This window comes from Pseudarthrobacter sp. CCNWLW217 (genome assembly GCF_037203985.1).
In the GTDB taxonomy this organism is placed as follows: domain Bacteria; phylum Actinomycetota; class Actinomycetes; order Actinomycetales; family Micrococcaceae; genus Arthrobacter.
In genome coordinates this window covers 1-115343 of the sequence record NZ_JBBCBT010000003.1, presented here as the reverse complement: position 1 = coordinate 115343, position 115343 = coordinate 1, and the positions used below count along the sequence as shown (strand labels likewise).

Annotated in this window: 103 protein-coding genes and 1 tRNA gene (1 of these 104 running past the window's edge); 47 read left to right on the top strand and 57 right to left on the bottom strand. The window is 65.4% G+C overall.

Features of this window, described 5'->3' with window-relative positions; genetic code table 11:
* The 3 genes from trxB to V9L18_RS04850 form a co-directional block, all read right to left on the bottom strand.
* On the bottom strand, positions 1-855 hold the 5' portion of the coding sequence (gene trxB, locus V9L18_RS04860) for a thioredoxin-disulfide reductase (RefSeq protein WP_337346043.1). The gene continues 135 nt to the left of window position 1, outside the view; the window shows 855 of its 990 coding nt (coding positions 1-855); it begins with the start codon at positions 853-855; its stop codon lies off the left edge, out of view.
* 28 nt (positions 856-883) lie between these two features.
* Entirely contained in the window at positions 884-1306 is a 423-nt protein-coding gene (locus V9L18_RS04855; RefSeq protein ID WP_337346042.1) for an arsenate reductase ArsC, read from the bottom strand.
* Positions 1307-1406: 100 nt separating this feature from the next.
* Complete coding sequence (locus V9L18_RS04850) at positions 1407-2078, bottom strand: arsenate reductase/protein-tyrosine-phosphatase family protein (RefSeq protein ID WP_337346041.1); 672 nt, start codon at positions 2076-2078, stop codon at positions 1407-1409.
* Between the two features lie 45 nt (positions 2079-2123).
* Between V9L18_RS04850 and V9L18_RS04845 the strand changes: the two genes are divergently transcribed.
* From V9L18_RS04845 to V9L18_RS04830, 4 genes are all read left to right on the top strand, one after another.
* Positions 2124-2864 (top strand): MIP/aquaporin family protein, encoded by a 741-nt coding sequence (locus V9L18_RS04845; protein WP_337346040.1) that lies wholly within the window; start codon positions 2124-2126, stop codon positions 2862-2864.
* Positions 2865-2936: 72 nt separating this feature from the next.
* Positions 2937-3287 carry an ArsR/SmtB family transcription factor gene (locus tag V9L18_RS04840; protein ID WP_337346039.1) on the top strand — a complete coding sequence of 117 codons (351 nt, stop codon included), beginning with the start codon at positions 2937-2939 and terminating at the stop codon, positions 3285-3287.
* A 35-nt stretch (positions 3288-3322) separates the two neighbouring features.
* Positions 3323-3808, top strand: a complete 486-nt coding sequence (locus tag V9L18_RS04835; protein WP_337346279.1) for a GNAT family N-acetyltransferase — start codon at positions 3323-3325, stop codon at positions 3806-3808.
* A gap of 59 nt (positions 3809-3867) precedes the next feature.
* Positions 3868-4311 carry a GNAT family N-acetyltransferase gene (locus tag V9L18_RS04830; protein ID WP_337346278.1) on the top strand — a complete coding sequence of 148 codons (444 nt, stop codon included), beginning with the start codon at positions 3868-3870 and terminating at the stop codon, positions 4309-4311.
* A 6-nt stretch (positions 4312-4317) separates the two neighbouring features.
* On the opposite strand, the gene V9L18_RS04825 is transcribed toward V9L18_RS04830, so the two are convergent.
* From V9L18_RS04825 to V9L18_RS04800, 6 genes are all read right to left on the bottom strand, one after another.
* Positions 4318-4989 carry a DUF1961 family protein gene (locus V9L18_RS04825; protein ID WP_337346038.1) on the bottom strand — a complete coding sequence of 224 codons (672 nt, stop codon included), beginning with the start codon at positions 4987-4989 and terminating at the stop codon, positions 4318-4320.
* Entirely contained in the window at positions 4990-5718 is a 729-nt protein-coding gene (locus V9L18_RS04820; RefSeq protein ID WP_337346037.1) for a rhamnogalacturonan acetylesterase, read from the bottom strand.
* 42 nt (positions 5719-5760) lie between these two features.
* Entirely contained in the window at positions 5761-6633 is an 873-nt protein-coding gene (locus V9L18_RS04815) for a carbohydrate ABC transporter permease (RefSeq protein ID WP_337346036.1), read from the bottom strand.
* Complete coding sequence (locus V9L18_RS04810) at positions 6633-7607, bottom strand: ABC transporter permease (protein WP_337346035.1); 975 nt, start codon at positions 7605-7607, stop codon at positions 6633-6635. Before V9L18_RS04810 ends, V9L18_RS04815 begins: the two co-directional genes overlap by 1 nt.
* On the bottom strand, positions 7608-9137 hold the full coding sequence (locus V9L18_RS04805; RefSeq protein ID WP_337346034.1) for an extracellular solute-binding protein: 1530 nt from the start codon (positions 9135-9137) through the stop codon (positions 7608-7610).
* Positions 9138-9345: 208 nt separating this feature from the next.
* Entirely contained in the window at positions 9346-10065 is a 720-nt protein-coding gene (locus V9L18_RS04800; protein ID WP_337346033.1) for a YesL family protein, read from the bottom strand.
* Positions 10066-10401: 336 nt separating this feature from the next.
* Here V9L18_RS04800 and V9L18_RS04795 point away from each other — a divergent pair, with 336 nt between their 5' ends.
* Positions 10402-11661, top strand: coding sequence for a Gfo/Idh/MocA family protein (locus V9L18_RS04795; RefSeq protein WP_337346032.1), 1260 nt, complete (start codon positions 10402-10404; stop codon positions 11659-11661).
* The gene (locus tag V9L18_RS04790; RefSeq protein ID WP_337346031.1) at positions 11661-15131 is read left to right on the top strand and encodes a family 78 glycoside hydrolase catalytic domain; all 3471 of its coding nucleotides are present in this window, start codon (positions 11661-11663) and stop codon (positions 15129-15131) included. The genes V9L18_RS04795 and V9L18_RS04790 overlap by 1 nt, the downstream gene beginning before the upstream one ends.
* A gap of 40 nt (positions 15132-15171) precedes the next feature.
* Here the strand turns inward: V9L18_RS04790 and V9L18_RS04785 are convergent, their stop codons facing one another.
* From V9L18_RS04785 to V9L18_RS04765, 5 genes are read right to left on the bottom strand one after another with little or no spacing between them, the layout of a single operon-like run.
* Positions 15172-16437 carry an MFS transporter gene (locus V9L18_RS04785; RefSeq protein WP_337346030.1) on the bottom strand — a complete coding sequence of 422 codons (1266 nt, stop codon included), beginning with the start codon at positions 16435-16437 and terminating at the stop codon, positions 15172-15174.
* 40 nt (positions 16438-16477) lie between these two features.
* On the bottom strand, positions 16478-17170 hold the full coding sequence (locus V9L18_RS04780; RefSeq protein WP_337346029.1) for a Poxvirus protein I5: 693 nt from the start codon (positions 17168-17170) through the stop codon (positions 16478-16480).
* 8 nt (positions 17171-17178) lie between these two features.
* Positions 17179-18096: a carbohydrate ABC transporter permease gene (locus V9L18_RS04775; protein WP_337346028.1), complete on the bottom strand. Its 918-nt coding sequence runs from the start codon at positions 18094-18096 to the stop codon at positions 17179-17181.
* Positions 18093-19046, bottom strand: coding sequence for a carbohydrate ABC transporter permease (locus V9L18_RS04770; RefSeq protein WP_337346027.1), 954 nt, complete (start codon positions 19044-19046; stop codon positions 18093-18095). The genes V9L18_RS04775 and V9L18_RS04770 overlap by 4 nt, the downstream gene beginning before the upstream one ends.
* 47 nt (positions 19047-19093) lie before the next feature.
* Complete coding sequence (locus V9L18_RS04765; protein WP_337346026.1) at positions 19094-20383, bottom strand: ABC transporter substrate-binding protein; 1290 nt, start codon at positions 20381-20383, stop codon at positions 19094-19096.
* Between the two features lie 178 nt (positions 20384-20561).
* Here V9L18_RS04765 and V9L18_RS04760 point away from each other — a divergent pair, with 178 nt between their 5' ends.
* From V9L18_RS04760 to V9L18_RS04750, 3 genes are all read left to right on the top strand, one after another.
* Positions 20562-22577, top strand: coding sequence for a beta-galactosidase (locus V9L18_RS04760; protein WP_337346025.1), 2016 nt, complete (start codon positions 20562-20564; stop codon positions 22575-22577).
* Between the two features lie 66 nt (positions 22578-22643).
* Positions 22644-24533, top strand: coding sequence for an HNH endonuclease signature motif containing protein (locus V9L18_RS04755; protein WP_337346024.1), 1890 nt, complete (start codon positions 22644-22646; stop codon positions 24531-24533).
* A 150-nt stretch (positions 24534-24683) separates the two neighbouring features.
* The gene (locus V9L18_RS04750; protein WP_337346023.1) at positions 24684-25268 is read left to right on the top strand and encodes a GNAT family N-acetyltransferase; all 585 of its coding nucleotides are present in this window, start codon (positions 24684-24686) and stop codon (positions 25266-25268) included.
* 60 nt (positions 25269-25328) lie between these two features.
* Here the strand turns inward: V9L18_RS04750 and V9L18_RS04745 are convergent, their stop codons facing one another.
* From V9L18_RS04745 to V9L18_RS04735, 3 genes are all read right to left on the bottom strand, one after another.
* Complete coding sequence (locus V9L18_RS04745; RefSeq protein ID WP_337346022.1) at positions 25329-26690, bottom strand: ABC transporter substrate-binding protein; 1362 nt, start codon at positions 26688-26690, stop codon at positions 25329-25331.
* A 293-nt stretch (positions 26691-26983) separates the two neighbouring features.
* Positions 26984-27925, bottom strand: a complete 942-nt coding sequence (locus tag V9L18_RS04740; protein ID WP_337346021.1) for a carbohydrate ABC transporter permease — start codon at positions 27923-27925, stop codon at positions 26984-26986.
* Complete coding sequence (locus V9L18_RS04735) at positions 27915-28859, bottom strand: carbohydrate ABC transporter permease (protein ID WP_337346020.1); 945 nt, start codon at positions 28857-28859, stop codon at positions 27915-27917. The genes V9L18_RS04740 and V9L18_RS04735 overlap by 11 nt, the downstream gene beginning before the upstream one ends.
* Positions 28860-28943: 84 nt before the next feature.
* On the opposite strand from V9L18_RS04735, the gene V9L18_RS04730 reads away from it, so the two are divergent.
* The 5 genes from V9L18_RS04730 (at position 28944) to V9L18_RS04710 (ending at position 35017) form a co-directional block, all read left to right on the top strand.
* Positions 28944-29126 carry a hypothetical protein gene (locus V9L18_RS04730; protein WP_337346019.1) on the top strand — a complete coding sequence of 61 codons (183 nt, stop codon included), beginning with the start codon at positions 28944-28946 and terminating at the stop codon, positions 29124-29126.
* 102 nt (positions 29127-29228) lie between these two features.
* The gene (locus V9L18_RS04725) at positions 29229-30524 is read left to right on the top strand and encodes an ABC transporter substrate-binding protein (protein WP_337346018.1); all 1296 of its coding nucleotides are present in this window, start codon (positions 29229-29231) and stop codon (positions 30522-30524) included.
* A 46-nt stretch (positions 30525-30570) separates the two neighbouring features.
* Positions 30571-31761 carry an acetylxylan esterase gene (locus V9L18_RS04720; protein ID WP_337346017.1) on the top strand — a complete coding sequence of 397 codons (1191 nt, stop codon included), beginning with the start codon at positions 30571-30573 and terminating at the stop codon, positions 31759-31761.
* Positions 31758-33881 carry a DUF6807 family protein gene (locus V9L18_RS04715; protein ID WP_337346016.1) on the top strand — a complete coding sequence of 708 codons (2124 nt, stop codon included), beginning with the start codon at positions 31758-31760 and terminating at the stop codon, positions 33879-33881. Before V9L18_RS04720 ends, V9L18_RS04715 begins: the two co-directional genes overlap by 4 nt.
* Complete coding sequence (locus V9L18_RS04710) at positions 33878-35017, top strand: M24 family metallopeptidase (RefSeq protein ID WP_337346015.1); 1140 nt, start codon at positions 33878-33880, stop codon at positions 35015-35017. The genes V9L18_RS04715 and V9L18_RS04710 overlap by 4 nt, the downstream gene beginning before the upstream one ends.
* A gap of 128 nt (positions 35018-35145) precedes the next feature.
* Here V9L18_RS04710 and V9L18_RS04705 read toward each other — a convergent pair whose 3' ends face one another.
* Genes V9L18_RS04705 through V9L18_RS04685 form a run of 5 tightly spaced genes read right to left on the bottom strand, consistent with a single transcriptional unit; the run spans position 35146 to position 41148 of the window.
* Positions 35146-36597 (bottom strand): aldehyde dehydrogenase (NADP(+)), encoded by a 1452-nt coding sequence (locus tag V9L18_RS04705; protein ID WP_337346014.1) that lies wholly within the window; start codon positions 36595-36597, stop codon positions 35146-35148.
* Positions 36598-36651: 54 nt separating this feature from the next.
* On the bottom strand, positions 36652-37761 hold the full coding sequence (locus V9L18_RS04700; protein WP_337346013.1) for a mandelate racemase/muconate lactonizing enzyme family protein: 1110 nt from the start codon (positions 37759-37761) through the stop codon (positions 36652-36654).
* Positions 37761-38666: a 5-dehydro-4-deoxyglucarate dehydratase gene (locus tag V9L18_RS04695; protein ID WP_337346012.1), complete on the bottom strand. Its 906-nt coding sequence runs from the start codon at positions 38664-38666 to the stop codon at positions 37761-37763. Before V9L18_RS04695 ends, V9L18_RS04700 begins: the two co-directional genes overlap by 1 nt.
* Positions 38663-39631, bottom strand: a complete 969-nt coding sequence (locus V9L18_RS04690; RefSeq protein WP_337346011.1) for an NAD-dependent epimerase/dehydratase family protein — start codon at positions 39629-39631, stop codon at positions 38663-38665. Before V9L18_RS04690 ends, V9L18_RS04695 begins: the two co-directional genes overlap by 4 nt.
* Before the next feature lie 32 nt (positions 39632-39663).
* Complete coding sequence (locus tag V9L18_RS04685; protein WP_337346010.1) at positions 39664-41148, bottom strand: Gfo/Idh/MocA family oxidoreductase; 1485 nt, start codon at positions 41146-41148, stop codon at positions 39664-39666.
* A 342-nt stretch (positions 41149-41490) separates the two neighbouring features.
* On the opposite strand from V9L18_RS04685, the gene V9L18_RS04680 reads away from it, so the two are divergent.
* Complete coding sequence (locus tag V9L18_RS04680) at positions 41491-42525, top strand: LacI family DNA-binding transcriptional regulator (RefSeq protein ID WP_337346009.1); 1035 nt, start codon at positions 41491-41493, stop codon at positions 42523-42525.
* Between the two features lie 7 nt (positions 42526-42532).
* Here the strand turns inward: V9L18_RS04680 and V9L18_RS04675 are convergent, their stop codons facing one another.
* Complete coding sequence (locus tag V9L18_RS04675) at positions 42533-43222, bottom strand: FadR/GntR family transcriptional regulator (RefSeq protein ID WP_337346008.1); 690 nt, start codon at positions 43220-43222, stop codon at positions 42533-42535.
* A 114-nt stretch (positions 43223-43336) separates the two neighbouring features.
* Between V9L18_RS04675 and V9L18_RS04670 the strand changes: the two genes are divergently transcribed.
* Complete coding sequence (locus V9L18_RS04670) at positions 43337-44671, top strand: alpha-hydroxy acid oxidase (RefSeq protein WP_337346007.1); 1335 nt, start codon at positions 43337-43339, stop codon at positions 44669-44671.
* 28 nt (positions 44672-44699) lie between these two features.
* On the opposite strand, the gene V9L18_RS04665 is transcribed toward V9L18_RS04670, so the two are convergent.
* On the bottom strand, positions 44700-45245 hold the full coding sequence (locus tag V9L18_RS04665; protein ID WP_337346006.1) for an ArsR/SmtB family transcription factor: 546 nt from the start codon (positions 45243-45245) through the stop codon (positions 44700-44702).
* Between the two features lie 155 nt (positions 45246-45400).
* Between V9L18_RS04665 and V9L18_RS04660 the strand changes: the two genes are divergently transcribed.
* Entirely contained in the window at positions 45401-45904 is a 504-nt protein-coding gene (locus V9L18_RS04660) for a hypothetical protein (protein ID WP_337346005.1), read from the top strand.
* 12 nt (positions 45905-45916) lie between these two features.
* Here the strand turns inward: V9L18_RS04660 and V9L18_RS04655 are convergent, their stop codons facing one another.
* A complete protein-coding gene (locus V9L18_RS04655; RefSeq protein WP_337346004.1) occupies positions 45917-47128 on the bottom strand; it encodes an acetoin utilization protein AcuC in 1212 nt (403 codons plus the stop codon).
* 104 nt (positions 47129-47232) lie between these two features.
* Between V9L18_RS04655 and V9L18_RS04650 the strand changes: the two genes are divergently transcribed.
* Positions 47233-48666, top strand: a complete 1434-nt coding sequence (locus V9L18_RS04650) for a TrkH family potassium uptake protein (RefSeq protein ID WP_337346003.1) — start codon at positions 47233-47235, stop codon at positions 48664-48666.
* Positions 48659-49345, top strand: coding sequence for a potassium channel family protein (locus V9L18_RS04645; RefSeq protein WP_131135094.1), 687 nt, complete (start codon positions 48659-48661; stop codon positions 49343-49345). The genes V9L18_RS04650 and V9L18_RS04645 overlap by 8 nt, the downstream gene beginning before the upstream one ends.
* A gap of 57 nt (positions 49346-49402) precedes the next feature.
* Here V9L18_RS04645 and proC read toward each other — a convergent pair whose 3' ends face one another.
* The 7 genes from proC to V9L18_RS04610 all read right to left on the bottom strand — a co-directional run bounded on the left by proC (position 49403) and on the right by V9L18_RS04610 (position 58181).
* Entirely contained in the window at positions 49403-50236 is an 834-nt protein-coding gene (proC, locus tag V9L18_RS04640; protein ID WP_337346002.1) for a pyrroline-5-carboxylate reductase, read from the bottom strand.
* A 305-nt stretch (positions 50237-50541) separates the two neighbouring features.
* Positions 50542-51558 carry a Ppx/GppA phosphatase family protein gene (locus tag V9L18_RS04635; protein WP_337346001.1) on the bottom strand — a complete coding sequence of 339 codons (1017 nt, stop codon included), beginning with the start codon at positions 51556-51558 and terminating at the stop codon, positions 50542-50544.
* A gap of 52 nt (positions 51559-51610) precedes the next feature.
* A complete protein-coding gene (locus V9L18_RS04630; RefSeq protein ID WP_337346000.1) occupies positions 51611-52063 on the bottom strand; it encodes an SseB family protein in 453 nt (150 codons plus the stop codon).
* Between the two features lie 46 nt (positions 52064-52109).
* The gene (gene topA, locus V9L18_RS04625; RefSeq protein WP_337345999.1) at positions 52110-54839 is read right to left on the bottom strand and encodes a type I DNA topoisomerase; all 2730 of its coding nucleotides are present in this window, start codon (positions 54837-54839) and stop codon (positions 52110-52112) included.
* Positions 54840-54971: 132 nt separating this feature from the next.
* Positions 54972-55613 carry an ArsR/SmtB family transcription factor gene (locus tag V9L18_RS04620; protein WP_337345998.1) on the bottom strand — a complete coding sequence of 214 codons (642 nt, stop codon included), beginning with the start codon at positions 55611-55613 and terminating at the stop codon, positions 54972-54974.
* Between the two features lie 82 nt (positions 55614-55695).
* Entirely contained in the window at positions 55696-57366 is a 1671-nt protein-coding gene (locus tag V9L18_RS04615) for a DUF7059 domain-containing protein (RefSeq protein WP_337345997.1), read from the bottom strand.
* A 35-nt stretch (positions 57367-57401) separates the two neighbouring features.
* The gene (locus V9L18_RS04610) at positions 57402-58181 is read right to left on the bottom strand and encodes a MerR family transcriptional regulator (protein WP_337345996.1); all 780 of its coding nucleotides are present in this window, start codon (positions 58179-58181) and stop codon (positions 57402-57404) included.
* 271 nt (positions 58182-58452) lie between these two features.
* Here V9L18_RS04610 and srmL point away from each other — a divergent pair, with 271 nt between their 5' ends.
* The 4 genes from srmL to V9L18_RS04590 all read left to right on the top strand — a co-directional run bounded on the left by srmL (position 58453) and on the right by V9L18_RS04590 (position 61444).
* The gene (srmL, locus tag V9L18_RS04605) at positions 58453-59610 is read left to right on the top strand and encodes a PheS-related mystery ligase SrmL (RefSeq protein ID WP_337345995.1); all 1158 of its coding nucleotides are present in this window, start codon (positions 58453-58455) and stop codon (positions 59608-59610) included.
* Positions 59611-59643: 33 nt separating this feature from the next.
* Positions 59644-60081, top strand: a complete 438-nt coding sequence (locus V9L18_RS04600; RefSeq protein WP_337345994.1) for a hypothetical protein — start codon at positions 59644-59646, stop codon at positions 60079-60081.
* Between the two features lie 60 nt (positions 60082-60141).
* Positions 60142-60741, top strand: coding sequence for a hypothetical protein (locus tag V9L18_RS04595; protein ID WP_337345993.1), 600 nt, complete (start codon positions 60142-60144; stop codon positions 60739-60741).
* 97 nt (positions 60742-60838) lie between these two features.
* Positions 60839-61444: a hypothetical protein gene (locus V9L18_RS04590; RefSeq protein ID WP_337345992.1), complete on the top strand. Its 606-nt coding sequence runs from the start codon at positions 60839-60841 to the stop codon at positions 61442-61444.
* Between the two features lie 35 nt (positions 61445-61479).
* On the opposite strand, the gene trhO is transcribed toward V9L18_RS04590, so the two are convergent.
* Both trhO and V9L18_RS04580 read right to left on the bottom strand, forming a co-directional pair.
* Positions 61480-62373 (bottom strand): oxygen-dependent tRNA uridine(34) hydroxylase TrhO, encoded by an 894-nt coding sequence (gene trhO, locus V9L18_RS04585; protein ID WP_337345991.1) that lies wholly within the window; start codon positions 62371-62373, stop codon positions 61480-61482.
* Positions 62374-62417: 44 nt separating this feature from the next.
* Positions 62418-62882, bottom strand: a complete 465-nt coding sequence (locus V9L18_RS04580; protein WP_337345990.1) for a hypothetical protein — start codon at positions 62880-62882, stop codon at positions 62418-62420.
* Between the two features lie 95 nt (positions 62883-62977).
* Here V9L18_RS04580 and V9L18_RS04575 point away from each other — a divergent pair, with 95 nt between their 5' ends.
* Together V9L18_RS04575 and V9L18_RS04570 are read left to right on the top strand one after the other, a co-directional pair.
* Positions 62978-63670, top strand: coding sequence for a GNAT family N-acetyltransferase (locus tag V9L18_RS04575; RefSeq protein WP_337345989.1), 693 nt, complete (start codon positions 62978-62980; stop codon positions 63668-63670).
* A gap of 28 nt (positions 63671-63698) precedes the next feature.
* Positions 63699-66062, top strand: coding sequence for a DEAD/DEAH box helicase (locus tag V9L18_RS04570; protein WP_337345988.1), 2364 nt, complete (start codon positions 63699-63701; stop codon positions 66060-66062).
* Positions 66063-66249: 187 nt separating this feature from the next.
* On the opposite strand, the gene V9L18_RS04565 is transcribed toward V9L18_RS04570, so the two are convergent.
* The 7 genes from V9L18_RS04565 to ssd all read right to left on the bottom strand — a co-directional run bounded on the left by V9L18_RS04565 (position 66250) and on the right by ssd (position 71925).
* Complete coding sequence (locus V9L18_RS04565; protein ID WP_337345987.1) at positions 66250-66609, bottom strand: Rv3654c family TadE-like protein; 360 nt, start codon at positions 66607-66609, stop codon at positions 66250-66252.
* Entirely contained in the window at positions 66606-67301 is a 696-nt protein-coding gene (locus V9L18_RS04560; protein ID WP_337345986.1) for a TadE family type IV pilus minor pilin, read from the bottom strand. The genes V9L18_RS04565 and V9L18_RS04560 overlap by 4 nt, the downstream gene beginning before the upstream one ends.
* On the bottom strand, positions 67298-67630 hold the full coding sequence (locus V9L18_RS04555) for a DUF4244 domain-containing protein (RefSeq protein ID WP_337345985.1): 333 nt from the start codon (positions 67628-67630) through the stop codon (positions 67298-67300). Before V9L18_RS04555 ends, V9L18_RS04560 begins: the two co-directional genes overlap by 4 nt.
* Before the next feature lie 260 nt (positions 67631-67890).
* Positions 67891-68568 carry a type II secretion system F family protein gene (locus V9L18_RS04550; protein ID WP_337345984.1) on the bottom strand — a complete coding sequence of 226 codons (678 nt, stop codon included), beginning with the start codon at positions 68566-68568 and terminating at the stop codon, positions 67891-67893.
* The gene (locus V9L18_RS04545; protein ID WP_337345983.1) at positions 68565-69422 is read right to left on the bottom strand and encodes a type II secretion system F family protein; all 858 of its coding nucleotides are present in this window, start codon (positions 69420-69422) and stop codon (positions 68565-68567) included. Before V9L18_RS04545 ends, V9L18_RS04550 begins: the two co-directional genes overlap by 4 nt.
* Positions 69419-70720 carry a TadA family conjugal transfer-associated ATPase gene (locus V9L18_RS04540; protein ID WP_443197933.1) on the bottom strand — a complete coding sequence of 434 codons (1302 nt, stop codon included), beginning with the start codon at positions 70718-70720 and terminating at the stop codon, positions 69419-69421. The genes V9L18_RS04545 and V9L18_RS04540 overlap by 4 nt, the downstream gene beginning before the upstream one ends.
* A 2-nt stretch (positions 70721-70722) precedes the next feature.
* Entirely contained in the window at positions 70723-71925 is a 1203-nt protein-coding gene (gene ssd, locus V9L18_RS04535) for a septum site-determining protein Ssd (RefSeq protein ID WP_337345982.1), read from the bottom strand.
* A gap of 151 nt (positions 71926-72076) precedes the next feature.
* On the opposite strand from ssd, the gene V9L18_RS04530 reads away from it, so the two are divergent.
* Both V9L18_RS04530 and V9L18_RS04525 read left to right on the top strand, forming a co-directional pair.
* Complete coding sequence (locus tag V9L18_RS04530) at positions 72077-73795, top strand: bifunctional 3'-5' exonuclease/DNA polymerase (protein WP_337345981.1); 1719 nt, start codon at positions 72077-72079, stop codon at positions 73793-73795.
* A 209-nt stretch (positions 73796-74004) separates the two neighbouring features.
* Entirely contained in the window at positions 74005-74199 is a 195-nt protein-coding gene (locus tag V9L18_RS04525) for a YegP family protein (protein WP_337345980.1), read from the top strand.
* 31 nt (positions 74200-74230) lie between these two features.
* On the opposite strand, the gene V9L18_RS04520 is transcribed toward V9L18_RS04525, so the two are convergent.
* The 3 genes from V9L18_RS04520 to V9L18_RS04510 all read right to left on the bottom strand — a co-directional run bounded on the left by V9L18_RS04520 (position 74231) and on the right by V9L18_RS04510 (position 77144).
* On the bottom strand, positions 74231-74908 hold the full coding sequence (locus V9L18_RS04520) for an NUDIX hydrolase (protein ID WP_337345979.1): 678 nt from the start codon (positions 74906-74908) through the stop codon (positions 74231-74233).
* A complete protein-coding gene (gene nth, locus V9L18_RS04515; protein WP_337346276.1) occupies positions 74905-75672 on the bottom strand; it encodes an endonuclease III in 768 nt (255 codons plus the stop codon). The genes V9L18_RS04520 and nth overlap by 4 nt, the downstream gene beginning before the upstream one ends.
* 107 nt (positions 75673-75779) lie before the next feature.
* Complete coding sequence (locus tag V9L18_RS04510) at positions 75780-77144, bottom strand: hypothetical protein (protein WP_337345978.1); 1365 nt, start codon at positions 77142-77144, stop codon at positions 75780-75782.
* 415 nt (positions 77145-77559) lie between these two features.
* Between V9L18_RS04510 and acs the strand changes: the two genes are divergently transcribed.
* Both acs and V9L18_RS04500 read left to right on the top strand, forming a co-directional pair.
* Complete coding sequence (gene acs, locus V9L18_RS04505; protein ID WP_337346275.1) at positions 77560-79581, top strand: acetate--CoA ligase; 2022 nt, start codon at positions 77560-77562, stop codon at positions 79579-79581.
* Between the two features lie 176 nt (positions 79582-79757).
* Positions 79758-80543, top strand: coding sequence for a DeoR/GlpR family DNA-binding transcription regulator (locus V9L18_RS04500; protein WP_337345977.1), 786 nt, complete (start codon positions 79758-79760; stop codon positions 80541-80543).
* 10 nt (positions 80544-80553) lie between these two features.
* On the opposite strand, the gene V9L18_RS04495 is transcribed toward V9L18_RS04500, so the two are convergent.
* Both V9L18_RS04495 and V9L18_RS04490 read right to left on the bottom strand, forming a co-directional pair.
* Positions 80554-81573: a LacI family DNA-binding transcriptional regulator gene (locus tag V9L18_RS04495; protein WP_337345976.1), complete on the bottom strand. Its 1020-nt coding sequence runs from the start codon at positions 81571-81573 to the stop codon at positions 80554-80556.
* Between the two features lie 14 nt (positions 81574-81587).
* A complete protein-coding gene (locus V9L18_RS04490) occupies positions 81588-82790 on the bottom strand; it encodes a Gfo/Idh/MocA family protein (RefSeq protein WP_337345975.1) in 1203 nt (400 codons plus the stop codon).
* A 212-nt stretch (positions 82791-83002) separates the two neighbouring features.
* On the opposite strand from V9L18_RS04490, the gene V9L18_RS04485 reads away from it, so the two are divergent.
* The 6 genes from V9L18_RS04485 (at position 83003) to V9L18_RS04460 (ending at position 90345) form a co-directional block, all read left to right on the top strand.
* Positions 83003-83944, top strand: coding sequence for a carbohydrate ABC transporter permease (locus tag V9L18_RS04485; protein WP_376043939.1), 942 nt, complete (start codon positions 83003-83005; stop codon positions 83942-83944).
* Between the two features lie 9 nt (positions 83945-83953).
* The gene (locus V9L18_RS04480) at positions 83954-84880 is read left to right on the top strand and encodes a carbohydrate ABC transporter permease (protein ID WP_337345974.1); all 927 of its coding nucleotides are present in this window, start codon (positions 83954-83956) and stop codon (positions 84878-84880) included.
* Positions 84881-84931: 51 nt separating this feature from the next.
* On the top strand, positions 84932-86275 hold the full coding sequence (locus V9L18_RS04475; RefSeq protein WP_337345973.1) for an ABC transporter substrate-binding protein: 1344 nt from the start codon (positions 84932-84934) through the stop codon (positions 86273-86275).
* 167 nt (positions 86276-86442) lie between these two features.
* On the top strand, positions 86443-88638 hold the full coding sequence (locus V9L18_RS04470; protein ID WP_337345972.1) for an alpha-galactosidase: 2196 nt from the start codon (positions 86443-86445) through the stop codon (positions 88636-88638).
* A gap of 151 nt (positions 88639-88789) precedes the next feature.
* Entirely contained in the window at positions 88790-89272 is a 483-nt protein-coding gene (gene aroQ, locus V9L18_RS04465) for a type II 3-dehydroquinate dehydratase (protein ID WP_337345971.1), read from the top strand.
* 2 nt (positions 89273-89274) lie between these two features.
* Positions 89275-90345, top strand: a complete 1071-nt coding sequence (locus tag V9L18_RS04460; protein WP_337345970.1) for a DUF2332 domain-containing protein — start codon at positions 89275-89277, stop codon at positions 90343-90345.
* 24 nt (positions 90346-90369) lie between these two features.
* Here V9L18_RS04460 and V9L18_RS04455 read toward each other — a convergent pair whose 3' ends face one another.
* Positions 90370-91554, bottom strand: coding sequence for a MarP family serine protease (locus tag V9L18_RS04455; RefSeq protein WP_337345969.1), 1185 nt, complete (start codon positions 91552-91554; stop codon positions 90370-90372).
* A 274-nt stretch (positions 91555-91828) separates the two neighbouring features.
* Between V9L18_RS04455 and V9L18_RS04450 the strand changes: the two genes are divergently transcribed.
* Positions 91829-92506 carry a Crp/Fnr family transcriptional regulator gene (locus tag V9L18_RS04450; protein WP_131135058.1) on the top strand — a complete coding sequence of 226 codons (678 nt, stop codon included), beginning with the start codon at positions 91829-91831 and terminating at the stop codon, positions 92504-92506.
* A 249-nt stretch (positions 92507-92755) separates the two neighbouring features.
* Positions 92756-92953 (top strand): hypothetical protein, encoded by a 198-nt coding sequence (locus tag V9L18_RS04445; protein WP_337345968.1) that lies wholly within the window; start codon positions 92756-92758, stop codon positions 92951-92953.
* Between the two features lie 6 nt (positions 92954-92959).
* Here the strand turns inward: V9L18_RS04445 and V9L18_RS04440 are convergent, their stop codons facing one another.
* From V9L18_RS04440 to V9L18_RS04430, 3 genes are read right to left on the bottom strand one after another with little or no spacing between them, the layout of a single operon-like run.
* Positions 92960-93871: an NUDIX hydrolase gene (locus V9L18_RS04440; protein ID WP_337345967.1), complete on the bottom strand. Its 912-nt coding sequence runs from the start codon at positions 93869-93871 to the stop codon at positions 92960-92962.
* 16 nt (positions 93872-93887) lie between these two features.
* Complete coding sequence (locus V9L18_RS04435; RefSeq protein ID WP_337345966.1) at positions 93888-94421, bottom strand: RidA family protein; 534 nt, start codon at positions 94419-94421, stop codon at positions 93888-93890.
* 1 nt (position 94422) lies between these two features.
* Positions 94423-94578 (bottom strand): DUF4177 domain-containing protein, encoded by a 156-nt coding sequence (locus tag V9L18_RS04430; RefSeq protein WP_011693223.1) that lies wholly within the window; start codon positions 94576-94578, stop codon positions 94423-94425.
* Positions 94579-94615: 37 nt separating this feature from the next.
* Between V9L18_RS04430 and V9L18_RS04425 the strand changes: the two genes are divergently transcribed.
* The 6 genes from V9L18_RS04425 to V9L18_RS04400 all read left to right on the top strand — a co-directional run bounded on the left by V9L18_RS04425 (position 94616) and on the right by V9L18_RS04400 (position 102629).
* The gene (locus V9L18_RS04425) at positions 94616-96883 is read left to right on the top strand and encodes a transglycosylase domain-containing protein (protein WP_337345965.1); all 2268 of its coding nucleotides are present in this window, start codon (positions 94616-94618) and stop codon (positions 96881-96883) included.
* Between the two features lie 6 nt (positions 96884-96889).
* Entirely contained in the window at positions 96890-97837 is a 948-nt protein-coding gene (locus V9L18_RS04420) for a metallophosphoesterase (RefSeq protein WP_337345964.1), read from the top strand.
* A 144-nt stretch (positions 97838-97981) separates the two neighbouring features.
* Positions 97982-99802: an ABC transporter ATP-binding protein gene (locus V9L18_RS04415; RefSeq protein ID WP_337345963.1), complete on the top strand. Its 1821-nt coding sequence runs from the start codon at positions 97982-97984 to the stop codon at positions 99800-99802.
* Positions 99799-101667 carry an ABC transporter ATP-binding protein gene (locus V9L18_RS04410; RefSeq protein WP_337345962.1) on the top strand — a complete coding sequence of 623 codons (1869 nt, stop codon included), beginning with the start codon at positions 99799-99801 and terminating at the stop codon, positions 101665-101667. Before V9L18_RS04415 ends, V9L18_RS04410 begins: the two co-directional genes overlap by 4 nt.
* A 92-nt stretch (positions 101668-101759) precedes the next feature.
* Positions 101760-102476: a GntR family transcriptional regulator gene (locus V9L18_RS04405; protein ID WP_337345961.1), complete on the top strand. Its 717-nt coding sequence runs from the start codon at positions 101760-101762 to the stop codon at positions 102474-102476.
* A gap of 76 nt (positions 102477-102552) precedes the next feature.
* A tRNA-Pro gene (locus tag V9L18_RS04400) sits at positions 102553-102629 on the top strand.
* A 202-nt stretch (positions 102630-102831) separates the two neighbouring features.
* Here the strand turns inward: V9L18_RS04400 and V9L18_RS04395 are convergent.
* Complete coding sequence (locus V9L18_RS04395; protein WP_337345960.1) at positions 102832-103050, bottom strand: hypothetical protein; 219 nt, start codon at positions 103048-103050, stop codon at positions 102832-102834.
* A 132-nt stretch (positions 103051-103182) separates the two neighbouring features.
* Between V9L18_RS04395 and V9L18_RS04390 the strand changes: the two genes are divergently transcribed.
* Positions 103183-104457, top strand: coding sequence for a helix-turn-helix domain-containing protein (locus tag V9L18_RS04390; protein ID WP_337345959.1), 1275 nt, complete (start codon positions 103183-103185; stop codon positions 104455-104457).
* A 96-nt stretch (positions 104458-104553) separates the two neighbouring features.
* Here the strand turns inward: V9L18_RS04390 and V9L18_RS04385 are convergent, their stop codons facing one another.
* Positions 104554-105507, bottom strand: coding sequence for a phosphoribosylaminoimidazolesuccinocarboxamide synthase (locus V9L18_RS04385; RefSeq protein WP_337345958.1), 954 nt, complete (start codon positions 105505-105507; stop codon positions 104554-104556).
* 1 nt (position 105508) lies between these two features.
* On the bottom strand, positions 105509-106825 hold the full coding sequence (gene purD / locus V9L18_RS04380) for a phosphoribosylamine--glycine ligase (RefSeq protein WP_337345957.1): 1317 nt from the start codon (positions 106823-106825) through the stop codon (positions 105509-105511).
* A gap of 103 nt (positions 106826-106928) precedes the next feature.
* Here purD and V9L18_RS04375 point away from each other — a divergent pair, with 103 nt between their 5' ends.
* The 3 genes from V9L18_RS04375 (at position 106929) to V9L18_RS04365 (ending at position 109999) form a co-directional block, all read left to right on the top strand.
* On the top strand, positions 106929-108500 hold the full coding sequence (locus tag V9L18_RS04375) for a molybdopterin-dependent oxidoreductase (protein ID WP_337345956.1): 1572 nt from the start codon (positions 106929-106931) through the stop codon (positions 108498-108500).
* 65 nt (positions 108501-108565) lie between these two features.
* The gene (locus tag V9L18_RS04370) at positions 108566-109582 is read left to right on the top strand and encodes an asparaginase (protein ID WP_337345955.1); all 1017 of its coding nucleotides are present in this window, start codon (positions 108566-108568) and stop codon (positions 109580-109582) included.
* A 39-nt stretch (positions 109583-109621) separates the two neighbouring features.
* Positions 109622-109999, top strand: a complete 378-nt coding sequence (locus tag V9L18_RS04365; protein ID WP_337345954.1) for a sterol carrier family protein — start codon at positions 109622-109624, stop codon at positions 109997-109999.
* Positions 110000-110089: 90 nt separating this feature from the next.
* Here V9L18_RS04365 and V9L18_RS04360 read toward each other — a convergent pair whose 3' ends face one another.
* From V9L18_RS04360 to V9L18_RS04345, 4 genes are all read right to left on the bottom strand, one after another.
* Positions 110090-111598, bottom strand: coding sequence for a cation:dicarboxylate symporter family transporter (locus tag V9L18_RS04360; RefSeq protein ID WP_337345953.1), 1509 nt, complete (start codon positions 111596-111598; stop codon positions 110090-110092).
* Positions 111599-111818: 220 nt separating this feature from the next.
* Positions 111819-112586: an SDR family oxidoreductase gene (locus tag V9L18_RS04355; RefSeq protein ID WP_337345952.1), complete on the bottom strand. Its 768-nt coding sequence runs from the start codon at positions 112584-112586 to the stop codon at positions 111819-111821.
* A 27-nt stretch (positions 112587-112613) separates the two neighbouring features.
* A complete protein-coding gene (locus V9L18_RS04350) occupies positions 112614-113357 on the bottom strand; it encodes an aspartate/glutamate racemase family protein (protein ID WP_337345951.1) in 744 nt (247 codons plus the stop codon).
* A 32-nt stretch (positions 113358-113389) separates the two neighbouring features.
* Positions 113390-114958 (bottom strand): NCS1 family nucleobase:cation symporter-1, encoded by a 1569-nt coding sequence (locus tag V9L18_RS04345; protein WP_337345950.1) that lies wholly within the window; start codon positions 114956-114958, stop codon positions 113390-113392.
* Positions 114959-115343: the final 385 nt, after the last annotated feature.

Below are 115343 nucleotides of genomic sequence, written 5' to 3'. Positions count from 1 at the left end.
GTCCACGGCGTCCCCACAGGCGAACACGCCGGTGAGGTTGGTGACCGTGGTGGGCGAGTCGACCTTGATGTAGCCCTCGGCGTCAAGCTCCACCTGGCCGGCCACGAGTTCTGTCCGTGGCAGATGACCGATTGCCACGAAAATGCCAGTAGCGGCCTGTTCACGGGTTTCGCCAGTGCGCGTGTCGGTCAGGGTCACGCCGGTGACCTTGCCATCGCCATGGATGGCGGTGATGGCGGAGTTCCAGGCGAAGCTGATCTTCGGGTTGTCCTTGGCCCGCTGGGCCATAATCCGGGAGGCGCGGAGCTCGCCCTTGCGCACGACGACGGTCACGGACTTTCCGAAGCGGGTCAGGAAAGTCGCTTCTTCCATTGCCGAATCCCCGCCGCCAACCACGATGATGTCCTGGTCGCGGAAGAAGAACCCGTCGCACGTGGCACACCAGGAGACGCCGTGGCCGCTGAACTTCTTCTCTTCCGGCAGGCCGAGTTCCTTGTAGGCGGAGCCCGTGGCGAGGATGACGGCCGGGGCCTCATGCGTCTCGCCAGCGCCGGTGACCACGCGTTTCAGGTGACCGGTCAGCGTGACCTCAGTGACGTCGTCGAACATTACCTGCGCGCCGAAGCGCTCCGCCTGCTGCTGCAGCCCGTCCATCAGTTCAGGCCCCTGGATGCCGCCGGGGAAGCCTGGAAAATTCTCAACCTCCGTGGTGTTCATCAGGGCACCGCCGGCGGTGACCGACCCGGCGAGGACCAGCGGCTTCAACCCTGCCCGGGCGGCGTAGATGGCGGCCGTGTAGCCGGCGGGGCCCGAGCCGATGATGATCAGCTGTTCCCTGTTCGCAGTGTCGCTCACGAAGGTACCTCCTGGTTCGGGGACGCGGTTACTTGGCAGCCGGGATGAGGGAATCGATAAGGCCCTCGATGCGGGTCTTGATCTCGTCGCGGATCGGGCGGACAGCGTCCACGCCCTGGCCTGCGGGATCCTCCAGGACCCAGTCCTCGTAGCGCTTGCCGGGGAAGTAGGGACATTCGTCACCGCAGCCCATGGTGATCACCACGTCCGATTCCTTGACGGCCTCGGTGGTGAGGACCTTGGGGATCTCGGCGGACATGTCTATCCCGAGCTCTGCCATCGCCTCGACGGCAGCGGGGTTGACCTTGTCTGCCGGCTGAGACCCGGCGGAGCGGACCTCGATTTCTCCCTTGGCCAGCGTGGTGAGGAACGCGGCGGCCATCTGGGAGCGGCCGGCGTTGTGGACGCAGACGAAAAGAACGGAAGGCTTCTTGGCAGTTTCGGTGCTCACGCGGTTCTCCTGGAACATTGATAGTCGTCGATACAGTGAGTATCGGGCCATACATTGATGATTGTCAATATTTGATTGAAATAGGCCGGGTCAAGCGGAATCAGGCGGCCAGCACCCGCGGCGCCAGGTCACTGACGCGGTGGGAGATATCCATGAAGGCGTCCTCGAAGGCGTTCTCAGTGCTGAGGCGCAACGGATCCGGGACCGACCAGTGGGCATCACCGAGTCCAACGAGCTCCTCGTGGGCGTTATCGCACACTGTCACCATGAAGTCCCCCTCCTCCGCCACCTGGTCCAACCGGCGCGGAGGAACTTCCGCGAGTTCCACGCCGTGCCGGCGGGCCACCTCAATGGCCCCGGGAGCGATGCGGTCCGCGGGATGCGTTCCCGCCGATATCGAAGGAATTTTGCTGACCTGCCGCCAGAGCGCGGCCGCGAGCTGGGACCGGGCGCTGTTGCGGGTGCAGACGAACAGCACTCGGCGGGCGCCGTACCCAGCCCCCGGCACGAGGCCCTCCAGGGCGCCGGCGGCAAGGCCCACATAGCTGCGGCGCTTGTCAGCCTCGGAGCGGTGGCGAGTGGCCAGCCCCGCCCCTTCCAGCGCGCGAAGATGGTGGGACAGCAGATTCGACGGCATCCCCAGCTCTGCCTGCAATTCCTTCGGAGAGAAATCCCCCAGGGTAAGCAAGTCAACGATGCGCAGACGCGCAGGATCGGCAAGGGCGGCATACTTGGCGACCCGCTCGCGAAATTCGTTCACCTCAATAGACATTGATTCAATTTTGACTGAGTGAATTCTTTCCGTCAAGCTGTTGCCATGACTTCACACCAGCCGCCGCTTTGGCGTCGCGCCATCGCCGAGCTGCTCGGCACCAGCCTGCTTGTGGCCGTGGTGGTCGGCTCCGGGATCTCAGCCCAGCAGCTCTCCCCCGGCGACGTCGGCCTGCAACTCCTGGAGAACAGCACTGCCACCGTGCTGGGGCTGACTGTGCTGATTCTGATGCTCGGCCCCGTCAGCGGTGCCCACTTCAACCCTGTGGTCTCCCTCGTGGACTGGGTCCTGGGTCGGCGCAGCGGCACGGGACTGACGCTGCCTGAGCTCGGTACGTATGTAGCCGCCCAGACCGTGGGGGCGATCACCGGCAGCATGCTGGCTAATGCCATGTTTGACGTTGGCACGTCCATCTCCACCAAGGATCGCGTCAGCACGGGGCATCTGCTGGCTGAAGTTGTCGCCACCGCGGGGCTCATCCTGCTGATCTTCGCCCTGGCAGCCACGTCCCGCGGCGTCCTTGCTGCCCCCGCGGTGGGCGCTTACATTGGAGCTGCCTACTGGTTTACGTCCTCGACGTCATTCGCGAACCCGGCCGTGACAGTCGGGCGCATCTTCAGCGACACCTTCGCCGGCATCGCCCCACCCTCTGTTCCCGGCTTCATCGTGGCGCAACTTGTGGGCGCCGCCGTCGGACTTGGCCTTCTCCTCATCCTTTTCCCCTCCGCTGCCCGCGCTGCGGACGACGTCGTGCTTCCGCATGATTCCCGCGCCGCAGGTTCATAGCCTGCCAATTCCAGGCACCACGCCCCGCCCTTCATACATTGATGACCGTCAATATTGGGGCATAATGGGTACATGAACCTGCTGCCCGTACTTGAGCCGGCCACCGACGACGCCTGCTGCGCTCCGGCGGGGACGCCTGCCCTGGGGGCTGAGGAAGCGAAGCAGAAAGCCCTGGTCTTCAAGGCACTCGCGGATCCGAACCGGCTGCGGCTGCTGTCCATCGTGAAGGCTGAATCGTCCGGCGAGTCCTGCGTGTGCGACCTCACCGATCCATTGGACCTCGGCCAGCCCACGGTCTCCCACCATCTGAAGATTCTGGTCGAGGCCGGACTGCTTCACCGCGAAAAGCGTGGCACGTGGGCCTATTACTCACTGGTACCGGGGGCCTTGGAAGAGGCGGCCGGAATCCTGGCAACCCTGTGACTGTGCCGGAACAGTCCGCTGTGGCGATACGCCCCATGCGCGACGTCGATTGGCCGGATGTCCAGCGGATCTACAGCGAAGGAATTGCCACCGGCCACGCCACCTTCGAATCAGAGGCGCCCGATTGGGAACGGTTCAACAACTCAAGACTGCTCCGCCACCGGTGCGTGGCCGAAAACGCTGAAGGTGGAATCCTTGGCTGGGCTGCCGTCTCCCCGGTCTCTGCACGCCCCGTCTACTCCGGCGTGGTGGAACATTCCGTTTATGTCGCAGCCGTTGCACGCGGACTCGGCCTGGGGGCAACGCTGCTCCGGGCCCTGGCGGAATCCACGGAGCGCGACGGCATCTGGACCATCCAGGCCAGCGTTTTTCCCGAAAATGAGGCCAGCCTCAAGCTGCACCTCGCGAACGGTTACGTCGTCGTCGGACGCAGGCACCGCATCGCCCGCATGGCACACGGGCCACTCAGTGGGCAGTGGCGCGACACAATCCTCATCGAACGCCGGTCAACCGCCATCTGAGAAGGTTCCGTCAGTGGTCGCTCCTGCCTGCCCGCACGACTATCGTGCAAGGCACGGTGATGATACGTGAAGCCCGGGCGGACGACTTCAGGGGCCTCGCATCGCTGCGGGCCACGTGGGCAGCTGAGCAGGATCCAACTACTCCCCATGACCCCTGCTTTGTAGATGCCTACCTCAACTGGATGGAAGCGAACCCGCGCAAGTTCTTTGTGGCCGAGCAGGATAACCAGTTGATCGGCATGCTCAATTTGCTGGTCTTCCAGCGGATGCCCAAGCCCGGCAAGCAAGCTTCGTGCTGGGTTTATCTGGGCAATGTCTACATACTTCCGGCTTTTCGGAACGGCGGCGTCGGGAGGAAACTAGTGGCGGAATCCATCGAGTTCTCCGAGCGCATTCGTGCGGCACGCATGGTCCTCTCCCCTTCTTCCGAATCGCAAAGCTTCTATCGGCGGCTTGGCTTCGGACCAGCAGAGGAACTCAGGGTTCGCGCGATCCAGGCGTAGCGGGCCCTAGATCTTCTCCACCCTGAAATTCCGGTAGGCGGCCTTCAACGGTGCCATCTGGCGGAAGCCGATGCGGCCGCCGCCCAGCACTTTTCCGGACGGGTCCGACCATTCAAAGAGGGGCAGCCCGTTGATGGCGAACGACACAAGCGGCCCGTCCTTCACCACTTCCAGCCGGTAGAAATCGACGGCGTCCTCGGTGGGCGGCAGCGGATCCGCGCCTTGGGCTACCAGTTCAAAGCCGGCACTTTTCCGGAGGTTGCAGGTACGGAAGGCCCGTTCGGACTCGTATTTGTGGCGGAAGTAGGAGACGTGGAGGGCATCGATATCGCCGGAGTGGTACTGCGGGTAGTAACCGGTCCTCGGTGCCAGGTCAGCCGAGAACAGGTCGCGCCCGCCCTGGCCCACGGCCGAGAAGAACAGCATGGCAAGGCCAGGTTCGGCGAGGGGAAGGAACTCCCAGCTGATCCGGATGCCGTCCGGGAACTCCTCCGGGCACCAGAACGTCCAGTGCGCCTGGTCCCCGAACTCCTCATCGTCCAGCGCACCAGACAGCGCAAGTGCGCCATTGTGGCTGCCCAGGCTCAGCGGCCCTTCCGCCACCCAGCCCGAAACATCCGCCGGTCCGGCGAGGGGGTTGCTGTACAGCAGTCCGGCACCGGCCTGCGCCGCGCCCACCTAGCCCCTTCCCGCCGTCGTGAAATCCGCAGCCGTCAGTCCCGCCGTCGAGCTTTCCTCGAAGCCTGGCTGTCCGAGGCCGAAGCCGAGCCGTCCCAGCTGGGTGGCAACTTCCTCCGCCACCAGGGATGCGCCGCGTTGGGAGAAGTGCGTGTTGTCTGCCAGCCCGGCTGGCCAGAAGGCGTGCTCGCCCGGCCCGAAATGGCAGAACAGGGACTGCGACTCCTCAACCCCCAGCTCCAGGTACAGCCCGCGGGTCCAGGCGTTAAGGTCGACGGCCGGCAGTTGCAGTTCGAGAGCGATCTCCCGCACCACTTCGGGGTAGTCCTCCAGGCTTTCTTCCAGGACAGCATCCGACGGCGGCGAATCCAGGAAGTGCCGGCGCTCCACGGACGTGCAAAGCACCGGCACGGCACCCAAGGCCCGGACTTCCGCCACCATGGTGCGCAGGTTGGCGGCATAACCGGTCCGGGCTGCGAGATGGACCTTCTTCTGGTCGTTGTGGCCAAACTGGATCAGGACCAGGTCGCCCTCAGCGGCGGTTTCCAGGAGCTGTCCCCAGAGCCCCTCCTCACGGAAGGACTCCGTGCTGGCCCCGCCCTTGGCGAGGTTGTATACAGCGGCCCAGGAGTATACGTGCCGGGGCAGGTGCGCGCCCCAGCCACTCATGGGGTACTCGTAGGTGGGACAGTTGGCCACCGTGGAATCTCCGGCGAGCAGGATTTTCATACTGTGCTTTCTGTTGGTTTGAGTCGGCGCTCCGATGCGGGGTCAGCCCTTGACCGAGCCGATCAGCATGCCCTTGGCGAAGTGCTTTTGCAGGAACGGGTAGAAGATCAGGATGGGCAGGGTGGCCACCACGATCACGGCGAACTTGATGCCCTGCTCCGGGGGGATGTAGTTCGGGTCCACGTTGCCGGTACCCAGCAGGTCCGAGGAGGCGGTGACCTGGCGCAGGTACATCTGCAGGGTCCACTTCGAGTTGTCACTCAGGTAGAGCAGGGGTGACATGAAGTCGTTCCAGATCCCCACGGCGTAGAACAGCGCGAACGTTGCCAGCACGGGTTTGGAAAGCGGGAGCAGGATCCGCCAGAGGATCCCGACCTCGGTGGCGCCGTCCATCTTCGCGGACTCTTCCAGCTCGGCGGGGAGCTCCTGGAAGAAGTTCTTGATGATGATCAGGCTGAACGGGTTGATCGCCGCCGGCAGGATCAGCGCCCAGTAGGAGTTGAGCAGGCCCAGGTCCTTGACCAGCAGGAAGGTGGGGATCATGCCGCCGGAGAAGACCATGGCGAAGACCACCAGGGACAGGATCAGCTGCCGGCCGCGGAGGTTCCGTTTGGCCAGTGGATAGGCCATGGTCACGGTCAGGATCAGCTGCACCACGGTGCCGACGGCGGTGACCAGGACTGTGGTGACCAGGGCGCGGATGAACGCAGGAGTGGAGAAGATGTATTCGTAGGCGCCCAGGGAGAACTGTTCGGGCCAGACGAAGAAGGCCCTGCGGGTGATTTCGGCTTCGGTGGCGAAGGAGCCGGCGAACACATAGACGAACGGCAGCAGCGTGATGACGCCGATCAGGGTCAGGAACACATAGTTGGCGGCGTCGAAGATCCGCCCCCCGGTGGTGTTGTGGATCTTCATTAGAACAGTCCGCTCTGGTTGAATCGCTTGGCCAGGGCGTTGGTGCCGAAGATCAGCACGATGCCCACCAGTGACTTGAACAGGCCCACTGCGGTGGAGTAGCTGTAGGCGCCCTGGGTGATGCCCACGAAGTAGACATAGGTGTCGAAGACGTCGGCAACATCGCGGTTCAGGGCGTTGGTCATCAGGTAGATCTGCTCGAAGCCGGTGTTGAGCATCTGCCCGATCGCGAGGATGAGCATCACGATGATGGTGGAGCGGATACCGGGCAGCGTGATGTGCCAGACCCGGCGGAACCGTCCGGCGCCGTCGATGATCGCGGCCTCGTACTGGTCCTGGTCCACGGTGGCCAGGGCTGCGAGGAAGATGATGGTCCCCCAGCCGGTGTTCTTCCAGATCTCCTGCAGCACAATCAGCGGCCGGAACCACGCAGGGTCGGAGAGGAAGTCAATGTCCGTGCCCAGCACGTTGTTGATGAACAGGAAAAGCGGGCCGAAGTCCAGGGCGAACAGCAGGAAGCTCAGGGACGCCACGATGGTCCAGGACAGGAAATGCGGGATGTAGACCAGGGTCTGGACGGTGCGCTTGAGGATGGAGAGGCGGACCTCGTTCAGCAGCAACGCCAGCACGATGGTCAGAGGGAAGGCGATCCCCAGGTTCAGGAAGGCCAGGATCATGGTGTTACCCAGCAACCGGGCGAAGTCAGGGTTCGAGAAGAAGTCCTGGAAATGCTGGAACCCCACCCACGGGCTGCCGTTCACCCCAAGGAACGGGACGTAGTCCTTGAACGCGATGGACACCCCGTACATCGGGGCGTAGCGGAACACCGCGAAATACACCACACCCGGCAGCAGCAACAGATACAGCCACTTGTAGTGCGCGAAATGGACCGAAAACTTGCCGCGGGTCCGCGGAGCGGGGGCAGGAGACTGCCCCCGCTCCGCGGCCTGGGCGTCGATGACAGGGGCCGACATTTACTTGCTGTCCTGCCAGAGCTTGTTGATTTCTTCCTGGACCTTGTCGCCCCCGCTGGTCTTCCACAGCTTGATGGCGTCCTTCAGGCCCTGCTCATCGATCTGGCCGGCCAGGTACTTGATGCGGGCGTCGGCCACAATGTTGTCCAGCTGCGCACCCTTGGCCACGTAGGTGGGCGAGACGAAAGCAGCGGCCGGGTTGTAGACGGCACTCTTGAGGTCCTCAGCCATGACCTCAATACGCCGGTCGAAGACTTCCTGCTCATACTCGGAAGCCTGCTTGACCGGGTAGAAGTTGTTGCCCGTGACGTTGGTTCCCAGCTGGGCGTAGCTCTTGATATCGGTGTTGACTACCTTGCCCTCAGGGGTCTCAGGCTTGATGGTGGCGGCCTTGCCGTCTTCGAGGGTGAAGTTCACGCCCTCGATGCCGTTGTTCAGCAGGACGGCGGTGTCTTTGGAGTTCATCTTGTCCAGGAACTCCAGTACTGTCTTCAGCTCAGCCTCGGTGCGGACGCTGGTCTTGGGGATGGCCAGGAAACCGGAGTAGCCGTCGGTGGGATGCGTGTGCAGTTCACCATCCGGGCCTTCGAGCCCACCAACAAAGCCCACCTTGTTCTCGAAGTCGTTCGGGTTGGCCTGCTTGAACAGGTTGATCAGGACGCTGACGCGAGAGTCGACGTCCACGATGATCCCACCCTTGCCGTTGAAGAACGGCTCGTTCCACTTGGTGCCATCGAAAGTGGCGAAGTCAGGGTTGATAAGCTTCTCATCCACCATCTTCTTGACGAACCGGTTGGCTTCGATGAACTCTTCGGTCTCGAAGCTCGGGATCAGCTTCCCGTCCCGCTCGGTCCAGCGGTTGCCGGCGCCGTACCAGGTCTCGATCATGTCGTAGGGGCTGTTGGAGCCCAAGGCACCCCACTTCGGGATGGTGATGCCCCAGGTGTCGGCCTGGCCGTTGCCGTCCGGGTCCTGTTCAGTGAAGGCCTTAGCCACCTTGTAAAGGTCCTCGGTGGTCTTAGGAGCCTCCAAGCCCAGTCTGTCCAGCCAGTCCTGGCGGAACATCACGGCCGAGCGGATCGGATTGCGGGCACGGAAGACACCGTAGACCTTGCCGTTAATGCTGGCGTTCTGTTCCACCTCCGGGAAGGTGGACTTCAGGTTGGGGTACGCGTCGAGCTTGTCGGTGAGGTCCCAGAATGCCCCCGCCTCGGCGTTTTTGACGAACCCCGGGGACTTGCTCTGCACCACCAGGACGTGCGGAATCTCGGAGGACGCCAGCGTGATGTTCATCTTGTCCTCGTAGGAGGCGTTGGGCGTCCAGGTGATATTAACGTCCTTGCCGGTGAGTTCTTCCAGTTTCTGCTGCACGGCCCCATCAGGTGTGGGCGGCTGCGCTTCCAGGAACGGAGCCATCACATTGATGGTGGCCAGGTCCGCGGACTGCGTTTCCCCGGCACCGCACGCGGTCAGGGTCAGGGCCGTGGCGGTCACGACGGCGGCGGCCAGGCTGAATTTCCTAGTGATCATGTTGTTCCTTTTCCACTTCTTTGGGGTTGGTTCCGGTATTTTCCCGGCGGATCAGTTGGTGCGGTTCAGGTGTAACTTCGTGCCGGCTGGGGCTAGCGTTTGATACGTTTCACTGCAGCTCACGAGGACTTTGCGTGCGCTGAGCAGGGCAACCTCCCGGGGGCTTCCGAAGGAGGCCGTGCCTTGGTGCAGCCCGGTGGCGTACGGCTCATCCAACAGGTGCCCCCTGGGGCGTGGAATGTCCGACGGCGGTGCTGCCGCCACCCGTGCGGGCCCCGGCATTCCCGGCCCCCTCCTCCGCCAGGGCAAGGGCCGCGACGGAGTCGTCGTTGGCGGCAAAGAACCGGTCGCACAGCCAGCCGGTCACGTACAGCCAGGCGCCGATACTGAAGAACGGGATGAGTCCCGGCAACGCGCGGCTCGCGTAGACAGCCGCAGCCGTGACGAACAGCAGGATCACGGTGCCCGCCAGATGGCGGATAGCGAAGCGGGAGCAGGTCATCAGGTACTGGCCCAGAGGCAGTTCGTAGCGGGCATACATGGGGAAGAGGTAGCAGGCCGCACCGGCAAGGAAGATAGCCGCCACAAATGTGCCGGCCGCGACCAGTTGGGACATCAGGTCCCTCCCGCCGGACGAGTAGTTCCAGTTCATGGCCAGGGCCAAGGCCACCGCCATGACGGGCAGCGCCAGCGCGTTAGCACGGACGAAGTTCGCGCAGTACTCCTTGGCAAAGGACCTGAGCAACGGCGCTGCTTCTCCCCGGGCCCTCCGCCGGACCAGGATTTGCGCCGCAGCCGTCGCCGGTCCGGCCCCGAGTACGCCAAGGCCAAACAGGGTGAAAAGGATCCACAGCAGGTTAAGGCAGGCGATCCACAGCAGGGTGTCAAAGAACGAGTAGGCGCGTGAACTGAAATTTCCAGCCAGCATGGCAAAGCTCCCTTCGGTTCTCCGTCGTTGCAGAAACGCTTCCAGAGTGGCGGGCGTCACGTGAGTAATCGGTTTCTCGCAATCTAGACCCCCCATGCCGGGCAGGTCAAGCTAGTTTTTGAATCGTTACATTGCTGGACTCACCACCCCGGCGTGGTCCACACTGGATCTTGGAAAGCGCTTGCTGGGAAACCTCCTGCAAGGGCCAGGGCGTTTCGGCCCCGTTCCCGCGTGCCAACGCCGGCATGAAGGGAGCGGCGCAACGTCTGCTCCGGCGCCATCCCGATGCTGCCGCCGGACCTGAGTTTTGATGCCTGCGGGCAGAAAAGGAGACCGATGGGAAAGCCAGCCGGCACAGCCGCCGAGTCACAGTCCCGAAATGAAGAGCCTGTCCAGGCCGACGAGCCTGCCCCCTCCCATCGATGGAGCCCCGAAACCCCGGCTGGGCCTCTACGCCCGGCCCGAGTGGCGCTGGTCGGCGTCCACGGCTTCGGCACCCATCACCTGCGCAACCTTGAGCGACTGCAGGCTGCCGGCGTCGTCGAACTCGTTGCGGTTGCCGATCCCCAGCCTCCGGCGCCGGGATCCGTTCCGGACACTGCGGCCGTTTTCCCCGGGCTCACCGACTTGCTTGCCGCCACATCAGGCCTGGAACTGATCATTGTGGCCACCCCCATCCAGACCCACGCCCCGCTGGGCCTCGCCGCGCTCACCGCCAACGCCGACCTGTACCTGGAGAAGCCGCCGGTGGCGTCCCTGGCCGACTTCAACACCCTCTGCGATGCCGCACGGGCATCAGGCCGGAGCGTGCAGATCGGCTTCCAGAGCCTGGGCTCACACGCGCTGCAGGCCATTGAGGAACTACTGGCCAGCGGAGACATCGGCACGCTGCAGGGCATCTCTGCCACCGGCCGCTGGGTCCGCGACAAGGCCTACTACCAGCGCTCCCGCTGGGCCGGGAAACGAAGCATCGACGGCGTCGACGTGGTAGACGGCGTGGCCACTAATCCCCTGGCACATGCCGTGGCCACCGCGCTGCGCATCGCCGGCGCCCGCACGGTCGAGGACGTTGCTTCCGTGGAAACGGACCTCTACCATGCCAACGACATCGAATCCGACGACACCTCCGTTATCCGGATCCGCACCAACACGGGACTGCCCGTCACGTGTGCGCTCACTATCTGCGCCACGGAATCTGTGGAACCGTATGTGACGTTGCAGGGCTCCCAGGGCGAGGCAGTGTTCCACTACACCGAGGACCGCCTCACTGTACGCACGCCCTCAGGGGAAACCGAGCAGGTCTTCGGCCGGGACGACCTCACGGAGAACCTCATCGCCCACCGCCGCGAAGGCACAGCACTGATCAGCCCGCTCGTGGACAGCGGCGCCTTCATGCTGGTGCTGGAAGCCATCCGGACGGCACCCCAGCCAGCCCTGATCAGCCCTGACTATGTCCAGTGGGAAGGTGACGGCGACGCCGCCCACGCCGTCGTCGTCGGAATCGAGGACGCGCTGGAGCGTGCCACACAAGAGCACGCAACCTTCAGCGAACTCGGACTTCCCTGGGCACTTCCGGCGTACGGATCTGCTTCCTGATGGGCCTCTCCCCCGTCCAGGAACCAACCCCGACTCTTACCCGTCAAGGCGAACTGCAGGCTTCCGGCTTGCTGACTGACGGCCTGACCCCCTGCCTCACTGCTTCCCTGCGGCCGGTATTCGGGTGGCGGGTGAACCAGCCGCAAGATGCCGATCCCGCCGCGGCCCGCCAAACCGGCTACGAAATTGCCGTCAAGGATGCTGCCGGGGCCGAAGTCTGGTTCTCCGGCCCCGTTCCCTCGGCCCGCCAATCCGGGGTTCCTTATGGCGGTCCGGACCTGGCCGAGGATGCGGATTACACCTGGCGGGTCCGCGTGAGCGACGCCGGAGGCAATCCCGGGCCATGGTCTGAAGCAGAGCCATTCAGCACCGGACTTTCGGACCGTGCGTGGGGTGCCGATTGGATCCACCGGGCACCTGGCGGCCAGGCTCCGCTGGAGGTCCTGGAAGGCACACTCCGCGTTGCCGGCTCGCCGTTCCTCCCGGTTCCATGCCCTCCCGTCCGCCGTTTCACCTTGAAAGCCCGCCTCCGGCCGGTTATGGGCTGGGCGGGACTCCTCCTCCGCAGCACGGGCCCCGGGACAGGACTGTTACTGGAACTGGACACCGCGGGCCACGTAGTACTCCGCCGCGCCCCCGCTTGGGAAATCCCCGCCGCCGCCACTCCGCCTACCGATGTCCTGGCCAGCGCCCAGCTTGACCGCAGAGCCGTGGCCAGCCAGGACAGGCTGCCCGGCAAGGACCTGTTCCCCGGCACGTGGCAGGACCTGGCTGTGGCCGACGACGGCACCACTATCACCGTTGCCCTCGACGGCGTTGAGCTGCTCACCGTTAATGAGCCGCTCCCCGCCGGGTTTGAGGGCCGTTTCGCCCTGCACCAGGGTCCGCGTAGCCAGGCCGAGTACGCTTCGCTGCGGATCACGGCCGGGCCGGATACAGCTGGCGCTGGCGGCACCGTCACTGACGATATTCCTGGCGATGCAGTACTCCTGGACCACCAGTTCAGCAACAGCCCTGACGAGGCCCGCGCGTTCCTGGGGCAGTGGGCCCGCACCACGGCACACCGGCAACCAGACGAATGGACCCTCTTCCGCAGCACGGTCCGGCTTACCGGGACCGTGGCCAGGGCACGCCTTTTCGCAGCGGCCAGCCATCACGCGCAGGTCGCCCTGAACGGCACCCCCTGCCTCAGCACCACCTCCTTCGGCTACCCCGGCGAGGGATATTACGACGCCGCCGATATCACCGCGCTGCTCGCTCTGCAGTCACCGGGACAGCCCGAAGCTGCCGGAACGCAACACCCGTCCGACAAGACAGCCCCGCTTGACCAACCCGTCGAGGTTCCCCTGACCGCCCTCCTGCACTGGTATGGCCCCGGCCAAGGCAGGGCCGCTGGCCTGCCCGGCCTGCTGGTCCGGCTCAGCGTGGACTACACGGACGGCCGCCGCGAAGTCTTCGGCTCCGGCCCGGACTGGACGGCCACCGAGGCGCCGTACCGGCAGGCCGGCTACCGCAACGATGAGGGCGATCCCGTGGAACACTTCGACGGGCAAGCCGCGGCAACGCTGGATGCCGGCCAGGACATGCCACCGGCCCTGAGCTACGGCCGCCACCCGGTCCCACAGTTTCCGGCGCTGCACCCCCGGCGAACCTCCGTGTCCGAGACGTTTGTCGCCCCGCAGTCCTTCTTGACCGCCACTGACGGCACGCTTGTGGCTGACTTCGGCAAGGTCATCCCGGCCCGCCCGGAAGTGGACTTCCTCACGGGCGTGTCCGGGCGGACGCTGATCATCCGGGCCGGCTACAGCCTGGACGCGGACGGCCGGGTAGACCGAGGCAAAACGGCCAGCCAGAACACCGATATGTCCTTCCCGTACACGCAGGCAGACGGACTGCAGCAGTTCCGCGCCACCGTGCATCTGGGCTTCCGCTATCTGGAACTCCCCGGCGTGGAGGCCTCGGACCTGTCCCGGGTGGGCGCCGTCGTCGTCCACGGACGGCACCCGGACGAGGGAAGCTTCAGCAGCTCCGACCCAACCCTGGACTCGGTGTTCGGGCTGCTGCGCGACTCCGCGCTGCACGGGATCCAGGAACAGTTCGTGGACACACCCACACGGGAGAAAGGCCAGTTCCTGGCCGACGCCGTCAACATCTCCTACGCCACCATGGCCCTGTTCGGCGAACACGCCTACACCGCCCAGGCACTGCGCGAATTCGGCTGGTCCGCCTCCCGTTACTGGACCGAGAGCGAGGACCTGGGCCGCTACAACGCCGTCTACCCCAACGGTGACGGCAAACGGGACATCCCCGACTTCTCGCTCATGATGCCCGAATGGGCCGAGGAATACCACCACCGCACCGCAGACCTCGCCCTCGTATCGGAACTGCTCCCCCACCTCCGGAACACCGCGGACTACGCCCTGCGATACCTCGCCACGGAGGGCCCGACCGCGGGACTGGTCACCGACCTCGGCGGCGGCTCCGGCCCCTACCTGCACGGCATCGTGGACTGGCCAGCCCCCGGCCGCTTCGGCTACGACATGGACTGCGCCGCCAAAACCACCGTCAACGCCCAAGCCTACTCAGCGCTGATCTCCACGGCACGGTTGTGCAGCCTGGCCGGGCAGGAGGACGCGGCCGTCCGGTACGCCGGCCACGCCGGCGCCCTCGCGGAAACCATCCGCACCCGCCTGCGCGTGAACGGCGTGATGGTTGACGGGCTGCACGCCGACGGAACCCCCAGCACCCACGCCTCCCAACACGCCACGTCCTTCCCGCTGTCCCTCGGCATCACCGACCCTTCCCACGCAGCCGCAGATGCGCAAAGGATCGCAGGCCAGGGCATGCGGCAGGGACCCATGACCGTGCACCGCCTGGTCCGAGCACTCCTGGCCCAGAGGCAGATCGACGCGGTCCTGGACCTGCTCACGTCTGCGGACCAGCCGGGGTGGGCGCGGCTCCTCAAGCAGGGCGCAAGTTTCACGTGGGAAGCCTGGGACCTCGTCGACGGCACCGACTACAGCCAGTCCCACGCCTGGTCGGCCTCCGTGGTGAAGGAGATCCTGGAGTTCCTGCTAGGCGTCCGGGTCACCGTACCCGGAGGCAGTGAGGTGCTCATCGAACCGCCGATCTGCCGGCTGGAACATGCCAAAGGACGAGTCCCAGTGCCCAACGGCGCGGTATTTGCCAGTTGGCGGCGGACATCCGCCGGCATGCAGCTCGAATGCACGGTTCCGGCCGGCGTCACGGCGACCGTACGGCTGCCGGCCGGCACCTACGCAATCCAAGGCACGACGGCGGGACCCGCCGTCGTGCGTTCCGGTCCAGGCGGTCCCGCGCACCACGGCGCCGGGGGCGGAACCGCTGACCTTGGCAATCAGGCACCGCGTGACTTCCGGATCCACAGTGGCACGTGGACGTTCACGCCAGCCAAGGAATCCTCACCAGCGTCCCCCATCCCAACTAGGTAGCAGTTGATGTCGTTTTGACCGTCCAAAACGACATCAACTGCTACCTAGTTGGGCCAGTCCGACGTGAATTCCTCCACAGCAGGAAGCCAATGACAAGGGCAGAGAACATGCCCAGGACGCCGGTGACCACCAGGCCCGTTCGGACGCCGAACTGTTCAGTAAGCCAGCCGGCCAGGAGGCCACCCAGTGCGTGGCCGCCGAGCAGCAACGGCAGGTACAGGGCCATGACCCGGCCGCGGACTTCCGGGCCGGCTTCAAGTTGGACGGCAGTAGCGGCACTGGTCAGGAACAGGAGGGTCATCAGGCCCACCACCACGAGCATCACTGTAAAGAGAACCAGGTTGGGCATCAGCGCCGCCACGAGTTGCGCCAGGCCAAACAGGCCAGCAGCGGCCACGATCCCCTTCCGCCCAAAAGTCCGGAGGCGGGCGGCCAGCAGGGCGCCAGCCAGGGCACCGACGGCACTCACCGTATTGAACAGGCCAAAACCTTCCACGCCGTTATGCCACACACGTTCCGCAAAGGCCGCCAGCACTACCGGTCCGTTCATGCCAAAGGCACCCAGCAATCCTGCCAGGGCAATAATGAGCAGCAGCGAAGGCCTGTCCCGGACATACCGGAACCCGGCCAGGAGCTGGCCGTGTCCGCGGACAGCCGGGGCGTCCGTGTGCAGGAGGGCGGGCCGGATACCGGCAATCATGCCCAGGACCAGCAGGCCGAGGAAGGCGTTCGACGCGAAGGCCGCCGCGGATCCGGCGTAGGCGATGACCGCCCCGCCCAGAGCTGGCCCGGCCATGGCGCCGAGCTGGCCGATGGCGTTGGTGAGGCCGATTGCCGGCCGGAGGCCTGCGTCGCCCACTACTTCATTGACGAAGACCTGCCGGGCAGGACCGTCGATCGCGGAGGTGATGCCCAGCGCGATGCAGCTTCCATAAACAATCCATACGGTGATGTTGCCGGTGGCGGCAGAGGCTGCCAGTCCCGCGGCCAGGAGGACAATCACGGACTGGCAGACCATCATGACGCGGCGCTTGGGGAAGATATCCACTAGCAGGCCGCTGAGCGGACCCACGATCAGCATGGGCAGGAACTGCAGTGCCACGGCGACGCCAACCGCAGCCGGGCTGCCTGTCAGCTGGAGCACCAGCCAATCCTGGGCCAGGCGCTGCATCCAGACACCCATGCTGCCGGCCAGGGTCATCCCCATATAGAGGCGGTAGTTGTGCTGCGTCAGCGGAAAGTACCAGCGAACCGGGCCTTTCGGGTGACGAAGGGACTCTGCGGACTGGGGGCGGTCGGAAGACACGTCGGACTCAACTCGGTAGGAAAAGGTGAAAGGCAGAGAATTACTGGACGCGGGTGGAACGCATTTTTACCGACGCCGCAGCCAGGATCAGCGTGCCGGGCACTACCACGAAGAGCGCTACAAGCATCCACACGAAAACAACGGCGGCGAACAGTGCGGCCACGAGGAGGAGGGAGCCGGTCCAATCGCGGAGCGACAGGGCCTTCGCGGTTTCCAGGGCGGAGGACCAGGACGCGGACTTGGAGGCGGACGACGGCGGCGCTTCAGCGGGTGTGCCGGGGGCCGCCGGGGTGTTGCGGGCGGCGGAGGCAGGGCCGGCAAAGTCGGACCAGGCTGCGGTGGTGCGCAGGAGCAGGACCGCACCGGCCGTTGCCAGGATGAGCGTCGCCGGGAGGACCACGGCACTGCCGGGCAGTTGCCCAACTGTTGCGAGCAACAGGTTCAGGACAATCACGACGGCGGCTGCCGCCGTCGTGATTCCCAGTTTCCAGCTGCCGGGCAGGGCAGCCTTGAAGGTGCCCCAGAGGCCGCGGAGGGAATCGTCCCGCCCGGAGAGGTGCCGCTCAAGGTGGGCGATACCGGCCGCGTAGGCAGCAGGAATGGTGACAAGCGGAATGGACAGCACCAGCACCAACAGTCCGGCCAGCAGGGTCTCGGAAAACAGTGCGAAGCGGTTTACCGGGATTGGTTCATTGCGGCCTGAAGCGGGTGTGGTGCTGTCCATAGTGCTCATATTCTCTATCAGCCCTTGAGGCCTTGGGTGGAGACGCCTTCAACGATGTAGCGCTGGAACACCAGGAAGAAGATCAGTACGGGCAGCAGGGCCAGGACGGACATGGCGATCATGGCTCCGTAGTCCGAGGACTGGGTCTGGTCCACGAACAGGCGCAGGGCCAGGGGCAACGGGTACTTTTCCGGGGTGTTCAGGTAGAGCAGGGGGCCGAGGAAGTCGTTCCAGCTCCAGATGAAGGAGAAGATCGAGGTGGAGATCAGCGCCGGCTTCATCAGCGGGAGCATGATGGAGGTGAAGATCCGCACGTGGCCTGCACCGTCGATGCGTGCCGCCTCGTCCAGTTCGGCCGGGAGGTTGCGCATGAACTGGACCATGAGGAAGACGAAGAACGCGTCGGCGGCGAGGAATTTGCCGATCAGCAGCGGGATGTAGGTGTCCACGAGGCCGAGCTGGTTGAAGATGATGTACTGCGGGATGATCACCACGTGGAAGGGCAGCAGGAGGGTGGCGATCATCATGCCGAAGAAGATGCTGCGGCCGGGGAACTTGATCCTCGCGAACGCGTACGCGGAGACGGACGCGGAGAGGATGGTGCCGACGACGGCGCCGATGGCCAGGATCAGGGAGTTGGTGAAGAACTGCAGGGTGGTCACCCCGCCGATTCCATCCATGGCCGTGATGAAGTTGTCGAAGCTGAAGTTGTTGGACCACAGCGAGGTGTTCGTTCCGCCGATTTCGGAGTTCGGCTTGAAGGACGAGGCGATCATCCACAGGCCCGGATAGAGGACTATTGCCGTGAGGGCGATGGCGACGATGTGGAAGGCTGCGCTCTTGGCGCGTTTGGTCCCGACCGATTCGGCCTTGGGGTTGTAGTGCGGCGCCTGCGCGTCCGGTGTGGACTGGGTGGGGGTTGCCATGGTTGTCATTTTGCGTCTCCGCTGTAGTGGACCCAGGACTTGGAGGTGCGGAAGATGATCAGGGTGATGATGCCGACGACAATCAGGAGCAGCCAGGCCATCGCCGAGGCATAACCCATCCGGAAGTCGCTGAAGCCGCGCAGGTACAGGTAGAGGGTGTAGAAGAGGGTGGAGCCGGCGGGGCCGCCTTCACCGTTGGAAATGATGTAGGCCGAGCTGAAGATCTGGAACGCGTGGATGGTTTCCATCAGCAGGTTGAAGAAGACCACCGGGGAGAGCATGGGCCAGGTGATGTTGAAGAACTTCCGTACCGGGCCGGCACCGTCCATCGAGGCCGCTTCGTACAGGTCAGCCGGGATCTGCTTGAGGCCGGCGAGGAAGATCACCATCGGGGCACCGAACTGCCAGACGGTCAGCAGGATGAACATCGGCATGGTCATGGACGGGTTGCCCACCCAGCCGCCGAGGTTGATCCCGAAGAAGGACAGGCCCTGGTCCACCGGACCGGAATCACCGAACATCGCCTTCCAGACGATGGCGATGGAAACGGACGCGCCGATCAGGGACGGGGCGTAGAACGCGGACCGGTAGAAGCCCTGGCCCTTGCGCGCACTGTTCAACAGCATCGCCACGGCCAGCGCGGCGGCGAGCTTGAGCGGAGTACCGAAGACCACGTAGCCGACGGTCACGCCCACCGACTGCAGGAACCGCTCGTCCTGGAACATGGTGGTGTAGTTGTCCAGGCCGATCCACTTGGGCGGATCGAAGAGGTTGTAGTTGGTGAAGGACAGGTACAGCGAGGAAACCATCGGACCTATGGTCAGGACGATGAATCCCAGCAGCCAGGGCAGCAGGAAGGTGTAGCCGGCGCGGGCGTCCGCCCCCCGCTGCCGCGACTTGCGCGGCTGCGAGGGAGCGGACTGCGTCGAACGCCTGCTCAGGGTTGGGCTTTGAGTCACGAGTTCAATCCGTCAGTTGGGAACGCAAGGGCAGATAATAAAACTGCTCAGGCGTTCTGCTTGATGAGGTCTTCGGCTTCCTTGAACCACGCGTCCGCTGCGCCGTCCACGGTGACCTTGCCGTAGTTCAGCTCGGAGCTGATGCGCTTGAAGGAAGCTTCCAGCGTGCCGAAGCCGACGATGGGCGGCTCGGGGGCGTCCTTGAGGTACTTCTCGATGGACTTTTCGTAGTCAACAACCAGCTTGTCGGTGCCCTCAAAGGTGGTGCCGTCGCGCTGGGTCTTGGAGGCTGGAACGCCGCGGGAGGTCTTGAAGATCTGGCCAACCTCGGGGTCGTTGACCATGAAGTCGATGAACCGGGCAGCGGCGTCCTTGTACTTGGTCTTGGCGCTGGCGACCATCAGCATGGAGGGCTTCAGGAACAGGCCCAGGTTATCCGGATCGTCGGAGGGAACCGGTACGAGCTTGAGCTCCTTGGCGCCGCTGTCAGCGAGGTAGCCGGCCATGAAGTTATCCCAGGTGACCTCAGTGGCGGTGACGTTCGAGCCGAACGGGGACTTCGGAGCGAGCTGGGTGGTGCGTTCCTCGGAAACGATGGCGGGAGTGCCGCGAAGGTCGGCGGTGAGGTTCCACCATTTCTTCAGGTCATCCTTGGTGAAGCCAAGCTTGCCCTCATCGGTGAAGGCGGCGATGTCATTCTGGCGGAGCCAGATGTTGAACATCCACCAGACGGACGTGTAATCGGTGCCGCCGAAGAGCGCGCCGTTGCCCTTGGATCCGACCTCGGCCAGGAACGCGTTGTATTCCTTGTAGGTCCAGGTGCCGTCCGGTTCGGCGATGCCGAGTGAGGCGAGCTTGGCGGGGTCGTAGTACACGGCAAAGGCGTTGGTGCTGGTGGGAATGCCGTAAGTCTTGCCACGGATCTGGCCCGAGGGCAGGAGCGACTTGTCGAAAGCGTCCGTGTTGATCTTGACCGTGCCCAGGTCCAGGAGCTGGTTACGCTGGCCGTAGTCCCGCATGTAGGACAGGTCCCACTGCATGACGTCGGGCAGGCCACCGCCGGCGGCTTCGGTTGCACGCTTCTGCCAGTATCCGGCGAAGTCGGTGAAGTTGCCGTTGACCTTGATGTCCTTGTTCTTTTCTTCGAACAGGGCAATGGCCTTACGGGTGCGCTCAGCACGGTCGTCGTTGCCCCACCAGGTGTAGTTGATGGTGACGGGGTTCTCCGCGGAGCCGGTTTCCCCGGCGGTTGTGGAGCCGGTACCGCAGGCCGCGAGTGCAGCGGCAGATGCGGTGCCGATGGCCACGGTGGTGAGGAAATGCCTTCTGTTGATCATGAGAGCCTCCTTGCTCGTTCCGTGTAAGCCCATACCCATTTATCTACAACGCGAGCAGTGAGCTGGCTTACACACCTTCTGAAACGATACAATAGCCGGATTATTGGTAGCGGGCAAGCGTTTTCCAAACATCGGTTTTCATGTACGTTTTATTCCAAGCATCAGACAAAGGAGTCACATGACTTTGCAGGAACGATCAGGCCCGGCGAGCGTCTGGGACGCTGTCGAAGGGATCGCCTACGGCGGCGACTACAACCCTGAGCAGTGGCCCGCCAGTGTCCGGTTGGAAGACCTGGAGCTGATGAAGGAAGCCGGCGTCACCTTCCTCAGCGTTGGAATTTTCTCCTGGGCACTGCTGGAACCTGCCGAAGGCGAATACGACTTCGGCTGGCTGGACGAAGTCCTGGACAACCTCGCCGCCAACGGGATCAAGGTTGCCCTGGCAACGGCAACGGCCGCTCCCCCGGCCTGGCTGGTCCGCAAGCACCCCGAGATCCTGCCAGTCACGGCTGACGGGACCGTGCTGGGACCGGGCTCCCGGCGGCACTACTCGCCGTCGTCGGCCGTTTTCCGCCGTTATGCAACGGGTATCACCCGCATCATCGCCGAACGCTACAAGAACCATCCCGCCTTGGCGCTGTGGCACGTAGACAATGAACTTGGCTGCCACGTTTCCGAGTTCTACGGCCCGGAGGACGCCGCCGCGTTCCGCAGCTGGCTGGAACGCCGCTACGGCAGCATAGCTGCCCTCAACGCAGCCTGGGGAACGGCATTCTGGTCCCAGAACTACGGTTCCTTCGACGAAATCCTGCCGCCCGCCGTCGCCCCCTCCACCCTCAACCCGGGCCAGCAACTGGACTTCCAGCGCTTCAACTCGTGGGCGCTGATGGACTACTACCGCGAGCTGGTGGCGGTGCTGCGGGAAGTCACTCCCAACATTCCGGCCACCACCAACCTGATGGCCTCCAGCGCCACCAAGTCGATGGACTACTTCGAGTGGGCCAAGGACCTGGACGTCATCGCCAACGACCACTACCTCGTGGCCGCCGATCCCGAGCGCCAGATCGAACTCGCGTTCAGCGCGGACCTCACCCGGGGTATTGCCAGCGGCGACCCATGGATCCTGATGGAACATTCGACGTCGGCCGTCAACTGGCAGCCGCGCAACCAGCCCAAGATGCCCGGGGAAATGCTGCGCAACTCCCTGGCGCATGTGGCACGCGGGGCGGATGCCGTCATGTTCTTCCAATGGCGCCAAAGCTTTGCCGGGTCGGAAAAGTTCCACTCGGCCATGGTTCCGCACGGCGGCCGGGATACGCGGGTGTGGCGCGAAGTGGTGGAGCTGGGGTCTGCACTGAAGCGGCTCGCGCCAGTCCGGGGTTCCCGCGTGGAGTCCAAGGCTGCCATCGTTTTCGATTACGAGGCATGGTGGGCCAGCGAGATCGACTCCAAGCCAAGCCAAGACGTAAAGTACCTCGACGTCCTGCGCGCATTCCACCGTTCACTGTTCCTGCGCGGGATCTCCGTGGACATCGTCCACCCCTCCGCCTCGCTGGAGGGGTACGACCTGGTCCTCGTCTGCACCCTGTACTCCGTCACCAACCACGCGGCCACCAACATCGCGGCTGCCGCTCGCTCGGGCGCCACCGTTCTGGTGACCTACTTCAGCGGGATAGTTGACGAAAAGGACCACATCCGGCTGGGTGGCTATCCTGGCGCATTCCGTGAACTGCTGGGCATTCGTGTGGAGGAGTTCCACCCGCTGCTGGCGGACTCCCAACTGAAGTTGAGCGACGGCGGTGTCTCGTCCGTGTGGAGCGAGCACCTTCACCTGGCCGGGGCGGAAGCGCTTCAGACGTTCACCGATTACCCCCTTGAGGGTGTGCCCTCGCTGACCCGGCATGCTGTAGGGTCCGGGGCTGCGTGGTACCTGGCCACATTCCCCGACCATGACGGTATCGAGTCAGTGGTGGACAGGCTGCTGGCTGAATCCGGAGTTGCGCCTCTAACGCAGGCAGATTCCGGGGTGGAACTCACGCGCCGCCGCGCCGCTGACGGCAGCTCCTTCCTCTTCGCCATCAACCACTCGCGCTCTTCCGCCTCTGTCCGGGCCGCTGGAACGGACCTGCTCAGCGGAGACCGATTTGGCGGCACGATTGAGGGCGGTGGCGTGGCGGTGATCGCGGAGGACTAAGGCCCTTCTTTTCGTTGGCGGTCTAGTGACAGCAAGATTGTCGTACCCCTTTGGCAGGGTATTCCTATGGAAGCTCTTAGGGTTCAGCGGGTGGGGCACGGCGGCGCAGCCGCCCTGCTCACGCGGGCTGAGCCGCCTGTTGGGGGCGCTTCCAGGGGCAGGGCGTTCGACGGCAGCATCAGGGCTGCCCGGTCCGACAAGCAGTTCGTTCCAACCTCGGAGGTAGCTGCTTCGTGCCTGCCCAGCCCTGCCGGGCTGCCGGATGCTTCAGCGCTTGCGGAGGCCATCGCCGTCGTGAAAGCTGCCGCGGCGGCCGGGCCGGGCTTCCTGGCAATGGCGGGCTACGCGGAAGCCGCCGAGTACGCCAGCCAAGTCGAGGACCTCTCCCGGTCGGTGGAGTACCTGCAGGTCCTGGGTGCAGGCGCAGTGGACCGCACCCGCACTCAGGCCATCGCCGACGCAGCAACCGCACGGACCCGGAACGGCGGTTCCTGGATCACCGGGTGGGATAACGGCACCGAAACGCTTGATGAGACCGACGCTTCCTGGCCTCATGGCACGGCCGATCCCGCCACCTTTGGCCGCGCCGGCTTCACCGCACAGTCTGTTCCGCCTGTTCCGGTGTCGCCGGCCGATGACGGTTGCAAGAACACCGCCGAGTTCCTGCGTGCCCGGCTCCGGATCAGCGTCTCCGAAGCCCACCGCCGGATCAGTCTCGCCGCCGCGGTGCTGCCCCGGACCGGGATCACCGGAGATACCCAGCCCGCCGAACGCCCCGAACTCGCTACCGCCGTCGCAGCAGGGACCGTCGCGTCCCGCCCCGCAACCATCATTACCCTGGCACTGGACCGCGTCCGGCACCACGCCTCCGCGGACACCACCACCCGGATGGAACACGCCCTAACCCGCACCGCCGCAGAAAACGACACCGACTTCCTCACCCGAATCGCCCGCCGCTGGACCGAGGCGATCGACCAGGACGGCACCGAACCCACCGAACACGAACTCCGCCACCGGCAGGGCGCCTTCCTCCGCCAGGCCCGCCGCGGACTGCACCATGTGGAAATCTTCGCCACCCCCGACCAATACGAACACCTCATCACCGTCATGAACACCGCCACCAACCCCCGCACCCAGGCAGGCAATCCCCACACCACCACCGGTACCGGCGGCAGCGACGCCACCAGCACCCCAGACAGCGGGGCCGGCAGCACCACGGACGAGAGGGACAACGGGGATACCGGTGCCGCCCCTCAACCCGACCTGGACCGGCGCACTCGGCCACAACAACTTCTCGACGGCCTCGTCGGCGCCTGCAAGGCAGCACTGGCCACCGGCACCCTCCCCGCAACCGGCGGACTCCGCCCCCAAGTTATGGTCACCATCGATTACCGCGACCTCCTGGACCGCCTCGAACACGCCACCACCCAAGGACCCCGCTACCGCCCTCAACCAACCAACCCCACCCTGAAGCACCACAACACTCGCGACACCGGCAGGGTCCCCCGCACCGGGCCCCCGGATCCCGGCAGCATTCCCGGCACCGGATCGTTCGCGTTCACGGGCCCCGCCGCCCCCGCCACGGTCCGCAAAATCGCCTGCGACGCCGACATCATCCCCGTCCTGCTCGGCAGCGAAGGACGCATCCTGGACATCGGCCGCACCACCCGGATCTTCCCGCCGCACATCCGCAAAGCCATCACCGCCCGCGATCACGGCTGCGCATTCCCCGGCTGCAACGTCCCTGCGCCCTGGTGCGAAGCCCACCACATCACCTACTGGTCACACGGCGGATCCACCAGCACCGACAACGGCACCCTGCTCTGCACCCATCACCACCACCTCGTCCACAAAGAACAATGGCAAATCCAGGTTAAAGCCGGCATCCCCTGGTTCATCCCCCCACCCCACATCGACCCCCACCAAAAACCCCAACGCAACCACCACCAAACATAGGCAACGCACGTCCAACGCCGATCAAGGCTGTCCGGTAAGGCTGTACCCGCAGTCGAGCCGCCAGGTCGATGTAACGCCGGGCAAGCTGATTCCGCACGCCAAGGAAATCCGGAGCCTCCCAGAAGAGGCCATCTGGGCGATACTGGACAGGTGATCAGGGAGGCCAAGCCAGAAGACATCTCCGGAATCCGTGACATTGAGATCGCCGCCGGAGTACTCTTTCGCGGGCTCGGGATGGACGCCGTAGCGGACGACGCCCCACCGTCTCAGAGCGATCTGGCGCCCTACCTGCGCGATGGCAGGGCTTGGGTGGCCACAGACCCGGCCGACAATCCCATCGCGTACCTCCTCGTAGACGTTATTGACAGCAGGGCCCACATCGAACAGGTCAGCGTCCACCCGGTGCACAGCCGCAAAGGCCTCGGCAGCGCCCTCATCGACCATGTGGAACGGTGGGCCGCCGCACGCAGCCTCCACGGAATGACGTTGACAACTTTCAGCGACGTCCCCTGGAACGCGCCCTACTATGAGCGCCTTGGCTTCAGGACATTGCCCGAAGAAGCCTGGTCCAACGGTCTGAAGGAGATCGTGCGGGAGGAAGTCCGGCATGGGTTGGGCGCGTGGCCGCGCGTAGTGATGGAAAAAGACGTCGCCTATGATAAGCAGCTCCGTCCCGGCAGGGAACCAGTGGTTCCTGCCGGGACGGAGCTGCCACCCGCCGTCGGACGTTCTTAGAGGATGCTAAAGGACTTCCGGAGCCTTTACGGCGGTGTGCGGACTAGACGGGTCTGCGCTTTAGCTACTGATTGCCGACTTCATTTCGTCGTGGGCTTTCTTGCCGGCCTCATCCGTTGAGAGCCTATTGAAGAGGACCTCTGAGGTGTACCGCTTGATGATCTCCTGGATTGCACCGGCGCCCTTCGGCGGAGCGGCAGGAGCCTCACCGAGCTCGCCCTTGATCTGGTCGATGAACTTGACCACCTTGATGTCAGCGGGAGTCAGCTTCGATTCAATGGCATCGCGGACGTCTGTGTTGGGGTATACGCCACGGTCAGCCAAGAGAGCTTCTCCGGCTTTTTCATTGTTGGCCAGGAAGTCAATGAATTTGGCCGTTTCCTCAGGGTGCTTGGTCCGGGAGGAAGCGGACCAGAACTGGGATGCCTTGTACCAGAGCTGTGTGTCGGCAGCCTTCCCGGTCTTGGAGGGGAACCGCAGGATCTGGAGGTCGCTTCCAGCCGCTTTCTCGAGTGCCGGCAACTGGTTCGACCACCAGAAGGCCAGCCCGTTCTTGCCGGTGGCCAGGCCGCTCTGGTCCAGCGGCGCGGCTTCGGCTTCCACAACTTCCGACGCCGACGGAACGGCCTTCTTCTCGCTAAGCTCCTTCAGGAACTCCCACCACTGGGCAATATCGGCCGGCTCGAAACCCAGCTTGCCGTCGGAGGTGTAGAGGGATTTGTCGTTCTGGCGCAACCAGACGCCCAAGGATGCCTCGTCCGTGCCGTAGGCGGCAGAGCCGTACGTGCCCTTCGGGGACTTCTCGGTGAGCTCGGCGGAGATGCGGCCGAAGTCTTCCCAGGTCCAGGTCGTGTCATCCGGAAGCGGCACACCGGCGGCCTGGAACACGGCGGGGTTGGCGATGATCGTGGCCGCGTTGATGCCTGCAGCAATCCCGGTCAGTCCATCCTCGCTCTTGCCCGCATTCAGGGCGGCCTCGTCCAGCTTCGACGTGTCGATCTGGTACTTGGAGAGATCCAGCAGGGCGCCGCGGCTGGAGTACTCGGTGATGTACTTTTCGTCCATCTGGATGATGTCCGGAGCGTCGTTGGCGGCTACCTGGGTGGCCAACTTGTCCCAGTAGCCGCTCCAGTCGCCGTACTCGGGCTTGATCTTGATCTTGGGGTTCTCGGCCTCGAAGGCAGCGATTGCCGCCTGCGTCAGCTGGGCGCGTTTGTCGCTGCCCCACCAGGAAAAGCGCAGTTCCACGGTGCCGTCGGCACTCTGTGGAGCGGCTCCCCCGCCGCAGGCGCTCAGGGCAAGAACGGCGGCGGCTGCAGCAGCCACCACGCCTGTCTTGCGGAACCTGCGGTATGCGCCGTTGGAGGGTGTCTCTGCCGAATGGTTCCGGGCAGCAGACTCAGAACGGGGAAAAAGCGGCACTGGATACTCCGATCTTCTTTGATCTTGTTGCTGGGGATGTGAAAACGAGGAAGCGTTTTCTTAAGTCTGATACTACAAGTTGGATACTTGTATTACAAGAGGTTGCCCGGAAGCTCTTGGGGACCTCTCCTATAAGGAAAAGCGCGACGTCGAATGTTCCGTAGGCAGGGACGAGCGGCTGCCTGCCTGCGCCCCAACCCCTAACAGCCGACGGCCCGCCCCTTGGCGGGACGGGCCGTCGGTTCGAGTCGGTTTCGAGCGACGGGCTGGTAGGAGGCAGCCGCCGGTGAGGGCTATTTGATGCCGGTGGTGGCGATGCCCTTGATCAGGAACCGCTGGCCGAAGAGGAAGACCAGGAAGACCGGCAGCAGGGACACGATGGACATGGCGAACAGCGAACCCCAACTGGTGGCGGACTGCGAATCCACGAAGGCGCGCAGGGCCACGGGAACAGTGAACATATCAGGGTCCGTGAGGTAGATCAGGGCGCCGAAGAAGTCGTTCCAGGTCCAGATGAACGTAAAAATAGTGGTCGTGGCCAGTGCCGGCACCATCAGCGGCAGGATGACGCGCAGGAAGATGCGGGGGTGGCCTGCACCATCGATGCGTGCGGCCTCGTCCAGGTCCTTTGGAATACCGCGGATGAACTGGACCATCAGGAAGACAAAGAACGCCTCGGTGGCCAGCAATTTCGGGACGATCAACGGCCAGAAGGTGTTCACCCACCCGATCTGGGAGAACAGGATGTACTGCGGCACGATGACCACGTGGAAGGGAAGCATGATGGTCAGCAGCATGATGCCGAAGAAGAGCTTCTTGCCGGTGAACTGCAGCCGGGCGAAAGCGTACGCGGCCATCGAGCAGGAGATCAGGTTGCCCAGGATGGAGCCAATGACCACGATCGCGGAGTTGATCATGTAGTGCCCGAAGGGGTGGGTCAGGGCTGACCAGCCGTCGGTGTAGTTGCTCATCTCCAGGCTGTTGAGCCAGAGTCCCGGTTCGCGGAAGATCAGCTCGTTGGCCCGGAGGGAAGAGACCACCATCCACAGCAGCGGGTAGATCATCAGGGCCCCGGCGAGGATCAGGATGGCATGCTTGCCCAGGGCTTTGGTCCGCTGTTTCCGGCTGAAGGCCAGGGTCCCGCGGGATTCCCGGGGTTTACGGTGATTCGTAGGCTTGCCGGCGCCGGAAGTCTTCCTGTCCGGGGCGGGCAGCGTCTGCAGCTTAGTCGTCATAGAAAACCCAATACTTGGAAGCGATGAAGTTGATGGCGGTGAACACACCGATGATGACCAGCAGGAACCAGGCCATGGCCGAGGCGTAGCCCATGTCGAACTGGCCGAAGCCCTTTTGGTAGAGGTACAGGGTGAAGAACATCGTGGAGTCGGAAGGTCCGCCGTTTCCGCCCGAGACGATGAACGCCTGGGTGAACGACTGGAACGAACCGATGATCTGCAGGACCAGGTTGAAGAAGAGGATCGGGCTCAGCATTGGCATCGTGATCTTCCAGAACTGCTGAAGAGTGCTGGCGCCGTCCACCTTCGCGGCCTCGTAGTACATCACCGGGATCTGTCGCAGACCGGCCAGGAAGATGATCATCGGGGCGCCGAACGTCCAGACGTGCAGCAGGATGATGGAGCCCAGCGCCGTGCTGGGGTCTGAAATCCAGCCGGGGCCCTGGATGCCGAACATCGCCAGGACCTGGTTGACCAGGCCGGTGGTGCCGAAGATCTGCTTCCAGAGGATAGCGACAGCCACCGAGCCGCCCAGGAGGGACGGCAGGTAGAACACCGAGCGGTAGAACGGCAGGCCGCGCAGGCCCTTGTCCAGGACCAGCGCGATCAGGAGCGCCACGGCCAATTGGAGCGGAACGCCGACCAGGACGTAGGTGAATGTCACGCCAAGTGAGTTGTGCAGCCGGGCGTCCGAGAACATCCGGGTGAAATTATCCAGGCCCACCCATTCCGGCGGCTGGAGGAGGTTGTAGTCCGTGAAGGACAGGTACAAGGACATCAGCATCGGGCCGATGGTGATGGCAACCAGGCCCACCAGCCACGGCAGCAGGAAGATGTAGGCGGCCTTATTGTCCCGGCCGTTGGCCTTCTTCTCTTCGGCAGTGGCCTTGCCCTTACGCCGGGAAATCGAGCTCAGTTCACTGATGGCGCTCATTGCGGCGACTCCATTTCACGCAGCAGGACCGCCGGTGCCGGCAAGCCTGCCGGCCGGGGCGTCCTAGGGATGTGTTTAGCGGCCATGTGGTCTCCTTTGGTCATCGTGGCCCTCCACGTCGGGGGTGTGATCGCCGGGGCGATCGGGATGCGTCCCGCCTCCGGTGGCGGACTTCGGGTGCTGCGCGGAGCGGCTGAGGCTGTTTCCGCGGTCCGGTTCCGCCGCCGCCGGGCGGGACGTGTAAAAAGCGGCTCCGTACCAAAGTAAACGGTTTCTTGACTCCTGTATAGCCCTTTGTTAGCTTTTGAGAAAGCGTTTTCTGTTACCAGGATCACTCTATCCACACTTCGACACCCGAGGGGCACAACAATGCGGTTTGGTCTCAATAAGTCTTTACTGGGCATCGCCGGAACGACGGCGGCACTCGCGTTGGTCCTCACCGGCTGCGGGGGCAACCCTGAAGCCGGAAAAGTGGGCACCGTGGAAGATCCGGTCACCATCCGGTTCGCCTGGTGGGGGAACGACTCCCGCGCCAAGACCACCCTGGAAGTCATCAAGGACTTCGAAGCCGCCAACCCCACCATCAAGGTCCAGGGCGAAAACACTGAGTTCAGCTCGTATTGGGACAAGATGGCCACGCAGATCGCTGGCGGCACCACCCCCGATGTCTTCGCCATGAGCGGTTCCTATCCCAGCGAGTACTCCAGCCGCGGCGTCCTGCTGGACTTGGACAAAGTCAAGGACCAGTTGGACACCTCCAAGTTCGCCGAGGGCACTGTGGACCTGGGGAAGATCGACGGCACGCAGTACACCATCACCGCCGGGGTGAACTCAATGTCGATGGTCATCGATCCCGTGGTCTTCGAAAAAGCCGGCGTGGAACTCCCGGATGACGAGACCTGGACCTGGGACGACTTTGCGGATATCGCCGCGGAAATCACCAGGAAATCGCCGGCTGGAACTTTCGGCACCACCCCCATGGCCAACGATTCGTTCCTGGCAGTGTGGGCACGCCAGAACGGCGAAGACCTCTACACCGAGGACGGCAAGAAGATGGGCATCAGCGAGGACACGCTGGCCAAGTGGTTCGAGCTGAACAAGAACCTGATGGAAACCGGCGGGGCGCCGTCGGCCTCCCAGACGGTGGAAGACGGATCCGCACAGCCTGAACTGACCCTGATGGGCCAGGGCAAGCAGGCTATGAAGATCTCCTGGAGCAACCAGATGACCTCCTACTCGGGCTCGCCCCTGGTCATGATGAAGATGCCCGGTGAAAGCAAGGAACCGGGTGCTTGGCTGCGCTCGTCCATGGAGTACGCCATCTCCTCCAGGTCGGCCCACCCCAAGGAAGCGGCATTGTTCATCAACTACCTGGTGAACAACATGGATGCAGCCAAGAAGATCAAGAGTGACCGCGGAATGCCCGCCAACACCGAACTGAAAGCCGGCATCACCCCGCTCCTGAAGGATTCCCAGCAGAAGGAAGCCGCCTACCTGGATCGGATCGCTGAGTTGAACATTGCAGCGCCGAAGCCGTTCCCCGCAGGGTCATCCGCAACGCTCGAAGTTTTGAACCGATTCAATACAGATGTACTCTTCGGTAAGGTTTCCCCGCGGGACGCCGCCAAGGGCATGATTTCCGAGGTCAACCAGAACCTCGGCTGACCGCCGCCGACGCCCACCAGTCCCCTATCGAACAACAGGCAGGCCAGTGACTACACCAGAGGAGCCCACGCGGCCCAGCGCCATTGGGGGCTATGAGGACTGGCCCGGCTATGTCCGGCACCAGCCCCGCCACCAGGCCGCCACCCCGGAAGCCCAGGAGCTCGCGGATGCCCTGGGCGTCCCCGCCGCCGCCCCTCCGGCCGATGTCACCGTCCACTGGGAGGAAACGTACGACGGCGTCACCACCTCCCAGCTCAGCTGGCAGTTGGGCTTCGGCCCCCGCAGTACGGGCTGGCTCGTGCGCCCGGACGGGGCTTCCGGTGCCCTGCCGGGTGTGCTCGCCCTGCATTGCCACGGCGGAAACAAGTTCGGCGGAGCGGACCGGCTGGTGGAACTTCCGCAGTCCCATCCTTCCGCCGCGGCGGCGCGGGCGGGCCACTACGACGGCCAGGCACTGGCTACGGAGGTGGCCCGCGCCGGCTTTGCCGTGCTGGCCCATGACACGTTTGCGTGGGGCAGCCGCCGGTTCGACCTCTCCGTACCGCCGTGGCGAACGGCCGCAGCGCTGGACGCGAGGAAGTCGCAATGGCGGGAGGACGGCGTCGTACCAACCGATGCGGACCTGTACAACGCCGCCGCAGGCATCCATGAAGACACCGTGGCCAAGGCCGCTGGCCTGCTGGGCACCAGCCTGGCAGGAATGGTTGCCCATGACGACCTCGCGGCACTGGAGATCCTGGCCTCCCTGCCTGGGGTTGATCCGGAGCGGCTGGGCTGCATTGGCTTCTCCGGCGGCGGCGGCCGGTCGCTCGCGCTGGCTGCGCTGAGCCCGCGGATCAAGAACTACGTGGTGACCTGCATGATGGCCACGTTCGAGTCACTCCTGCCCGCCTACCTGGACGCCCACTCCTGGCTGCTCCAGACGCCGGGGCTCTGGAAACTGGGCGACTGGCCGGAACTCACCGCAAGATCCGAAGCGGAGGGTTTCCTGGTGCAGTTTGCCCTGACGGACCAGCTTTTCCCCGAAAGCGGCATGCGCGAGGCCCACCTAATACTGGAGTCACTGCACCCGCCCGGCGCCTACACAGGAAGTTTCTGGCCGGGCGGTCACGTCTTCACCGCCGGGATGCAGAATGAAGCCATCAGGTACTTAGCCAGAACTCTAGGCGCCGAAAGCCCCGCCACCCAGCACCATCTAACCCTTTCCACTCCCATCGGCACCGAGGACCATCGATGACTCAACAATCCGCCTTCGCGGCACCTGGCACTACAACGCCGCACTCTGCCGCGAAACCCGGCACCGACTCAGCTCCAACTGACCGTCCGCGGATAGCCCTGGTGGGCGTCCATGGCTTTGGTGAGCGGCACCTGGCCAACCTGGCCCGGCTGGAGGCGGCCGACGCCGTCGAACTGGTGGCAGTGGCTGATCCGCATCCGCCGCAGGAGGGGACACTGGGGGCTTCCGTGGCGGTCTTCACCACCCTGGAGCAGTTGCTGGCGTCGGGAACGGCCCCGGATGTGGTCATCCTGGCCACGCCGATCCAGACCCACGCTCCACTGGCGTTGACTGCACTGGCGGCAGGCGCGGACGTATACGTGGAAAAGCCCCCCGTCGCTTCCATGGCGCAATTCCAGGAGGTTTTGGATGCGGCCAATGCGTCGGGAAAGCTGGTCCAAGTGGGCTTCCAGAGCCTGGGGTCCCTGGCCCTGCCCGCGATCCGCGAGTCGATCGCTTCCGGCGAGATCGGGGATGTCCTCGGTTTGAGCGCCCAGGGCATGTGGCTGCGGACCAAGGGCTACTTCCAGCGGTCCCGCTGGGCCGGGAAACGCAGCCTCGATGGCACCGACGTTGTGGACGGCGTGGCCACAAATGCCCTGGCGCATGCCGTAGCAACCGGGCTGCATCTGGCCGGCGCGCATACCGTTGCCGACGTCGCATCAGTGGAGACTGACCTTTACCGGGCCAATGACACCCAGAGCGACGACACCTCCGTGATCCGCGTCCGCACCGCGGCCGGGCAGACCCTGCTGTGCGGCCTGACGCTCTGCGCCCCGGAGCAGCAGAACCCTTCCGTAACGGTCCACGGCACTCAGGGGGACATCATGTTCTTCTACACGGAGGACGAGGTAGTCACCACCACGGCAGCCGGCGAGCGCCGCGAGACCTTCGGGCGGACTGACCTGCTGGAGAACCTGCTCGATGCCCGCAGCACCGGCGCTCCCCTGCTGTGCAGCCTGCCGGACACCGGTGCTTTCACGTCCGTGCTCGAAGCCATCCGCACGGCTCCCGACCCGCAGGAGATTCCCGCCGCGCATCTCACGTGGGAAGGCGCCGGCGAGGACGCACACCCCGTAGTAACCGGCATCCCTGAACTCATCGAGCGCGCGGCCAAGGCCCAGGCGACGTTCGCCGAACTCGGCGTCCCCTGGGCCCGCAGTGTGCCTCCGGTGCAGACCTTCGACCTCGCCGGTGGGCCTGTGGCCGAGTACCAGGACGGCAGCCACATCCGCGCCGTTTCCTCGCCCCGCCCCTACCTCCACCCGGTCCGCACCCTCAGCGGGACCGTCGTCACCGATCATCAGCCGCTGGACCATGTGTGGCACCTGGGTGTGGGCGTGGCTTTGCAGGACGTGGACGGCGTCAACTTCTGGGGCGGCCGTACCTACACCCGGGCAGCCGGCGAATACGTCTGGCGGCCGGACCATGGCACCATCGTCCGCACGGACCAGACGCAAGGCGGAACCGCCGTCGAACAGTCCCCGGCGGGCGGCCGGCTGGCCGAATCCCTGTCCTGGAACGGGCCCGACGGCGCTCCCGTCCTGACCGAGCAGCGCACCTGGACGTGGGCCTTGGCAGGCTCCTCCGCCTGGCAGCTCAGCCTCGACTTTGCGCTCTCCCCCGCGGGCGATAACCCGGTGAGCCTGGGCAGCCCCGGCTCCAACGGCCGCCACCAGGGCGGCTACGGCGGGTTCTTCTGGCGCCTTCCGGAATGCTCCGGGGCAACGGTCTGGACGCCATCGGGCACCGGTGAGGCCGCCGTGCACGGAAGCGTCACGCCGTGGCTCGCCTGGTCCGGCAGGTTCAGTTCGGGAACTGACGACGGCGGCACGCTGGCCGAACCTGCGGGCGGCGGTACCGCCACTCTCGTGTTCGTCGCCGCGGCGGATTCCACGGATCCGTGGTTTGTCCGGGTGGACGGCTATCCGGGTGTTGGCCAGTCACTGGCCTGGGACGCCCCGGTGATTGCCCAGCCCGGCACGCCGGTGCGCCGCAGCGTCACCGTGTTCATCGCCGACGGAATTTTGGGCACGGAAGACATTGAGACATTGATCAAAACGCAGGGGGACAATTCATGAGCCAGACCACCGCCACACCCGCGCCACACCATTCGCCGCCCGCCGGCAAACGGACAGCACCCGCCTCCACAGCCGACCGCGAGGTCAAACGACGGCGCGTGCTGGATATCCTCGACGCGAAGGGCCAGGACTCGCTCCTGCTGACCACCCACACCGCGCTGACCTGGTACCTCGATGGCAGCCGCGTGCATATCAGCCTGGCGGGAGATCCCATCGCCGCCCTGCTGGTGGACCGCGCAGGCGACCACCTGGTCACGTTCAACAATGAGGCCGGACGCATAGCTGCCGAGGAACTCCCGGCGGGAGTTTCCCTACACACCGTCCCCTGGTACGGGAACCTGCACGAGGCCGCTGCCGCCGTCGGACGTTCTGCTGGCAGCAGCGCGGGCACTCCGCTCGCCGAGGCAGCGGTGGCTACCGAGCTGAGGGCTGCCCGGCAGCAGCTGCTCCCCGGCGAGAGCGCCCGCTACGCCCACCTCAGCGCGGAACTGGCGGGCATCATGACTGACGTGCTGTCCACCGCCCGGCCGGAAACCACTGAATTCGAGCTCGCGTCCGCCCTCGCCGGCCGTGTGGTGGCCGCCGGCGCGGAGCCGCTGGTCCTCTTGTGCAACGGCAGTTCGCGAAGCGATTTCCGCCACCCGCTAGCTACCCACGCGCCGCTTGGCCGCCGGGCCATGGCAGTGGTGTGCGCACGACGGGATGGCTTGGTTGCCAACATCACCCGCTGGGTAAGGTTCGACGGCGGCACGCCCGCGGAGCTCGACGCCGAGTCCCGGATCGCTGCCGTTGAGGCGGACATCTTTGACGCGACCGTCCCCGGCACCCGGCTTGACCGCATCTTCGGAGAGATTAAGGCCTCGTACTTCCGCCACGGCTTCGGCTCGGAGCAGTGGGAGCAGCACCACCAGGGCGGACCGGCCGGCTATGCCGGGCGGGACCCGCGCGTCACCGCCGCCGCCACCGACGCCGTGGTGCTCAACCAGCCGTTCACCTGGAACCCGTCAGGGCCCGGTGTGAAGATCGAGGATACGGTCCAGCTCACCGAGTCGGGGATGAAGGTCCTGACCGTTGATGACCGCTGGCCCACCACCACCGTCAACGGGCTCAAGCGCCCCCTCACGCTGCAGCTCTAGGCAAAACGCTCTCTCACATAGAACTGCTCCCCGGAAGTCGGAACTGAATTTCTCAGTCCAACTTCCGGGGAGCAGTTCACAACGGAGAGAGCGTTTCGTTTAAACCGACGTTATCTGCGAGAGCGTTCTTACGGAAGAACCAGCTCACCGTCCACGCGGCGCGGAATTCCCAGCGGGTTGCTTTCGCGGAGCGCCGGGTGCAGGACCGTTTCCGGAGCATCCTGGTAGGCCACGGGCCGCTGGAAACGACGGACCGCCGTCGCGCCTACCGAGGTGAAAAGCGATGTGGTGGCGGGGTACGGGCCGCCGTGCTGCTGGGCCCAGTTCACTGCGACCCCGGTGGGCCAGCCGTCGAAAAGGACACGGCCAGCGAGGCCGGACAGCTGCTCCACGAGTTCTGCGACATCCTCGCCCGGCTGGGCGTGGACCGTGGCGGTCAGGCTGCCGGGAACCTTGGCCAGGACAGCGGACAGCTCTTCCTGGCTCGCGTATTCGATCAGCAGCGTGGTGGGGCCGAAGCATTCCTCCAGCAGTTCGTCCGGGCGCTCCAGGACGTTGGCGGCGGAGGTGGAGAAGACCACTGGTGCGGCGCCGTCGCGGGTGGCGTCCTGGTCTGCTGTGCCGCTGACGATGGTCACGTCGGGCAGCGAGGCCACGCTGCGCAGGCCATCCGGGTAGGCGTCGGAGATGCGGGTGGTGAGCATGGCCGCCGTCGGCTTGTCCTTGCTGGCCTCTGCGAGTTCTGCGGCGAAGCCCGAACCCGACGGAATGAACACCAGGCCCGGCTTGGTGCAGAATTGGCCGGCACCCATGGTGAACGAGGATGCGAGGCCCGCCGCGAGCTGGCTGGAGCGCTCGGCCAGCGCCGCAGCGGTGATGACCACCGGGTTCAGGCTGCCAAGCTCGCCGTAGAAGGGGATGGGATCGGGCCTGGAGACGGCGAGGTCAAAGAGCGCCCGGCCACCCGGGATGGAGCCCGTGAAGCCCACCGCCTTGATGGCGGGATCCTGCACCAGCGCGGTGCCCACCTCTCGGCCGCTGACCAGGGCGAACAGGCCATCCGGGGCACCGGCGGAACGCAGGGCTTCCGTGACCACCTCGGCCGTCCGCTCGGAAAGCTTCAGGTGCCCCGAGTGGGCCTTGACGATGACCGGGCAACCCACGGCCAGGGCGGAAGCGGTGTCGCCGCCGGCAACGGAGAACGCGAACGGAAAGTTGGAGGCTGAGAAGACGGCCACCGGACCGATGGGGCGCAGGATTCGGCGCAGGTCCGGCTTGGGCGGGGTGGCGGACGGGTCCGCATGGTCAATGATCGCCTCAAGATAGGAGCCTTCGGTGATCACGCGGGCGAAAAGCCGAAGTTGTCCGGACGTGCGGGCCACCTCGCCGGTGAGCCGGACCGTGCCGAGCCGGGTCTCCGAGTCGGCGATCTCCACCAGTTCGGCCACGTTGGCGTCAACCGCGTCGGCGACGGCGTTGAGCCAGCCTGCCCGCTCCTTGTCCGTCGCCGCAGCGGCGACAGAGGCTGCCCGGGCGGCGGCAGCGGTGAGTTCGGAAAGTGAAAGGGTTGCAGTAGTCACTGGGGTACCTGTATTTCGTCGGGAAGTGTCGTATCGGCGGTCATAGGATCTGCATCAGGGCGAGGGCGTGTCCTTGAAGCGGAAGCCAAGGCCCGGCTGATCCGTCAGGGTCAGGCGGCTGTTGCTGAAGCGGACCGGTGAGGGCCCCGCCAGGATGCCCAGCCGTTCGAAGGAAGCATCCTCCACGTCTTCCACCAGCGTGGGCTCCGCCAGGGTGAGGGCCAGCTGGCCGGAAAGTTCCGGCAGCAGGTGGGGCATCACGCGGATGCTGTTGGTCCGGGCCAGTTCCACGATCCGGCGGAACGGTGTGATGCCACCAACCCGGATGATGTTGGGCTGGATGATGTCCACCGCTTCCGCCTCAATGAAATCGCGGAACCGGTAGATGGTGTGCAGGTTTTCGCCGAGGGCAATGGGGACGGGCGAGTGCTTCCGCAGCCTCCGGTAGGCCCAGAGGTCGTCCGCGCGGATGGGTTCCTCGAGCCATTCCAGGCCGAACTCCGCGAGGACGTCCAACGCTTTGAAGGTTGTGGGCAGGTCCCAGCGCTGGTTGGCGTCAATCATGAGCTTGCGGTCCGGACCGAGCACGGTCCGGACCGCGGCCACGCGTTCGGCGTCCTCACAGATATCGGGTTTGCCCACCTTGATCTTGACGGCCCGGTGTCCGGCCGCGACCCAGCGTTCGGCCTGGGCCACCAGCTCCTCCAGCGTGTAGTGCAGGTTCACCCCGGAGCCGTACACCTCCGCGGACTCCTGCCGCTGGCCCAGAAGCCCGGTGACTGAGGTCTGTGCGCGGCGGGCCTGGAGGTCCCAGAGGGCAAGGTCGACGCCGGCCATCGCGATGGTGGTCAGTCCCCCGCCGCCGGCCTCATGCAGCCGCTTCCACAGTGCGTCCCACACCGTCTCGGGGTTGGCGGGCAGACCTGTCACGAAAGGTGCGATGTCGTAGTCGAGGAGTGCTTTGACGGCCTGCGGGCCAATGGTGGGCGTCCAGGAAAAACCATGCCCCGCACCGCCGTCGTCCGTCTGGATTTCCGTAACGATCACGTGGTTTTCCGGGGCTTCCACTCCCCAGCTGCGGCGCAGCGGGACGGTCAGGAGCCGCGTGGACAGACCGGTGATGAGCGGTGCGGTCCGGACGCTTTCGACGGCGGGCGCGCTCATCAGCGGCCGGCCAGCTCGTAGCCCTTGGCCAGGATGGACTTCAGCTGGACCAGTTGCTCCTCGGTGGGGTCCACCAGCGGCGGGCGGACGCCCCCAACAGCCAGGCCGCCCAGGCGCAGGCCCGCCTTGATCAGCGAGACGCCGAAACCCGGGGTCTGGTCACGGAGCCGCACCAGTGGAGCGTAGAAACCCTCGAGAAGGGCGTTGCGGCGCTCCTCGTCACCGGACATGTAGGCGTCGTAGTACGCCTTGGCGATCTCCGGTGCCATGGCGAACGCGGCCGAAGAGTAGAGCGGGATGCCCAGGCCACGGTAAGCGCCCTGGGTCAGTTCGGCGGTCAGCAGGCCGTTGAAGAAGGCGAAGTCCTCGCGTCCGGTGGCGCGGACCGCGGAGACGATCTCCTGGGCCAGGCCCACGTCTCCCAAGCCGTCCTTGAAGCCGATCACCTTAGGGTTGGCTGCGAGGTGTGCCATGGAGGCAGCAGTGAACTTGGCGTTGCCGCGGTGGTAGACGATCACTGGCAGGCTGCTGGCGTCAGCAATTGCTTCGATGTACGCCACCAGGCCGTCGGTGGGGCCGGTGACAAGGTACGGCGGCAGGACCAGGAGTGCGTCGGCACCGGCTTCCTCCGCCACGCGGGCAGCGGCCAGGGCGTGGCCCAGCGGTCCGCCGGCTCCGGCGACCACCGGCACCTTCCCTGCCACAACTTCGACGGCGGCAGTCACCACGGTGCGCACCTCATCGATGCTCAAGGCATGGAATTCACCGGTCCCGCAAGCGGGAAAAACGCCGCCGGGCCCGAAGGGAAGCCGCGAGCCGATGTGCTCCTTGAGGAGCTCCACATCGATAAAACCTTCCGGCGTGAACGGGGTGACGGGAAAAAACAATACGCCGTCGAGTTTCATGGTGTCTCCTTGGATCCGGCTCCGGCTGTGACCAGCGAGGCGGCTGTCTCGTCGTTGAGGTTGGTGGTGGTTTTCAGTTCGGTCCGCCAGCTGCGTTGGGGTTCCCAGCCGAGCAGGTCGCGGGCTTTGGTGATGGAGAAGGCGGGGCTGGTGCCGGTCAGGCCGGCGGCCAGGGCTTCGCTTCCGGGCAGGAAGCGCGGCATCAGCTCTGCCAGTGGCGCCGTTGCGAGGGCGTCAGCTGCTCCGACGAAGAAGGTTTCCCCGTTCGGGATGGAGTCCATCTTCTGCAGGAGCACGTCCAGGAAGTCGGCGACGTCGCGGGCGTCCACGTAGTTGAACAGTGCCGGAGCCGACAGGGCAGGGTCCGCCAGGCGCTCGGCCACGGTATGGCCCTGCTGCGTGGGCGCACCTTCCCACTCCTCCGGGGAGATTACGTAGCAGGGCCGGAACGCGGCATAGCGGATCTTCTCCCCCTGGGCCGCGGCGAACATCTGAACGGTCTGCTCGGCGATCAGCTTGGACAGCGCGTACGCGTTCCACGGCTTGGGCGTGGTGCGCTCATCCAACGGGAAACTGTCCGGCAGCCAGCCCGCCGGGCAGCCGTAACCCAGCGCGGTGGGGCTGCTGGCCGTGATGATCTTGCCGATACCAAGTTCCGTGGCGGCGCTGATCACTGCGAACGCCAACCGGGTATTGGTGGCGAAGATGACCTCTTCCGGGGCACTGAACGGCACGGCGATCGCCGCGAGGTGGATGACGGCGTCGGGCTTGGTTTCCTTCAGGAGGCGCAAGGCCTCTCCCGGGACCAGGAGGTCGCCGGTTGCCTGTACGACGCCGGCCGGCAGCTGGTCCAACGGGATGGCGTCGCGGTCCACGGAGATGACCTCGTACCCGGCTTGCGCCAGCCCGGCCACCACGCTGCGTCCCAGCCGGCCGGAGCCGCCGGTGACAAAGATCCTGCTCATGATCGTTTCCTTGAGGATTTCAGGGCAGCGGACTAGGCGCCGCGGCGGAGGTCGGCGCCGAGATCCAGGTCCTCGATGCGGACGGGAAGGGAAGACTCCAGTGACCGGTTGCCGGCGATGCCGACGGAGACGGAGCGGAGGCCGTCAAGGTAGCCGGAGGGACGGCCCAGCGGGTCCTCGCCGGGACCGTTGAAAAGGTCTGAAAGGAGGAGCTCGTCGCCGCCGCCGTGGCCGCCTTCACCGTTGACAATGGGCACCTCGTAGGCAGCTTCCCAGTGGCGCTGGACCACCAGGCGTTCACCGTTGCGCCGGATGGCGTCCTCTTCCTCGACAGGGGTGGCGCTGGGGTCAACCACGGTCTTCTTGTCGGTGCTGCTGAGTACGGCGGCGCGCTCCACTACTTCGAGTTCGGCCCGGCCTTCGGTGCCGTTGACGGCAACGCGGTAGCCTTCCCACGGGCTGTGGGCGTTCAGGGAGTAGCTCAGCCGTGGCCCGCCCTGGTACTCCACCACCAGTGCCAGGTTGTCCTCGATGGTGATGCCGCCGGTGAAGACGTCCTGGTCGCGGCGGTAGCCGTCGTAGTGCTCGTTGTCGAGGAAGAGTGCCTTGAGGCGCTCATCGTCGCGCAGGTCCAGCGCAAACGGATCCTTTTCGACTGTTTTGTCCCCGAAGCCGGGGCTGTCGACGTCGGGCGTTCCACGCTCCGGACGGGGACCCAAGCCGCGCTCCGCGGCGTTCTTGTCGCCGTAGAACTTCAGCCCGCCGGAGGCGAACACGCGCTCGGGCACGTCATTGATCCACCAGTTAACGAGGTCGAAGTGGTGCGATGCCTTGTGGATCAGCAGGCCGCCGGAATTCTTCTTCTCGCGGTGCCAGCGGCGGAAGTAGTCCGCTCCGTGGACCGTGTCCAGGACCCAGCTGAAGTCAATGGAGGTGACCTTGCCGATCACGCCGCTCTGGATGATCTCCTTCAGGGCGCTGTTGCGCGGTGAGTAACGGTAGTTGAACGTGACCACCACGTTGCGGCCCGTCTCTTCCACGGCTTTGGTGATGCGGCGGCAGCCTTCGGCGTCGATGGTCAGTGGCTTTTCGACGACGACGTCGGCGCCCGCCTCGAGGGCCTCCACGATGTAGTCCGCGTGGGTGTAGTCCGGCGTGGTCACCACAACCCGGTCAATGTTGTTGGCCTGGATGAAAGCGCTCAGCCCCGCGGGGTCGAACGAGGCAACCGGCCCCGGGGCCCCGAGTTCCTGGATGAGCTTCTGGTAGAACTCCACCCGGCCGGGGTTGACGTCGGAGAACGCTACGAGTTCCGCGGTGTCAGAGTGCTTGCCAAAGATCGCGCGGATATACATCTCGGAGCGGCCACCGGTACCGATCAGGGCAATGCGCGCCTTGGTTCCCGCACCGGGCTCCTGGGCAAGTGGCTCACGGGCGAGTGATTCCTGGGCGCCAACGGCGGCGGTGCCGGTCAGCGGAGCGGCGGTAGCAGAACTCGATTCGGCTGTGTTGACCATGAGGGTCCCTTTCAAAGGCTTAATACCCGGCCGGAGGACGGCCGTTCGTGTGACGCAATGTGCCGGTTGCTGGACAGTACTGAGAAAGCGTTTTCTCAGAAGCGTTATATGATTTGTATCAAGAGCAACCTGCTCACGTCAACCATTATCCTCCCTGTGGGAAAGCGTTTTCTAGGTGGCTGCCCCGTTCGGCATCTCCGCGGGTTTTCCGGATCGTCCGGCTCAGCATAGAAATCGCTTTCCGAAGGCGTTATATGCTTTTTCTCACGACACCGCCATCTGCCGGAAACATCGCCAGCCCTCGGGCGGCAGAATGGCCGAGGGACCTACGAAAGGCAGACCATGGTCAGGAGATCGGCAACCGGCAGGATCGGCATCGCGGATGTTGCCGTCAAGGCCGGCGTTTCGCATGCCACGGTTTCGCGGGTGATGAACGGCAACTTCACCGTCGACCCGGAGATTGCAGCCCGCGTGCGGGCCGCGGCAGCGGAACTGAAGTACCAGCCGAACCCGGTCGGCCGCAGTCTTGCCCTGGGAAAGACGGACACCATTGGCATTGTGGTCCCGGACCTCGCCAACCCCACCTTCCAGGCCATCCTGCGCGGGCTCAGCCGAGCCGCGGCACAGGACGGATACCGCGTCCTGATCGCTGATTCCTTCGAAGTCTCCAGCGAGGAAGCAATCCTGGCCGGAGAGGCCCGACGTCGGTGTGACGGCCTGGTGCTGTGCGCGCCGCGCATGAGCGACGCCGAACTGGAGGAGCTAGTGCCTTCGCTGCACCCACTGGTGCTGATCAACAGGACTACGGCCGCCTCAGGCGTTCCCAGCCTGGTGGTGGACTACGGGCAGGGGGTCCAGGACCTCGCAGGGCACCTTGTGGAACTCGGCCATACGCGCCTGGCGTTCCTTGCGGGTCCGCCGCGCAGCGCATCCAACGGGCTCAGGCTCCAGGGCCTGGAAGCCTTTAAGGCCGCCCATCCCCAGGTGGAGGTCCTGATGCTCGAAGGCGGCTCCGACTTCGATACCGGGCACGGAGCAGTTGACGCCGTGCTGGACAGCGGCGCCACGGGCATTCTGGCGTTCAACGACCTCGTTGCCATGGGCCTGATGAGCGGACTCCACGAGCGCGGAGTGGACGTGCCCGGCGACATCTCGGTCACGGGCTTCGACGACATCCCGTTCGCCCGGTACACCACGCCCACCCTCACCACCGCCGCCGTGCCCATCACCGAGCTTGGCCAGCACGCCTGGCAGCAGATGCGTGCGCTCATCCGCAAGGAAGAAAACGACGCGCCGGGCAGCCGCTACCAGCCACGGCTTGAAATCCGGGCCAGCAGCGGGCCGGCCAAAGCTCCACGCACCGCAGCGCACGGCTGAGGCAGTTTCAGGAGCGCCTGACGCCGGCTTCGCGGTAGTAGCCCTCGATATGGGCAGCCACAAGCTTGGCCGCCCGTTCGCCGTCGTTATTCCGGATGGCCTCCAGGATTTCGCGGTGCTCCGTCCGCAGCCGCTTCGCAGTGGCATCCCAGTCAGGCAGGTTGCCCGTGAGCTGTGACGCGTAGCCAGTAATGGATTCGCGCAGGGAACCCATCATGGCACTGACCACTGCGTTACCTGCGGCGTCGGCCAGGGCAAGGTGGAAGCGGACGTCCAGGGCGAGGAAGTCATCCACGGCCATCCCGTCGACATCCATTTCCTCCAGGAGACGGGCCGCCCCGGTGAGCTCCGGAGAGTCGGGGTGGGCATGTGATGCAGCCCAGGATTCCAGCAAGACACGCGTCTGGACAATGTCGGATACCGGCAGGTGCTGCGTGGCCACGTGAAGCCGAAGGGCCGAGCCGAGTGCCGCCGTCGGATCCGAGATCACCACGGTGCCGGCCTCCGGACCGGAACCGACGCCGGCCCGGACTACCCCCATGGCCTCGAGAATGCGGATCGCCTCGCGCACTGAGGTGCGGGAGACCTGCAACTGCTCTGCGAGGGTCCGTTCGGCGGGCAGCCGTCCGCCCACGGCCAGTTTGCCTTCGGAGAGCTGGCCCTCGATCCAGTGCAGGACAAGCTGGTGGGTACGCATACCGCCATCCTACTTGATGTGGTTGGACCACATGCCCTAGAGTGTGGTTAGACCACACGAGCGTGACCATCAATGCATGTCCGCGAGCTGTCCGGCCCACCAACGGAGGAAGCCATGACCCACACGATCCAGCCGAACAATCCCGAGACCACCCCCGCCCCGGACGCCACCGATACCCCGGCTGCATCCACACCTCGTCCCGCAGCACCGTCGGCTGTACCGGCAGCACTGAAGCGCCGCATTCCGAAATACTCGGACCTGGCGCCGCTGATGCAGTTCAAGAAGCCCGAGTTCAGCAAGGAAGCCCGGCTCAAGCGCGCCAGCACCATCTGGGAACTGCGCGATATCGCCAAACGCCGCACCCCGCAGGCGCCGTTCGACTACACCGACGGTGCCGCCGAAGCCGAGATCACCCTGCGCCGCGCCCGCGAAGCTTTCCTGGACATCGAGTTCCGGCCCGGCATCCTGCGGAACGTCTCCCAGATCGACCTGGGCACTGAAATCCTGGGCAAGTCCTCCCGGCTTCCGGTAGGCATCGCCCCCACCGGGTTCACCCGCATGATGCAGTCCGAAGGCGAATACGCGGGCTCCCAGGCAGCAGAAGCCGCAGGTATCCCCTACACTCTTTCCACCATGGGCACCGCCTCCATCGAGGATGTGGCCGCCGCCGCCCCGAACGGCCGCAACTGGTTCCAGCTGTACCTGTGGACGGACCGTGACCGCTCGCTGGAACTGATCGAGCGCGCCGCCAAGGCGGGCAACGACACCCTCATGGTCACCGTGGATACCGCCGTCGCCGGCGCCCGCCTGCGCGACGTACGCAACGGCATGACCATCCCGCCGGCCCTGACGATCAAGACGGTCCTGGACGCGTCCTACCGCCCCGCCTGGTGGTTCAACTTCCTCACGCATGAGCCGCTGACCTTCGCCTCACTGTCCCGCTACACCGGCACTGTGGCGGACCTCATCAACTCGATGTTCGACCCCACCCTGACATTCGAGGACCTGGACTGGCTGCGTGAGACCTGGAAGGGCAAGCTCGTGGTCAAGGGCATCCAGACCGTGGAGGACGCCCGCAAGGTGGTGGACCACGGCGCCGACGGCGTAGTGCTCTCCAACCACGGCGGCCGCCAGCTGGACCGCGCGCCCATCCCGTTCCACCTGCTGCCCGGCGTGAAGGAAGCTTTCACGAAGGACAACTCGGATGCGGCCATCATGCTGGACACCGGCATCATGAGCGGCGCGGACATCATCGCGGCCCTGGCCCTGGGCGCGGACTTCACGTTGATCGGCCGGGCCTACCTTTACGGCCTGATGGCCGGCGGCCGGACCGGCGTGGACCGTGCCCTCCAGATCCTGGAGAAGGACATGGCCCGCACCATGGCCCTGCTGGGTGTCAGCAAGATCTCGGAGCTGACCCCTGACCACGTGCGCCTGCTCAACAAGTAGCCCGCCCGCCCAACGGGGTAATTAGGGGCTACTTTTTGCGGCCGAACTTCGGGAGGTTCGGCAGGTTCGCCAGCAGGTCGGCGGCCTTGGTGGCGGCGCGGCCCACGGTCCGGCCGATCTGCTGCGGGACGGTGTCGTCGCTGAGCGGGGCTGCAGTACCGCCCGGAATGACGACGGCGGGGCTCAGCTCGGCGTCCTCGCGCGCCAGGACAGCCGCCACGGCTTCATTGTCCGGCACCGGTGTAGCGGCGGCATGCTGTTTGCCGGCTTCCGAAGCGGGCGCCTCAGGCGATTTTGAAGCGGCGGCTGCCGGACCGACGTTGAACGTTTCCAGCCAGCTGACGATCCCCTCCAGGGGCTTTGGGTTCAGCGCGTAGTAACGCTTCTGGCCCTGCGCGCGCATGCTGACGAGCTGGGCCTCACGGAGGACCTTCAGGTGCTTCGAAATAGTGGGCTGGCTCGCGTCCAGTTCCTCCACCAACTCCCCTACGGCCTTATCCCCGGCACGCAAGGATACGAGGATGTCGCGCCGGGTTGCTTCCGCAATGACGGCAAATACGTCGTCTGTCACCATGCCTCCCACCCTAGCGACATATACGCCGGAAGGCATCAACTATTTCGGCCCGTATCCGAACGCCATTGCCCAAGTTCCCGCGTGGTGCTAGAACGGTTCCACGGTTGCCCCGGACCAAACAGGGGCATCCGCTCAGGGATGAGGAGTGGGTGGCTATGGATTTCCTTCGCCAGCAGCTGTTCAACATCATCGCGTTTGTTTTTCTGGGCCTCTTTGTGGCGGTTTGGGGCTCCGTTTTACTGCGCGTCGGGTTCTGGGTACCGGACGGCAGGACCGTGGCACCGCCCCTGAATGGAGCGCTGGTCACGGCGGCCGGAGTGCTGGCCACGTCGCTGAGTTCGCTGACGGCGTCGGCGCTGGGGTTCACCATCGCCGAAGTCCGCCGCGACGAGCGCGAGCAGGAAGCCCGACGGCCTTCGGGACCCGGGGCTCCCGGCGGCGCCATGGGCTTCAATCCGTCCGAAGTCACGGCCCGACTCTCCGGACGGATCGTCGCAGCCGTAGTGGTCTACCTCGCGGTGGGACTGCTGGTCCTGTTGCTCTGGCTGATCAAGGGAACGGCGTCCACGGACCTGATCGGGGCATTCGCGCTGTCGCTGCTCGGCTGGCTGATCGGCGCCGCCGGCGTGGTTTTCCAGACGGAGAAGCCAACTACCTGACCAAAGCCGGCGTCAGTCGAACCAGGGGTCCAGGCCGTGCAGCGGGAAAACGGCCTTGCGGGTGGCCATGACCGAGCGGTCCACGGCGTCGTTGGGGTCGAAGCCCACTTCCCAGGAACGCCACCAGACTTCCACGTCATCACCCATGAGTCCCGGCGTTGCCGCGCCGAACTTCTCATCAACATACGTGCGCCAGTCCTCCGGCACGGGCGTCCGCAGCGGTACCGGACGGCCGGCTGCGATGGCGATCAGGTGGCTCCAGGACCGGGGCACCACATCCGTGACGTTGTACCCGCCGCCGCCGGTGGCGATCCAGCGGTTGCCGCAGTAGCGTGCGGCGAGATTTCCGACGGCGGTCGCGGCCTCGCGCTGGCCGTCCACGCTGAGGTTGAGGTGGGTCAGCGGATCCGTGCGGTGCGAATCGCAACCGTGCTGGCTTACGATCACTTCGGGTTCGAAGGCTCCCACCAGTTGTGGCACAACGGCATGGAACGCCCGCAGCCAACCGGCGTCTCCGGTGCCTGAGGGCAGCGCAACGTTGACGGCGCTCCCTTCCGCTTGCGGGCCGCCGACCTCGTTCGCGAAGCCGGTTCCCGGGAACAGCGTGAGTCCGCTTTCGTGAAGCGAGATGGTGAGCACCCGGGGGTCGTCCCAGAAGATGCTTTCCGTCCCGTCACCATGGTGGGCATCGACGTCGATATATGCCACGCGCCGGATGCCGCCGTCGAGCAGTCTTTGGACGGCAAGGGCTGAGTCGTTATAGATGCAGAAGCCGCTCGCCCGGTCGCGGGCGGCGTGGTGCAGGCCGCCACCGAAGTTCACCGCGTGAAGCGAGGATCCGTCCAGGATTGCCGTGGCCGCGAGCAGCGAGCCGCCCGCCAAACGCGCCGCGGCCTCGTGCATGCCCGCAAAGGCGGGATCGTCCTCGGTGCCCAGTCCCCGGGATTCGTCCGGCGAGGATGGATCGTCACTGACCTTGTGCACCGCCGCCACGAAGTCCGGTGCGTGCACGGTCTCCAGCTCGGCGTCGGACGCCACCTCCGGGGCCGCCACCGAAACATGCGGGAGGTCCAGCAGGCCCAGGCTCCGCGCCAGGCGGGCGGTCAGGTCCATCCGTTCAGGCGCCATGGGGTGCCCCGGGCCAAAATTGTAGGCGGTCATGGCGGAATTCCACACCACCGTCGTTGGCGGCGCGGGCTGGCTGAGACCGGGCAGGTATGTCATCAATCACAGGCTACCTGAGCATGCCGCCCCTCCAGCCCGGCCATTACGCGACCTTTAGTGGTTTACTACTGGAGGAAACAGTTTCAACCGAGGAAAAGCCACCCATGACGCAACGCCAGTCGAGGCCCCGGAACCCGGCCAGCTGGCACCCCGCCGCACCGGAGCGCGAAGGCCTCTGGATCTTCACCCAGCTGCGCGACTTCATTGACGACATCGCCAACACCTCCCCTGCCCGGCTTGCCCTGAGCGCGTTCGCCGCTGTCTGCCTGGTCTTCACGTTCCTCCTGTCACTGCCCATCTCCTCAGCCGCCGGTGCGGCCACCCCGTTGCACCAGGCCATGTTCACGGCAGTGTCAGCCGTCTGCGTCACCGGCCTGACGGTTGTTTCGACTGCGGTGCACTGGTCGTTCTTCGGCCAACTGGTCATCCTGGTAGGCGTCTTCGTGGGCGGCCTGGGAACACTGACCCTCGCCTCGCTGCTGGCCCTGATGGTCAGCAAGAAACTGGGTGTGCGCGGCAAGCTGATCGCCCAGGAAGCCATGAACAACGCCGGCCGCCTCGGCGAGGTAGGTACGCTGCTGCGGATCGTCATCACCACCTCGGTGGTGATCGAGGGGGTCCTGGCCCTGGCGCTGATTCCCCGGTTCATGACACTCGGCGAGCCGTTCTGGCAGTCGGTGTGGCACGGCATCTTCTATGCCATCTCATCGTTCAACAACGCCGGCTTCACCCCGCATTCGGACGGGATCGTGCCCTACGAGACCGATCTGTGGATCCTGGTCCCCCTCATGCTCGGCGTTTTCCTGGGCAGCCTGGGGTTCCCCGTGGTAATGGTCCTGCAGCAGAACGGGCTCAACTGGAAGAAATGGAACCTGCACACCAAGCTGACCATCCAGGTCTCCTTCATCCTGCTCGCGGCCGGGACCGTTCTATGGGGTCTGATGGAGTGGGACAACGCCCGGACCATCGGCCACATGGACCTCGGCGACAAGATCACGCACGCGCTGTTCGCTTCCGTCATGACCAGGTCCGGCGGCTTCAACCTCGTGGACCAGAACCACATGGAGTCCACCACCATGCTGCTGACGGACGCGCTGATGTTCGCCGGCGGCGGCTCGGCCTCCACGGCGGGCGGCATCAAAGTCACCACGATCGCCGTGATGTTCCTTGCCATCATTGCTGAGGCCCGCGGCGACGCCGACGTCAAGGTCTACGGCCGAACCATCCCCCAAGGCACCATGCGGGTGGCCATCTCGGTGATCGTGGCGGGCGCAACCCTGGTGTCCGTCTCCGCGTTCCTGCTCCTGCAGATCAGCGGGGCGTCCCTGGACCGTGTGCTCTTCGAAACCATTTCAGCCTTCGCCACCGTGGGACTAAGCACCAACCTCAGTGCCGAGCTGCCGCCGTCGGGCGTTTATGTCCTGACTGCCCTGATGTTCGCAGGCCGCGTAGGCACCGTTACGCTTGCAGCTGGCCTGGCCCTGCGCCAGCGCAGCCAGCTGTACCACTACCCGGAAGAGAGGCCCATCATTGGCTAATTCCTCAGGCGCGCCCAACCGGCCCGCCCACAACGCCCCGGTCCTGGTGATCGGCCTGGGCCGCTTCGGCTCCTCCACGGCGGAGCAGCTGGTCAAGCAGGGCCGCGAAGTGCTGGCCATCGAACGGGACCGCACCCTGGTCCAGAAATGGGCGCCGCTCCTGACGCACGTGGTGGAAGCCGATGCCACCAACATTGATGCACTGCGCCAGCTCGGCGCGCAGGAGTTCAGCTCGGCCGTGGTGGGTGTAGGGACGTCCATCGAGTCCTCGGTGCTGATCACGGTGAACCTGGTGGACCTGGGCATCGAACACCTATGGGTCAAGGCGATCACCCCGTCGCACGGCAAGATCCTCACCAGGATCGGCGCCAACCACGTGATCTACCCCGAGGCTGACGCCGGCGTCCGCGCCGCACACCTGGTCTCCGGCCGGATGCTGGACTTCATCGAGTTCGACGACGACTTCGCCATCGTCAAGATGTACCCGCCGCGCGAAACCGTCGGCTTCACCCTGGATGAGTCCAAGGTCCGGTCCAAATACGGGGTCACGATCGTTGGCGTGAAGTCACCGGGCGAGGACTTCACCTATGCCCGGCCTGAGACCAAGGTTTCCGCCCGCGACATGCTGATCGTGTCCGGCCACGTGGACCTGCTGGAACGGTTCGCGGCGCGGCCGTAATCCCCAACCGTTCCCTATCCTCGCAAGCTCGGCCAGGGAACCCTGCGCGGGTGGGGACTAGCTGAGTTGTTTGGTGATCTCCGCGGCGCGGTCCGCGGCGGCGCGGGCACCGGCGGCGATGATTTCCGGTATGCCGCGCTCGTCAAAAGTGGCAATGGCACGTTCGGTGGTGCCGTTGGGGCTGGTCACAGACTTACGCAGGGCTGAGGGATCAGCGCCAGGCTCGGCCAGCATGAAACCGGCGCCTGCCACGGTCTCCCGGGCCAGCAGCAAGGACAGCTCCGGATCCAGGCCCAGCTCCACCCCGGCAGCGGCCATGGCTTCGGCCAGGTAGAAAGCATACGCAGGGCCGGAGCCGCTGATCGCCGACAATGCATCCACCTGTTCCTCGGGCACCTCTACAACGGTGCCGGCCGGTTTGAGGATCTCCTTAGCCAGCTGGAGCTGCTCTGGTGAACAATTGGTTCCCGCGGACACCGACACCACACCGCGCCCCAACTTGGCAGGAACGTTGGGCATGGTCCGGATGACCGGCTGCCCCGCCGGCAGCGCCGCTTCCAGCTGCGCCAGGGATACGCCGGCTGCCACGCTGATCACGATGGTCTGTGGCGACAGCGATCCGCTGATCTCCCGTGCGAGGTCCGCGATGCCCACCGGCTTGGTTCCCAGGATGACGACGTCGGACCTCTTCGCAGCCTGCTTGTTGTTCTCCGGTTCCTCTTCGCCCGCGATGGCGGTGATTCCATGGTGGCGGGCCGCCAGTTCGGCCGCCCGTTCAGCCCGCCGGACTGTTGCCACGATGTCGGCGGGGTCGGCGCCGCCGTCAATCAGGCCACCCAGGATGGCTTCGTTCATGGACCCACAGCCAAGGAATGCGATTCGGTTGCTCATGGATCCATCATTGCAGTTCGAACCCTGCGCTGCCGAAACTGCAAGTGAACGGACGACGGCGGAACTCGCCCTCGGCGATTCACAGGCGGCTCCCATGTTCGGCGCAGGAACTTCACAAGTTGGCGCTCTAACGTAGTTATTACCTCATTGAGGGTGCGAGTGATGCGGCAAGCATGGGGATGTTTGCCCGAGGCACCGGTGGTCCGCAGCAGGTTTTCCCCCATTTTCCTGCTGCGGGCGCCGGTGCTTTCGCGTTAAGGGGCGTTCGAGCCGGAAGTCTTTTCGATTGGGGCGCAAAAGCACACTCAGAGGGGCACAGCTGCCTGCGGATCCCCGATGTACGGGGCGCCTACCTGGGGCGCGCTGACGTGCGGAGCCGGCTCCAGCGGCCCGGCAAACACCAGCTGGTCCAGCCGCCGCAGGATCAGGCCTTCACGCAAGGCCCACGGGCAGATCCGAATCTTCTTGAATTTGAACAGTTCCAGCGCGGCCTCCGCCACGAGCGCCCCGGCGAGCAACTGGTTGGCCCGGGCCTCGGAGACGCCAGGCAGGTGCAGCCGGTCCTCGGTTTTCATGGCCGAGATGCGCTGCGCCCAGACGCCGAGGTCCGTCCCGTTGAGTTCGCGTTTGACGTAGGGGCCGGCGATGCTGGGCGCCGCACCGGCAATCCTGGCCAGTGACCGGAAGGTCTTGGATGTCCCCGCGACGAGGTTGGCACGCCCCAGTCCGTCGAACTGGCGGACCGCGGGCTTGAGGGTTGCACGGATGTACCGGCGCAGTTCCTTCACGCTCTTGGCCGACGGCGGATCCTCAGCCAGCCAATCCCGCGTAAGCCTGCTGGCCCCCAAGGGTACGGAGGTGGCCATCTCCGGCAGCTCGTCCTGACCGAAGGCCATTTCGAAGGAGCCACCGCCGATGTCCAGGTTCAGGATTGGTCCGGCTCCCCAGCCGTACCAGCGGCGGACAGCGAAGAACGTCATGGACGCCTCTTCACTGCCCGTCAGCTCCTCCAGGGTCACGGTGGTTTCGTGCTTGACCCGGGCCAGTACTTCCGGGCCGTTGGTGGCTTCGCGGATGGCCGACGTACAAAAGGCCAGCAGGTCCTCGGCCTTGTGCTTGGCCGCAAACTCCCAGGCTTCCAGAACAAACTCGGTCAGTTCGTGCTGCCCGGCATCGGTGATGTTGCCATCGGCATCCAGGTACTGGACCAGGGAGAGCGGCCGCTTGTGCGAAGCAAAAGGTACGGGGCGCGCGCCAGGGTGGGCGTCGACCAAAAGGAGGTGGACAGTGTTGGACCCGATATCGAGGACGCCTAGCCGCATCCTGCCATTATTCACCCGCACTGCCGTCGGTTATAAACGGAGCGGGAACATGTCAGTTGGCGCTGGGATCCGCCGGGGCGCCGTCCGGGAGCTCATCGGCCCGCTTGAAGTCGCGCTTGATGTTGGCCACACCCTCGGGGTTGATCTCGAAGCCGAATGCAGCGCCGGGGTTGATGACCATTCCCAGTTCCTCCCCGATGTTGGCGATGATGGCCGCGCCCTGGGTTCCGAGGATATTCGGGGCCGCGGCCAGGTACTGCTCATCTACCCTGCTGGGGTGGGAGAAGACCGCCAGGACGGGGTCGCCGTCGGCATTGGCCAGCACAAGGGGCTCCACCTGGGAGTCCTCTCCTTCGATGCCCTCGGTGCTGACAACGTAGACCTCGCTGTTGAGGAACGACAGGATAACGTCCACCGGGCTGGCCTCGGGCTGTCCGCCCTGGGCGAGCTTCTCTTCGAGGTCGTTCAGGGGCGTGGTGTCGGCGGTGCCGGGCTGTTCAGTCATGTATCTACTCGACCACGTTGTGCCCGGCACCGCAAACCACCGATTGCTACTTCTTGGCGGCGGCCTTCTTCTTCGCCGGGGCCTTGCGGGCAGTCGTCGTGCGCTTAACCGGACCCTTGGCGCGCTTCTCGGCGAGCAGTTCCACAGCCTGTTCCCGCGTCAGCTCCTCCAAGGACGTGGCGCGCGGAACGGTGATGTTGGTGATGCCGTCGGTGATGTACGGGCCGAACCGGCCTTCCTTCACCACAATGTTCTTTTCCGATACCGGGTCCGGACCGAACTCGGCCAGCGGCGGCACAGCGGCACGGGCACCGCGCTGCTTGGGCTGGGAGTAGATCTCCAAAGCCTGCTCCAGCGTGATGGTGAAGATTTCCTCTTCCGACCCGATGGAACGGGAGTCAGTGCCCTTCTTCAGGTACGGGCCAAAGCGGCCGTTCTGCACCGTAATAAGGTTTCCTTCGGCGTCCTCGCCCAGGACCCGGGGCAGGCTCATCAGCTGGAGCGCTTCGTCCAGGGTGACGGAGTCCACGGTCATCGACGCGAACAGGGAACCGGTGCGCGGCTTAGCCTTGACGGGCTTCTTCGGTGGCTTGGGCTTGCCGTTCTTGTAGTACTCCACAGGCTGGTTGGCCAACTGTTCGTCGGTCATCTCCGGGATAATTTCGGTGACGTAGGCGCCATACCGGCCGTTCTTGGCCACCACGGTGTGCCCGGTGTGCGGGTCCGCACCCAGCACGCGTTCTTCCGGCGCGGCCGTCTCCATCAGCTCGATGGCCTTGGCTGCGGTCAGTTCGTCAGGAGCCAGGTCCTCGGGGACGTTGGCGCGGGAAGACTCCACGATTTCGCCGGTCTTGGCGTCCACGGTGGGGGTGGTGCTCTCCAGGTAGGGGCCGAACTTGCCAACTCGCAGCGTGATCTGGTCCGTGATGGGAATGGAGTTGATCTCGCGGGCATCGATCTCGCCAAGGTTGTTGACGATGCTCAGCAGGCCCGGGTCGGCGTCTTCACCGTAGTAGAAGTGCTTGAGCCAGGCGGACCCAACAGCCTGGCCATTGGCGATCTTGTCCAGGTCGCCTTCCATGTCTGCGGTGAATTCGTAGTCAACGTAGTCGGTGAAGTGCTGTTCCAGCAGGCGGATCACCGAGAAGGCGATCCAGCTGGGCACCAGGGCCGAGCCCTGCTTCCGGACGTAGCCGCGGTCCTGGATGGTGGAGATGGTGGAGGCATAGGTGGACGGGCGGCCGATACCCTTCTTCTCCAGCTCGGCCGTCAACGATGCTTCAGTGAAGCGCGGCGGCGGCGAGGTTTCGTGGCCCACGGCGACGATTTCTGACGCCGAGAGAGAGTCGCCCTTGGCCACATTGGGCAGCCGGCGGGCTTCTTCGGTGTCGTCGTCGCCGCGGCTTTCGTCCTTGCCTTCCTCGTACGCGGCCAGGAAGCCGGGGAAGGTGATGACGGTGCCGGAGGCGGAGAATTCTGCGTCCCGCCCGTCAGAGGCAACGGCGCCCAAGCGGATGGTCGCCGTCGAGCCCTTGGCGTCGCCCATCTGGGATGCGACGGTACGCTTCCAGATCAGTTCGTACAGGCGGAATTCGTCGCCGGAAAGCTGCTTGGCCACCTGCGCCGGGGTGCGGAAGGAGTCACCGGCGGGGCGGATGGCCTCGTGGGCTTCCTGCGCGTTCGCGGCCTTGCTGGAGTAGACGCGGGGTGACGCCGGGATGTATTCCGGGCCGTACAGTTCGGAGGCCTGCCGGCGGGCGGCCGTTACGGCTTCATCGCTCAGCGCCGAGGAGTCGGTACGCATATAGGTGATGTAGCCGTTTTCATACAGGCGCTGGGCGATCTGCATGGTGCTCTTGGAGGAGAAACGCAGCTTACGGCCAGCCTCCTGCTGCAGCGTGGAAGTGGTGAACGGCGCGGCCGGACGGCGGGTGTACGGCTTGGTTTCGACGGAGCGGACCAGGAAGTCCGCGTCCTGCAGGCCCGCTGCCAACGACGTAGCGAGTTCCTCGTTAAGGTGAACGGCGTTGCGGGCGGTGAGCACGCCGTCGTCGTTGAAGTCCCGGCCGCTGGCCACCTTGGCGCCGTCTACAGCGGCAAGTTTCGCCTTGAACGAGGCGGACCCGGCGCCGAACTGGCCGGTCAGGTCCCAGTAGGAAGCCGCTTTGAACGCCATGCGTTCGCGTTCGCGGTCCACCACCATCCGGGTGACTACGGACTGCACACGGCCGGCGGACAGGCCGCGGGCCACCTTGCGCCAGAGGACCGGGGAAATCTCGTAGCCATAGAGGCGGTCCAGCACGCGTCGGGTTTCCTGGGCGTCCACCAGGGCGGCGTCAACATCGCGCAGGTTGTCCATGGCGCGGTGGATGGCTTCCTTGGTGATTTCTCCGAAGGTCATCCGGTACACGGGGACCTTGGGCTTGAGCACTTCCAGCAGGTGCCACGCGATGGCCTCGCCCTCGCGGTCCCCATCGGTTGCGAGATAAAGAGCGTCAGCATCTTTGAGTTGGGCCTTGAGCTCGGCGACCTTTTTCTTCTTGTCGGCCGACACCACGTAGTACGGCTTGAAGTCGTTTTCGATGTCGACGGCAAACTTGCCAACCGAGGTCTTCTTCAATTCTGCGGGGAGCTCAGACGGCTGCGGCAGGTCGCGGATGTGACCGATGGAGGCCTCTACGATGAAGCCCTCGCCGAGGTACTTGGCGATGGTCTTGCTCTTGGCCGGAGACTCCACAATCACGAGTTTCTTGCCGGTTTTGGCCTTGCTTGGCACGGTGCTCCTACAGAAAAAGGTTGCTCGGGCAGATGAGCCCATATTGGCCTAGTTCACCATATTTTGGACAATCGTGCGCATTCGGCGTGAAAAACGTGCGCCCTCCAAGTGCGGTCCCGAGCCTCGGCTTTCCTACGTTTCCGCAGGTCCGGATGCAACTTCAGGGGCCATCCGAGCTACCGTCCGGTCGTCCGGGATCAGCGACCACATAGCGGCCATCCGCTCGGCTCCTTCGGGGATCCGGTGTGGATCGTCCAGTTCGTATTCACCGAGCAGGGCGAACAGGCGCCGGGTCAGATCGGCCTGCTGCTCGCGGGTGAGGTAAAGCAGTTCGCTGGCAAGCACGACGGCAGTGGGGGCCTCGGCAGGTGCGCCGGCGCGGCGGTGCTCATCCCGCGTCCTGGCATACGCGGCAGCGCGGCGGCGGAACGCATCCAGCTCAAGGTCAACGACCGGGCTGGCCACTCCCCCGCCCGAGTTGATGGCGAAGTCTGTGCCCGCAGCCTTCCAGCGCCGTTCCCGGGCATCCCCCTCGGTGGGCGCCGGGACCACGATGCCCCATTTCTGCAGGGCGCGCAGGTGGTAGCTCATGGCGCTGGGAGTCAGGCCTGTCTGCGCGGCCAGTTCGGTGGCCGTCCGGCTGACCTGGGTGGAATACAGCTCGGAAATGACCTCCAGCCGGGCGGCATGGGCCAGGGCCCGGATAGCCCTTGGATCGGTGATTTCCACCTTTTTCTCCAGGCGGGCGCGGCGGCCTGCAGGTTCCGTATTCACGGCTCCAGTGTATCCAGCGCCCTCCAGCTGTGAAGGAACCCTTTGATATCGGCGCCGATGACTTCACTCGTCCAGGCGAAGGTCAGGCGGGCAGCAGGAAGCCGTCCCGCACCAGGTTCGCCACATCGGCGAGGAGCCCCCTGTGGAACGCGCCGGCGTCGAACCCGTCCTCTCCTGACAGGCTGCCGCCCAGGAGGGCCTCCAAGGCGCCCGCGATCTGCCCCACGGTCAGGTCGCCGTCGCACGCGGACACGAATCCGGCAAGTTCCGTACTTAGCAGGTTGGTCCGGCGCAGCCCGGCGCCTTGGCGGAGCAGGATCACGCCCGGGTGCTCGGCTCCGGGGCGCTGGTGGCGTTCCTCCGTGACATCGTCCGCGACCAGCAGGTGCGCGTCCTCCAAGCTGTTGGCAGCCAGCCAGTCTGCACGTTCGACGGCGGCGCCCAGGTGGGGGCCGATGGGTTGTTCGATGGGGTACGTGATTTCCTCGAACCGGCTGATGACCGCGGACTGCGGTTCCGAGTTGAGGGGCCGGCGCAGCCAGACCATGCCGAAGCCGATGCCAGCCACGTTCCGGGACGCGAAGTCTGCAAGGTAGGCGGCGTAGGCGTCCCGGTAGTGCTGCCGGTCGCGGGATTCGGAAGCGTCCTGCAGCCAGGTTTCGGCATACTGCACCGGCGCCACCAGCTCCCGCTGGATGAACCAGGCGTCCACGTCCGAACCAGCCCAGCTTTGCGGCCTTTCCTGCCACTGCGAGCCCGTCGGGACTTCCCAATTGCCTAAAAGCTGGGCTGTTCCGCCCGGGGCGAGGACCGAAGGAAGTGCCCTGACGAGCGAGGCTACAATGTCGTCGCCCGGTAGCCCGCCGTCCCGGTATGTGAACTGTCCGGATGCGTCCTCGCCAAGAGTCCGGGGCGTGATGACAAACGGCGGGTTGGACACCACCAACTCGAACTCCTCCCCGGCCACCGGCTCCAGCAACGACCCCCGCCGCAGGCTGACGCGGTCCTCGAGCCGGTCCGGGTCCAAGCGCAGCGCCTCGGCGTTCAGGAGCAGGTTGAAGCGGGTGAAGGCCAGTGCCCGCTCTGAGATGTCCGTGGCCGTGACGTGCTCGGCATGGTGCAGTAGGTGGAAGGACTGGATGCCGCAGCCAGTTCCCAGGTCCAGGGCCTTGGCGACCTGGCGGCGGATGGTGGTCTGCACCAACGTGGTGGAGGCCTGCCCGATCCCCAGTACGTGGTCGTGCCGCAGCACGCCGGCCTGCTGGTGCGCGGCGAGGTCGCTGGCCACCCAGAGCTCGGCGCCTTCCCAGCCGTACGGGCGCAGGTCGGCCTTGGCCTGGAGCAGGTCCGCAGCTGGCTCCCCAGAGCCGGACTGGCCAGAGCCGGGCACGGGCTCAGCCAGCCCCAGCTCCACCAGGCCCTCGGCACGGATTCCCGGCAGGGCGGCGTCGAGCGTTGCCCGTGTCTGCGGCTCCGCCAGCAGCCAAAGGCGTACGACGGCGGCAAGGGCCGCGTCTGTTGATCCGCCACCGGCGGGGTCACCTTGCGCGGCAGTTTCGGTCGCCAGCAGCGCCGGGATGAGCTGGTCCCGGTTCAGCGCGAGGTAGGCCGACTCGCCCATCAGCCCGGCCACGCCGTCGAGCGTGTACCCCACGCTGCGGAGATCCGCGGCGAGAGTGGTCAACAGGCCGGGGAGGTCGCTGCGCGGGGCGTCGGGGGTGTTGCCGGCTAGGAAAAGGGTGGAATCAGTCACCGGTCAAGTCTATTGGCGGGCCCCCACGCTGACGTTTACAGGTTCCGCTCCGCGTAGATCTTCAGCGTGTCACGGACGAAGGTGGCCCCCTCCGTCCCGCCGTAATTCTTGGCAAACCGGGGGTCGGCCACGTACATCTCACCGAGACCGGCGACGTAGGCCTTGACGTCGTCCTTGCCCGCATCTCCCTTGCCGCGGGCGTCCGCCGCGGGGGTGCCCGGGATACCGGTCAGCCATTCGACGTGCCGCTTCGCGATCGCCTGCGCCTCTGTACTGTCCGGGGCTACGCCGGCCTGTGCGGCAGCAATCCAGTCCTCGCCCAGTTTCTGCGAGCGCTGCTTCCATGCGGCCTTCTCGCTGGTACTCATGCCGCGCCACCAGGAGTCCCCCTTGGCATAGGCGTCCTTGCCCCAGCGTTCTTCGACTTCGTCCTTGTACTGCGTGTGGTCGAAACCGTTGAACATGTCCTCTGCCATGATTTCGCCACCTCCTTTCACTGCTTCGATGGTTTGGGTGACCGACGCGATCTGCCGCGCCAGCCTGTCCTGTTCCTGCTTCAGCCAGTCGAGGTGCCCGGTGAGCGCCTTGGCTGCGTCTGCTTCGTCGTCGAGCACTTGGCTGATGACCGGAAGGCCCAGCCCCAGTCCGCGCAGGAGCAGGATGCGCTGGAGCTGCACGAGCGCATCCTGGTTGTAGTAGCGGTAGCCGTTGTGCCCGGTGCGGCTGGGCTTGAGCAGGCCGATGTCGTCATAGTGCCGAAGTGTCCTGCTGGTGGTGCCGGCGATCCGGGCGATGTCCTGGATGGACCAGTCCATGGCGTCCTCCTTTCCGTGACTTCCGTGGGCTTCCGTGCGCCTCCGTGGCTGATACTTCGACGATAAAGGTTGACGTAGCGTCAAGGTCAAGGGCTTTTGGGCGTGCGGCGTATCATGGACCCATGCAAACGCAGCAGCGATTTATCAGCCCTCGGCCGTTCACTGGCCGCACGGGCTTCCCATCGCGCGCCTGACGCTGCCGGGGTCCGTCCGGCGCAGCGGCTGAGGGTGTACTCCCCCTCCCGTATCTGATGCATCAAGGACCCCCGACATGAAGAAATACCTTTCCCTGGCCCAACTCAACTCTGCCCTTTCCCTGCGTGACCTGTCCGATCCCGCGGCCGGCCCGCACGCCATGCAACTGCTCCTGGCCGACGTCGTCGCGGCGCTGGAGCGGCTGTGGGCCGTGCCGTCCCGGACCCACCGGCTCAACCCCCTCGTGGCCACCGCTGACAATTACGACCGGCTGGCATACTCGCCTGACGACGTCACCCGGAATTCGCGCTATTCCCGCCACGTCAGCCCTACGGTGATGCTCCGAAGCCACACTTCAGCGGGCATTCCGGCACTGCTGGATTCGCTCCGGGGCGAGCTGGGGCACTACGACGAACTCCACGTCCTGCCCGGACTCGTCTACCGCCGTGATGCGATCGACCGCACGCACGTGGGCGCCCCGCACCAACTGGACCTGTGGCGGCTCAAGGCGCGCGGGCTACTGGGGACTTCAGACCTCGAGGCGATGATGGCCGCAGTGGTGGAGGCGGTCCTTCCGGCGCCCCTGCACCCTGACGTGCAGTGGCGCGCCACGCCGGCAAGGCACAGCTATACGGCGGCGGGCCGGCAGTTGGACGTGCTCGTGACCCAGCCCGATGGCCGCCGGGAATGGCTCGAACTCGCGGAGTGCGGGCTGGTGGCCGCTCCGGTGCTCCGCGGTTCCGGCCTGGACCCACGGCGCTGGGCAGGCCTGGCCCTGGGCATGGGGCTGGACCGGGCACTGATGCTGCGGAAGGGGATCACGGACATCCGGCTGCTGCGGTCCGGGGAGCCGGAGGTCCAGTCTCAAATGCTGGACCTATCTCCGTACCGTCCCGTCTCTGCCCTGCCCGAAATCCGGCGCGACCTCTCCCTCGTGTTGGACTCCGGAGCCGATGCCGACGTCGAACTCCTGGGCGACCTCGCCCGTACCGCCCTGGGGTCAGACGCCGACGTCCTGGCGGCCCTGGAGGTGGTGGCGGTGACCACGACGGCGGAGCTGCCGCCGGCCGCCGTCGAACGCCTCAGGATGGGTGCCGGGCAAGTCAACGTACTGCTGCGGCTGGTGCTGCAGCCACTGGACCGGACGCTGACTGACCGGGAGGCCAACGTGCTGCGGGACAGGGTCTACCTGGCGTTGCACCGCGGCGAGGCCCTGGAGCTGATTGCGGGGTAAGGATGGCCTCGGCCCGCCGGGTAAGTTGGAGGTATGGCTGTTCTTCCTCCATCCTTTCCGCGTGCCCTTTCCGCGGCGGCCGCCGCCGCCGTCGTGCTGGGCGCTTCCGGCTGCGCTCAGCAGCTTTCGGTGGAGAACGCGGATGTGCCGGCCTGGAAGGCCACTGCCCTCCCGTCGGCCAGCCGCGTTGTGGCTGAGGACGCCGGAAAGATCCTCAACGCCCAGCCGGTGGACCGTACCGAGAAAGTTCCTGCCGGCAGTTACACCCTGACGCTGGTCTGCGAGGGCGGCGGCAAGGCCTTCCTCGCGGTGCGGTCCGGGGGCAAGGAACTGGCCGACCTCGGAGCGGCCTGTTACGGCACGCGGGAGTCCGTGAAGCTCACACTTGCCCAAGACGGTCCGTTGGAACTGAGCGCCTCGAGCGTTGACGCACCTCTGCTCTACGCCTACCAGCTGGTGTCCGCCGGCTAGTTTTGGGGAGCCGGCGTCCGTGTGACTTGCGGCGGCCGCGTGCATCAGTAGGCTCGGGCCATGGCACTTCTTGGGGGAACGTCCGTTGGTAACAGATCCACGTTGCGGCGAGGTAAGGCGCAAGGGCCCGCCCTGCGGGGCGTCAACGTGGCCATGGGAGCGCTGTTGGCCATGGCCATGCTTGGCGGGTGCGAGTACGCCGGTACTGACCCCCTGCCGGAGGCCAGCTCATCTGCGGCGCCGTCCGTTCCTCCGCTGACAGGCATCAGCGAGGAGGAAGCCGCACGCCAGTCGGAGCTGATGGCGGAAGTTGATGCCCTCATGGGTCCCCAACCAGACACGCATTTCTTTGGCTTTGCAGGTGGGATGCGGGGAGGATCCGGCATCAGCAGCATGGGCCTTGTACCGGACGCTGGCAATTACCCGGTCCACGCCGCCTGCGTGGAAGGGCCGGGGGCTACACTTACCATCCGCCAGGACGGGGCGGTGCTCCTCACGCAGACCCTGGAATGCGGAACGCCCTACAACGCCGTGGTTCAGCTCCAGGCCGGCGAGGTTTCGGCGGCACTTGAGCCGATTGGCGACGGCCTCGTTGGCGGCGCCGCCCGATTGGAGGCTCCCCTGGAACGTAAACTGTCCCCAGGCGTGCCGCGGAACTGACGTCCAGGAACCGGCTGGGCATCGCCGCCGCAGCTTGTCCCGGCTTGGCCCGATGGGGCCTCTGGCTTACCGGTTGGGCTGGGCCTAGAGTCAGAGTATGCCCGCGATGCAGGGGGCGCCGCCTCGCCAAAATGCGGAATCTCTTCCGGGCCCCAACCCGCCCCGGAAGGCGCCACTGCGCACCCGGGCGAGGGCCGCCGTCGTGCTGTGGGCTTCAGCCGCTCTGATGGCGGCCGCTTCACTGACCGGCTGCGAATACACCTACGACGAAGGCTGGCGGCCGCCCGATACCGTCCCCGCTCCGGCCATCACGGACCAGCGCTTCCCAAGGGATCCGCTGCGCAATGAGCCGGTCACCGAAGCCGAACTGGAGGACTGGGTGGAGGAGGAACTTCCCTACACCGAGCGGCCAGTAGTCCACACGGATTTCGGCATCCTCACCGGAGGCGAAATCAAGTCCGATACTGCGGCGGGGCTCCCTGCCGGAACGTATGCCCTGGCTTTGGTGTGCCGGAGCCAACGGCGGGTTACCTTTACCGTGCGCAGCGACGAGTTCACCCTGGTGGAGCTCAGCCTGCGCTGCGGTTCCACCCGGGAGAACGTGATCTACCTGTCCAAGGATTCAGCCCTCAGTTTCCGGGTCGAGCCCAGGTCACTGGCCAACTATGCGTATCGGCTGACCCGGCTTGGCGCCCCGGGCTGAGCATCTTCGGGCGGTGCAGCTTCAGGCAGTGAGTTTCAGGCAGTGCAGCCCTCGGGGCAGCGGAGGGTCTCCGGGCTGGCGGCACATTCGGCGCAATACAGGGTCAGCGTGCGGCAGCTCGGGTTGGAGCAGTTCTCGAACTTGCTGGTGGGGGCGGCGCAGCGGACGCATTCACCGATGGTCTTGGCGTCCTCGCTGAACTCCAGGTGCATGCGCTTGTCGAAGACGTAAAGCGAGCCTTCCCAGAGGCCCTGGTCCTTGAACGTTTCGCCATAGCGGACGATGCCGCCGTCGAGCTGGTACACCTCTTTGAAGCCGCGGTTCACCATCAGGCTGGAGAGCACCTCGCACCGGATGCCGCCGGTGCAGTAAGTGACCACTGGCTTGTCCTTAAGTTCGTCATACTTGCCGGAGTCGAGTTCCTTGATGAAGTCGTGGGTGGTTGCTACGTCAGGAACAATCGCGTCCTTGAAACGGCCAATCTGGGCTTCGAAGGCGTTCCGGCCATCGAAGAACACGACGTCGTCCCCTGCCTGCTTCCTGGCTTCGACAAGTTCGTGCAGTTCCTCCGGCTTTAGGTGGGTGCCGCCGCCCACTACGCCCTTTTCATCCACTTTTAGCTCGCCGGGGGCGCCGAAGGAGACGATCTCGTCCCTGACTTTCACGCTCAGGCGGGGGAAATCGTCCGCACCGCCGTCGGACCACTTAACGTCGATGTCGTGGAAGCCTTTGTACTCGCGGGTGGTCTTCACATACTGCTTGACCGCGCCGATCTCGCCACCCACGGTGGCGTTGATGCCGTCTTTGGAGATCAGGATGCGTCCGGTCAGCCCCAGCTTCTCGCAGAGGGCGCGCTGCCAGAGCCGCACTGCGTCCGGATCAGCGAGCGGGGTAAAGCCATAAAAGAGCACAATTCGGTTCAAAGCCACGTATTTAAGGGTACTGGCTTCACCGCGCCAGGCCGTTCCGGCGCTTAGGGTTTGCTTTGCCAGGCTGCCAATGCGGCATCACGCCTGTTCAGTGCGGTTTCGGCCACCCGGTAACACAGAACGACGACGCCGAAGCTCACCGCGGTTGCCGACGCAGAGACGGCGAAGGTGTCGCCGCTGCTGGCTGCGACGGCTGCGGCCCCGCCTCCCACAAGATACGGCACCAGGAAAAGGACCAGCGCGGCCAGCAGTCCGCCCAGTCCTGGCCGTTCCACGCCTTCCGGATCCGGGCGGGATCCCAGGAAGTCCACGGGCCGCTTCAGTTTCCGGTGGATAAGGGCGCCAGCGACCAGCGGCATGATCCCGCAGGCAAGCCAGGCCCAGTAGCTGAGGCCGGTGGCTGCTTCCCAGTACCGGGCGCTCCCCACAATTGCGATGGTCGCGCCGATGCACACGAGCACGGACAGTGGAAGCCTTGACGAGGTGGGGTGGTCATTTTCCGGCAGCATCCGGTCAGTCTCGTCTCATCACAATTGCATAAGCAAGTCATATCGGGGTACTGCACCCCCTGTTGCTTGTGACAGCGCTGGAATACTCTCATCACATGAGTCCGGACGCCTTGGTTGAAGACATCACACACCTTCTTGAAGTCTGGGTTGCCGGCTGGGCCGGCTGCCGGGGCTACCAGACTGCCACCGAAGGGAGGTTTCCTGCGGCCCTGAGAAAAGACACCACCGGGGACTGGGAATACTTCGCCCACGATCCGTCGGACGATGAGTTTGCGGCTTTGGTGGCCAAGACGGCCGAAGCTCCGGCGAGGATCCTGACCGTCCTGACGAACGACGTCGCGCGCTACACAAACCTGGCGCAAAAACACGGCCTGAACGTGACCTCCGACTCCCAAACCATGATGATCGTGGACATGGAAACCCAGGACGCCGAGGATCCCTGGCTCTCAGATGACGATCTCTCCCTGTCAACGTCCGAACTGGATCGCGTGCACCACGCCGTGGTCCGTTCCGGTGAGAGGGTCGCCGCCAGCGGCAGGGTATTCGTAGTGGGCGACACCGCGGTTTTCGACAAGATCGTGACCGAACCGGCCTTCCAGCGGCGCGGCCTGGGCAGCTTCATCATGAAGGCGCTGGCGGCGCAGGCGTTCGAGCATGACGTGGAGAATGGCCTGCTGCTCGCCTCGCGTGACGGGCAGAAACTGTATTCGCACCTGGGCTGGTCCAACGTGTGCCGGGTCCTGATGCTGTCCAGGTCGAATGAAGGGGCCGACTTGTCGGTCGGGTAATTTTTCCCCGAGTGACAGAATGTTGTGGGTGATCCCCCATGACTCCCTGATTCCCTTACTGGGCCGCGGCCCAGACCCGGAACAGCTGCGTCATGTCCGTACGATTCCTGCCCGGAATGCTGTCCATGCGCCGTGGCCGGACTGGGCTCATCCGGACTTGGTGGCAGCATATGGCTCCTTGGGGATTCATGAACCATACCGGCACCAGGTTGAGGCCGCCGACCTTGCCCATGGCGGCGAACACGTTGTTATAGCCACCGGCACAGCCTCCGGGAAATCGCTGGCGTACCAGCTGCCGGCACTGGATGCCATCCACCGCTCCGAACTCCGGGTCCTGTCCGAGCCCGGAAAAATCCACGACGACGGCGCCGTGACGCTCTACCTATCCCCCACCAAGGCCCTGGCGGCCGACCAATTGGCTGCCATCCGCTCCCTGAAGCTGCCCACCGTCAGGGCTGAAACCTATGACGGCGACACCGACCCCGCGTCCCGCCGCTGGATCCGTGACCATGCGAACGTGATTCTCGCGAACCCGGACATGCTCCACTTCGGGATCCTGCCCAACCATGCCTGGTGGGCAAGCTTCTTCCGGCGGCTGCGGTACGTGATCGTGGACGAAGCCCACAGTTACCGGGGCGTGTTCGGCTCCCACGTGGCCAACCTGATGCGGAGGTTGCGCCGAGTTTGTGCGTACTACGGTGCTGGAACCTCCCAGCCCGAGCCTGTGTTTATCGCCGCTTCCGCCACCGCGTCGGAGCCGGGGACGTCCTTCGGGCGGTTGATCGGGGCCCCGGTCCGAGCCGTCGACCAGGACTGTTCCCCGCACGGCGCCACCACCGTGGCATTCTGGGAGCCGGCGCTGACGGAACTCAAGGGTGAGAACGGCGCCAGGGAGCGGCGGACCGCTGTTGCCGAAACGGCGGACCTGCTGGCAAACCTCGTCTCGGCACGGATCCGGACCATCGCCTTCATCAAGTCCCGGCGTGGTGCGGAGACCATCTCCTCGATCACGAAACGCCTCCTGGACGAGGTGGACCCCAGCCTGCCGCAGCGTGTGGCGGCGTACCGCTCCGGATACCTGCCCGAAGAACGGCGTGCCCTGGAGAAGGCCCTCCGCTCCGGAGAACTCCTGGGAGTCTCGAGCACCTCCGCGCTGGAGCTCGGGATCGACATTTCGGGACTGGATGCGGTGCTGGTGGCGGGCTGGCCGGGCACCAGGGCCTCCCTGTTCCAGCAGATCGGCCGGGCTGGCCGCGCGGGCCAGGACGCCATTGCCGCTTTTGTGGCAAGCGACGACCCGCTGGACACCTACTTGGTGAACCATCCCGAGGCGATTTTTGATGTTTCGGTTGAAGCCACGGTTTTCGATCCTTCCAATCCTTACGTGTTGGGGCCGCACCTGTGCGCTGCGGCGGCGGAGCTGCCACTGGGTGTGTCCGAGCTAGGCCTCTTCGGCGGCACGGCGGAGAAACTGCTGGGTCAGCTAGTGACCCAGGGCTACCTGCGGCGCCGGCCCGCAGGCTGGTTCTGGACGCACTCGCAAAGCGCCGCCGCCATGGTGAACCTCCGAGCCGATGGTGGCGGCCCAGTGAGCATTGTCGACGCGGACACCGGCTCCCTTCTGGGAACGATGGACTCCCCGCAAACGCACTACCAAGCACACACCGGGGCCGTGTACGTCCATCAGGGTGACAGTTACGTGGTGGAGGACCTGAACGAGGATGAGCACTGCGTGATTGTCCGGCGTGCAAATCCCGATTACTACACAACCGCCCGTGACGTGACCCAAATCGAAGTGCTGGAGACGCTGCGCACGGCTCAGTGGGGCGACGTGGCCGTGCACTTCGGCGATGTGAAAGTGACAACGCAGGTGGTCTCCTTCCAGCGGAAAGCACTGATCTCGAATGAAATCCTGGGTGAGGAGCCCCTGGAGCTGGGAGCCCGGGACCTGTTCACCAAGGCCGTCTGGTTCGTTGTGGACAACCGGTCCCTGACCGGTGCCGGGCTCATCGAGGCGCAGTTCCCTGGCGCCCTCCACGCTGCCGAACACGCCGCCATCGGGCTTCTGCCGCTGGTGGCTTCCAGCGACCGCTGGGATATCGGCGGGGTTTCCACTGCCATCCACGCCGACACCGGCGTGCCCACCATTTTTGTGTATGACGGGCACCCCGGCGGTGCAGGGTTCGCCGAACGCGGCTTCGACAAGGCCAAGGTGTGGCTCGCCGCTACCCGGGACGCCATCGAAGCCTGCGAATGCGAGGCCGGCTGCCCGTCGTGCGTGCAGTCTCCCAAGTGCGGGAACAAGAATAATCCGCTGGACAAGACGGCTGCGATCACTCTCATCGATGTCCTGCTCAAGGACGCCAGCGAGTCGCTTTCCCTCCCCGTGTAGCCCTTCTCGCCGTAGCCCTTCGCCGTGGAGCGCCCAACCGCCGGGCCCTCAAGGGCGTGAGCTTTCGGGATCGCGAGCTTTCGGGATCGCGAGCTTTCGGGATCGCGAGCTTTCGGGATCGCGATCTTTCGGGATCGTGAGCTTTCGGGGCTGTGAGTACTCCAAGCGTTGGGTCCTCCCGGCAGTTCTAGGGCGGCGGCCCCGCCCTCGCGCGGCCGGTGGCCGTCCCGAGCATGGTCCTTGCGATGAGTTCGGTCCTCACTTCGATGGTCTGGCCCGCGCCTTCGCTGCAGCTGACCACTCTGGCGGCGTTCCGGCTGGCCACTTGCTCGGCCACTACGCACGGCTCCCCCACCATGAGGCCGCGGAGGGCGTCGGCCGCGGCCAAAGCGGAAAGGTCCGCCGCTGCTGCGGCCCTGCTGGCCATCACCGCGGACTGGGCCAGCAATAGCACCAATGCCATGGCCATGATCACCACCAGCGCCAGCCCGGCTGCCAGGACCGTTCCGGATCCGCGCTCAGGCTGGTCCAGGAAGCTCCGGCTCATGCCATATCCGCCAACCAACGCGGCTTGTGCCAGAGGGGCCTTGGCCTGTCAGGGGCCCGTGGAGGCGGCCCTGGTGCGATCGCCTCCCCTGCAGGCTGCCCATGTGCGATCGCCTCCCCTGCAGGCCGCCCAAGTGCGATCACGTCCCGTAAAGTCGACCCTCCTGAGATCACATCCCCCGTAAGCGGCGGCCCAGATGCGATCACGTCCCGTGAAGTCGACCCTCCGGCAATCACGTCCCGAATAGTCCCGCCCCTTGCAGCCGGACCAGGCGTATCCGACCCACGGGAGCCAGTCGTTTCGTTCCGAGCCGAAGCACCGGCAGTTAATGTCCACGGCACCATTGATCCCAGCGGTCCAGCCACTCTGTCGGCGACGGTGACGCTGACCCATTCGCCGTCGGCAACAATGGCCGCTGTGGCCGAAGCCCCGGCCAGCCGTCTCACGATCGCTTCGGCCGCTGCCGGACTTTCGCCGCGGGCGAGTGCCCTGGCGCCGGCAAGCGCTGCCTCTTCAAGCCGCAGTTGGGTGGCCCCCGCGGCTGCACCCGCCAGTAGGAGCGCCAAGAGCAGCAGCACAGCCGGGAGCGCTACGGCAAATTCCGCAGTCAATGCACCCCGGGAGTCCCCCGGGCCAGGGAGGCAACAGCCGAACCAGGGATCGGGCCGGAACGGGGGCCGCACGCCGGTCATGGCAAGGCCAGCGCCGTACGGATAAGGTTCAGCAAGAAGCCACGCACTTCGTCACTCCGCAGGATGAACACCAGCAGACCGGCGAATCCCACGGCTGCGAGTGTGGCGATGGCGTACTCGGCGGTAGCCATGCCCGCGTCCGATCCGAGGTGGCGCATGCGGCCGCGGCGGTATCCCCTGCCCCTCCCGGCACCCGGGAAAAGCTCAACGACGTTGCTGGTCACTTCGGCCCCGGTACCCGGCTCCTGTGCCGCGGGCCCCGCCTCGACAGTGATTTCGTCGGCGGAGACCCTGTGTTCCGTGGCATCAACGGCAGAGCTTTGGTTCATCAACATGGTGTTTTTCCCTTCAGGTTGTCCGGCCCGGTTGCCGGCACTTCCGACTCTTCCGGGCCGGGACGGCGCCGGTAAGGGACCGGCTGCCCTAAGTGGATAAGCAAGAGAATGTCCCTGTTGTGGAGGAAAGGTTCCGACGTGGCGCCACCAGGCCGGGACGGCACAATGAGTGACGGTTCAAAAGACGATCGTCCCGCAGGATAGGACGAAGCCCTGGTCGTGGCAGGAGGTTGGACGGCCGGAAGGCTGAGCGGTCAGGAGGGCACCAGTGCGAGGAGGACTGGAACAACTCCAAGGCAGATGAAAGCGGGCAGGGAGCACAGGCCGAGGGGAATGACCAGCTTCACGCCGAGCGACGCCGCGCGTTTCTCTGCGGCGCGGAAGCGCTCACGCCGGATCCTTGCCGCCTGGGCATAGAGGATGGCCGAGGAGGGAGCGCCTGTCAGTGCGGCGAATCCCAGTGCATCCCGCATTTCCAGGATCTCCGGCAGGTGGGCTTGCGAACTGCGCCAGGCCGTTCCCCAGTCCGCCCCAATGGCCAGTGCGGAGACGACAGGCTGTAGTGAAAGGCGGTACGCCGGGGAAGCTGCTGCGGCGACGAGTTCCAGTGAACGTCCCACTCCGGAGCCCGCGCCCAGCATGGCGGCCACCAGTTCCAGCATCATGGCAGTATCCCGCAAGCCATCGCTGCCGCCAACGGAGCTGAAGGAGCCTTCCCGGGGCCTGCCGCCGCCCGTCATTCCACCCGAATTGCCGCCGTTCTCGACGCGTTCACTTCCTCGTCCGTCCAAAGCCGCCGGGCGCGGTCCCGTTCCAGCCACCGGGCCGAGGCTCCTGAGCCGTTTCCCAGCACGCCCCGGCCCGGCGAATGCCAGGACCGCCGCGGCGGCCAGGCATCCCAGCACCACAGCGGCCGGCAAAAAATCGGTCATGACACGCCCGCTCCGGCGGCCGCCCGGACCAGCCTGGCGGACCAGATCCGGCCGGTGACGGTGAGGACCAGTCCGGCCGCCAAGGAGGCCAGGCCCAGAGGTGTCCCTACCAGAATGGCCACCGGGTCCACTCCCAAGGCGATGCCCAGCCCAAGTCCCATCAGTGGAAGCCAGGTCAACAGGCTCACCGTTGCCCTGGGACCGGCCAGGGCCGTCTGGCGGGCCGCTTCGGCGTCGTCCTCGACCTCCAGCTGGGCGGCAAACCGCGTCAGCACGTCAGCGAGCGGGCAACCACTGGCCTCAGCCATGTCAAAGCATGCGGCGAGCTGGACCCAGATTTGTGGTTCCCTGCCTCCCGCGCGCCAAAAGGCCACGGGGACAGCACTCCTGATGGCGTTTGACACGGGCGCGCCGCGCAAGGCGGCTGCGCGTGCCGTACCGAGCACGGCAACGGAGCATGGGTTGAGGCCGGGGCCCGGACAAGCACCCGCTTCATTGCCACCAAGACTGGCAGGATCCGACTGCGCCGAGTACAGGGACCACAGCTCGTCCCAGAGCCGCGCCGGGACCCTGCCGCCTGTGAGCAGCGCCGCCAACTGTTGAACCAGAAGGGTCAACGAGATACTGCCCGGCGTCTTGCTTTTCCGACGCATGAGCCCTGCCAGCGCACCGCGGCCGGCGTAAAAATCGCTCGCTGACCTTCCACGGCTGCGGAGACTGAACACAACTGCGCCACTCGCAGCCCCGCCGGATGCGCGGCCTACGGCACGGTGGAACCGGGCTGCTGCAGTCCGGGCCGGCCGCAGGAACAGCCACACAGCCAGGAAGAGGCAGCCGGCAAGGAGGGCAGTCACGCCGGGGTTCCGGTGAGGGGTTCATCCAGCCCCAGCCGGCTGGCCAACAGGCGCCACGCCGGGCCCGGAGTGGCTTCTCCGCGACGTATCTCCAGGGCAGGAAGGACGGCTAGGACGCCCTGGTTCTCTGCCATCAGGCCGATGCACGCCACCCGACGGCCCCGGGGCGGCCTGTCCACGTGGATGACAACGTCGAGGGCGCTGGATGCCTGAAGCCGTACCGCATCCTGCCCCAGCCCGGCCAGCGCCCCCAGTGCAGTCAGGCGGGCAGGGACGGCTGTAGCTGTGTTCGCGTGAATTGTTCCACCGCCACCGGAGTGGCCGGTGTTCATCGCCGTCAGCAGTTCCCGCACTTCGGCGCCGCGGCATTCGCCCACCACCAGCCTGTCGGGCCGCATCCGTAGCGCCTGGCGGACCAGCTCGCCCAGGTCCACTTCCCCGCCGCCTTCGAGGTTTCCGTGTCGGGACTCCAGGGAAACAATGTGAGGGTGTACTGGGTTTAGCTCTGAGGCGTCCTCGATCAGGACCATGCGCTCGTGGGGGGAGCACAGGCCGAGCATCGTGGACAGCAGCGTGGTCTTGCCTGAGCCGGTGGCGCCGCTGATGAGGAAGCTCAGCCGGTGCTCCACCACGCGTTCCAGTACTTCCTGGACGGTCTCGTCGAACATGCCACCGGACCGCAACTCGTCCATGGTGAACACCTGCTCCCGCCGGATGCGGACGCTCAACAGGGTGCCACCTGTGGAGATCGGCGGGAGGACCGCGTGGACGCGGTAGCCGCCGTCGAGCCTGACGTCCACACAGGGCGAGCCGTCGTCAAGGCGCCGCCCGCCGGCCGCGACCAGCCTGGACGCCAATGCCCGCACCTGGCCCTCACTGGCGAAGGCCACAGCAGAGCGTTCCAGCCCGTTTCCCCGGTCCAGCCACACGGAGTCGGGTGCGTTGACGAAAATGTCCGTCACGGCCGGATCCCGGGTGAGCTCCTGAAGCGGGCCCAGGCCGTTGAGCTCGGCGCTGATCCGTTCCGCGGCGGCGAGGGCGCCTGCCGTTCCCAGCATTTTCCCGGTGGCCTGGACAGCTGCGGCCACCCGGGAAGCCGTCAACGGCCCCGACTCCGCCATCACTGATTCTCGTACCGACTCCAGCAGGCCTGAGTCCAGTCCCCTGGAGCCGCCGGCCCGTGAATCGAGGGCCCGTGAATCACGGACGCGTGCCTGGCGCCGGGCGCCCGCCGGTGCTGCAGCGGATGCTCTGGACGCCGCGGACCCAGCGGACGCAGCAAAAAAGGAAGACGGCACGCTCACGGCAAACCGCCTGCTGCGAGTTCGCCGTCGAGCAGGTCCAGGACAGCGGCAGCAAAGTGCCTCACGCTGCGGCGTTTGCCCAGCTCAAGGAGGCGTCCGCTCTCTGATGCGCCCGTGACGCCGCGGAGGTCAGGGACCCGGCCGTGGACGGGCAGCCCGACGGCATCGGAGATCAGTGCACTGTCCAGGGCCGCGCCGGGCTTCCCGCGGACCAGGAGGGCAGCCTCCACGGGCGGAAGCTCCTGAAGCAGGCGGGCTGAAGCCACCGCAGCCTTCAGCTGGGCAGGGAGCACCACCAGGATGCGGTCGCAGTCCCAGGCGAAGGTGTGCAACGGCTCGGCGCCGCGGCCGATGTCCACCACCACCAGCTCGTAGCCGCGCCGGGCGGCATCGAGAACTCCGCCGGTGGCTGCGGCGTCCACTGGCGCGGGACGCTCCCGGCTCCCGGGCCAGGACAGGAAGGAGAAACCACCTGTTACGGGGAGGGAATCCGCCAGCTGACCGGGATCGATGCTGCCGCTTGCCTCGGACAAGTCCGGCCAGCGGAGTCCCGGCATTTCCTCAGCGGCCAGTGCCAGCTCAAGGCCCCCGCCCCACGGGTCACCGTCCACCAGAAGCACGCGAACGCCCATTCCGGCGGCCGCCTGGGCGATCCAGATGGCTGCTGTGGTTGCCCCCGCCCCGCCGCATCCGCCGGTGACGCCGAGCACCAGGCCTCCGGCCTGCGGCGAACGCGACCTGCTGAGGTACTCGGCCAGCCAAGCCGCGGCATCGGGCAGGACGGCTACACGTTCCGCGCCGAGGGCCGCCGCCAAGTGCCACAGGCTGTCGCCTTCCCCGTTAAGGCCAACCAACACGGCGGGAGCCCGGCGCCTGGGCGGCAGTTCGCGGACATCGCTGCCGACGAGTACGGCAGAGGAGGAATCCCAGTACCTGGCAGCCTCTACGACACCGGCCACCACCCTTAGCCGGGCGCCTGCGGCCGCGACGATGCGCTCCACCTCACCTTGCAGAAAGTCGAATCCAGTCACGAGCAGAACCTCCGCAGCCTCCTCCGGCAGCCATGCGCCCGGATCGGGGCCGCGGACAGGGGCCGCGTGGCCGTCCGACCCGGCCCGCTCCCCCGCTGCCTTGCGCCGTGCGGCCGTGACGGCAGTGGCCGAACCTGACGGTGGCGGTGTTTGCTGATGCCTGCTCATAGGGCAACTCTCATGGGCCGCGCGCAAAACCGTAACCAGTGATCGGCCCTATGTGGACAAACGCGCGCGGCCGACTCCTGTGGAGGACAACCGCGGACGGTAACAGGACACCCGGCAAAAGGGCAGCCCCTAGACAGGGCAGAATTGTCGTATGTACCTGCTGCTCGCCGCCCACCCCCAAGGCGCAGCCCTCCAGGAACTTACCCAGGCGGGAGACCCTCACCCCAACACCCCGGAACCGCGCGTGCTCGGCACGGCCGAGCTCGCCGCCGTCGTACGCCACCTCGAAAGCCGGCCGAACGGCGGTCCGCCGCCGCGTTGGATCTGGCACCGCACCCAGGACTGGTACCCCGCCCTGTTGGCGTCCGGCGTCGAGCTGGACCGCTGTTACGACCTCAGTCTTTGTGGCAACATCCTCGCCTGTTCCGAGTTCACGGCGCACACGGGCTACGCCCAAAACGCCGAAAAAATCACGCTGGATGAGGACCTCCAGCCTCCCCGGGCCCTCCAGCCGCCCGCACCGCCCGCAGAGCAGGGCGCGTTGTTCGAAGACCTGGGCCACGGCGCAGCGCCCAGGCACACAGCCGAAGAACTCCGGGCCGAATACGCCGCCCAGCAGGCAGCCCTGGCGGCAGCAACCCCCGGCGAGAACCGCCCCAAACGGCTCCAGCTCCTCCTCGCTGCCGAATCCGCCGCCGCGATGATCGCCGCCGAAATGCAGCATGCCGGCGTCCCTTGGCGGGAGGACCTGCACGAGAATATCCTCACCGATTACTTGGGGCCGCGCCCGCCATCCGGCCACCGTCCGGCCAAGCTCGAAGCCCTCAACACCGAGCTGCGGGGCCTGCTCAGCGCACCCGGGCTGAATCCGGATTCGCCGCAGGAACTGATGCGTGCCCTGCACCGTAACGGCATCGAAGTCAAGAGCACACGGCAGTGGGAGCTGAAGGAATCCAGCCACCCCGCCATTGAACCGCTGCTGGCCTACAAGAAGCTCTCCCGCCTGCACACGGCTAACGGCTGGACCTGGCTGGACGCATGGGTGGACAAGGGGCGGTTCCGGCCCGAGTACGTAGTGGGCGGGGTTGTCTCGGGCCGCTGGGCATCGCGCGGCGGCGGGGCGCTCCAGATTCCGCGGCAGATCCGCGGCGCGGTGCATGCCGATCCGGGCTACAAGCTCATTGTGGCGGATGCTTCCCAGCTGGAGCCCCGCGTCCTGGTCGCACTGGCCCAGGACGCCAAAATGGCCGAGGCTGCGCGGGACAAGGACCTGTACGCCGGCATCGCCGCCCAAGGATTCGGCGGTGACCGTGCAAAAGCCAAGGTGGCCCTCCTCGGCGCCATCTACGGTGCCACCACGGGCGAATCCGGGCGGCTGATGCCCCAGCTGGCGAAGACCTACCCGCGCGCCGTGGGCTTCGTGGAACAGGCGGCGCGGGACGGTGAAGCCGGCGGGACGGTCACCACCAGGCTGGGCCGCAGCAGTCCGCCACCGTCACGGCAGTGGTTTCAGAGCCAGCAATCCAGCACGGCCGAGGAACAGCGCAGCGCCGAATCGATCGCGCGCTCCCGCGGCCGGTTCACCCGGAACTTCGTGGTGCAGGGATCGGCGGCGGACTGGGCAGCCTGCTGGCTCGCGGAATTACGACGGCGGCTGCGAGCCATGCGCGCGGAAGGTTTCGGACACGCGGAGCTGGTGTTCTTCCTGCACGACGAGGTGATGGTCCATGCGCCTGAAGCTCAGGTCAACGCGTGCATCGCGGCAATTGAAGACGCGGCCAGCGCCGCCAAGGAGCTTTTGTTCGGGTCCATCCCGGTGGAGTTCCCGGTCAGCGTGGCCGTGGTGGACTCGTACGACAACGCCAAATAGGCCGCCCCGCAGGATTCCGGCACCCTAGCGGTCCGGTGGCGTCCTCCTCCAGTCACAGGCCATAGAACCGTCACAGGGCGCCCAGCGAAGTAACCTACCCGGGAGTAGTTGGCCGACCCCATGTGAGCCGCGTTACAGTCAATTAACGGGCTCAAGCAGGCGGGTCAAGCAACACATGCAAAGATGCATACCCAGGGGAGGTCCGGCACATGGCGGGCAGATTCGAAATACACCGCGTGGGTGACGAGGCCTACAGGCTCCGTCTCACCGACGCTGACGGCAACATTGTGGCGGTTTCGCCGAATTTCAGGCACGTTGGAGCATTGCTCGAGGGCATCAAGGCCGTCCGCGAGAATGCAGCTACCGGAATCGTGGTGGATCTCCGGCAGCAGCCCCAGTCTTAATGGAACTGACCGGCGGCAAGGGTGGCGCCGGTCAGATCATGATGTTGTGCAGGCGGGACTGGTCCCAAGGGACGGCCCAGCCCAACTGCTCAAAGAGCCCGTTGAGCACAATGCCTGTGAAGCCCCACACCACCACTCCGTTGACGGTAAAGGCCGGGCTATTGAACGTGCGCCCGGCGCGGCTGACGGTGGACATGACCCGGTTGTCCGGGTCCAGCAGGTCCCGGACCGGGATCCGGAAAACCTGTGCGGATTCCCCGTAGTCCACCACCCGCACCGGCGATGGCGAGGCCCACCAGGCCAGCACCGGCGTCACGAGGAAGTTGCTCCGTGCCAGCCCGAGCTCCTGCAGCGTGCCAAGGACTTCCACCCCTCCGGAGTCCAAGCCGGTTTCTTCCTCCGCTTCGCGCAGCGCCGCCTCCACCGGCGTTTCCCCCGGATCGATACTGCCACCTGGAAACGCGACCTGGCCGGGGTGCGACTCCAGGGTGTGTGCGCGTTCCAGCAGCAGGACGTCGAGGTCGGCCGGGGCGAGTGGCTTGCCGGACGATGCGGGGACGGTGTCCAAAACACCGAAGAGCATCAGTACGGCCGCCCTGCGCGCAATGCGTTCGTCCACAGTCAGCGCGGCCCAGAGGGCATCGGGTTCGGGGGCGTTGCCTGCTTCGGTCCGCTGTACGAGGTCGATCAGGTCCTCACGTGCGCTCACGGAACCCGTTTCTGTGATTCCATCCGGATTTCCGCGGCGCGGTGCGTCTCAGCCAGCAACTGGGCCAGCAGCTGTTCGCTGCCGGGAGCAAGCTCGTATTTCAGCAGTTTGGCGGCTTTGGCGGGATCGGTCTCGCCCAGGCCGTAGCTGGGGCACCAGTTGGCCACCGGGCAGGCCCCGCAGGCCGGCTTCCGCGAATGGCAGACCCGCCGCCCGTGGAAGACCACGCGGTGCGAGAGCATAGTCCAGTCCCTGGGTTCGAACAGCTCGCCGACGTCGAATTCGATCTGGACAGGATCCTCGGAGCCGGTCCAGCCAAAGCGGCGTGCCAGGCGTCCGAAGTGCGTGTCCACAGTGATGCCTGGGACGCCAAAGGCATTGCCCAGCACCACGTTCGCCGTCTTGCGGCCCACCCCCGGGAGGGTCACAAGGTCCTCAAGCCTGGACGGCACCACACCGTTGTATTCATCCACCAGGCGGGTGCCCAGCGCAATCAGGCTCCGGGTTTTTGCCCGGAAGAACCCGGTGGGTTTGATGATTTCTTCCATGACGGCCGGGTCTGCCTCGGCCATTGCGCGGGCGTCGGGGTACTTGGCGAACAGCACCGGGGTGATCTGGTTGACGGTGACGTCGGTGGTCTGCGCGGACAGGACAGTGGCCACAAGCAGCTCAAAGGGGCTCCGGAAATCGAGCTCCGCGTGAGCGTAGGGGTACTTCTCAGCCAGAGCCTTGTTGATGCGCCGCGCGCGGCGCTTCAGGGCCAGGAGGGACTCGTTCGAGACCTTGGGTCCGGACGCCGCCGCCGTTGGCCCCGGCGCAGCCCCCCGGGCCGCGCCGTTCCTTGAAGTACGTGAAGTGGCCACCGGGCCGGCTAACCGCGCTCGATGTTGCTCAGGTCGCGCAACACGCCCACGCGGCCGTCGGTGTGCTGGACCAGGAACTCGTGGCCCCGATCCTCGAGTGCCAGGACCCAGCCGCCCGGCTCAATGACGAAGGCGGGGGCACCGGTCCGGGGATCAACGGCCGTCCGGTGCTGTGCGACGGCGAACCAGAAGGCCTCGTGGACGGGGTGCTCCTCGGATTCCTCGGGGCGGCTTGCCGGATCCACCGTGGCGCCAATGGGCTCTTCCTTGCGAACCTGCGGGTGGACGGCCGTGGCTGGAATGGGATCGGACGCCTGGCGGGCCGGCGTGACCGCCGGGGTATCGTTCCCGTGGGCCTCATCTGCTGCGGCAACCACTGCGGGAGGTACGACGTCGGCTGCCTGGGTTGGGGGCCCAAAGTCACCTTCTGAAGGCCATTCGGATACCTCGGGGGCCGACGAGACGGCTGCCGTGTCGGCGGCGCGGGACTGCACAGGCTGTGCTTTCTGCGCGGGCGCCGGCACCTGCTGTGCTGGCTGCGCCTCCTGCGGGGACGGCTGTACAGGCGCGTACGGCGAGGTTCCCGGCGTCGTCACCGTCTGGGGTCCTGTGTGTCCAATGGAACTGGAAACAACCGAAGAACCGGCTGCAGCAGCCGGACCCGTGGAAAATCCTGTTGCACCAGTGGCAGCACCGGGAACAGCGGCATGATCCTTGTCCGGTGAAGCGCCTGACACGGGCTTAGCTTCCTCCGGGGCAGTGGGTTCCTTCGGGGCCTTGGGCGTGCGCGGTTTAGGCAGCGGAACGGCAGACTCGCGGGCCACCACGTGGGCCGGGACCTCCTGACGCCCTTCGAAGTCGCTGGCGAAGTACGGAATGAACCTGCCCAGCACGGTGGCCGCAAACAGGACGACGGAGCCGATCAGTCCTGCCAGCAGGGCGGGGTGGTAGTCGCTGGCTACGGACAGGAAGAAGAACGCAACCGAGAAGGACGCCACCACGGACGCGAACTGGTCGACGGACAGCGATCCGATCCGGACCTTCGTGGCGGGCGCAAGCCTGCGGGCCGCAAAGAGTGCGCTGACGATCAGCGGCAGGACGATTCCCAGCCCGAGGAAGAACAGGTTACCCACGTTCCAGAGATTGAACCTGGTGAGGAAGACCGGCAGCAGGGAGGTGACAAAAAGAATGAGGGTGGCGGCGAAGACGGTGAGGTCACGGACTGTGAAGTGCCCCAGAACTGCCTGGTGCCGGGAGCTGGCCTTCCCGATGGCTGGCTCCGGCTGGCCTTTCCCCGCGCTGCTCCCGGACGAGCCGTCAGGTCCGGCCGCTGTTGCACGGCCGGTTGTCTGGCCGAAGCTCTGCTGGTTCATTCTGTTCTCCTTAGCGTGGCGGCACGGGACCTTGCGGTCCCACAAACCGTGCCGTCTGAAACGGTGTTGCCGGCCGGGTCACCCGCAACGCTGTTACCCGGCCGGACGGTTCCGTCGAAAGTCACAATTCAATCTCAGCCTAGCCAACAGCCTTGGCGATCACTAGCCGAAGGGTTGGCTGCGTGGCGTCCCCGGCGAGTGGGCGAAACCATTCACCGCTTAATAAACGCCGCTCACGGGCACCTCTGTGACAGGGCACACACAGCTGCGGACTCAAGCATTAGTCTTGATTTCGGAACAGCTCTTTGCGGAATGTCCGTGACCGGCCGTTGCCCAATGCCGCGCAAAGCGGTGGGGTGCCGCCCGGCCACGGCACATGCCGCGCAGCAAAGGTCGATGAATGATGAGGTTCACCATGTCCCAGGACACTCCCGGCTCCACCGCCACCGCTCCCGAAGCTTCCGTGCAGAGCGACCAGCAGGGCGATGCCTTCGAAAATCTGCTGCACGAGAACCGCAAGTTTGCGCCAACCCCGGAATTCGCTGCCGACGCCGTGGTCACCGCAGCCGATTACGCCGAGGCCGACGCCGACCGGCCGGCGTTTTGGGCCAAGAAGGCCCGTGAACTGCTCACCTGGTCCAAGGACTTCGATGAGGCCCTGGACTGGTCCAACCCGCCCTTCGCCAAGTGGTTCGTAGGCGGGGAGGTCAACGCCGCCTATAACGCCCTGGACCGGCACGTGGAGAACGGGCTCGGGGACCGGGTGGCCATCTATTTCGAGGGCGAACCCGGCGATACCCGCACCTACACCTACGCCCAGCTCACCGAGGAAGTAAAGAAGGCCGCGAACGCGTTCGAATCCCTCGGCGTGGCCAAGGGCGACCGGGTGGCCGTCTACCTGCCCATGATCCCCGAAGCCGTGATCACCCTGCTGGCCTGCGCCCGCATCGGTGCGGTTCATTCTGTGGTGTTCGGCGGGTTCTCCGCCGACGCACTCCGGTCCCGGATCGACGACGCCGAAGCCAAGCTGGTGGTCACCGCCGACGGCACCTACCGGCGCGGCAAGCCCAGCGCCCTCAAACCGGCGGTCGACGACGCCCTGTCCCGTCCTGGTGACGGTAGCGGCCACAGCGTGCAGAACGTGGTAGTGGTCAAGCGCAACGGCCAGGACGTGGACTGGCACGAGGGCCGCGACCACTGGTGGGACGACACCGTCGGTGCGGCATCCGCCCAGCACACCGCCGTCGGGCATGACTCCGAACACCCTTTGTTCATCCTGTACACCTCCGGCACTACCGGAAAGCCCAAGGGCATCCTCCACACCACCGGCGGCTACCTTACCCAGGGCGCCTACACCCACAAGGCAGTCTTCGACCTGCACCCCGACACGGACGTCTACTGGTGCACGGCCGACGTCGGCTGGGTCACCGGGCACTCGTACGTCGCCTACGCCCCGCTCATCAATGGCGCCACCCAGGTCATGTACGAAGGCACCCCGGACTCCCCGCACCAGGGCCGGTGGTGGGAGATCGTGGAGAAGTACAAGGTGTCCATCCTCTACACCGCGCCCACAGCGATCCGCACGTTCATGAAGTGGGGCCGGGATATCCCGGACAAGTACGACCTCTCCTCCCTCCGGGTCCTCGGTTCGGTGGGTGAATCCATCAACCCCGAGGCCTGGATGTGGTACCGCGACGTCATCGGCTCCAACAAGGCACCGATCGTGGATACCTGGTGGCAGACCGAAACCGGCGCCCAGATGATCGCCCCGCTGCCCGGCGTCACTGCCACCAAGCCCGGCTCGGCCCAGGTGCCTCTGCCCGGCATCGCCGTGGACGTCGTGGACGAACTCGGCCAGTCCGTCCCGAACGGCCATGGCGGGTTCCTGGTCATCCGTGAGCCCTGGCCCGCCATGCTCCGCGGCATCTGGGGCGACCCCGAACGGTTCAAGGACACTTACTGGTCCCGCTTCGAGACCATGTACTTCGCAGGCGACGGCGCCAAGAAGGATGAGGAAGGCGACATCTGGCTCCTGGGCCGCGTGGATGACGTCATGAACGTCTCCGGGCACCGGCTCTCCACCACCGAAATCGAATCCGCCCTCGTCTCGCACCCGTCCGTCGCCGAAGCCGCCGTGGTGGGCGCTGCGGACGAGACAACCGGCCAGGCCGTCGTCGCGTTCGTCATCCTCCGTAGCGACGTGGTGGACTCAGGCGACCAGATCATCGCCGAACTCCGCAACCACGTGGGCAAGGAAATCGGCCCCATCGCCAAACCCAAAACCATCCTCGTGGTACCCGAACTGCCCAAGACCCGCTCCGGGAAAATCATGCGCCGCCTCCTCAAGGACGTCGCAGAAGGGCGCGAAGTAGGCGACGCCACCACCCTGTCGGACCCGACCATCATGAAGCAGATCGCGGCATCCCTGCGGAAGTAATGCGTGGCAGGGCGAGGAGCGGCAGTCATCCTCTGCGCGCTGCTCGTTCCTCGCTCTGACGCGCGCTGCCGGATAACTCCCGCTCCTCGTCGACGGCGCTTCCCACCACTGTGGGCGGCGCCGTCGCCGTATGCTTGGTGCAGCCCCTGTCCGCTGGCTTTAAGGATGGTTTTTAGATGCTTCCCGCTGCTCGACATCAGGCGATTGTGGACGCCGTCCAGCGTGAGCGGGTTGTTCGCGTGTCCGACTTGGCGCAGCAGTTGGGCGTTTCGCTGATGACCGTGCGCCGGGATATTGAACTGCTGGAGGAGGGCGGCCGGCTGGAGCGGATCCACGGCGGCGCCAAGATCCCCGGTGATGTCAGCACGCACGAACCCGGCTTTGAGCTCAAATCCACCCAGCTGACGGCCGAGAAGAAGGCCATCGCCCTGGAGGCAGCCAGCCTGGTGCACGAAGGCATGGCAGTGGGCCTCAGCGCCGGGACCACCACGTGGGCGCTTGCCAAGGAACTGGTCAACGGTCCGCGCATCACGGTGGTCACAAACTCCGTGCGCATCGCGGACCTGTTCCATCACGGCGCATCCGCCGGCTCTGCCCGTTACGGCTCCACGGTGATCCTCATCGGCGGCGAACGCACGCCGTCGGACGCGCTTGTTGGGCCCATCGCGACGGCGGCCCTGAAGCAGCTGCACCTGGATGTGCTGTTCCTGGGTGTGCACGGCATGGACGCGGACGCCGGCTTCACCACCCCCAACCTGCTGGAAGCCGAGACGGACCGAGCCTTCGTGGCCGCGGCGCGCAACGTCGTCGTACTGGCTGACCACACCAAGTGGGGAATGCTGGGGATCAGCACCATAGCGGCCCTGGACGAGGCCGATGAGGTCATCAGCGATGCTGGCCTCAGCCCCGAAGCTCGTCGGATCCTGGGCGAGCGGACCGGCAGGCTTCGGATCGCGGGTTAGCCGGACTTCCCTAGGGACAGCCGCAGGACTGGCGGACGTGCAATTTAGTAGCGAAGATGCGGTGCCGGGGCTTCTCGCCGCGTCGGGCGGCCACGAGGGCGGCCACGGCGGCCTCTGCCATATCGGCCACGGGCTGCTCGACCGTAGTTAGCGGTGGCCACGAGTATTCGGCCTCAATGGAACCGTCGAACGAGGCGACTGCGATATCGCCCGGCACCGAGAGGCCGGCCTCATGGATCGCCCGCAACAGACCGATCCCCTGCATGTCAGAGGTGGCAAAGATGGCTGTTGGCCGGTTGATCGACGCCAAAAGGCGTTGCCCGGCAACATAACCGCCGGGCCGAGTGAATGAGCTGTACACGATGGGCCCCTCCGGCAGGCCCGCTTCCTGCAATGCCTCCCGCCAACCGACCTCACGGCCATCTGTGCTGTCGGAAACGTTGGTGCCCATTGCCAGGCCGATGTTGGTGTGGCCGTGGCTGATCAGATGCTGGACTGCGATCCGGGCGCCGGCTGCGAGATCAACACCGATGCTGTTGAAACCGGGGGCATCCCGTTCCTGGTTCAGCAGTACGGAGGGGATGTCTGCCGTTTCCAGGACCTCCAGATCGGGTTCAAAGAGGACGCTGGCCAACAGCACCCCGTCCACCTGCCGGGCAGCCAAGTTGCGGATATTTCGCCGCTCCTTGGCGAGGTTCCCGTCTGAGTTGCTCAGCACCAGGGCATAGCCCAAGTCGGCCGCTGCATCCTCCACCGCGTGGGAGAACAGAGCGAAGAAAGGATTGGAAATGTCCGGGACCACAAGCCCCAGGGTCTCGCTGGAGCCCAGCTTGAGGGCGCGGGCCGCCGCGTTGGGGCGGTAGCCCAGGACGCGGATGGCGTCCTTGACCTTCGCTTCGGTGACGGGGGCCACCTTCTTTGGCCCGCCGTTCACCACATAGCTGACGACGGCGGTGCTGACGCCGGCGTACCGGGCAACGTCCTTGCGGGTCACCGGGCCGCGCGGGGCCTGCACTGCTGGAGTCGTCATGATGTCAATGCTAGCTATCGAATTTCCGGGGCATCGCCAAAGTCGCGGATGGGCAGCCGTTCCCCACCGCGGAGGGCTGACTCGTGGGCCACAATGCCGGGAAGGGTGAACCGCGCGGCAACCCAGGCATTGACAGGTGGCAGCGTCCCGGTGTTGACCGCTGTCACGAAGTCGTCCACCAGGAAGTGGTGGCTGCCCTCGTGGCCGTTTGGCGCGCCGCGGAACTCCTCAGGGAGCCGTTCGGCGTCGTGGACTGGCGAGAGCCCGGAGACAAACGCGTCCCTCAGTTCCGGGGCAACGTTCGCCAGGGACGGGTCGTCCAGGGACATGCTGGGACGGGTTTCGAACTGCTCGGAAATATCGTGGACGTTTTCCTTGTCCTGCCACACTGTGACTTTGGCGAGCTGCTCGAAGCTGGCCTCCGTACCGAAGAACCGGAACCGGGACTCCCTGATGTGCGAGGGATAGCCCACCCGGCGCATCTCGTTGGTGCGCATCACGCCGCCGTCGTTGAGTTCAAAGAGGGCCGTGGCGTTGGAGAAGTCATTTCCGAACATGCTGACTTCCTTGTCAAAGACGCCGTCATTGCGGTCATCCTTCACTCCTACGCAGCTGACGCTGACCGCATGGGCGGGGACGGCGCCGAGTACTCCGCCGACTGCGTGCGTGGGGTACAGCATGGGTGGGTAGCTGGCGGTTTCCTTCCAACGCTCGCCGCCGCTGTACTGGTAGGCGTCGTAGAACCCTAGATCCATGTCGTGGACGTAGTCCCCTTCGGCGTAGAAGATCCGCCCGAAGCGGCCGGCGGCAAGCTGCTTGCGTGCGTAGACGGTGGCGGGGTTGTAGTAACTGGTCTCCCCCATCATGTAAACCAGGCCGGTTTCACGGACGGCGTCGATGATCCGGGCGATTTCGTCCTCGGAAATGGCCATGGGGACGGCCGAGTAGACGTGCTTGCCGGCACGAAGGGCCTGCTCCACCAGGGGACCGTGCGTCCAGCGCTGGGTGAAGATTGCCACGGCATCGACGTCGGAGGCGAGAAGTTCCTCGAAGCTCGCCTTTGCCCCCACCAAGTGGTAGCGCTCCACTGCCTCAGCGGCACGCTCCGGAAGCTCATCCACCACATACACCGAGCTCACGCCGGGGTGGAGATTGAAGAGGTGCGCGAACTGGCCGCCGAACTGGCCGGCTCCTACTACGCCGATTGAAAACGCCATTGTCCCTCTTTCCACGGGTGCTTGCAGGAGCGCCGGGCAAGCGCTGTCCATCAGGAATCCCAGTGTTGCACCGGAATCTACTCGAGTCAATGGGCTAGCGACTGGATTAATCCCTGTCAAATAAGCCTAGAAATTCTTCTTGCCACATTCAATCTACTCGTGTAGATTTCTCACCAGTTGTTATCCACATCACAGTCAGGAAAGGGTCGACGATGACCACCCTTGCCAAGCACACGAGATCCGCCCCGCCTAAGCCCGGAGCCCCCATGCCGCGCGGCGGCTACCGCCAGCTGGGCGACCTCAAGATCGCCCTCCTCTTCATCGCCCCGGCCATGATCGGGTTCGTCTTCTTCTACGTTGTCCCGACCATCCGCGGTGTGTACCTGAGCTTCACGGAGTACAACATCCTGGGTGACCCGGAATGGGTGGGGATGGACAATTACACGGCCATCGCCAAAGACCCGCTGTTCTGGAATTCCCTGGCGGTCACGGGCCAATACGTCTTCCTCAACATCGTCCTCCAGACCGCCCTGGCCCTGGGCCTGGCCCTCCTGATGCACCAGGTGGCAAAGTCCACGCTCATCCGCGGCGCACTGCTGTTGCCCTACCTGATGTCAAACGTCATCGCGGCGCTGCTGTGGTTCTGGATGCTCGACTACCAGATCGGTGTGGTCAACCAGTTCATCGAATGGTCCGGCCTCCCCCGGGTCGCCTTCTTCGGAAGCGAGGAGTGGGCCATCCCCACCCAGGCTCTGATCAACACGTGGCGCCACATGGGCTACACAGCCCTGCTGATCTTCGCCGGGCTCCAGGCCATCCCTGGCCACGTCTACGAAGTGGCCAAACTCGACGGCGCGTCACCGTTCCAGACCTTCAGCAAAATCACCATTCCGCTGCTGCGGCCGGTGCTGGTCCTGGTCCTGGTTGTCACGGTGATCGGCTCGTTCCAGGTATTTGACACCGTTGCCGTGACCACCGCCGGCGGGCCGGTCAACGCAACCCGCGTCATCCAGTACTACATCTACCAGCGTGCCTTCACCGAGTCGGACTTCGGCTACGGATCTGCAATTGCCGTCATTCTCTTCCTCATCCTCGCCTTCGTGGCCTTCATCCAAATGAAGTTCCTCAAGGGCAACGAGTCGGACCTGGACTAGGAGCCCCGCATGACCACCACCACCAGCCGCGCACCGCTGCCGGCCTCAACTCGCCGCCGTCGTCCGTTCAACCCCCGCCGGGCAGGTGCCTGGGCCCTCCTGGTCCTGGCCATCGCGGTCTCAGTCCTGCCCTTCCTCTGGGTGCTGCGCACGGCATTGTCCACCAACTCGGCACTGGCTTCCAACTCGGCCAGCCTGCTTCCCGCGGAATTCACTTTCGGCGCCTTTATGCGGGTATTCGGCCTGCAAAGCCCAGCCGACGCCGTCGCGGAAGGCGGTTCCGGTGCCGCCATCGATTTCTGGCTCTACCTGCGGAACTCCATCATCTTCTCCTCCATCACCACCGCCGGAGCCGTGTTCTTCAGTTCGATGGCTGCGTACGCCTTTGCCCGGCTGCGCTGGAAGGGACGGAACCTGGTGTTCAGCCTGTTCCTCGGCACCATGCTGGTCCCGCCGATCTTCACGGCCCTGCCGAACTTCCTGTTCATCAAGAACCTGGACCTGCTCAACACCATGCTCGGCATGGTCCTGCCGTACGTCTTTATGACACCGTTCGCCATCTTCTTCCTGCGCCAGTTCTTCCTGAACATGTCCCGGGAAGTCGAAGAGGCGGCAATGCTCGACGGCGCCAAGCACCTGCGCATCTTCTTCCAGATCGTTCTCCCCAACGCCGCTGCCCCCATCGCCACCCTCGCACTGCTCACCTTCATCGGCCAGTGGAACGAATACTTCTGGCCTTTGCTGGTCGGTTCCCAGGATGACGTGCGGGTCCTGCAGGTGGGCCTCGGTGTCTTCAAATCACAGTCCCCGCAGGGAGCCCCGGACTGGTCCGGCCTGATGGCCGCCACCCTCATTTCGGCCCTGCCCGTCCTGATCCTCTTCGCCGCCTTCGGCAAGAAGATCGTCAACTCCATCGGCTTCTCCGGCATCAAGTAAATTTCCCCACCAGTAACAGCCCATCGCATCCCCCGAACGGAAAGTAGAACCATGAAGAAAACCCTCGGCGCCGTTGCCGTCGCCGCAACTGTGGCACTGTCCCTGTCCGCCTGTGGCGGCGGCTCATCGTCCTCGGCAGAGTCTGCCAAAGGCGAGATCAGCTACTGGCTGTGGGACGCCAACCAGCTGCCCGCCTACCAGCAGTGCGCAGACGACTTCACCAAAGCCAACCCGGACATCAAGGTCAAGATCACCCAGCGCGGCTGGGACGACTACTGGAGCACCCTGACCAACGGCTTTGTCGGCGGCACTGCCCCGGACGTCTTCACCAACCACCTCGGACGCTATGGTGAGCTCGCCGAAAACAAGCAGCTGCTGCCCATCGACGACGCCGTCGAGAAAGACAACGTAGACCTCACCGCCTACAACGAGGGCCTCGCGGACCTCTGGGTCGGCCAGGACGGCAAGCGCTACGGCCTGCCGAAGGACTGGGACACCATCGGCCTGTTCTACAACAAGGCCATGCTCGCCAGCGCCGGCATCACCGAAGACCAGATGAAAGACCTCGCCTGGAACCCCGAAGATGGCGGAAGCTACGAAAAGGTCATCGCCCACCTGACCGTTGACAAGAACGGCAAGCGCGGCGACGAGGCCGGCTTCGACAAGGACAATGTCGCCGTCTACGGCCTGGGCCTCAATGGCGGAGGAGATTCCTCCGGCCAGACGGAGTGGAGCTACCTCACCAACACCACCGGCTGGTCCCACACGGACAAGAACCCGTGGGGTACGCACTACAACTACGACGACCCCAAGTTCCAGGAAAGCATGGCCTGGTTCGCCGGACTGGCCCAGAAGGGCTACATGCCCAAGCTGGAGACCACGGTCGGCGCCGCGATGGCAGACACCTTCGCAGCCGGCAAGTCTGCCATCAACGCCCACGGCTCGTGGATGACCGGCCAGTACATCAGTTACAAGGGCATCGAGGTGGGCATCGCCCCGACTCCCGTTGGTCCGGAAGGCGAGCGCGCCTCCATGTTCAACGGCCTGGCTGACTCGATCTGGGCAGGCACCAAGAAGAAGGACGCCTCCATCAAGTGGGTGGAGTACCTCGCTTCCGCTGACTGCCAGGACGTTGTGGCCTCGAAGGCCGTGGTCTTCCCGGCGCTCAAGACCTCCTCTGACAAGGCCGCCGAAGCCTTCAAGGCCAAGGGTGTGGACGTGACGGCCTTCACCGAGCACGTCAAGAACAAGACCACTTTCCTGTACCCGATCACTGATAACACAGCCAAGGTCAAGGGCATCATGGAGCCCGCCATGGACGCCGTGGTGTCCGGCAAGGCGCCCGCCAGCTCCCTGACCCAGGTCAACGAACAGGTCAACGCCCTCTTCAAGTAGGCCTGGTCCACCAAAAAACGTGACTGCGGGTGTGGCCGCAGTCATCGGCTCCGGATGCCGCCGTTTCCTCCTCGCGGCGGCGGCATCCGGACACCACACCCCAACACAGCACCACCACCGTCCTGCGTCAGTGAACGCACGCCATAATTACCGAAAGAGATATACCTATGGATTCGCTCCACCTCCGTACCGCCGGCACCAGCCTGGTGATCAGCTTCGACAGCGGGGAGGCCGAGATTATCCATTGGGGCGCCGATTTGGGTGACGCCCCACTTCCGGACCTCGCCATCCTCGGCGAGCCGATCCCGCACTCCGCCATCGACGCCACCGTACCCGCCAGCCTCCTGCCGCAGGCGTCCTCCAGCTGGCGTGGCCGTCCCGCCCTCCGCGGCCACCGCGTCGCCGACGGCGTCTCCGGCCTCGACTTCTCAGCTCGCCTCCGCGTCGTCACAGCGACGGCCGAGGGTAACTCCGCTGCCATCGTCCAGTCCGATCCCGACGCCGGCCTCACCGTCCTGTCCTCGGTGACATTGCACGACGGCGGCCTGCTGGAGCTGCGTCACACCGTCACCAACGATGGCACCACGCCCTATCAGCTCGACGAACTGGCAACCGTCCTCCCGGTGGCGCCGGACGCCGTCGAACTCCTTGACCTGACCGGGCGCTGGTGCCGGGAACGCCACCCGCAGCGCCGTCCCATCCAGCAGGGCACCTGGGTCCGCACCGGCCGGCATGGCCGCACCGGACACGACTCCTCGCTGCTCTTCGCCGCCGGCACCGCTGGATTCGGCAACCGCCACGGGAAGGTCTGGGCCACGCACCTTGCCTGGAGCGGCAACCACGAGCAGTTCGCAGACAGCATCGGCGACGGCCGCACCATGATCGGCGGCTCGGAGCTCCTCGGCCCTGCCGAAGTGATCCTCGAGCCGGGTGCCAGCTACACCACTCCGGCACTGTTCGCCGCCTACTCCGACCGCGGCCTGGACGGCATCAGCGAGGCGTTCTACAACTGGTTCCGCTCCCGCCCCCACCACGTGCTCCCCGCCGCAGGCGGCGGCAAGCCCCGCCCCGTAGTGCTCAACACCTGGGAAGCTGTCTACTTCGACCACAACCTGCCCACCCTGATCGAGCTCGCCGATTCCGCCGCCGAGCTCGGGGTGGAACGATTTGTCCTCGACGACGGCTGGTTCCGCGGGCGACGCCACGACAACGCCGGGCTTGGCGACTGGTACGTGGACGAGGCGCTGTGGCCGGACGGGTTCACGCCGCTGATCGACGCCGTGACATCCCGCGGAATGGAATTTGGGCTCTGGGTTGAACCGGAAATGATCAACCTCGACTCCGACATAGCCCGCGCCCGCCCCGAATGGATCGTCGGCCCGGCCGCCATTTCGCACAAGGACGGCGGCCGCCTGCCGATCGAGTGGCGGAACCAGCATGTGATCGACCTCGTGAACCCCGAAGCGTGGCAGTACATCTTCGACCGCGTGGATGCGCTCCTGTGCGAGAACAAGATCAGCTACCTCAAATGGGACCAGAACCGGGACCTGCTGGAGCACGGCCACGCCGGACGCTCCTCCGTCCACGAGCAAACCCTGGCGGCCTACCGGCTCTTTGACGAACTCAAGAAGGCCCATCCCGGCGTCGAGATTGAAAGCTGTTCCTCCGGCGGCGCCCGCGTTGACCTGGGGATCCTGGAACGCACGGACCGGATCTGGGCCTCGGACTGCAACGACGCCCTGGAACGGCAGACCATCCAACGCTGGACCGGGCTGGTGGTCCCGCCCGAACTGGTGGGTGGCCACGTCGGCCCCACCACCTCGCACACCACAGCCCGCACCCACGACCTGTCCTTCCGTGCCATCACGGCCTTGTTTGGCCACTTCGGCATGGAGTGGGACGTCCGGGAGGTGCAGGGTGCGCAGCGCGACGAGCTCAAGCGCTTCATTGGGCTGTACAAAGAACACCGCGATCTCATCCACTCCGGGCGCATGGTGCGCGCGGACGTTGCCGACGGCTCCCTGCTCCTGCACGGCGTAGTGGCCTCCGGAACCGATTCGGCCCGACCCGCACAGGGCACAACGGCGGCACTGTTCGCCCTGGTCAGCACGCGCACCGCGTTCGCTGAGCAGACCGGCCGCATCACCATCCCCGGGCTCGAACCTGAAAGCACCTACCGGGTGGAGGCCATCTTCCCGACACCTGGAGACGCTGACTACGCCCACACCTACACGCAAGTGAGGCCGCCGTCATGGCTGGCCGACGGAGCAGTTGCCGGCGGCCGCTTCCTGGCCGAAGTGGGCCTGCCGATGCCCATCCTGAACCCGGAACATGCCCTCGTGCTGAGGTTCACCGCACTATAGTGTCGGATTCTGCTCCATCATTTGCTGGCCGAGTCCCACGCCTCCTGGAATGGCGGCACGGTGGAACCACACCGGACGAATGATGGTGCAGAATCCGGCGCTCAGGCTGGCGCCAATCGGTCATCAGCCGTCATCACCTAAAGTTGGCAGCATGAACGAATCCGATCAGAGCCTCCCAGACAGCAGTACCAAGACCGCCGGGCGTGGCACCATCCTCGTGATCAACGGCCCCAACCTCAACCTGTTGGGAACCCGAGAGCCGGAAAAGTACGGCACCTCCACCCTCGCCGACGTCGAGAAGCTGGCCGGTGCCACCGCTGAGGCCCATGGATTCACGGTGGAATGCGTCCAGTCCAACCATGAGGGCGTGCTTCTTGACGCCATCCACGCAGCCCGCGGCACCGCCGTCGGCATTGTGCTGAACGCCGGTGCCTTCACCCACACGTCTTTGGCCTTGCGTGACGCCCTCGCAGCGGTTCAACTTCCCGCAGTCGAGGTCCACATCACCAACGTGCACCAGCGCGAGGAGTTCCGGCACCATTCCTTCTTGTCCCCCGTCTGCACTGCTGTCATCGTGGGCGCCGGAGTGTTCGGTTACAAGCTCGCCATCGACTACCTGGCCGAAGCGCTGTAGCCATGACCGCCGGGCCGGAGCCCGAATCGGACGGTGTGCGCGTCCCGGCCGAGCCCGATGGGCATACCGCCGCGTGGTACCGGCATTTTGGCAGCGTGGAAGCCCCCGGTTCCTCCCCTTGTTACGCCGAATGGACGCTGGGGATCGCCGACGACCCGCAGATCATCGCCCGCATTGACCGGTGGCCGCATGACAAACGCCAGCCCAACCTGCTCCTTGCCGCCGCCCGGTACCTCGGAGCTGTGCCGGGCCCCTTTGAACAGTTCCGCGACTTCCTCAACGCCCGCTGGGACGATGTCAGCAGGATTGTGCTCTCACGGTCCACGCAGACCAACGAGGCAGGCCGCTGCGCCACGCTGCTGCCGTCGCTGGCGGCCATCTCGGAGGCTGAGGGTAAGCCGCTGGCTTTGCTGGAGGTGGGCGCCTCAGCGGGCCTGGTACTGTATCCGGACCGGTACGGCTACGAGTACGACGACGGCACGACAGTCACGCGGTTATCTCCCCGCCCGGACGTTGGAGCCCCGGCCGGGGTCCCCATCCTGAACTGCGCCACCACCGGCCCGGTACCTTTGCCGGCCTCGCTCCCGTCCGTGGTGTGGCGGGCTGGCATCGACCTGAATCCCTTGGACGTGGGGGATCCTGGGGACGTCGCGTGGCTGGAGGCACTGGTGTGGCCGGAACAGGAGTTTCGGCGCACACGACTCCAGCAGGCCGTCGCCATCGCCCGGCAGGATCCGCCACACCTCGTTGCCGGCGACCTGAACGAGCGGTTGCTGGAACTCGCCACCCAGGCGCCGGACGATGCAGCACTGGTGGTCTTCCACAGCGCGGTGATGGGTTATCTGACCGCCGCCGGCCGGACCGAATTCCGGCGGACCATGCAGCACCTCGCCGCCAGCCGGGGCGTCCATTGGCTCAGCAACGAGGGGCACATGGTCATTTACCAGGAGGACGGTTCAAACGTGGTCCCCGAGATTGACGCGCAGCGGATCCTTGGCAGGTTCCTGCTGACTCATAACGGCAGCCCGGTGGCCATCACCGGCCCGCATGGCCAAAGCCTCGAGTGGCTCTGACCCTTGCAGCTACCGGATGCACTGTTACTTCTGGATGCACTGCCCGGAGGATACCGGCGCACTGAGGCCGGGAGCCTGGGACGCCACCGGGTTGAGGTCATCCATAGTGATGGCGAAACCCAGTTCTGTGTCTGATGTCGCCTTGGCAAAGATCACACCGGCCACCAAGCCCTCCGTGGTCAGCAGCGGCCCGCCGGAGTTGCCGGGCTGGATGTCCCCAGCGAGCCGGTAGATCTCCTCGGGTGCCGGGCTGTTTCCATAAATGTCCGGCACCAGCACCGTGGTGATGTCCTGCACCGTGGCCGGTTTGGACAGGAATGGACCGCCGTGCGGATAGCCGGCGAAGGCCGCCGGGCTGCCGTTGGGAAGGTCCGGGCTCAGGGCCAGCGGCTCGGCGGGAAGTCCATCAACTGCCAGGACAGCGAGGTCGTGCCTGGTATCGAAATAGACCACCCGTCCAGGCATGGCACTGCCGCCAGGGACCTCCACAACGGGTTGCGACACGCCCGCCACGACGTGGGCATTGGTCACAACCCTTCCGGGTGAGACGACAAATCCGGTCCCGGTCTGGTTCTGGCCGCATTCGAAGGCGGTCCCGGCGATTTTAAGGACTGATTCTGCGGCGCGGTTCAGGGCGGGCGTGTCCGTGCTGGCGTTGGGCACTACCACCGGCTGGCCCTGATCGAGGCCTTCCAGGAGGGTGGGGATGCCGTTGCCGATCACCGTTGAACGCAGTTGCGCCATGGTGGCTTTGACCGGGGTGGGCGTCATGCCGTCGATGAACCGGATGACTTTCGATTCAGCCAACTGCTGGGACACCAATGGGACGCCGAGGGAGCTGACGCTAAAGGCGAGCATCGACATGATCAGCGCTGAGACCGCAACGTTCACGGCCCCGCCGATCAGCCGGTCCACGGCACGAAGCGGCCTGATCCGCACGGTGCCGCGGATTTTCCGGCCGATCATGGTGCCCGCTCCGTGCCCCACGGCGATCAGGACGACGGCGGCGGCCACGATGGCGGTCAGCCTCCACCCGGAATCATCAACGAAGCCGCTGACCAGGGGTACGGCGAAAAAGGCGGCCACGGCGCCAGCGGCGAACCCGGCGATTCCGCCCAATGTCACCAGGAACCCGTTGCGCAGGCCGTAGCCCAGATACGACAGCAGGGCCAGGATCAGTACCAGGTCCAGAACAGTCAGGCCAAACACTAAGGCTCCTTATAAACAGTTGAAACCCAATTCTAGTGGCGCCGGCTGACATTATTCTGTGCGTTCCCACCGGCCCGGATTCTGCTTGCGCATTATCCGCAGATCCTCCGGATACGCTCCGGAGGAATGCGGCTTCAGTTGCCTTGCACGGCTCAAATGGGCTTCCGGCCCAGCGCTTCAGGGCGTTTCGGCTGCCAAGTACGTCACAGAACGTTGAAAATTCTGAAACAATGGCACAAGCGCCACAGCCGACACTTTTTATTCAGGAGATTTTATGGACATCGAGGTACTGCGCCGAGCACCCCTTTTCGCCACGCTCGACGACGAAGCATTCCGTCTGCTGACGGACGAGCTGACCGAGGTGGACCTTTCCCGCGGAGCCTCGGTTTTCCGCGAAGGCGACCAGGGTGACCAGCTCTACTTCATCGTCTCCGGCAAGGTGAAGCTGGGCCGCACGTCTCCGGACGGCAGGGAATCCCTCCTGGCCATCCTTGGCCCGGGCGAACTCTTCGGCGAAATGGCCCTCTTTGATCCGAGCCCGCGAACCGCGACAGCCACGGCAGTCTCCGAAACCCGCCTGGCCGGACTGAAGAACGAGAGCCTGAACACACTGCTCCGCACCCGCCCCGAGGTTTCGGCCCAGCTGCTGCAGGCACTGGCCCGCCGCCTGCGCCGCACCAACGACTCCCTCTCGGACCTGGTCTTCTCCGACGTTCCCGGCCGCGTCGCCAAGGCCCTGCTGGACCTCGCCGACCGCTTTGGCCGCCCGGCCACGGACGGCGTCCTGGTAGCGCACGAACTCACCCAGGAAGAACTGGCCCAGCTGGTGGGCGCATCCCGCGAAACGGTTAACAAGGCCCTGGCCGAGTTCGTCCAGCGCGGCTGGCTCCGCCTGGAGGCCCGCGCCGTGGTGATTCTGGACATGCAGCGCCTCCGCCAGCGCTCCCGCTAACCCCGCAAAGTCCCAAGAAGCGTCCGGCCCGAGGCCGGCATCCTCCCCACCGTCACCCCATCCTCGCAAGCTCGGCCGCGGGGACCTCTGACGGCGTGGGTCCACGCGTGCTGCTCCTTCGTCGCTCTGACGCACGCTTCCGGATGCCGGACCTCGGGCCTTTTTGCGGGGGCTGCAGGGCGTTGCCCACCCACTCTCACAGCCAACGCCGCGCCCAAGCCACGGCGGTAAAATTAAGTGGCGAGGTGCATGGCGATGTCTGTGGCTACGGCTGTTGTGTTGATCCTGCTGGGCTGGGCTTGTGTGGGGGCCGTGATCGGTACGGTCGCCTTGGTGATCCGTGACGGCCGTGGCCAGATACCGCTGGAGCCCTCGGACGAGTCCTGGACGGCGGGTAATCTCCCCAGCCGCCCGTACGCCACCATCCGGTTGCAGGGCCGGCGCTAAAACACCCTAGCGCTCCCGCTGGGGGTCGCCCGCCACCGTCTTCGCGGCCTCGACTTCGAGCATGAGCTTGCCGTCCTCTTCAACAAGCCGGGGCTGGTACACGTGGGCCTTGCGCTTATAGCTGAGGTACGCGATGCAGCCGTTGGCGGCGGCCATCTTTTCAAGCATGATCTCGGAACCGGGAACGAGGAGCTGGCCGAGGGTGAGGCCCACAGTGTTCTCCACCCCCACTTCATCGCCCAGTGCAGTGGTGTCCCGATCAGCGATAACTGTGGCTGCATTGACCCATCGGCCCCAGACCCCCTTGCTTTCCAGCAGGGTGGGCTGCTGGTTCATCGGTACGGTCGCCGCAAAGTAGCGGGTGTCGAACCGATGGTGCGCGAAGTCCGGACTGCGCCAGTTCACCAGCGGCTTCAGGAGGTCCGTTCGGAGCGAGAGTCCCCGCTTGGCCAGGACGTCGCCGAACGACTTCTCCTGGTTCGCCACCAGTTCCCGTGCCCGCATCCACTCCGGCGTGGACGTGGCCTCCACCGTGCTGGTGGGGTCGGGTCCGGCCAGAAGCACACCGGTCTCCTCAAAAAGCTCGCGGATGGCGCCCACCACGTGGCGCCGCGCCAGCCCGACGTCGTCCGTCCCCAATTGCTCAGCCCAATGCTGGGGTGAGGGGCCCAGCCAACCCAGGGCGTCGTCGTCGGACGCGTCCAGGGAACCTCCCGGGAAGGCGAGGACCCCCAGCGGCGAGGAGCCCGGACGGTAGCCGAGCCAGGTCTCCAGGCCGGTGGGTGAATCGCGCAGCAGAACCACGGATGAGGCGAAGCGGGCAGCACGTGGCGTCCGCTCGCCGTGATCGAGCCAGCTTCGTGCCGCCCCTTCGAGATCAGGGGGAAGGACAAACAGGCGTCGGGCGAGTTGAGGCAAAAGAGGTGACCGGTCCTTAGCTGAATTCAGCGATCAGTTCGACCTCGACGGGCGAGTCGAGCGGCAGCACTGAAACGCCGACGGCGGAACGGGCGTGCTTGCCGGCGTCGCCCAGGACGCGTCCCAGCAGGTCCGAGGCACCATTGATGACACCCGGCTGGCCGGTGAAGGAGGGGTCCGAGGACACGAAGCCCACTACTTTCACGATCCGGGTAATGCGGTCAAGATCGCCAATGACACTCTTGACGGCGGCCAGGGCGTTGACGGCGCAAATGGCCGCAAAGCGCTGGGCGTCCTCGGGGGACACCGTGGCTTCGTCGGCGTATCCTTCGGTGCCGGTGGACACCTTGCCGGTAGCTTCGAGTTTGCCGTTAATAAACGGCAGCTGACCGGAGGTGTAAACGTAGTTGCCGGAGATCACTGCCGGCACGTAGCTGGCCACGGGAGCGGCCACCTCTGGAAGCGTCAGCCCGAGCTCGGAGAGGCGCTGTTCAACGGCGGAAATCGGCGCAGTTTCCGCACCGGACGTGGTGTTTGCGGGGGTGCTCACGTTACTGCTTCTCCCTCTTGAGGTAGGCAACAAGGCCGTTGCCGTCGGGACCTGTGACGACCTGGACGAGCTCCCAGCCGTCCTCTCCCCACTGGTCCAGGATCTGCTTGGTGGCGTGAATAATGAGCGGAATCGTCGCGTACTCCCATTTGGTCATGAGAGAAAGACTAGTCCTTGCCGGTAAAGTGGAAAACATGGTGACTCGTAAGAACCCCATTTTCGACACAGCCACTACCCTCGGAAAGATTTTAGGTTTCCTTGGCGTGAGCGCTATTTGCGGTGTCCTGGTGGCTGGCCTGCTGGTTCCCGCTGCCGCCGTCTCGGGCAGCGCAGCAAGCGGTTCGATCGAGTTCTTCGACACCCTCCCGGCGGAGCTGAAAGTAGACCCGCCCAGCCAGTCCACCAAGATCCTGGCCGCGGACGGCAGCCTCATCGCCAACCTCTATGAAGAGAACCGGACCAAGGTCTCCCTGGACCAGATCTCCCCCTTCATGAAGGAAGCGGTCATCGCCGTTGAGGACAGCCGGTTCTACGATCACGGCGGCGTGGACACCACCGGTATCCTCCGAGCCCTGGTGAGCACCGCCCGCGGCAACAAGCAGGGTGCCTCCACCATCACCCAGCAGTATGTCAACAACGTCCTCAACGCGAACCTCGCCGCTGAGGGCAACGAGGAGCAGATCAAGCTCAACGGCGTCAACAAAGGCGTGGGCGACAAGCTCCGCGAAATGAAGCTGGCCATCGCCCTGGAGAAGGAGTTCTCGAAGGAGCAGATCCTTGAGGGCTACCTCAACATCGTCTTCTTCAACCGGGACGCCTACGGCATTGAAGCCGCCTCCAAATTCTTCTTCAGCACCACTGCCAAAGACCTGACCCTCCCCCAGGCCGCCCTGCTGGCAGGCCTGGTCAACAGCCCCTCCGCCTTTGACCCGATCTCCAACCCGGACAACGCCAAGCAGCGCCGCGACCTGGTGCTCGGCCTCATGCTGAGCCAGGGCAAGATCACCCAGGCCGACCACGACGCCGCCGTGGCCACGCCAGTGGAGCCGAAGGTCACCCCCGCCCGCCAGGGCTGTGCCTACGCCGCCACCGCGCCCTACTTCTGCGATTACGTCCTGCACCTGCTGCTGAACAACCCTGCCTACGGCGCCACCTCCGAGGAGCGCATCAACAGTGTCTTCCGCGGCGGCCTGACCATTACCACCACCCTTGATCCCAACGCACAGAACGCGGCGCAGGCCGAGTCCGACGCGGCGGCCGGCGCCAACCCGGACAAGTGGGGCTCGGCGATCGTCTCGGTGCAGCCCAACACCGGCAAGATCATCAACATGGCCCAGAACACCTCGTTCCTGCCCGCTGACGGCAAGTTCGATACCCAAATCAACTTCAACGTGGACAAACTGGACAAGGACGGCAACGACCTCAACGGCATGGGTGGCGCCCAGCCTGGTTCCACCATGAAGCCATTCACCTTCGCTGAATGGCTCAACGAGGGCAAGTCCATGAACACGAACATCAACGCGGCGGTTCGGAAGTATCCGCAGAACTTCCCCTGGAGGAACACCTGCCCGGACCCCACGGTCGGCTGGTATGACGCCGGGATTCCCGGCAGCTTCGACCTGCAGAACTCGGACGAGGGCTACTACCGGAACATGACCGTCCTCTACGGTCTGATGAACTCCATCAACACGGCAACGTTCGCGTCCGCGGCCCAGGTTGACCTGTGCGGCATCCAGAAGATCGTGGACGCCGTGGGCATCCACGGCGGCCTGCCCACGGCTGAGGACCCCAACCCGCAGGTCAAGATGACCACGCTGGCCAACCTCATCGGTTCCACCCAGACGGCCCCGCTGACCATGGCCGCCGCGTTTGCCACGTTCGCCAACGACGGTAAGTACTGCGAGCCCATTGCCATCACCTCCGTCACGGACCAGACCGGCGCACAGCTTCCCGCCCAGTCCTCCAACTGCAAGGACGCCGTCAAACCCGAGGTGGCCCGTGGCGTCGCCTACGCCATGCAGGAAGTGCTGAACGGCGGCTCCGGTTCGCTGATCCAGCCCCGGCTGTCCACCAGGACCAACTTCCCCGTGGCAGCCAAGACCGGCACCAACGACACCAACGGCTCCACTTGGGTGGTGGGCTACACCACCGGCCTGGCCACCGCCGCGTGGTTCGGCGACCCCTTTGGCGACCAGAGCCGCCCGGGCCGGAACCTGACGGTAAACGGCAAGTTCTACCCGGCAGTGGACGGTTACATGATCGCCGGCCCGATGTTCTCCAAGTACATGCTCCAGATAGCCCCTGCCTACGGCACCGCCCCGTTCAATGCCCCGCCGACCAACATGGTGAGCGGCACACCGGCCCGGACCACTACGCCGAGTGCACCGGCCACCACGGCGCCACAGCCAACCACCCCGCCGACCCCTGCACCGGGTCCGGGAAACAGCGAAAAGAAGGACTAGCTACCTATGGCAGTCAGCCCTGCTTTGGCCAGCCGCGTCCGGAACATTGGGCGCGGCTTTGCCGTCTCCACTGCTGCCGGAGCAGCGGCCGGGCTGGCCGCCGTCGGCTACGGATTGTGGGAGAAGAACCAGTTCGTCCTCCGCGAGGAAACCCTTCCGATCCTCCCTGCCGGCCATCAGCCCTTCACCATCCTGCACCTGAGCGACATCCATTTTGTCCCGGGCCAGGACACCAAGGCTGCATGGCTCCAATCGCTGGCATCGCTGGAGCCGGACCTCGTGGTGAACACGGGAGACAACCTCAGCCATGTGAAGGCCGTAGACCCGCTGCTTAAGGCGCTCCGGCCGCTGCTCGAGTTCCCCGGTGTCTTTGTCCCCGGCTCGAACGACTACTACGCTCCGAGCCTGCGGAACCCGGCGTCGTACCTGCTGGGTCCGTCCAAGGTGAAGCGCGAAAACATCGAACTGGACTGGCCGCGGCTTCGGGCCGGGTTCGGCATGGGCGGCTGGATTGACCTGACCAACCGGAACCAGTCCGTGGTCCTGCGGGGGATGCGGTTCGACTTCTCCGGCGTGGACGACCCCCACCTGAATCGCGAACGCTACGCCGGCTGGCCCCGCGGAACCAAGAACCAGGACGATAACGCGCACCTCCGGGTGGCCGTTATCCACGCCCCCTACCAGCGCGTCCTGGACCACTTCACCCAGGACGGGGCGGACCTGCTCCTTGCCGGCCACACGCATGGCGGACAGCTCTGTATCCCCGGCTATGGCGCGTTGGTCTCCAACTGCGATCTCCCCACGTGGCGGGCCAAGGGACTCAACAACTGGGAGAGCAACGGATCCACGACGCCGGTAAACGTCTCCGGCGGCATCGGCACCTCGCGTTTCGCGCCGATCAGGATCGCCTGCCGGCCCGAGGCCGTCCTGCTGACCCTGACGGCTCCAGAGTAGCTCTCCAGCCTCAGGGCGGCATTGCGGAACGTGATAACTGGACAATCGTTCCCAGCCCGCACGAATCCTGTGAATCGAATCACGCCATGGCATAAGGTAGTTGCTACGGGAAACTACATTCGATTTAGAGCTTGAGAAGCGGGCATGGCCAAGCAGACTTCATTTTTCAGATCCATTAGCCGTCTTTATCCTCACGTCAGGCCGATCATCCCCCGGCTCATCATGGGGCTCCTCTGTGCACTCCTGGCCAGTGTGGTCGCCCTGACCATCCCCCAGGTACTCCGGGTCCTGATCAACGACTCGCTCCAGGCCGGCGGCGCCACGGACGCCGTCTGGATTGCCGCAGTCATTATCCTGGTCCTGGGCATTGCCGAGGCTGTGCTCGTGGCCCTGCGCCGGCAGTTTGTCATCAACCCGGCAACTACCGTTGAAACCAGGATGCGCGTCTCCCTTTACGGGCACCTGCAGGACCTGACCGTGTCCTTCCATGACCGGTGGGGCTCCGGGCAGTTGCTTTCCCGTGCCATGACCGATCTGAACTTCCTGCGCCGCTGGATGGCCTTCGGCGCCATCATGCTGGTGGTGACTACCCTCACCGTCGTCATCGGCATTGCAGTCATGTTTTCGATGAGCTGGCAACTGGCCCTCATTTTCCTCGCTGCCGCGGTGCCCATCATGGCCTACGGCTTCCGGTTCCGGACCCGCTTCAGCAAGGTGGCGCGGCGCAGCCAGGACCAGGCCGGCGACCTCGCCACCACGGTGGAGGAATCCGTTCATGGCATTCGCGTCCTCAAGGCGTTCGGCCGGAGCCGGGAGGCCCTGGAGAACTTCAACGAGCAGGCCGAGGAACTCCGCCAGACCGAGATCTCCAAGGCCCGGCACCAGGCCACCTTCACCATGGTGGTCACCCTGCTGCCCGAACTCGCGCTGGGCACCGGGCTGGTGGTGGGCGTCATGCTGTGCGCCAGCGGCCAACTAAGCATCGGCGCCCTCGTGGCCTTCTTCGCCACTGCCGCCGTCATCGCGTCCCCGGTGGAGTTCTCCGGCATGCTGCTCGCCATGGCACTCACTGCCAAGACCGCCGTCGACCGCCACTTCGAAGTGATGGATTCGGCCAACACCATCACCAGTCCCCCGGAGCCACGCCGGCCCTCCGAGCTCCGAGGGGCCTTGCGGTTCAACCACGCCACCTTCGCCTTTGAGGACGCGCCGGACCGGCCCATCCTCAAGGACATCAACCTGGAGGTCCTGCCAGGGGAAACCATGGCCGTGGTGGGTATCACGGGCAGTGGTAAGAGCGCCCTGATCCAGCTGGTCCCCCGGCTGTACGACGTCACGGACGGCTCCATCAGCATTGACGGCGTAGACCTGCGCGAGTTCGACGTCGAGGAGCTCCGCCGCGTGGTGGGTGTCGCGTTCGAGGACACCACTCTGTTCTCAAATTCCGTCCGCGACAACGTGCTGCTCGGCGCGCAGGACCGAAGCGAGGAAGCACTGGATGAGGCCCTCGACGTGGCCCAGGCACACTTCGCGTACTCCCTCCCGGAAGGCGTGGACACGCTCATCGGCGAAGAGGGCCTGAGCCTCTCCGGAGGGCAGCGTCAGCGGATTGCCCTCGCCCGGGCCATCGCCGCCCGGCCACGCGTCCTGGTGCTCGACGATCCACTCTCCGCGCTCGACGTGCACACCGAAGAGCTGGTAGAGGCCCGGCTGCGTTCGGTGCTGAAGGACACCACCACGCTGATCGTCGCCCACCGGCCTTCCACGGTGGCGTTGGCGGACCGGGTGGCCCTGCTGGAGGACGGTCGCATTGCCGCCGTCGGAACGCACACGGAACTGCTGGCGGAGAACCCGCACTACCGCTATGTCATCGCCAGCCTGGACCAGGAACCCCGGGACCTGGATTCGGAACTGTCCGAACTTGAGGAAGAGGCCAACGTCGAAGCCGGGAAAATCATCCGATGAGCACTGCAACGTTCGGCACAGCCAACGAGGACAACGCCCACCTCAGCAAAAGCGACAGCAAAGCCGTACGACGGCGGTCGCTCGCCTTGCTGCGGTCACTGATCCGTCCGGTGCGGCTCAGGTTCTGGCTGACCATCGCCACGGTAGTGCTGTCCCAGGCCGCCCGCGTGGCGGGGCCGGCGCTGATCGCTTTTGGCATCGACCACGCTTTGCCCGCCCTGCAGGCAGGCGACAACTTCCCCTTGGTGCTCACCGGCGTCGGCTACCTGGCCGCCGCGGTAGCAACCGCCGCGCTGACGGCCCTTTACGTCACCTCCACCGCGCGGCTCAGCCAGGCGATGCTCCTGGACCTCAGGGTGCGGGTCTTCCGGCACACGCAGCGCCTCAGCCTGGAATTCCACGAAAAGTACACCTCGGGCCGGATCATCGCCCGGCAGACCTCGGACCTTGAGGCGCTGCGCGAACTCCTCGATTCGGGCGTGAGTTCCCTCGCCTCGGGCATGCTGTTCATGGTCTTCACCGCCGTTACGGTGTTCGCCCTGGACTGGCGGAGCGGGCTGATTGTCCTGGCCGCGGGCGTGCCCATGTACTTCCTCTCGCGGTGGTACCAGAAGCATTCCCAGATCGCCTTCCGTGAATCCCGGGTGGTGTCCGCCCGGCTGATCGTGCACTTCGTGGAGACCATGACCGGGATCCGCGCCGTGAAGGCCTTCCGCAAGGAACGCGAAAACGCCGAGCAGTACGGCCAGCTGGCCGAGGACTACCGGCGGGTCACCGTCCGCTCCATCAACCTCAACGGGATCTTCCAGCCCGGCCTGGTGCTGATCGGCAACATCTGCGTGGCAGCGGTCCTGTTGTTCGGCGGATTCCGGGTCCTTGGCGGGGACCTCGCCGTGGGGGTGCTTCTGGCCCTTATCCTGTCCACCAAGCGCTTCTTCCAGCCAGTGGACCAGATGGCCATGTTCTACAACTCCTTCCAGAGTGCCCAGGCCGCCCTGGAGAAGGTGTCCGGCCTGCTGGAGGAGGTCCCCACAGTCCGCCCGCCCAAGAACGCGGTGGCGCTGCGGGATGCCAAGGGCACGGTCGACTTCAAGGGCGTGGAGTTCCGCTATGGCGAGGGCCCGGTGGTCATCCCCACCATGGACCTGCACATTCCGGCCGGCCAGACCGTAGCGCTGGTGGGCCAGACGGGCGCCGGCAAGTCCACCCTGGCCAAGCTGATCGCCCGTTTCTACGACGTCTCCGCCGGCTCACTCACGCTGGACGGCGTGGACCTCCGCAACCTCAGCACCACGGACCTGCGCCGGAACATTGTGATGGTGACCCAGGAGGCGTTCCTGTTCAGCGGCTCCGTGGCGGACAACATCGCCCTGGGCCGGCCGGAGGCCTCCCGCGAGGAGATCGAAGAGGCCGCCCGGGCCGTCGGAGCCCACGAGTTCATCACCGAATTGCCCGAGGGCTACGACACCGACGTCAACAAGCGTGGCGGGCGCGTCTCCTCAGGCCAGCGCCAGCTCATCAGCTTCGCCCGTGCATTCCTGGCCCGGCCGGCGGTACTCATCCTGGACGAGGCAACCTCCTCGCTGGACATCCCTTCGGAGCGGCTCGTCCAGACCGGTTTGGCGCGCCTCCTGAAGGCAACGGCCGACGCCGGCACTGCCGCAGGTGCCCCCGGTTCCGCTGCTGCGGGCGGGGGCCGCACAGCGCTGATCATTGCGCACCGGCTGTCCACCGTCGAAACCGCCGACCGCGTGCTGGTGGTCCACGACGGCCGCGTGGTGGAGGACGGCACACCGGCGGACCTGATCGGCGGCGGCGGGCGGTTCGCCGACCTCCACGGCGCCTGGAAGGACTCGCTGGTCTGACCGGCCGGTGCCGGTGCCGGACGCCGGGCTCTGGGCCGCCGGGACCGGCTGGGGATCCCGGCTGGGGACCCGGCTGGGATAGCCTGAACCCCATGGGAGATGAGATGGAAAACGGCGCGGCTGAACTCCTCGCGGAGCCATTGTCCGAGCGCGTTGCCGAGGTGCTGCGCGAGAGGATCATCTCCGGCCAACTGCCGGCCGGCGGAAAACTGAACGAACGGGAACTGGCCGCAGACCTTGAAGTGTCCCGGATTCCCCTGCGTGAGGCACTGCCCCTGCTGGAGGCTGAAGGCTTCATTTCCACCGAACCCCGCCGCGGCGCCGTCGTCCATTCCTTCACCTACCGTGACGCGCAGGAGGTCTTTGACCTGCGACTGCAGCTGGAACCACTGGCCGCGTCATGCGCTGCACGGAGGGTTTCCGAGGGCGCCAGCCCTGCGGCGCTGCTGGACGCCCTGGAATCTGCCCGCACCGGGGTCAACGGCGTCCAGGCGTCCGGACGTAACTCGGACCTGCATGAGGAGATCGTGAAGCTCGCCGACCACCACCTTCTCCGGCGCATGACAGGCCTGATGAACGGTCGTGTGCGGTGGCTCTTCCGCCTGACGCCGGAGCGTGACACTCCCAAGATGTGGCAGGAGCACGCCGAACTGGTCCAGGCCATCGTCGAGGGCCAGCCGGCGCTGGCCGCCGCCCTGGCGTCCGCCCACGTAGAGCGCGGGCGTCACGATTCACTTCCCGTCCTGGCCGAACGCCTTCCGGCCAGCCCGGACGCCCCCGCAGGGCGCAGCCGTCGCCGCGCGCGCTGAGGCGGCGGGCCAGCGACCGGATTTCGCATCCGGACCCCGGATCGGCTATCCTTGTAAAGTTGCTTTTGCAGCGGATCGGGATGTAGCGCAGCTTGGTAGCGCGCTTCGTTCGGGACGAAGAGGTCGCAGGTTCAAATCCTGTCATCCCGACCAAAACAAAGAGGGTCTCCCCCGGGGAGGCCCTCTTTTTTGTTCCCGCATGATGCCAATTTGTTACCTTCTGTCATAAGCATTAGTCGCGTTGTGTCATCCACGCCGGGGTGTCATCGAGGTCGGGGTGTGATGCGGGCAAAGGAATGGCCCCGGACCATGGTTCGCATGGTCCGGGGCCTCGCCTCCCTTTGGTGAGGAGTGATTACATCGGGTCAGGCCAGTTGCCCACGTTCGTGGTGTACGTGGTGTCGCTGTCCTTGGTGTCCTTGGTCTTCTTGGACATGGGATCCGGCCAGTTACCTACGGCAACGGATACCCCCGTGGTGTCAGCAATGGAACCAGCCGACAGGACGGCCGGAGCCGCCGCAGAAAACGCCAGGGCCCCGGCCAGAACGGCTGCGGCTGCAATCTTCTTCAACATATAAGTTCCTCAATACGAGTCGGATTCGTTACAAAGTCAGCACTGTCCTTGTTGACATACATTGTAAAATGTTTTCCACAGGGACTGTCAAGCATTGAGTACAAAGACTGTCCGGAATTAGGAGGAAATCCCGTGGGCAACGGATTCGGGGAGAAGCTCCGGGCGGAGCGTCTCGAACGTGGGCTGACACAGGCTGAACTGGGCAAGGACCTGTATTCCCCCAGCTATATTTCCCTCCTCGAGACCGGCCGGAGGGAACCGACGGCCGAAGTTATCGAGGAACTGGCCCGCAGGCTGGAACTGGCGCCCAAGGCGCTGGAGGCCTGGAGCCAACCCATCTCGGTCAGCGACGCCGAATACGTCCTCGCCGGGCTCTACGCACGCCAGGCCTGGGACCTCAGGGACTACCCCCTGGCCGCCACGCACGCCGCCACCGCGGCACAAATAGCGCTGGAAGGCAAGAACACCAGCGCCTGGTGGAACATGACCTACATGCAGGCCGAGTGCCTGATCAAGCAGGGCAACTGGCAGGAGTGCCAGAAGATCATGCAGCACCTGCTCGAGCACCCCATGGCCACCGAGTCAGTGGGTCTGGGTGTGCGTGCCCGGCAGATGCTCGCAGGTATCTGCCAGGGACAGGGCCAGCTGAGTACCGCCGTCGATCACGCCATGGAGGCCGTGAAACTTTGCGCGAAGCTGCCCAAAGGTTCCACACTGATTATCGGCGCCCACCGGGCCCTGATCGGGGCGCTGGCCGAGAGCGGCCGGCTGGACGAGGCCTGGAAGTTCTGCCAGGACATGAACGACCAAGTGGACGAGCACTCCATGTCCCAGCTCGCCGGCGAGGTGGCCTGGGTGATCGGCAATGTGGCGTTCATGCGGCATGACTACGCGGAGGGCATCAAGTACCACGAACGCGCTGCCCGGATGCTCTCCCCCGCCAACGACATCGAACTCTGGGCGCGGTTCAACAAGGCATCCGCAGCAGTGCGCCTGTCCTCGGGAATCGTGGAGCCGGAAACGCTGTCCTCCATCGAGCGTGCCGAACTGGCGCTGTCCATCGTGGGCGGCAACAAGACGGACCAGCTGGAAGTGGCCTTCATCCGCGCGCGGTGGCTTTACCTCACCGGCGACATCATGGCTGCGATCAGCAAGCTCCGGGAAATCCACGCCGAATCAGACGCACTGGCCAAGCACACCGCCGGCGAAGTTTCGCTCCTGCTGGGCAAGTCGCTGAAAGCCGCCGGCGAGTCGGAGGAGGCCTTGGTTTACCTGGAGGAAGCACAGAAGGCATTCAGCGCGGCTGGCGCATCGGACCGCGTCCAGCAGGCACTCGACGCCGTCCTGGAGATCCGGCTGGCGCAGCAGCGTGCCGCGAAGGCGGCCAAGGCCAGCAAGGCAAGCTAGCCGGCTAGTCCAGCAACGCAGGCAATACCGGCAAGGCCCGCTCCCAGCGGGCCCAGCCGGTAGCCGGGCCCACCTGGAACGGGCCAGTGAACAAACCTAGGCGAAGGCCTGGCCCGTGAGCTTTTCGTACGCCTCAACGTAGCGGCTGCGTGTACGGGCAACGACATCTGCCGGCAGCGCGGGCGGGGGAACGTCCGAGGACCGGTCCCAGCCTGATTCGGCTGACGTGAGCCAGTCCCGCACGTACTGCTTGTCGTAGGATGGCTGCGCCTGGCCGGGCTGGTACGTGGCTGCATCCCAGAACCGGGAGGAATCCGGGGTGAGCACCTCATCGCCCAGGGTGATGGTGCCGGACACGGCGTCGTAGCCGAACTCCACCTTCGTATCAGCCAGGATGATGCCCCGTTCGCGGGCGATCTTCTCCGCGGTGGTGTAGATCTTCAGGGTCAGTTCGCTCAGCCGCCCCGCGATGTCGTCGCCCACCATGCCCACCATGGCGTCGTAGGTGATGTTCTCGTCATGGTGGCCCACCTCGGCCTTCGCTGACGGCGTGAAGATAGCGCGCTCCAGCCGGGACCCGTCCACCAGGCCCGGGGGCAGGGGGATGGCGCAGACTGTGCCGGACGCCTGGTACTCCAGCAGGCCGGAACCGGTGAGGTATCCACGGGCGATGCATTCCACGGGGAACATATCCAGCTTTTTGCAGATCATGGCGCGGCCTTCCACCGCAGCGGGAACCCCGCCTTCCACGGTGGAGGCCAGGACGTGGTGCTCCACGCCGAGCTGGTCGAACCACCACAGGCTGAGCTGGGTAAGGATCCGGCCCTTGTCCGGGATCTCGCTCGTCAGGACGTGATCGTAGGCGCTGATGCGGTCGCTGGCCACCACCAGGACACAGTCCTGGCCCACCTGTTCGCGGATGGAGTCGTCCGCGGGCTCATACAGGTCACGGACCTTGCCCGAGTAGACGTGCGTCCAGCCGGGAAGGTTCAGGGTGGCGGTGCTGAGGCCGCGCTTCTGTTCTGGTTCCTGCGGGGAGTTCTCGGTCATGCTAAGCCTTCGCTTTCGTCACGGGCAGGGATCCGGTGGCGCTGGAGGACACCTTGATCTCGCCGCGGGCTGCCTTGCGTCCGATGTCCGTCCGGAACTGGGAGCCTTCCAGCTGAACAAGCTCCACGCCGTCGTACGCCCTTTCGCGGGCCTCCACGAGGTCGCTGCCAAGGGCAACTACGGCGAGCACGCGGCCGCCTGCGGAAATCACCTTGCCTTCGTCGTCGAGCTTGGTGCCGGCATGGATCACGTGCACGCCTTCGAGCTCGTCCACCTTCTTGAGCCCCCGGATGCGGTCACCGGTGCGTGGCGTGTCCGGGTAGTTCTCGGAAGCAACGACGACGGCGACGGCGGTGTCCTTGGACCAGCGCAGCTCTTCGGCTTTGTCCAGTTCGCCCTTGGCGGCTGCCAGCAGCAGCGCACCGAGGGGGGTCTTGAGGCGGGCCAGGACGGCCTGTGTCTCGGGATCGCCGAAGCGGACGTTGAATTCGATGACCCGGGTCCCGCGCGATGTCAGGGCGAGGCCCACGAACAGCACGCCCACAAAGGGTGTGCCGCGGTGCGCCATCTCGTTGACCGTGGGCTGGGCTACGCGGTCGATGACTTCCTGCACCAGGCCTTCGGGTGCCCATTCCAGGGGCGTGTATGCACCCATGCCGCCGGTGTTGGGGCCTTCGTCGTTATCGAAGATGCGCTTGAAGTCCTGCGCCGGGGACAGGGCTACGGTGTTGCGGCCATCGCACAGGACGAAGAGCGACACTTCGGGGCCGTCCAGGAATTCCTCGATCACCACGGTGCCGCCGGCATCGAAGCAGGTCTGCGCGTGCGCGAGGGCCTCTTCGCGGTTCTTGGTGACCACCACGCCTTTGCCTGCGGCGAGGCCGTCGTCCTTCACCACGTAGGGCGCGCCGAAGGTGTCCAGGGCGGAGGCGGCTTCCTCGGCATTGGTGGCCACCAGGGCCATAGCCGTGGGCACACCGGCCTCAGCCATGATCTCCTTGGCGAACGCCTTGGACGCCTCGAGCTGGGCGGCGGCCTTGCTGGGTCCGAACACCGGAATGCCGGCTTCGCGGACGGCGTCGGAAACACCGGCGGCCAGCGGCGCCTCCGGGCCCACCACTACGAGGTCGACGGCCAGCTTGGTTGCCAGGGCCGCGACGGCGTCGGGATCATTTCCGTCAATGTTGTGGGTGGGGACCAGTTTGCTGATGCCGGCATTGCCCGGAGCTGCATGGACCTCGGACACGTTGGGGTCGGCGAGCAGGGAGCGGACAATGGCGTGTTCGCGGCCTCCGGGGCCGATGACGAGTACCTTCACAGTCTCCAAGGGTACTTCGTGAACCCGGAAGGCTCCTAAGCTGTGTCAGCTGCGAGGGCCTCGGTGGAACAATCCCCAACGCCGTCCGCTACGAACCAACGGCATGAAGAAGCTCCTGAAGTGGCTCAAGGGTCCAACCGCCATGGCTGCGCTTGCCGGTGCCGTGGCAGCCGCCGTCGTACTTGCCGTCGCCGAACTGATTGGTGCGTCCTTTACGGCGCGGGCCACCCCGGTGATTGCCCTGGGTTCCACGTTCATCGACTTCACGCCGCCTTGGATGAAGGACTTCGCCATCGCCACGTTCGGCACCAACGACAAGGCGGCACTGTTTGTGGGGATGGGCCTGACCATCTTCCTGCTCGCCTGCGTGCTGGGCGTGGTGGCCTACCGCAAATGGGCACTGGGTGTGGCCGGAGTTGTGCTGATGGGCACCGTGATCGTTGCCAGCGTGGTGACCCGCGCCGGCGTCAAACCCCTGGATGCCATCCCCGCCGTCCTGGGAACACTGGCCGGTTTGGTGGTCCTGCGGCTGCTGATCGTACTGGCGTGGCGGGTCAGGACCGGGCCCCCGGTTCCGCCGTCGGAAACCCCGACGGCGGAACCGGGGACGAGCCGCCGCAGGTTCTTCGCCGCCGCGGGCATCACGGCAGCAGCCGCCGGCATCGCCGCCACCGGCGGCAGGCTCCTGGGCGCGGCACGCAGCAACATCGCCCAGGCACGCAACGCCCTTCAGCTGCCCGCGCCGGTGAAGGCGGCAGCGGCCATACCTGCCGGGGTGCAGTCCCCTGTGGCCGGCGTGACCCCCTGGATCACCCCGAACGGGGACTTCTACCGGATTGATACCGCACTGAGCGTTCCGGAGATCAACGCCGACGACTGGGAACTCCGCGTCCACGGCCTCGTGGAGGAAGAGGTGCGGCTCACCTTCCAGGACCTGCTCGACGCCGACCTGATCGAATCGCACGTCACCCTCACCTGTGTCTCCAATCCCGTGGGCGGCAACCTCGCCGGCAACGCGAAATGGCTGGGGCTGCCCATCCGCGAGGTCCTCAAGCGGGCGCGCCCCACCGACGGGGCGGACATGGTGCTGTCCACCTCGATCGACGGTTTTAGTGCCTCCACGCCACTGGAAGTGCTGCAGGACGACCGCGACGCCATGCTGGCTATCGGCATGAACGGTGAGCCCCTGCCGCTGGAGCACGGTTATCCGGTGCGCATGGTGGTGCCCGGGCTGTACGGCTTCGTCTCGGCCACAAAGTGGGTGGTGGATCTTGAGGTCACCCGATTTGCGGACAGCAAGGCCTACTGGACGGAGCGCGGCTGGTCCGAGCGCGGCCCCATTAAGACGATGGCCCGGGTGGAGGTGCCCAAATCCTTCGCCAAGGTGCCGGCCGGCCGCGTGGCCATCGGAGGCACCGCCTGGGCGCAGACCCGTGGCATCACCAAGGTTGAGGTCCAGATCGACAACGGGGCCTGGGCCGAGGCCACACTCTCAGCGGAGGCGTCCGTGATTACGTGGCGCCAGTGGTCCTACGCATGGGAAGCCACCCCGGGACCGCACTACATCAAGGTCCGCGCCACGGATGGAACTGGCGAGATGCAGACAGACCAGCGCGCCGAGCCTGTACCTGACGGCGCCTCCGGCTGGCAGTCCGTGATGGTCACCGTGGAGTAGCCGGCATTCCCCGGGCGTCCATGGGCTTCCCCGGACATTCCCTTCAGGGGCCCTAGACTGGCAACATGCCGCACAACCCGCATGCCACCTTCACTGTGGACTCCGCCGTCGAACTGGCCGTCGTTGAGCGCAGCGGCTTCGTGGAATCCCGGCACATCGGCTCCGCGGTACTCCTGGCCACCGACGGCACCGTGGTGACTGAACTCGGCGACATCACCACCCCCATCTATGCCCGGTCCGCGCTCAAGCCGCTGCAAGCCCTGGCGTCCATGCAGGCAGGTGTGCCTTTGCGCGGCGCCCAGGTGGCCCTGGCCTGCGCCAGCCACGTGGGATCCCTCGATCACATGGACGTGGTCGAAGGAATGCTCAAGGCTGCCGGAGTCAAGGAAGAACAGCTCCAGTGTCCGGCCGCGTGGCCCCAAGACGAGACTGCCCGCAACTGGCTGGTCCGCTCCGAGCGCGGCAAGTCCAAGCTAGCCTTCAATTGCTCCGGCAAACACGCTGCGTTCCTCTGGGCCTGCACGGAAAACGGCTGGGACACGCACAGCTACCTCGAACCCAACCATCCGCTCCAGCAGGGTGTCCGCAGCGTGATCGAGGAGTATACCGGGGAACAGATCGCCCACTTGGGGATCGACGGCTGTGGGGCTCCGGTGGCCGCGGTCTCGCTGACCGGCCTGGCCCGCGCCTTTTCCCTGCTGGCCAAGGCTCCGGGGGACAAGAACTCCAATGCCCGGGCCGCCACCATCACCACCTCCATGCTGGACTACCCGTGGGCTGTACAGGGCCGCGGCGAGGCCAACACGATCGTGATGGACGAACTCGAAATCATCGCCAAGATCGGCGCCGAGGGAGTGCTGGTGATGGCCACCCCGCAGGGCGTCGCCGTGGCCATCAAGATGCTGGACGGCAACCTGCGTGCCACGTCCCTGGTGGGCCTGACCATGCTCGCCGCCGCCGGGGCAGTGGACATCCCGGGCGTCTCCAGTGTCCTGGAAAAGGTGGTTGAGCCCGTGATGGGCGGCGGTCGGCCCGTGGGCCGGATTCGGCTGGGACCGGCCGTGTCGGCCCTCCTCGACTGACGTTTTCCCTTCCCCACCTGCATTAAGGAGGCCGGCCGCATGGCTGTAGCGCGCCGTCGTATTGGCATTGAAGAAGGCACAGCGGCGCTGGCCGCGTGGCGGGAAGGTTCCGCGTCGGCGTCGGACGTTCCTGTCCCCCGCGCTGTGACCGCCACCGCGGTGCGATACACGCTGGAGGAAGTAACGGCCCGGGCCCCGGGCAACTCGGTGGAGGTGCGGGTGCCACCATTCGGCGTCACCCAGTGCGTAGAGGGTCCGCGGCACACCCGAGGCACCCCGCCCAACGTCATAGAGTGCGACGCCGCCACGTGGCTGGGCATGGTCACTGGCCAGTTGAGCTGGGCAGACGCGGTCGCGGCGGGCCGGGTGGCGGCCTCCGGGCTGCGGGCGGACCTCTCCGCCCTCCTGCCGCTGTAGCCAGTCGGCCCAGGGCCTGTAACCCGTTAAAGCGCAGGCCCCGCTCCGGGTCTTCCGGGACGGGGCCTGCGAACTGGGCGGCGTTGGCCGCTATTCGTGGACTGCGGGTGTTGGGCTCTCCTTGGCCGGGGCGGCGTGGGCGCCGGGCCGGCTCATCTGGAAGCCCGGGATGTCACCAGGGTTCGGGCCGCCGCGGAACTTGGGGGACGGCTCCTGGCCGCCGCTGATCCGCTCAAGCTCCTGGTCCTCGAAGACTTCCTCCACCCCGAGCATGATCGCGGAGTCGTGGTTGGTGATCTCGCCACGGAACGCGCGGACCATCACGCTGCGGTCAAATTGGCCTTCCCACTTGGAGACCACGAAAGTGGCCACGCAGTTGCCCAGCAGGTTGACAACCACGCGCATGGAGTCCATCAGCCGGTCAGCGCCGAGAAGGAGGGCGACGCCGGCCACGGGGAAGATACCCAGGGCGGCGGCGGTGGCGGACAGCGCCAGGAAGGATGACCCGGGGACGCCTGCCATACCCTTGGACGTCAGCAGCAGCACGCCAAGTGCGGCCAACTGCTGGCCGAGGTCCAGGTTGTGCCCGAACGCCTGCGCCAGGAAGAGCAGGGAGATGGAAAGGTAGATCGCGGCGCCGTCGAGGTTGAAGGAGTAACCGGTGGGGACCACCAGCCCGGTGGTGGCGCGGGAACAGCCGGCGTTGGTCAGCTTGGTCATGATGCGCGGCATCACGGCCTCGGTGGAAGCGGTGCCCAGGGCCAGCAGGAACTCTTCGCGGGTGTACTTCAGGAACTGCCAGAGGGGAACGCGGGCGAAGCCCCATGCCACCAGGAACAGGAGTCCAATGAAGACGATGGCCGCACCGTAGCAGGCGGCGATGAGCAGCGCGTACGTGCTGAGGGTGTCGAGGCCGTACTGTCCGATGATGAACGCCATGGCACCGAAGGCGCCGATCGGTGCCACCTTCATGATCCAGGACATGATCTTGAAGATGAGCTCCAGGACGGTCTCCATCAGGCTGATGACCGGCATGCAGCGTTCACGTCCGATGACCACGATGGCCGCGCCGAAGAACACCGAGAAGAAGAGGACCTGCAGGAGGCTGTTATTGGCGAAGGCGCCGATGACGCTGGTGGGAATGACATCCAGGATGAAGGCTGCCGCATCCTTCGGCGGGGCGTTGCCGGTCTTTGCATTCAGCGCTTCCTGGGAGAGGGTGCTGGGATCGATGTTCAGCCCGGCACCGGGCTGGACGATATTTCCTACCACCAGGCCGAAAACCAGTGCGAAAAGCGTGGCTGCTGTGAAGTAGAGAAGGGCTTTGACTCCGACCCTTCCGACCGCCTTGACGTCGCCTACGGCTGAGATGCCCGTGACGATCACCAGGAAAATCAGCGGCGCGATGATCATTTTGATGAGCTGGATGAAGCCATCACCGAGAGGCCTCAGCTGTGAGCCGAGGTTCGGCCAGAAATGTCCGATAAGAACACCTGCCACGACGGCGATCAGAATTTGGAAGAAGAGCGACCTATACAGGGGCTTCTTCTTCGACGGCGCCGAACTCGCCTTCAGCGCCGCGGAATCTGGGATCTTCATTGATCTGTACCTATCAATCGGGAACAGCCCCGGAAATCGGGGTCTGTTTCAAACGTAACCCCGGTCACATAATTCCGCAAGAGGAGAATCAATTTCCACATTGCGAAAACTTTGGAAGGCGGGCGGGCACGAATAAAGCCGCCATGAATTCCGGCATCTGCCCCCGGGAGCCCGGCGGCGGATGTCCGAAAACGCAGCGGTGAGAAGAAGAAGGGTGCGCTCAGCCCCGGCCGATGAAAGGCATGCCCGCGGCGGTGATGACCACGGAGCCCACGCTGGCCGACGCCGGCATGTTGGCCATAAGCAGCACCGCGCGTGCGGCATCCTCCACGGGGAACATGGGCTCAACCCGTCGGCTGCCGTCGGCTTGGAGCGCGCCCGAGCCCACCCCTATGGTGTCCATGATCTCGGTGGCGGTATTGCCAATGTCGATCTGGCCGCAGGTGATGCCAAAAGCGCGGCCGTCAAGCTCAATGCTCTTGGTCAGTCCCGTCATGGCATGTTTGGTCACGGCGTAGGCAACGGTCCTTGGCCGGGGCGAATGCGCCGAAATAGAGCCGTTGTTGATGATCCGCCCACCCTGCGGCTGCTGCGCCTTCATAGCGCGGACAGCAGCGGCGGCGCACAGCATGGAACCCGTAAGGTTAACCGCCACCGTGGCATTCCAGTCGGCCAGGCTGATCTCGTCAACGGAGGCCGCGGGTCCGAACACACCGGCATTGTTGAAGAGCACATCCACTCTCCCCCACTGCCGGCGGGTGGCTTCAAAAAGCCGTTCGACGTCGTCGGCAACCGTGACATCGCAGGGCACCGCAAGCGCGTTCCGGTGCCCATCCGCCGTTTCGCGAAGCTGGGCTTCCCGGCGCCCTGCCAGCGCCACGCGGTAGCCATCGGCGAGCATCAGCCGGGCCACTGCCCGGCCGATGCCCGACCCGGCACCGGTGACGACGGCGACCCGGGATTCTACTGGCGGGCTGTAGTCAGTCATGTTGGGGCCTTTCATAGGGAATTGCCGTCAGCGCACAGCCTCGGGTGCCTCGGACAACAAGGGCCAGCCTATGACAGTCTTCGGCCGCGGCGCCGCATAAGTGCGGACCTTGGACGTGGACAGCCTCATCCGGACCAGGCCTTCGGCGATGGTGACCGCCGAGGCCACACCGTCCACCACCGGAACGCCGGCGCGCAGCCGGATCGCCTCGTCCAGCCCGGCCATCCCGCCGCAGCCCAGGACAATGACCTCGGCCTTGTCTTCCCGGACCGCGATCAGTGCCTGCTCGATGATCGCTTCGACAGCCCGTTCCGGCTCCTCCTCCAGTTCCAGGACGGCCATTCCGCTGGCACGCACGGACGCGCACCTCGCGTCGAGGCCAGCCAGCTTCAGCCGGTCCTCGATCAGCGGCACCGCCCGGTCCAGGGTAGTGATGACGGAGTATTTATGGCCCAGGAACATTGCAGTGCTGGCAGCCGCCTCGGTGATGTCGACGACGGGCACGTCCAGGAGTTCCTGAAGGCCCTCCCGGCCGTGCTCGCCGTAGCCTGCCTGGATGACGGCGTCGAACGGTTCCGGGTAGCTGAGGACCCGGTCCATCACGGCGATCGCAGCAAGGTAGCTTTCAAAGTTCCCCTCGCACGAATCCGCACCGAACCTGGGCGTGAGCCCCACGATTTCCGTGCCGGGCGCGGCGATGCTTCTGGCCTGGGCTGCGATGGAATCGGTCATGGACTGCGTGGTGTTTACGTTGGCAACGAGGATGCGCATGTCTCTCCATGGTTCATAGCGTGGAACGCGTGTCAGTGCGTGCTGGCCACGGCGATGGGTTCGCCGTCGACGTCGTCGAACTGCTGCTTGCGGTCAGTGATCAGGTAGTACGTCAGGGCGCCCAGGCCCGCGCCGAAGAACCAGGCAAACGGCGCCGCGGCTTCCAGCGCTGGTACAAAGGCAATAAGGATCGCGACGGCGGACGCCGGGAGCAGCGCGATGATCGCCTTGGGATTGACGCCCTTCGTGTAGAAGTACGCTCCTGCCGGGCTTTCGCTGTAGAGCTCTGGCACATTGACCTTTCCGCGGCGGAGCAGCCAGTAGTCGGCCATGACAACGCCGAACAGCGGCCCCAGCAGTGCACCGAGCCCGCCCAGGAAGTACACGATCACCAGCGGGTTGTTGTAAAGGTTCCACGGCAGGATCACCAGGCCAATGGTGCCGCTCACCCAGGCGGCCTTCCGGAAGTCGAGTCGCTTGGGGAACAGGTTGGTGAGGGCGTAGACGGGCGCCACAAAGTTGGCCATCAGGTTCACGGCGATGGTCAGGATCAGGATGGCGAGGCACGCCAGCACCAGGAATAGCGTGTTGGGGATGCTCTCCACGATGTCCGACGGCGTTTCGATGATGGTGCCGTTGATTTTGTACTGCCCGCCGGCAAGGACCACCACGATGGCGCCGAACAGCAGCATGTTGATGGGGATACCCCAGAAGTTGCCGCGGACGATCGACTTCCTGGAGACAGCCGAGCGGGTGAAGTCGCAGAAGTTCAGGACGAACGTGCCGTAGATGGCCACCCACAGCGCGCCGCCGGCGAAGATGGTCCGCCACATCTCGCCGCCTTCGAGCCCGCGGATACCCGTCCACTGGATGGCGCCCTTCGCTTCGATGAAGACCCAGGCCGCGAGGAGCACCATGGTCAAGAGGATGACGGGTCCGGCGAATGCCTCATATTTGCGGATCATCTCCATGCCGAAGCTGACAATCACGAGCTGCACGATCCACAGTGCTACGAAAGCGATCCAGCCCAGCGTGGACAGGCCGAGGATGGAATTGGTGTCCAGCTCGTGCAGCGACGGAACCATGGCCACGAGCATGACCCGCAGCACCACTGAGGCCAGGAAGGTCTGGATGCCGAACCAGGCGACGGCCACCGCCCCGCGCAGCAGGCTGGCGAGCTGGGCGCCGCGGATGCCGAAGCTGATCCGACTCATGACGGGGAAGGGCACGCCGGTCTTCTGGCCCATGAATCCTGAGAAGCTCAGCAGCGCGAAGAGCAGGACGGCGCCGATGGCCAGGGCAGCGAGGATCTGCCAGCCGCCAAGGCCCAGCGAGAAAAGTCCGACGGCGAACGCGTAGTTGCCGAGGCTGTGTACGTCATTCGCCCACAGGGTGAAGATGCTGTAGCCGGTCCAACGGCGGCCCTGCCGCTTCGTCGGGGCCAGGTCCACGTTGTACAGGCTCGGGCTGATGGCCTGGCCGGAGGCGGCACTTGCGGTTTCGCACAGGGCGTCGATGCCGGTGGCCGGGTGGATCGGCTGGCCCGACAACGCTGTCGGGGCGGGAGCCGGTTCGACGCCGACTGGTGGGGTCGTCTGCATCTGGATCTCCAGTTCTGGGATTTCCGCGGTGGTGAGCCCCTGATCTGACGATCTCTGCTGTTATTCCACATCGCGAAATGAAGTTATTGAATAGTGAAATAAGAGTATGAGCTGCATCACCCCGGGTCAAGGCTGGGAGGCTTGGCCAGCGGTCACAATCGGTCCGCAGCGCAGCCATCGCCCCAAGGCGAGCGGGCCCGGCCTGGTCGTGTTGACCATGGCGCGGTTCCCTCGATAATCTCGAATCGTAAAATTGTTTTCTCACAATACGAAAACATAAGCCCTACATTCAAAGATGAAACGAGGCTGACGTGGCTGCAGGAGAAGATACCTCCCATATCCTCAGCGGGTTGACTAACCAGCTGCCTGATCGTGATCCGGAAGA

Coding starts and splice junctions, on each gene's coding strand:
- V9L18_RS04715 (WP_337346016.1), top strand. CDS start 31,758: ATGACTCAACAATCCGCCTTCGCGGCACCTGGCACTACAACGCCGCAC.
- V9L18_RS04780 (WP_337346029.1), bottom strand. CDS start 17,170: ATGAGCACTATGGACAGCACCACACCCGCTTCAGGCCGCAATGAACCA.
- V9L18_RS04845 (WP_337346040.1), top strand. CDS start 2,124: ATGACTTCACACCAGCCGCCGCTTTGGCGTCGCGCCATCGCCGAGCTG.
- V9L18_RS04685 (WP_337346010.1), bottom strand. CDS start 41,148: ATGGTCAACACAGCCGAATCGAGTTCTGCTACCGCCGCTCCGCTGACC.
- V9L18_RS04450 (WP_131135058.1), top strand. CDS start 91,829: ATGGACATCGAGGTACTGCGCCGAGCACCCCTTTTCGCCACGCTCGAC.
- V9L18_RS04590 (WP_337345992.1), top strand. CDS start 60,839: ATGCCCGCGATGCAGGGGGCGCCGCCTCGCCAAAATGCGGAATCTCTT.
- V9L18_RS04580 (WP_337345990.1), bottom strand. CDS start 62,882: ATGCTGCCGGAAAATGACCACCCCACCTCGTCAAGGCTTCCACTGTCC.
- V9L18_RS04475 (WP_337345973.1), top strand. CDS start 84,932: ATGAAGAAAACCCTCGGCGCCGTTGCCGTCGCCGCAACTGTGGCACTG.
- V9L18_RS04500 (WP_337345977.1), top strand. CDS start 79,758: ATGCTTCCCGCTGCTCGACATCAGGCGATTGTGGACGCCGTCCAGCGT.
- V9L18_RS04470 (WP_337345972.1), top strand. CDS start 86,443: ATGGATTCGCTCCACCTCCGTACCGCCGGCACCAGCCTGGTGATCAGC.
- V9L18_RS04690 (WP_337346011.1), bottom strand. CDS start 39,631: ATGAGCAGGATCTTTGTCACCGGCGGCTCCGGCCGGCTGGGACGCAGC.
- V9L18_RS04650 (WP_337346003.1), top strand. CDS start 47,233: ATGACGCAACGCCAGTCGAGGCCCCGGAACCCGGCCAGCTGGCACCCC.
- V9L18_RS04425 (WP_337345965.1), top strand. CDS start 94,616: ATGGTGACTCGTAAGAACCCCATTTTCGACACAGCCACTACCCTCGGA.
- V9L18_RS04630 (WP_337346000.1), bottom strand. CDS start 52,063: ATGACTGAACAGCCCGGCACCGCCGACACCACGCCCCTGAACGACCTC.
- V9L18_RS04345 (WP_337345950.1), bottom strand. CDS start 114,958: ATGCAGACGACCCCACCAGTCGGCGTCGAACCGGCTCCCGCCCCGACA.
- V9L18_RS04730 (WP_337346019.1), top strand. CDS start 28,944: ATGTGGTCTCCTTTGGTCATCGTGGCCCTCCACGTCGGGGGTGTGATC.
- V9L18_RS04555 (WP_337345985.1), bottom strand. CDS start 67,630: ATGAACCAAAGCTCTGCCGTTGATGCCACGGAACACAGGGTCTCCGCC.
- V9L18_RS04820 (WP_337346037.1), bottom strand. CDS start 5,718: ATGAAAATCCTGCTCGCCGGAGATTCCACGGTGGCCAACTGTCCCACC.
- V9L18_RS04670 (WP_337346007.1), top strand. CDS start 43,337: ATGACCCACACGATCCAGCCGAACAATCCCGAGACCACCCCCGCCCCG.
- V9L18_RS04550 (WP_337345984.1), bottom strand. CDS start 68,568: ATGACCGATTTTTTGCCGGCCGCTGTGGTGCTGGGATGCCTGGCCGCC.
- V9L18_RS04600 (WP_337345994.1), top strand. CDS start 59,644: ATGGCTGTTCTTCCTCCATCCTTTCCGCGTGCCCTTTCCGCGGCGGCC.
- V9L18_RS04655 (WP_337346004.1), bottom strand. CDS start 47,128: ATGACATACCTGCCCGGTCTCAGCCAGCCCGCGCCGCCAACGACGGTG.
- V9L18_RS04835 (WP_337346279.1), top strand. CDS start 3,323: ATGCGCGACGTCGATTGGCCGGATGTCCAGCGGATCTACAGCGAAGGA.
- V9L18_RS04510 (WP_337345978.1), bottom strand. CDS start 77,144: ATGAACCAGCAGAGCTTCGGCCAGACAACCGGCCGTGCAACAGCGGCC.
- V9L18_RS04725 (WP_337346018.1), top strand. CDS start 29,229: ATGCGGTTTGGTCTCAATAAGTCTTTACTGGGCATCGCCGGAACGACG.
- V9L18_RS04370 (WP_337345955.1), top strand. CDS start 108,566: ATGCCGCACAACCCGCATGCCACCTTCACTGTGGACTCCGCCGTCGAA.
- V9L18_RS04575 (WP_337345989.1), top strand. CDS start 62,978: ATGAGTCCGGACGCCTTGGTTGAAGACATCACACACCTTCTTGAAGTC.
- V9L18_RS04765 (WP_337346026.1), bottom strand. CDS start 20,383: ATGATCAACAGAAGGCATTTCCTCACCACCGTGGCCATCGGCACCGCA.
- V9L18_RS04480 (WP_337345974.1), top strand. CDS start 83,954: ATGACCACCACCACCAGCCGCGCACCGCTGCCGGCCTCAACTCGCCGC.
- V9L18_RS04530 (WP_337345981.1), top strand. CDS start 72,077: ATGTACCTGCTGCTCGCCGCCCACCCCCAAGGCGCAGCCCTCCAGGAA.
- V9L18_RS04485 (WP_376043939.1), top strand. CDS start 83,003: ATGACCACCCTTGCCAAGCACACGAGATCCGCCCCGCCTAAGCCCGGA.
- V9L18_RS04665 (WP_337346006.1), bottom strand. CDS start 45,245: ATGGTGACAGACGACGTATTTGCCGTCATTGCGGAAGCAACCCGGCGC.
- V9L18_RS04560 (WP_337345986.1), bottom strand. CDS start 67,301: ATGACCGGCGTGCGGCCCCCGTTCCGGCCCGATCCCTGGTTCGGCTGT.
- V9L18_RS04815 (WP_337346036.1), bottom strand. CDS start 6,633: ATGAAGATCCACAACACCACCGGGGGGCGGATCTTCGACGCCGCCAAC.
- V9L18_RS04760 (WP_337346025.1), top strand. CDS start 20,562: ATGACTTTGCAGGAACGATCAGGCCCGGCGAGCGTCTGGGACGCTGTC.
- V9L18_RS04385 (WP_337345958.1), bottom strand. CDS start 105,507: ATGACCGAGAACTCCCCGCAGGAACCAGAACAGAAGCGCGGCCTCAGC.
- V9L18_RS04840 (WP_337346039.1), top strand. CDS start 2,937: ATGAACCTGCTGCCCGTACTTGAGCCGGCCACCGACGACGCCTGCTGC.
- V9L18_RS04420 (WP_337345964.1), top strand. CDS start 96,890: ATGGCAGTCAGCCCTGCTTTGGCCAGCCGCGTCCGGAACATTGGGCGC.
- V9L18_RS04565 (WP_337345987.1), bottom strand. CDS start 66,609: ATGAGCCGGAGCTTCCTGGACCAGCCTGAGCGCGGATCCGGAACGGTC.
- V9L18_RS04735 (WP_337346020.1), bottom strand. CDS start 28,859: ATGAGCGCCATCAGTGAACTGAGCTCGATTTCCCGGCGTAAGGGCAAG.
- V9L18_RS04460 (WP_337345970.1), top strand. CDS start 89,275: ATGACCGCCGGGCCGGAGCCCGAATCGGACGGTGTGCGCGTCCCGGCC.
- proC (WP_337346002.1), bottom strand. CDS start 50,236: ATGAGCAACCGAATCGCATTCCTTGGCTGTGGGTCCATGAACGAAGCC.
- V9L18_RS04790 (WP_337346031.1), top strand. CDS start 11,661: ATGGGCCTCTCCCCCGTCCAGGAACCAACCCCGACTCTTACCCGTCAA.
- V9L18_RS04775 (WP_337346028.1), bottom strand. CDS start 18,096: ATGACAACCATGGCAACCCCCACCCAGTCCACACCGGACGCGCAGGCG.
- V9L18_RS04675 (WP_337346008.1), bottom strand. CDS start 43,222: ATGCGTACCCACCAGCTTGTCCTGCACTGGATCGAGGGCCAGCTCTCC.
- V9L18_RS04405 (WP_337345961.1), top strand. CDS start 101,760: ATGGGAGATGAGATGGAAAACGGCGCGGCTGAACTCCTCGCGGAGCCA.
- V9L18_RS04350 (WP_337345951.1), bottom strand. CDS start 113,357: ATGCGCATCCTCGTTGCCAACGTAAACACCACGCAGTCCATGACCGAT.
- V9L18_RS04680 (WP_337346009.1), top strand. CDS start 41,491: ATGGTCAGGAGATCGGCAACCGGCAGGATCGGCATCGCGGATGTTGCC.
- V9L18_RS04810 (WP_337346035.1), bottom strand. CDS start 7,607: ATGTCGGCCCCTGTCATCGACGCCCAGGCCGCGGAGCGGGGGCAGTCT.
- acs (WP_337346275.1), top strand. CDS start 77,560: ATGTCCCAGGACACTCCCGGCTCCACCGCCACCGCTCCCGAAGCTTCC.
- V9L18_RS04635 (WP_337346001.1), bottom strand. CDS start 51,558: ATGCGGCTAGGCGTCCTCGATATCGGGTCCAACACTGTCCACCTCCTT.
- V9L18_RS04850 (WP_337346041.1), bottom strand. CDS start 2,078: ATGTCTATTGAGGTGAACGAATTTCGCGAGCGGGTCGCCAAGTATGCC.
- V9L18_RS04805 (WP_337346034.1), bottom strand. CDS start 9,137: ATGATCACTAGGAAATTCAGCCTGGCCGCCGCCGTCGTGACCGCCACG.
- V9L18_RS04710 (WP_337346015.1), top strand. CDS start 33,878: ATGAGCCAGACCACCGCCACACCCGCGCCACACCATTCGCCGCCCGCC.
- V9L18_RS04695 (WP_337346012.1), bottom strand. CDS start 38,666: ATGAAACTCGACGGCGTATTGTTTTTTCCCGTCACCCCGTTCACGCCG.
- V9L18_RS04660 (WP_337346005.1), top strand. CDS start 45,401: ATGGATTTCCTTCGCCAGCAGCTGTTCAACATCATCGCGTTTGTTTTT.
- ssd (WP_337345982.1), bottom strand. CDS start 71,925: ATGAGCAGGCATCAGCAAACACCGCCACCGTCAGGTTCGGCCACTGCC.
- V9L18_RS04755 (WP_337346024.1), top strand. CDS start 22,644: ATGGAAGCTCTTAGGGTTCAGCGGGTGGGGCACGGCGGCGCAGCCGCC.
- V9L18_RS04795 (WP_337346032.1), top strand. CDS start 10,402: ATGGGAAAGCCAGCCGGCACAGCCGCCGAGTCACAGTCCCGAAATGAA.
- srmL (WP_337345995.1), top strand. CDS start 58,453: ATGAAGAAATACCTTTCCCTGGCCCAACTCAACTCTGCCCTTTCCCTG.
- V9L18_RS04375 (WP_337345956.1), top strand. CDS start 106,929: ATGAAGAAGCTCCTGAAGTGGCTCAAGGGTCCAACCGCCATGGCTGCG.
- V9L18_RS04610 (WP_337345996.1), bottom strand. CDS start 58,181: ATGGACTGGTCCATCCAGGACATCGCCCGGATCGCCGGCACCACCAGC.
- V9L18_RS04360 (WP_337345953.1), bottom strand. CDS start 111,598: ATGAAGATCCCAGATTCCGCGGCGCTGAAGGCGAGTTCGGCGCCGTCG.
- V9L18_RS04395 (WP_337345960.1), bottom strand. CDS start 103,050: ATGTTGAAGAAGATTGCAGCCGCAGCCGTTCTGGCCGGGGCCCTGGCG.
- V9L18_RS04800 (WP_337346033.1), bottom strand. CDS start 10,065: ATGCTGGCTGGAAATTTCAGTTCACGCGCCTACTCGTTCTTTGACACC.
- V9L18_RS04355 (WP_337345952.1), bottom strand. CDS start 112,586: ATGACTGACTACAGCCCGCCAGTAGAATCCCGGGTCGCCGTCGTCACC.
- V9L18_RS04740 (WP_337346021.1), bottom strand. CDS start 27,925: ATGACGACTAAGCTGCAGACGCTGCCCGCCCCGGACAGGAAGACTTCC.
- V9L18_RS04490 (WP_337345975.1), bottom strand. CDS start 82,790: ATGGCGTTTTCAATCGGCGTAGTAGGAGCCGGCCAGTTCGGCGGCCAG.
- V9L18_RS04415 (WP_337345963.1), top strand. CDS start 97,982: ATGGCCAAGCAGACTTCATTTTTCAGATCCATTAGCCGTCTTTATCCT.
- V9L18_RS04365 (WP_337345954.1), top strand. CDS start 109,622: ATGGCTGTAGCGCGCCGTCGTATTGGCATTGAAGAAGGCACAGCGGCG.
- V9L18_RS04445 (WP_337345968.1), top strand. CDS start 92,756: ATGGCGATGTCTGTGGCTACGGCTGTTGTGTTGATCCTGCTGGGCTGG.
- V9L18_RS04410 (WP_337345962.1), top strand. CDS start 99,799: ATGAGCACTGCAACGTTCGGCACAGCCAACGAGGACAACGCCCACCTC.
- V9L18_RS04700 (WP_337346013.1), bottom strand. CDS start 37,761: ATGAGCGCGCCCGCCGTCGAAAGCGTCCGGACCGCACCGCTCATCACC.
- V9L18_RS04495 (WP_337345976.1), bottom strand. CDS start 81,573: ATGACGACTCCAGCAGTGCAGGCCCCGCGCGGCCCGGTGACCCGCAAG.
- V9L18_RS04525 (WP_337345980.1), top strand. CDS start 74,005: ATGGCGGGCAGATTCGAAATACACCGCGTGGGTGACGAGGCCTACAGG.
- aroQ (WP_337345971.1), top strand. CDS start 88,790: ATGAACGAATCCGATCAGAGCCTCCCAGACAGCAGTACCAAGACCGCC.
- V9L18_RS04430 (WP_011693223.1), bottom strand. CDS start 94,578: ATGACCAAATGGGAGTACGCGACGATTCCGCTCATTATTCACGCCACC.
- V9L18_RS04595 (WP_337345993.1), top strand. CDS start 60,142: ATGGCACTTCTTGGGGGAACGTCCGTTGGTAACAGATCCACGTTGCGG.
- V9L18_RS04830 (WP_337346278.1), top strand. CDS start 3,868: ATGATACGTGAAGCCCGGGCGGACGACTTCAGGGGCCTCGCATCGCTG.